Raw genomic sequence first — 115,343 nt, 5'->3', positions numbered from 1 at the left:
CCATCCGCTCGATTATTAGCGAAAAAGCTCGGTGTTGATCTAACCCTTGTCAAAGGCAGCGGCCCAAGTGGGCTCATTGTTGATGCCGATATCTACGACGAAGCGGGCAAACAGCGCCCCGGAACAGAAGTGCTGAAAGGTGCTCGCCGTATTATGGTGACCACGATGGCCGAGTCCCATCACAATGTGGCGGCCGTCACTATTACGGAAGAAGCGGTATTAGACGGATGGAAACCCAACGAAGACATCAGTATTCGCCTCGTGCAGGCGATTGTACACGCGTGTTTAGAAGAACCCGCAATGAACGCTTGGTTCGATGCTGAAACCATGACACGTTGCGTCCATAGTACCGTCAATATTGGGGTTGCTGTGGACAGTCGTCACGGACTTTATGTGCCAGTCCTACGTCATGCTGACGAATATGAACCACAAGAAGTTCGCCAATGGTTAGATCAAACGGTAAAAGGGATCAGAGAACGAAAGATAGGTCGAGAGCAACTTCAGCACGCCACCATAACGCTTTCTAATTTTGGGGCAATAGCAGGCATTTATGCCACACCGGTTGTCACACCACCTCAAGTTGCAATCGTTGGGGCTGGTCGCATCATTGAAAAAGTGGTGATTCGTGACGGACAAACGATGACTGTCAAAGCAATGCCTCTGTCTATCACATTCGACCATAGAGCCTGCACTGGCGGGGAGGCAGCACGATTCACTAAGCTCTTGGCGGAACACTTACGAAAGCCAAGCGTTGCCTAAAATCGCAACAATTAACTTATAAAATCAGGGCTTCCGATTGGAAGCCCTATTTAGTATTACAGCTTTACTAAAACAGTCTTCAAATCTTGTCTAGTAGCTCTGGCATGATTTCAAACAAGTCGCCGACTAGCCCATAATCCGCGACTTGAAAAATCGGCGCGTCAGGATCGTTATTGATCGCAACGATGACTTTTGAATCTTTCATTCCTGCTAAATGTTGAATTGCACCGGAGATCCCAACGGCAATGTATAACTGAGGCGCTACGATTTTACCCGTCTGTCCAACTTGTAAGTCATTTGATACAAAGCCTGCATCTACCGCCGCACGCGATGCCCCAATGGCACCACCCAGTTTATCCGCCAATTGCTCCACTAACGCAAAATTCTCTTTGCTACCTAACCCTCGACCACCCGATACCACAACACTCGCGGCTGGCAGTTCTGGGCGCTCGCTCTCTACTTTTTGCTGTGATACAAACATACTGTGCGCTGCTGTAATCACATACTCAGCCATCGTAACATGCTCGACGACAGGTGCATCAGACACTGCTACCGCATCGAAAGCGGAACTCCGAATCGTCATTACTTTGATTGTATCGTCTGAGCGCACTCTAGCTAACGCGTTTCCCGCGTAAATTGGTCGTACTACCGTATCTAAAGACTCAATGGCAATAACATCAGACAGTTGACCGACATCCAAAAGTGCGGCAACGCGAGGCATAAGGTTTTTGCCAAACGTCGTTGATGGGGCCAATATGTGCGAATAGGTTTTGCCGATTTCTGCAATGAGTTCTGCTAGGTTTTCTGCTAATGCGTGTTGGTATTCTTTGGCATCGATCGCGATGATATTCGAGATGCCGTGCGCGCATTTTATCTGCTCTAACACCGCGCCGCTTTGATAGCCAACCAATAACACAGTGACGGGTAGTGATGTACCCTCATGTTGGATTTGAGACGCCGCGTTTACGGTACGTAATGTGTCCACCGACACAGACTGATTGTCGTGCTCAGCAATCACTAAGGTCGCTCGCTGTATGTTATCCATCGTCGTCCCCTTATATCACTTTCGCTTCGTTCTTAAGTTTATCCACCAGCTCATTGACATTTGCGACCATTTCTCCGGCTTTACGCTCAGGCGGTGGCATCACTTCTAATACTTGTTGGCGATTTTCTAACTTCACATCAAAATGATCGGGAGTGACAACTAACAGCGTTTTTTTCTTGGCTTTCATGATGTTTGGAAGTGAAGCATAGCGTGGAACATTTAACCGTAAGTCGGTACTGACAATCGCCGGAAGATCGAGTTTTAAAGTCTCAAGGCCACCGTCAATTTCTCGAGTGACAAGTACTGTGTCTCCTTCAACGCGGATTTCTGACGCAAATGTTCCTTGCGGACGCTGTGTTAGCGCCGCCAGCATTTGGGCGACTTGGTTGTTGTCCGTATCAATAGACTGTTTACCTAGCAGCACCAGCTTTACTTGCTCTTGTTCCATCACTGCTTTAAGCAACTTCGCGACGGCAAGCGGTTCAGGAACATGTTCTACATCAATATGAATCGCACGATCAGCACCTAAAGCTAACGCCGACCGTAGCTGCTCCTGACAACTTGATTCCCCTATTGAAACGGCAATTACCTCATCAGCGACGCCCGCTTCTTTGAGCCGAACCGATTCTTCCACCGCGATTTCACAAAACGGATTCATCGCCATTTTAACGTTATTCGTTTCTACGCCAGAACCGTCCGATTTCACCCGAACTTTCACGTAGGGATCAATGACACGTTTAATCGCAACCAGTACTTTCATGTTCCCTCCAAAGTGTTCACCAAAACGAATCCATTCGTTAGATATTAATGGTTTTCGATATTAATGGTTTTCGATAATTAGCCAATGGCACTCATAGATGTGACATTGTCACTAGCAAACTGCAAACAGCATCAATATCAATAGATAGCATCAAAAAATAGTGCCAGAAAACGCAAAACGGCTTTCTACCATTGAGCTTAGTTTAGTTTACGTTTACGTCAACTGGACTATAGTTATCTATACAGGTCGTGCACATGAGAATGAACGTTTTATCTAAAGGTATAAGTAAAGGTAAAGCGCTGAACCTATAGGAAGCAGAACATGGAAAGAGAATGCATGGAGTTTGACGTGGTCATCATTGGAGCGGGTCCCGCCGGCCTTAGTGCTGCGTGTCGATTAGCGCAATTAAGTCAAGAGCGAGAGCAAGGCCCTCTCTCCATCTGTGTCATCGAAAAAGGCTCTGAGGTGGGTGCACATATTTTGTCTGGTGCGATATTTGAAACACGTGCGCTCGATGAACTCTTTCCTGATTGGCAAAACATGAATGCGCCACTTTCTGCCTCTGTACAACAAGATGCGTTGTTATACTTAACCACTGACCTTAACCACATTCAAGTACCGCATTTTCTGATACCCAACCCAATGCGCAATGATGACAATAACTATGTCATTAGCTTAGGGAATCTGTGTCGCTGGTTAGCTAAACAAGCAGAATCTCTTGGCGTTGAGGTTTACCCTGGGTTTGCGGCATCAAGCATTAACTATGATTCTTACGGCTCAGTTACGGGTGTTAATACCTGTGATATGGGATTAGACAAACAAAGTGCGAAAAAAACGAATTACGAATCGGGTATCGAGCTCAAAGCCAGGTATACCGTTTTTGCAGAGGGCTGTAGAGGACACCTAGGGAAAGAACTTATCCACCAATTCAGTTTGGATCATGATAAACAACCACAACATTATGCCCTGGGCTTGAAAGAAATTTGGGAATTACCACAAGATGCTGAAAATCAGACCGGCAATGTCATTCACTCGACCGGATGGCCATTAAATCAATCCGATACGACGGGGGGCGGCTTTCTTTATCACATGGAAAACAATCAGGTTGCCGTAGGTTTGATCATTGATCTAAATTACAGCAATCCCTATCTCAGCCCTTTTGACGAGTTTCAACGCTTTAAACATCACCCGGCCATTGCAAAACACTTAACTGGCGCGCAGCGGATCGCCTACGGAGCAAGAGCCATTGCCAAAGGAGGACTCGCTTCACTACCAAAACAGCAATTCTCAGGAGGCCTGCTCATTGGCTGTGATGCCGGCACACTGAATGTCGCTAAAATTAAAGGCAGCCATACCGCGATGAAATCAGGTTTATTAGCGGCCGAGGCGATTGTCGAAGCAATGACTCTAGAAAGATCGGAGCCCGATTATCACAGCCATTTTAAAGGCTCATGGCTTTATGAAGAACTCTGTGAAACGCGCAATTTTGGGGCAAATATTCATAAATTTGGTAGTTTACTTGGCGGAGCACTTTCAACGTTCGAACACAACGTATGGTTACCGCTGGCTAAAAAGCCATTGCCATGGACAATCAAAGACTCATCTGTGGATCATGAACAATTAAAGCCAGCTCGCGAGTGTTCACCTATCGCCTATCTAAAACCAGACGGCATTCTTAGCTTTGACAAGCCCTCTTCTGTTTTTCTATCAGGCACCCAACATGAGGAAAACCAACCTTGTCACCTCCACCTAGAATACCCACATATACCCATTGACATACATCTCGAAAAATTTGATGAGCCTAGTCAACGTTACTGTCCCGCAGGGGTATATGAGGTAATAAAGACCGATGGAAAGCTCACATTCCAAATCAATGCAGCAAATTGCTTACACTGCAAGACCTGTGATATTAAAGATCCATCTCAAAATATCAGTTGGCGAACCCCGGAGGGTGGTGATGGCCCAAATTATCAGAATATGTAGTGTTTGAGTAAAAAGGGGATCTCCTACACTTCATCTCCAGCTTCATCTTCTTCAACAATATCGGTCTCTTTACTAGCGTCTTCTAACCACTGTTGAAGTGATGCGCTTGCTAGCACCTTTTTTTGATAGGCCGCTGCACCGCCGGATAATTCAATCCCATAGGTTTTAAAGCACAGAGCAACGGGCGCATACATGGCGTCGGCAATTGACCATTCACCGAACAACCATGCTTGTGGGAATTGTTCTGCCTGTTCTGACCAAATCGCATCAATGCGTGCGATATCCTTTCGTGCACCATCACTAAGTTCCACCTTTCGGAGAGCGCGAATGTTCATGGGTAGCTCATTTCTTAAGTCAAAGAATCCCGAATGCATTTCTGCTGCGATTGCTCGTGCTTTGGCTTTTTCCACAGTGCTACTTGGCCAAGCTTTACCCTGCAGATATTGTTCGTTGATGTACTCTAAAATTGCCAATGAATCCCACACAGTTACGTCATCATCCACCAAGGTAGGGACTTTCGCCGTTGGTGTAATGCCTTCCAAGGCCTTGTAAAAATCTTCCGTGAATAATTTGAGTTTGTTGACTTCCACATCCAATTTGAATTGAGAAAAGATCAGCCATGCGCGCAGTGACCAGCTTGAGTAGTTTTGATTAGCAATAAACAGTTTCATGACGCCTCCATGCGGTTCGTGTTTTGATTACCCATTCACAATATCTGATTGTATTTAAGGGGACTAACGGATAGTTTTGATGGAACACTTCAACAAAAACGATGGATGAGTTTTAGATATGGATATCGATGCGCTGCGCAGTTTTCTTGCGTTTGTGGAAACAGGAAGTTTTACAAGAGCCGCGAAGCAGATCAATCGCACCCAATCAGCGTTCAGTGCACAAATGCGTAAGTTAGAAGACGAACTCAGCGTCAGCCTGTTTGAAAAAGAAGGTCGCAACCTAGTATTGAGTGAAGCAGGATTAGCACTACGCTCTCACGCCGAGCAATTGGTCAGCTTGCACAATCAAGCGCTGAAACAAGTGAAACGTTATGAAAACAAGCGCCCTCTTCGCTTAGGTTGCCCCGAAGATTACAACGACAATATCCTGCCTCAAGTCATTCGTGTACTGCAGCAAGCCCAACCAACTTGTTCGATACAAATATTTAGTGAACCAAGCATTCGGTTAAGAGCACTACTTGATAGCGGGAAACTGGACGCGGCGATTGTCACTCGAGCCCCTGATAGCAAAGAGGGTTATTGGCTCGCAAGCGATAAAGGAGTGTGGATCGCCCATCCAGATTTTAAAATCGATAAGACTCAACCTCTGCCCCTTGCCTTGTTTCAAACCGATTGCAAATACCACGCTGCAGCCATTGATGGTTTAACCAAACAAGGCACGGCTTATCAGTTGCTCGCTTGTTGCAACACCGCTTCTGCGCAACGCGCAATTGTGCGTTCAAAACTCGCTATTGGTGCGATGGGTAAAGTCAGTGTGACCGACGATCTTAAGATCCTCGATAACATGCCTCCCTTACCAAGTGTTGATATTGTGCTGTTAACAGGTATAGATCCACATCCCATTCTAGATAGAGATTGCTTAGCAAAGCTGGTTGAACTCATGCCAAATACAGCGTTAATAAACCAATAGCACCCTCTCTACCTGTGTCTCTCTGTACTTACCAATATAAAAAAGCACCTAAGAATAAACGTCCTTTGGTGCTTTATTACAAACTTAAATTTCTAACTCCAATGGGCTTTAAGAGTCAGATCCAGCAAGTTAAGCGGTTTTAGTGACAGATAACGGAGCAAACTTATCATAATTTGGGAACACATAACGAAGCGCAGATTCGCTTGTCATACCAAACCATTTAGCCAGACTGATATTGACTTGATCTGCTGCTGTTGTCGGTAGTAAACGTCCACGTTGATAGACATCTTTACCATCAATTTTGTATTCTGGGAATGTACCGATGAACTTACCGCCATCGATCGCCCCACCCATTAAAATCTGGTGCCCGCCCCAACCATGATCGGTTCCGGTACCATTTGAGTGCAAACAACGCCCAAAGTCGGACATGGTTACCGTAATCACATCATCATGTAGGCCAAGTACTTTCAAATGTTCATTAAATGCAGCCATTGCGTCACTCAACTCAAGATACTTTTCATCCAGTACTTCTTCTTGATTCGCATGCGTATCAAACCCACCTAAGCGTAAGAAGAAAACCTGTTTCCCATGACCAAGATCCGCACTTTTCCGGAGTAAACGAGAGGTAATTCGGAACTGAGTACCCAGTGCCGTTTCTGGGTAGAGCGAGACATCTTCCGCATCATCAATGCTGTTGATTGTGTCGATCAAACTGCTCGCCACGTGGATCGAATCCTTTCCTGTGTTAAGCAGCGTATTGTCAAAGGATCATCCGTTACTGTGTCAAAGTATTCATCCATTGATGCTTGCATCGTTGGACTGGCATTGAGCTTAGCAATATTCTCGCCACGAATGATGTTTTGGTTATGCTCTTTTGCTCGCAGCAAATGCGCATCACCGGAATGACTAAACAGCGGACTAATCGTGGTTCCTGATTTCGCCCCCATTACGTCCATCATTCGGCCTGCCCAACCCGTCGTCAAACTGTGTCCAACGGCACCTTTTGCCCACTCGCTTCGCTGTGAGTTATGTGAAAAGAGAAATGGTGGAAGACGAAATCCTTCCGTTTCTGCTTGCTCCTTAGTCACAGGCTCACGCAAAATACCACTGTTTACAACAACGGTTGCTTCCAAGTGATTAAATACTTGTGCAAGTGCCGTCATTTTAGGGTGTAAGCCTAGTGTTACCTGGCGGCCTTCACGATCCAAACCTGTTGTCGGAATCGTAAGTAAAGCATCTTGCGCCAACGCAATTTCAGGGCGGATTGATTGATACTCTTGATAGTTCGCTGTTGAGGTAGGAACCACCATCTGAGCCGCATCATTACCGCCATCGAGCAAAACATACACCAAGGCTTTAAACTGACTATTGTTGCTTGCAAAACTCAGTGGTGACGCAAGCAGTGTCGGCATTGCAATTGAACCCATTGCTGCGCCTTTTAAGAAATTACGACGTGAAACCATGATGTTATCTCTGAATCAAAAATTCTGGACTTGCTGTGACGAGAAGCAAACTAACCATTACTTTATTATTTGGGTGTCTTTCAACTGCGGCTGCATTAGCAATTGAGGCATACAGTTCCGCACTCATTTTACCTGCTAAAAACCGTTGGTTAATCAAATCAGGCAACGCGTCCACATCGTCTGACTGTGCTGCGGCTTGATACTCACTCACATTGATGTAAACCGCGTTGTCACATCGATTTTCTTGCATTGAACGAACGATATAAGTACGAATGGTATTTTGATATCCGATGAATCCAGCCCACGGTAAAATTTCAAATTCCGGAGCATAAAGCTGGCTGTCCATTAAGGGACCGCTTGGCATAAAGTCAGGAGAATAGAAGTTGAACACCGAGTTTGCCGAATGCAAACCTTGATTGACGTTGTTAATGATGCTGTACGCATCTTGTTCATAATTACCCTGAGTTTTCGCACCCAGTATGCGCAGCACTTCTGCTACCGCCAAAATCGGCTCTTTCATTTTGGCAACAGGGTAAGATTCCGGCTCAGACACACCATTTCGTACTTCTGGGTTAAGAGCTTCTGGGTCAAGAAGAATGGCGGCAAATACGCTCTTTAGATCCCCACGAACACCATTGCCGTTATCAGTAAAAACTGCCGCAACACGTTCAACATATTCAGGTGATGGGTTTGACGTAACCATGCGTTGAATCAGTTGACGCGATACAAATGGCGCAGTATTAGAATGCGCAAACAAAATATCGAGCACGGATTGGATGTCTTCTAGTGGCGTTTGCCCAGCTGCAATCACGTTGTTTATAACGCGCTTTTCACCCTCATCATGATACGTTCCACGTTTATCTTCTAGTGGAATCATTGGCTTAATGTAGCCCTCTCCATGTAGCGCAGAACCATCAGGATTCGTCATTTTGTCTGAATACGTCCAACCACTGAATGCTCGAGCCACTTCCTGTACGTCATCTTGAGTGTAAGAGCTGATTGGGTTGCCATCTTTATCCGTCTTGGCTGTACCATCTGGGTTCAGTTCATATAAACCAATCGTAAACAGTTGCATCACTTCACGAGCATAGTTCTCGTCTGGGTACGTCCCTCTTTTAGGATCGTGCTTCTTACTGTTTGCCATGCTCAGAAACGCGCCCATCGATGGGCTAAGTGTCACTTCTTCCAGTAAATCTCGATAGTTGCCAAATGCATGCTTTTGCAAAATATCGTAGAACGCAACAAGTGACTGCGGATTCCTACCATTTATAGGGTTATCTTTTTGGCTGACCACGAGAATTTGGCTCAATGCAAATGCTGCACGGTGGCGCAGTTGATCATTACCGTAAAGCAGAGCATCCCACCAGATTCCCTCACGAATATCGTGTGTACCATAGTGAACATGCTTACAGCCATCAACTGGCACTCTATTTCCAATTGTATCTTTCGCGGCCTCAAACTTCTGTAGATGAAGTCTAACCGGTGATTCAAATTGGTTATCTAGCCATTTGACGTAACCAATACGGTTGATCTCGTCAATTTGAGCCGGAGTCAAACCAGAAGCAGCTCGAGTCGAAAAGCTCACCAATTGCTGTTCGTTTAAAGAAACGGGTGCACCTTTAGGAAGCCAATTCGGAACTTGATTTAAAGAGGACTGATTGCTGTTGCCTTCGTTACACCCTGTCAGTGCGGCAGAAATGAGCAATGCAATGATAACTTTGTTTGTCATCAGAAGTGAATCTATCGAAAAAAAGGTGGGCCATTATAGAGTTGTACTAGCGCTTATCAATTCAGAAAGCCCTTACAATTGACTGCTAAATGGCTTAAAGAAGCAATTTCTTGAACCTTATTCCAAAATAAAAAATGCCCCAGCTTGAGAGTCAGTAAGCAGAGGCATAGTAAATTGAGTTTTGTGTTTTGTGTTTTGAGTTAGAGATTATACGACTTCAAACGCCAACGCTTTCTTCTCTACCTGACGGAATATCAAAGTAAGCAGGCCATTCACCGTTAAATAGAACGCTCCGGCAATACCGAATACCGTCAACGTATCATAGGTTTGTGCGTTGATGCGTTGTGCATAACCCATCAAATCCATAATCGTGATAGTGCTTGCTAGTGACGTCCCTTTGAAGACCAAAATCACTTCATTCGAGTAAGCAGGAACGGCACGACAAATGGCGTATGGCAGCAATACCTTGAGCGTGGCAACCTTGTCCATTCCAAGTGCTCGGCACGCATGCCACTGACCCGATGGGATCGCATTGAACGCCCCTTTAAACAATTGCGTACTGTATGCAGCCGTATTAAGCGCCAAAGCTAACATGGCACAAAACCAAGGCTGGCTTAGCCACGTCCAAAAAACGCTTTCTCTTACTGCATCAAACTGACCAGGGCCGTAGTACACCAAAAAGATCTGCACCAACAAAGGCGTGCCCGTGAACAAGGTGATGATACCACGGCTTACCCAATGTAAACCCGGTGTGCGTAGAATCAGAGTCAGCGTCATCATCAAAGCGAGGATACAGCCCACTACTAAAGAAGCAGCGGTCAATTGGAGGCTAGTGCCTAAGCCATCCAGCATTTGCCAAACGTGTTGTTCGTTCATGCGGTTGCCTCCTGTCCCATGCTCATTCCTTGGATGGAGAACTTCTTATCAATCAGCTTCACGGCACGTTGCGTGATGATCGTAATCATTAAATAAATCGCTGCAGCTGTCGCGTACCAAGTGAACGCTTCGTGAGTCGCTGCTGACGTGAGCTGCGCTTGTTTCAATAAATCCGTTACGCCAATCAGTGATACAAGCGCGGTATCTTTCAGCAGAACCAACCATTGGTTAGTTAAGCCTGGTAGTGCGTGTCTTACTGCTTGTGGCAAAACAATGCGAACAAAAGCGTGAGATTGACTGATACCAAGAGCACTTGCCGCTTCTCTCTGCCCTCTCCCAACGGCTTTCAACGCACCACGTAAGGTTTGAGAAGCGTAAGAAGCAAAGATCAACGACAACGCCACAACACCAGACAAGAACGGGCTAACCTCTATAAAGTCTCCGGTGATTAAAAACAGAACCTGCGTCGAACCAAAATAGATGAACAACACGACTAGGATTTCTGGCAAGCCACGTACAATCGTCACAAACGCCGTCATTGGCCATTTTACGAATACGCGACGAGACATTTCACCGCTGGCGAAAACCACTGCCAGAATCAAACCGACTAAAAGGCTTGTAAATGCTAGCTGGACAGTCATCCAGCTAGCTTGCACAAGTGATAGAGAGTAACCCGTTAGTGCCATATTACTTACCGAAGTACTTGTTGTAGATTACGTCGTATTCGCCGTTCGCTTTCACTGTTTTCAACGCAGTGTTTAGCTTATTCACTAGCTCGTCGTTACCTTTGTTTACTGCAATACCGAAACCATTACCGAAGTATTTAGGGTTGGTTACGTGCTCACCAACATACGCTAGGTTGTCTTCTTTCTTGAACCATTCTGCGACAACGGCTGTGTCACCGAATACAGAATCAATACGCCCATTCTTCATATCGATGAACGCATCTTGGTAGCTCGAGTATGGCACTGGCGTTACACCCGGCATTTGATCAATCAAGTAACTTTGGTGAGTCGAGCCGTTTTGCACACCCACGCGCTTGCCCTCTAATGCTTTTTGATCGACCACTTTATCTTGGATAGAAACAAATGCCGCTGAGTTGTCATAATAAGCATTTGAGAAGTTGACTTGCTCAAGACGTGCTTCAGTAATATCCATTGCAGATATAGCTGCATCGTAGCGTTTGAATTTTAATGCAGGAATTAAGCTATCAAATGCTTGGTTGTGAAAACTACATTTCGCATTCATTTCTTTACATAGTGCGTTTGCCAGATCCACATCAAATCCTTGGATTTGGTTGTTTTCATCCATGTATTCAAATGGTGCGTATGTCGCTTCCATCGCGAATTTAATCTCTTCTTGTGCAGCTGCGTTTGCTGCCATGGTTGCAGAAGAAAGGCCGATTAATGAAGCTAGTAAAATCTTTTTCATTGCAATACTCCGTGTGTACATCTTGGGCTGACACTCGCAATGACAGCCGAGCTTATCTGTATAAATTGACTGAACTGAGTTTTATTTATTTTTAGTGGTTTAGATAATCCGCAAACTGAGTCGTTTGTGGATGGGTAAATGCGTCATGTGTGCCGTGTTCCACAATATGTCCTTTTTCAAGGTAGAGGACATGACTGGCAATCTTCTTAGCAAAATCGACTTCGTGAGTGACCACAACTTGTGTAATGCCAGTTTCGCTTAAATCTTTAATTATTTTAACGACTTGATTGGTAATCTCAGGATCAAGTGCTGCGGTTGGCTCATCAAACAACAACACCTCTGGCTTCATCATCAATGCGCGTGCGATGGCAACACGTTGCTGTTGACCACCAGAAAGCTGCATTGGCCATGCATCTGCCTTATCTGCCAAATGTAACGTTGCTAGAATTTGCATCGCCTGCTTTTTGGCTTCGTCTTTGCCCATACCCGAGACTTTTACTGGCGCCTCAATAAGGTTCTCAATCACGGTCATGTGCGGCCATAAATTGTACTGTTGAAATACCATGCCGACTTTACGACGAAGTACTAACCCTTGCTTTTCTTTAATTTCTTTCGAAAAGTCGAACTCATCACTCGCGATGTTTAAACAGCCGCTATCGGCGTTCTCTAATAGGTTTAGAACACGAAGAAGAGAGCTCTTCCCTGCACCACTAGGGCCGAGTAACACAAGCGTTTCACCACTTTCACAATTAAAACTAACATCGTGAAGAACTTGTGTGTTTCCGTAGGATTTATTGATGCTTTTAACTTGAATACTCATGCTGACATACTGCATTAATTGTCACTTTGAGCTTATACTAGCAAGAAAGAAATTTTATGCAATAAAAATGTATAAAAATTTAATTTGTTAATTTATTGTATGAAAAACGATCAGTCGCACAGAGTTTATGACTGGTGTGATGAGTGCTTAAGGGACATCATTATTACAAGGTTGGTTGCGTTACGAGTATGAGGGTATAAATGGAAAAAATAGAAGAAGAGGCGATTGCCTCTTCCTTCAAACATGGGCTCATATGTTCCAAACACTCAGAACGTGCGTGAATTAGTGCCAATCAATACATCGTATTACCGTTTAGCGTCTCTTTCGGGATTTCTTGAAGTGCATCCCAGTGCTCGACAATTTTGCCATTGAGATCGAAACGGAAGAAATCCATCGTGACGTATTCCACATTATCAGGCCACGTTTGATGGGTGTGCAATGCCACTAAGTTGCCCTCAGCCACAGCCCGAACAAACGTGATATCTTTCTCGGGATACTCTTCTGGCATTCGCTCAAAGTAATCAATGAATGGCTCAGTGCCGTTACCCACCAGCGGATTGTGTTGGATGTACTCATCGCCAACAAACAGCTCAACGGCTTTACGGGGGTTACCTCGATAAGCCATCTCATAAAATGAGATAGCGTTACGTTTGTTCTCTTCCGTGTCTATTTGCATCGTGTTCATTGAACTCTCCTATATCGGTCCCTGCTAAGGCAGCCCGAGTCAAATACATCAACTCAGGCTAAAATAACGAGACGGTTATTTTAGAACGGTACTTCTGTCCTTAGGTGTTACTCGGCCGGTTTTAATTGCACTCGCCATGTGCTTAATGATTGGACTTACTTCACCTTTGCCGTTTTCCAAAAAGTATGTGTGCCCCTTGATGTCAAACTGATTATTGAAATCATCACAGTCTACTTCATACACTTTACTTGGTAACTTAGACAGATCTTCCGGCCCTGTCATGCCCAATCGACGGGATAAGGTTTTATTCTTAATATTAGCAATCTTGGATGCAGGCATTGCAAAATCATCGTTCGCGAAATAAACCAGTATGTTTCGCCCCGAATCAACAATAAATCGCCCGTCTTCGTTTTTTTCTAGAACTTCATTTTCCACATCAGCCGCAATCATAAACACGTTACGAAAAAGCTGTGGCATATTCCCTGCCGCATACTTTCTCGCCCATTCTTGCAACGCGTTTTTCATCACTCGATTGCCCATCGAATGTGCTAATACATTCATGCGCTTATAACATGGCTCCTTTTGCTGCAATTCATCTCTGCGCCATGTATCAAACTTACCCAATAAGCGAGCAAAGGCAGGACCACTAAAATCGGCGGCTTCTTGATCGTCCCAATAGTCATCAATGATGGCAACAGCATGGTCATCATCACACGGCCAAATTAAAGGAATGACTTGTACAAGAGAGGGAGATTCATCATCCATGAGCTGTTGCAGTTTTTCCGCATTCTCAAATATGTCCCCCTCCATGTTGTTATTAAAACCATGGATATAAAACAGCAGCTGAGTTTCATCCGGTAAGGCCTTTAACCTGGCAAAAAAGTGTTCACTCATGATTTCAACGTAGTCATCTTGCCCATTTCGCTCACAGAAATAGAGATTTTGGGAAACAGAGACATTATTAGAATCAAAACTGATATGTCGCCCGCGTTTCGAACGTGCTGACTGCTTGGGTGTGCGGTTAGTGATAAATAACATGGTGATTCCTCATTTCCTTATGAAATCTAAACCTAGAGCTTAGAGCTTAGAGCTTAGAGCCTATCCTAGTTGGTCTACGCTGTGTGTATTGTCTCAATTTTATGACTATACCCAAGTAACCTCGAGGGTAATGAGTATATTGAATATAAAAAAACCTCCGCAACGATAAGTCGACGGAGGTTCAATTTTATACTGACACTTGAATCAAACATTCATAGTAACGGCATTACTACTTTCTGCGTTTATAGACCACACAGAAGTTGCCTCGTTTCGTTCGGCATTTAGAACAACGCTCGCAGTCCACTTCTGCTCGATTGCCCTCTTTCCAGCGTGAGATAAGTTGTGGTTCTGCTAATAATGGACGAGACAATGCAAAAAACTGAATGTTGGTCTTTTCTGCTAGGTCTTCAATCGCGCCAAAATCGTTTAAGCCACCAACCGTAATCACTGGCACATTCACATCTTGGCTGATTACTTGGCCATATTCGTGGAAGTAACCTTCTTCTTGTAGCGTGTAGCCATCAAACGACTCACCAACCATCGTACTTGCGTTGCCGTGAATGTTACCCGATACAATGATCGCATCCACGCCTACTTCTTCTAGCTTCTTACATACAATACGCGTTTCATCGAACGTTAAGCCGCCCTCGAAGAATTCAGTCGCGGTAAGTTTCACTAAAATTGGGAAGTCATCCCCCACCAACTTACGGGTTTCCGAATAAATCTCCATTAAGAAACGCATACGATTTTCTAAGCTACCGCCGTATTCATCATCTCTACGGTTGTAATATGGGCTCAAGAATTGGTTGATCAGGTAAGTATGCGCAGCATGGATCTCAACACCATCAAAGCCAGATTCTTGTGCGCGCTTGCTTGCTAATGCGAACGCCTTAACGATGTAATCAATCTCATCTTGGCTCATCGCCTTGCCTTCCGTTTTTGTACCTCGTTCAGGTACATTACTTGGAGCAAAGATCACGCGCTCACCGACGTTGTAAGTCGTTTTTGTGCCGCCATAAGCAATTTGCATGACGATTTTAGAATCATGTTGGTGAACAAGATCGGTCAGCTTTTTGTATTCATCAATAAATGAATCATTGTAGATCCCCATCATACCGGCATTAGGCTTTTCTTCTTCAACGATATTGGCGTAACCGGTTACGATTAGACCTACATCACCTTTGGCAAGCTCTTCGTAGACATCATATAGCTTCTCTGTCATATGACCGTCTTCTGTTGCCATATTTTCCCACGTCGCGCTGCGCACGAAGCGATTTTTTAATGTCATATTGCCAATGCGGGCTTGTGAAAACAAAATGCTCAAATCGAGTCCTCATATACTGTTTTTTGTTTTAGCGGCACAACGAAAAAGGAACAGTCACACACCACCTTGATATAAGGTGTATGTGTGACTGTTCCTTTTCTGAATTCGCGTTACGTCCAATAAGCTTCGCGCAACATAGCGCTGAAAAGAGTGCGTTTCCTTAATCTGGATTAAGCTTTCGTGCGTTTGTTATTTTTACATCCGAATTCCGCCATCGATTTCCAGTACCCTCCCAGTAAAATAGTCATTTTCAAGAATGTATCTGACTGAATGGGCAATCTCACTGGCGTCACCCATTCGTCCTAATGGGATCATTTGATGTAAGCGTTCAATGGCTTCCGGTTTCATTTGATCTGCCATGGCGGTTTTAACAACGCCAGGTGCAATGGCTGCCGCGCGAATACCATATCGAGCCAGTTCCCGAGCCCAGGTCGTTGCCATCGTCGCAACCGCGGCTTTTGATGCTGAATAGTTGGTTTGTCCAATATTTCCGGCTCTTGCAACACTGGAAATATTAATAATCACACCTTGGCTAGCACTTTCTATCATTTTGACCGCTGCTTCTCGCCCGCATAGAAACGTACCAGTGACGTTTACGTTCATCACTAAGTTAAATTGCTCTAGAGACATCTTAGTGATCACACCCTCTTTTGACTTAACCAATAATCCGTCACGCAATACTCCCGCATTGTTAATTAAGCCATTTAATTGACCAAAATCTTGGAGTATTTCGTCAAAGGTGCTTTCGACGTCGGATTCATTTGTCACATCTAAACGATAAATAAGCGCTTTCGCACTGAGCATTCGGCACTGTTCTTGTGTTTTAAGCAACCCTGTTTCATTTACATCCAACAGAGCAAGATCAGCCCCCGCTTGAGCAAGCCGAATAGCCATCATTTGTCCAAGCCCCTGACCAGCTCCTGTAATCGCAATAACACTCTCTTTAAGCTCCATGCGAACTCCTAACGTTGATGTTTATAGAACTCAAACAAGCTAGAGAAATCGAGCTCTTCATTACCGTTTGCGTTATGAAATGCATACAAATTACGAGCAAGTGCTCCCATTGGTGTAGAAGAATGCGTTTGCAGTGCCGCATCCAAACCAAGGCCAAGATCTTTTAGCATCAATTTGCTCATAAAACCCGGTTGATACTGATTACTTGCCGGTGAGGAATCCATGACGCCCGGGCAAGGATTGTAGAGCTCCAAGGCCCAGTTTCGACCTGAACTTTGCAACATGATGTTTGAAAGCACTTTAGGATCAAGACCGTGATCAATTCCTAGATTTAACGCCTCACACGTCCCAGACATTAGAATGCCTAACATAAGGTTATTGCAGATTTTTGCCATTTGACCATCACCGGCTCTGCCCGCATGAAACACATTTTTACCCATGTAACGCAAGATAGCGTTCGCTTTAGAGAACGCTTGATCCGTTCCTCCTACGATAAAAGTCAAAGTGGCGGCTTTAGCACCAGCTACGCCTCCCGACACCGGAGAATCAACGAACATCAAGCCTCGATTATTGGCTTCATTTGCGACTAACCGTGCCGATTCTGGATCAATCGTAGAACAATCAATGAGCAAGGTATTTTCAGCCACAAGGTGAATCAACCCCACGCTGCCATGTAAATCCCCTAAATATACGACACGGACATGCTCGCCTGCGGGTAACATAGTAATGACGATATTGGCACCATCTACCGCTTCCTCCAATGAGCTCGCAACTTGGGCACCAAAGGTTTGAAGTTGTTTTGCCGCTTCAATATCAAGATCGAACACTTGCACATTAAACCCCGATGCAAGTAAGTTTTGTGCCATCGGACTGCCCATGTTCCCTAAGCCAATAAATGCTATGGTACTCATGTTGTTCTCCTTATTTTCCTAACTGAGCGAGTGGGTGTGCGTCTTCGCTCCAAAGTGAGGTAAACAAATCATCAATTATCTTTTCGTCAACACTGCTAACGCTATCAAACTGCCATTTTGGCGCATTGTCTTTGTCAATCAGGCGAGACCGAACCCCCTCTTTAAATTCACCGAGCAACGCACTTTTTACCGATAAGGTCAGCTCTAGGCGAAAACAATCCTCTAGCGAAAGGTTATGGTACTGCTTTACTTGGCGATAACAGATATGGGCCGTAATGGGACTGCCAGTAATAAAGGTGTGCTTAGCGTTATCTAACCACTGACTATGCCCCTCTATCGCCATGATGCGTTGTGCAATTTGATTGATGTCCTGCCCTTTGCACGCCGCTTTAATTTGGTCAAGGTATGGAACAATTTGTGTGGTAGGCTTGCTATCAATAACCTGCTCTTCAAGTAGTTGCAGTAACGCACTGACAATGGACTGAGCATTCGCAGATTGCCAATCAATTTGTTTGAGTTCTTCCAGTAACGTTGGGTACTGCTGTTCAAGCAGCAGCCACTCGGCCAAACCAATAGTGACAGCGTCACTCGAATTCACCATTGCGCCTGTTAAACCGAGAAACAAACCCACTTCAGGATCAATTTCACTGAGAAACCAAGTGCCACCAACATCAGGGTATAAGCCGATATTTATTTCTGGCATGGCAAGGCGTGATGTCGGGGTGACGACTCGATGACTGGTACCCATAAAGAGTCCCATCCCACCGCCCATCACAATACCCTCACCCCAGCCGATAATCGGTTTCTTGTAGGTGTGGATGAGATAATCACATTCATATTCGAGTGAAAAATAGTCGGTACAAAACGTCGCGGTTTCTTCTTTGCTCTTGTCATGCATAACGTGATACATGGTGCGTACATCCCCGCCGGCGCAAAAGGCTTTTTCTCCGGCTCCGCTTAGAACCACGCAAACCAAATGGGGATCATCTTGCCATTTCAGTAACTGGTCGTTAAGTTGTACAAGCATGTCAAATGTAAGCGCATTGAGTGATGAGGTATTGTCCAATGTCGCAATGCCAATGCGATGAATACCATCCAAACATTGCAACTCACTTATGGTAACCATCCCTGCCATGAGGCCTCCTATTGATTTTTCCAATTCGGTTTGCGTTTTTCTAAGAACGCCTGAACGCCTTCCGTTTGATCTTCGGTATCAAACAAATTAAGGAAAAGCTCGCGCTCTTTAATCAGCCCATGTTTAAGTGGCGCCGAGCGCATATTTTGAATCAGTGTTTTACATGCGGAAACGGAAGATGGCGATTGGTTCGCTACCGACTCCGCAAGTTCAATGGCTTTACTTAATGCATCACCAGTTGCGACAACCTCTTCCACTAGGCCGAGTTCCAAAGCTTTCGCTGCACCAACTTGTTCCCCACATAAAATCATGCGTTTTGCCCATCCCTCACCAACCAAAGCCGTAAGATTCTGAGTTCCACCAGCACAGGGGAGCAACCCTACTTTTGCTTCCGGTAAAGCTAGAGTGGCCTGCGCTTCTGCGACTCGAATATCACACGCCAATGCGACCTCTAACCCTCCTCCCATCGCATAGCCATTGATAGCGGCAATCGATACGCCACGAAATGCCGAGAGCGTTTCAAAGGCCTCTCCAAACACTCGCGCCATTTCTAGTGCAACCGCTTTATCACCGCTAGCAAAGAGTTTGAGATCCGCTCCAGCAGAAAAAAATTTGTCGCCGCTTCCGGTTAAAACAAGCGCGTATACTTCTTTATCCTCGTTAAGCATGAGCACCAACTCTTTTAGTGCATTTAAGCTCTCTGCTGTCCACGTATTAGCAGGTGGATTATTCATCGTCACTACCGCAACATGATTTTGAATTGAGTGCTGAATCGCTTGCTGATCTGTCAATGACATAGTTCTAAATCCTTTTCATCCAAGTGGGAATTAAAGTAACGCCGATTCTTGAGCAAGTAATCGCCGAGCGATAATGACACGCATAATTTCATTCGTGCCCTCTAAAATTTGGTGTACTCGAACATCTCGGAAATAGCGCTCCATTGGGTATTCTTTGATATAACCGTAACCACCATAGAGTTGCAGCGCTTGGTCACATACCTGAAAGCCCACATCCGTCGCGAAACGTTTTGCCATCGCACAATACGTACTGGCATCTGGATCCTCACGATCGAGCTTACTCGCGGCATAACGCACCAACTGACGAGCAGCAATCAGCTCTGTCGCCATATCTGCAAGTTTGAATTGCAACGCTTGGAATTGAGCAAGAGGTTGACCGAACTGTTTTCGCTCTTGAATATATTGAGTCGCTTGATTCAAGGCTTGCTGAGCCGTGCCAATAGAGCAAGTCGCAATATTAATCCGGCCACCATCGAGCCCTTTCATTGCAAAGGTAAACCCTTGCCCTTCTGTACCCAGTAAACATGCTTCAGGAATCGAAACATTATCGAATGTCACTGCTCGTGTCGGTTGGCTATTCCATCCCATTTTCGGCTCTTTTCTGCCATAACTGATCCCATCCAAGTCGGCGGGCACTACAAACGCAGACACACCTTTTGCGCCGGATTGCCCCGTTCTTGCCATCACGACCAACACGTCTGTATCTCCCGCACCAGAGATAAAGGCTTTGCCTCCATTCAACACGTAATGGTCGCCTCGTATTGTGGCCGATGTGGTGAGAGAAGCCGCATCCGAGCCTGCATTTGGCTCAGTCAAACAGTATGAACCAAGGTATTCACCCGTCATTAGTTTTGAGCAAAACTGATTTTTCACCGTATCCGTTGCGAAAGTGGCAATCATCCAAGTCACCATATTGTGAATGGTCATGAATGCTGTCGTGGATGTACACCCCATTGCAAGTTGCTCAAACACAATAGAAGCATCTAAGCGACTTAAACCGAGGCCCCCTTGTTCTTCTGGCGTGTAAAGGCTCAGGAAACCCAGCTCCCCCGCTTCACGTAAGATCGCCTTAGGGAAAATCTGATCTTCATCCCACTTAGCCGCCATAGGGGATAAACGTTCGAGCGCAAATTGCTGAGCCGTGTCTGCAAACATGCGCTGCTCTTCATTAAGTTCGAAATCCATTCGCCCTCCTAAAGATTTACTGGCTGCTAGTTGCGAACTGCTAGCGTAAATTGATAGTGAGATTCGGGCCGGTTGGAATGTCGTCATCAAACCATCGAGCCGTCACGGTTTTTGTCTCGGTATAAAAACGCACCGCTTGTTTTCCATAGGCGTGGAGGTCACCATAAAAACTGCCTCGCCACCCCGTAAACGAGAAAAATGGCAAGGGCACCGGAATTGGAACATTGATCCCCACTTGTCCTACAAGGATCTCATGCTGATACTTTCTTGCCGCAGCACCATTCGCCGTAAAGATGGAAGTGCCATTGCCATAAGGATTTCGATTAACAAGATCAATGGCTTCTTGCAACGTCTCTACCTCAATACACACAAGCACCGGACCGAAAATTTCTTGCGTGTAGATCGACATATCCGTCGTCACTCCACTAAATAGGGTCGGACCAACCCAGTTACCATCGGGAAAGCCCTCGACTTGACATTGGCTGCCGTCAAGTTCACATACGGCACCCTGTTTTTTTCCCTCTTCAATCAAACTCAATACACGTTGCTTGGCTTGTGCACTAATGAGCGGGCCATAAGCCGCAGTGTCATCATCCCACGCACCAGGGTGCACTTTCGCCATTTCTCGCTTTAAATCTGCGATCCACGCTTTTGAACTGCCTACAAACACTGCAACAGAAATGGCCATGCAACGCTGTCCCGCAGCCCCTACAGATGACCCTACAAGATTATTCACTACTTGCTCTTTATTCGCGTCTGGCATCACAACCATATGGTTTTTTGCTCCAGCAAACGCTTGAACTCGTTTAAAGTGTTGTGTAGCTGTTGTGTAGATATATTGCGCGACAGGCACAGAACCAACGAAAGAGACCGTCTGAATATCTTGATGTTTTAGTAAAAAATCGACCTGCTCTTTACGACCGTGGACAATTTGAAGAATGCCTTTTGGCGCGCCCGCTTGCTCAAATAATTCTGCCAGTCGAATTGACGTTAATGGCACTTGTTCTGATGGTTTAAGAACAAAGGCATTGCCACCTGCAATCGCAATTGGAAACATCCAAAGTGGAATCATCGCGGGGAAGTTAAATGGTGTGATCCCGCAGCATACACCTAGGGGTTGAATCAACGAGTAACTGTCGATGTCTGTTGCGACATTTTCTACGGTTTCTCCCATCAAATTACCAGCGATATTTGCAGCTTGCTCTACGACTTCGATTCCCCGCCAAACATCGCCTTTTGCGTCAGCAAATATTTTTCCTGTCTCATGGGACAACAGATTGGCAAGTTCATCATGATGTTCTTTAAGCAAGTGCTGATAGCGAAGCATTAATCTTGCTCGTTCAGACACCGCGACATTTTTCCAATCATTAAATGCCGTTTTCGCACTCTCAATGGCAGCATGCATCTCCGCATTCGTTGAGCACGGTACGTATGCAATGACCTCATTCGAGGCTGGATTGGTGACTTCTAACCACTCCGAGCTGAGCGATTCAACAAATTCACCATCAATAAATGAGGGAACCAAACGAGTCATAATCAAGTCCTTTTAGTTTAGCGGTATTTCGATACCAATCGCGGTGGCTTCACCTCCGCCAATACACAGTGATGCAACACCTCGCATCACTCTTTTATTCTCCGAATTGCCATCCACACCCAAAGCTTGTAGCTGACGTAAACCGTAAATGAGCGTGACTAATATACGCGCTCCACTTGCTCCAATCGGATGGCCTAGCGCACATGCGCCGCCTTTAATATTGACGCTGTCTTTATCTAACCCTAAATGCTGTACTGCGATTTGGGTGACAACGGCGAATGCCTCGTTGATCTCCCAAAGATCGACTTCATCAACGGACCAGTCCAATTGAGACAACAATTGCTCAATGGCAAACACGGGGGCAAGCGTAAACTCTGGCGGTTTTCGAGCATGAGTAGTGTGGCCTTTAATGACCGCCAGTGGTGTTAAACCTTGTTGACGAGCCGTTTCCGAATCCATTAATACCAATGCCGCAGCACCATCAGAGATCGCACTTGAATTCGCCGCCGTTATAGAGCCTTGTTTATCAAATGCTGGTTTGAGTTTCGGGATTTTTTCTAGCTGAATTGAACGAGGATGTTCATCGTAATCCAGTGTTAATTTGTGGCGACGAGTATCAACGTCTATTGGTGCGATTTCATCAGAAAAGAGACTTTTTTGCTGCGCTTCTAGCGCTCGGGTCGCCGACATTGTTGCCCACGCGTCCATTTCCTCGCGAGTAAATTTCGAGCTATCTGCGGTCTTTTGTGCATACACGCCCATTAAGTGTCCATCATAAGCATCCTGCAAACCGTCAAGGAACATATGGTCGTAAGTGGAGTGATGCCCTATGCGCATGCCATTTCGTGCGTTTGTAAGCAAATACGGGGCATTGGTCATACTTTCCATCCCCCCTGCGACGGCAGAGCGAATCGTCCCCGCTTTGATCAAATCATGTGCCAACATTACGCTCTTCATGCCGGAACCACAGACTTTATTAATGGTCGTGCAACCTGTCGTAAACGGTAAGTTTGCGGCTAATGCTGCTTGTCTAGCCGGTGCCTGACCGCATCCTGCAGGTAACACGCAACCCATAAAGACCTCATCGACTTGAGCAATGCCGACCGAGTCCAAAGCAGCATCAATCGCCATGCCCCCTAACTGAGGCGCAGAATAGCTTTCAAGCAGACCTTGAAATGCACCTATTGGCGTTCTTTTCGCACTGACAATCCAGATGTCGTTTTCCATGATGTCGTCCTTACTGACGATGAATCACAGCTCACTAATCTATTCCTCACACCTGCTACCACGGTGGTTGAGCATGTTCAATGCACAACTACCAGCCTCTTATAAAGCGACGAATTTTCGCACTGTGATTTCTTGACGTTTACGTAAGCATAGCACTAACATTTACGTTAACGTAAAGAAACACATTAATAACAAAACAAATCCACTCTCTTGCCTTGTGTCGACATCGTTTAGAAAGTCGTCCTAAGGGAATGAAAACCGTTATGAAGCCAAAATTTTAGTGAAAGGGAATCGCCAAGTGGAAAGATTTAAGATTAGTGAACTCGCTAAGGAGTTCGACATTACCACGCGAAGCATTCGGTTTTATGAGGACGTAGGTCTGATTGAGCCGGAGCGAAAAGGCAACATTCGTGTCTATCAACGCAGAGATAAAATTCGCTTAAAGCTGATTTTAAGGGGTAAACGTTTGGGGTTTTCTCTCGCAGAAATCCGCGAACTCTTTGAGCTTTATGATACTCAACAAACCGATGGTCAGTTAATTAAAATGCTCACTATCATTGATGAAAAACAAGCCCAGTTACAACAACAGTTGGACGACATTGGCGCAGTTATGGGCGAATTGGATGCGGCAAAAATACGTTGTGAGCAAGCGCTACGCAGCGGTCAGTAGTCAGTAGTCAGTAGTCAGTAGTCAGTAGTCAGTAGTCAGTAGTCACTTTCTAAATAAACATATAAAAACCACCACAAACAATAGCAACGCACGTTTAGCCCAAGCAGTGTAAACCGGCTTTTTCACGACCGAACTTTTACAAGGAAACGTTATGAAAACGAGTTATACCCCACTTAATTTTGGGCTTGGTGAAACGCTTGATATGCTCCGAGAACACGTCAATGCATTCGCCACAAAGCACATCGCTCCTATTGCCGCAGAAATAGACCACAACAATGAGTTTCCAAATCACCTTTGGCCTCTATTTGGTGAAATGGGTTTGCTTGGTGTAACCGTCGATGAAGAGCATGGCGGTGCGGGTATGGGGTATCTCGCCCACGTTATCGCGATGGAAGAGATCAGCCGTGCTTCTGCGTCTGTGGCACTCAGTTATGGCGCGCATTCCAATCTTTGTGTAAACCAAATTTATCGAAATGGCACCCAAAGCCAACGTGAAAAGTACCTACCTAAACTGATTGATGGTTCTCACGTTGGCGCACTTGCCATGAGTGAGCCCAACTCCGGCTCTGACGTAGTCAGTATGCAATTACGAGCCGAGGACAAAGGCGACCACTTTGAGCTCAATGGCAGCAAAATGTGGATCACAAACGGCCCCGACGCTGACACGCTCGTGGTCTACGCCAAAACCGATCCAAACGCCGCCTCCCATGGCATCACCGCATTTATTATCGAACGAGATTTTGAGGGGTTTAGCCACGCACAGAAACTCGACAAACTGGGCATGCGAGGTTCCAACACCTGTGAATTGGTATTCAAAAACTGCCTCGTCCCGAAAGAAAGCGTATTAGGCAAGCTTAATCATGGCATCGAAGTATTAATGAGCGGACTCGACTACGAGCGTGTCGTACTCGCCGCAGGGCCGCTGGGAATTATGCAAGCTTGTATGGATGAAGTCGTTCCTTATGTACACGACCGAAAACAGTTTGGGAAATCAATTGGTGAATTCCAGTTGGTACAAGGCAAACTTGCAGACATGTATTCTCGAATGAATGCCGCGAAAGCCTACGTTTATACGGTTGCTGCGGCGTGTGATCGAGGTGAATGTACGCGTAAAGACGCCGCAGGTGTGATCCTCTACAGCGCAGAATTGGCAACAAAAATGGCATTAGATGCGATTCAATTACTGGGCGGCAATGGTTACATCAATGAATATGCTACAGGGCGTTTATTGCGTGACGCAAAGCTATACGAGATTGGTGCGGGCACCTCGGAAATTCGTCGCATGTTGATTGGGCGAGAACTGTTTGAAGAATCCCGCTAACCCACTGACAAGGAAGTCATCATGGCCATCATTAAAAGTAAAATTAAGCCAATTGACGAGCTATTTCAAAATAACAAAGCCGTCATGACGGATTTAGTACACAACCTCGAGGCTAACATCAAAGTGATAAAGCAAGGTGGCGGTCAAAAAGCTATTGATCGTCAAAGGCTCAAAGGTAAGCTTCCGGTACGAGAACGCGTGTTACATTTGCTCGATGAAGACAGTGCGTTTCTGGAAGTTGGGCAATTTGCCGCATGGAATGTGTACGATGAAGCTATCCCGTGTGCAGGCGTCGTAGCAGGAATAGGCACAATAAGTGGGATTCAATGCATGGTCATCGCCAATGATCCATCGGTAAAAGGCGGTACCTATTATCCGCTCACGGTGAAAAAGCACTTGCGAGCCCAAGAGATCGCCCAACGCTGTCGCTTACCTTGTGTCTATCTGGTTGATTCTGGAGGTGCAAACCTTCCTCATCAAGCCGAAGTCTTCCCTGATAAAGAACACTTCGGCCGAATCTTCTTCAATCAAGCGCGTATGTCTGCACAGGGCATCGCTCAGGTCGCAGTCGTAATGGGGTTATGTACTGCCGGTGGCGCTTATGTACCTGCGATGGCAGATGTCTCGATTATGGTAAAAGAGCAAGGCACCATTTTTCTTGCCGGGCCTCCGTTAGTCAAAGCCGCGACAGGTGAAGTCGTCACCGATGAAGAGCTCGGTGGTGCGGACGTACACTGTCGAAAATCAGGCGTGGCCGATTATTATGCAGAGAGTGACAAACATGCCCTCCAATTGGCTCGTGAAGCCATTGCCAACACAAACCAATCAATGCCGACTGTCACAGAAAAAACCGTGTTACCCCCGCGTTACGAGGCAGAAGAGATGTACGGCATCGTCAACGCGAATCTGCGTCTCTCTTTTGACGTTCGAGAAATCATTGCCCGTATTGTAGACGACTCGGATTTTGATGAATTCAAAGCACTTTATGGCAAAACACTGGTATGTGGATTTGCTCGACTTCACGGTAATTTGATTGGCATTGTGGCTAACAACGGCATTTTGTTTTCAGAGTCATCACAAAAAGGGGCACAGTTTATTCAATTGTGCGCCAAACGAAAAATCCCCCTTTTGTTTTTGCAAAACATCACCGGTTTTATGGTCGGCAAAAAGCTTGAAGCAGAGGGTATCGCCAAACATGGTGCAAAATTGGTGATGGCAGTCGCCTGCGCAGATGTGCCTAAATTTACAGTAATCATTGGCGGATCCTACGGCGCAGGGAACTACGGCATGTGTGGTCGCGCGTACGATCCAACCATGATGTGGATGTGGCCTAATGCTCGAATCTCTGTCATGGGTGGTGAACAAGCGGCAGGCGTGCTCACTCAAGTGCGCCGAGAAGTCAAAAAACGCCAAGGTGAGCCGTGGCCTGAGCAAGAAGAAAGGACATTTCGAGAATCTATCTTAGACTTGTATGAGTCTCAGGGGCATCCCTACTATGCCAGTGCGCGCTTGTGGGATGACGGTATTATTGACCCAAAAGAGACAAGGCAGGTATTGGCTCAAGCCTTAGTTGCCGCCCTTAATGCGCCAATTTCTGACAGCAACTTCGGTGTTTTCAGAATGTAAAAACAAAAAAGTAAAAGGATGTCATATGCAGGATCATAAACCGAGCATAACCCCAAATCCAAATCGACAAGATGAGGTACTTTGGAGCGTCAACAAGTTTGGTGTTGCGACTCTCACTTTAAATCGCACAGAAAAGCACAACGCATTCGATGCCTGCATGATTGACTTGCTGATTCATCGGCTTGACTACTTGGCATTGAGAACCGATGTGCGATGTTTAATTTTAAAAGGCAATGGCAAACATTTTTCTTCTGGTGCCGATTTAAACTGGATGAAATCCATGGCCAATAGCACCCGTAAGCAGAACTTAGAAGATGCACAGAATTTAGCTCGACTTATGCATACCTTGGATGCTTTCCCTCAACCGACAATAGGTATTGTACAAGGCTCAGCATTCGGCGGTGCTTTAGGGTTGGTTTGCTGTTGTGATATCGCCATTGCTGCCAACGATGCCAAGTTCTGTTTAAGTGAGGTCAAGTTGGGCTTAGTGCCTGCAACCATTTCTCCTTATGTAATGCGCGCAATGGGTAACCGTCAGGCACGCCGATTTATCCTAAGTGCAGAAGTTATCGATGCCGCCGACGCCAAAAACTATGGCATTGTGCATGAGGTTCACCCTCACGAACACATTGATCATGTGCTTGAAAACCTAATCGACACCTTACTACTCAATAGTCCAGATGCGATGCGAAAAGCGAAAGCCCTCTGCCAGCAATGCCATCAAAATCCCATTGATGAGCAACTCACTCAGTACACTAGCCAATTGATTGCCGATATTCGAGTCTCACCTCAAGGACAAGATGGTTTGCAAGCTTTTCTCGAAAAGCGATCGCCATGCTGGATCAACAAATCCAATAAGGATAAAAAATGACGTTACCAAACCATGTCAACATCGTAGAAGTGGGAGCTCGTGATGGCTTACAAAATGAATCCCGCGTCTCGACGGAGGCCAAAGTCCGATTGATCGATTTACTCTCAGATACAGGGCTTACTCATATCGAAACTGGATCATTTGTTTCTCCCAAGTGGGTGCCTCAAATGGCGGACTCACGAGAAGTTATGAGCCGTATTACTCGCCGAAAAAACATTACTTATTCCGCTCTCACACCTAACTTGCAAGGTTTGGAACAAGCTCTGGATGCCGGAGCCACTCAAGTGTCGATATTTACCTCTTCATCCGAGCGTTTTTGCCAACACAACATCAATTGCTCTATTGCAGAGAGTTTAACCCGGTTTGAACCGGTAATGGCATTAGCGAATGAGCACAACATCCCCGTACGCGGCTATCTTTCTTGCGTTGCAGACTGCCCTTACGACGGCGCAACAAACCCCACCCAAGTTGCGAGAATCGCGCATTTGTTAATGGATCTTGGTTGCTATGAAGTTTCTCTTGGTGACACCATTGGGACTGGCACACCCATTCGTATTGCAAACATGCTAGAGGCGGTGCAACAAAAAGTACCGACCGACAAACTCGCGGTTCACTTTCATGATACATGGGGCCAAGCTTTGGCCAATATCTACCAAGCGCTCACGATGGGCATCAAAACCATTGATAGCAGTGTTGCAGGACTTGGAGGTTGCCCTTATGCTCACGGGGCATCAGGCAATGTTGCGACAGAAGATGTTCTTTACCTCTGCCAAGGGCTCGGTATAGAAACTGGGGTCGATTTAGAATTGTTAGCGAAAGCCGGATGGATGATCAGTGAAGAACTCAATCGTCAACCGACTTCAAAAGTCTCTCTCGCGCTAAAACATCGCTCAGAAATATAGAACCAACATATCCAGTGATGTTGGCTCTACTCTCGTTATCCCCGCTTGGGAAAACGAAACTTGCCACCTGTTCGGTATATCACCAGTGAAAACAAAATCAATGTACAGCCTATCAGTTTGTTAGCTGTAAGTATTTCTCCGTACCAAAGCACACTGAGTACCACAGTCCATACTGGCTCTAGGATCATAATCAGTGCCGCATTACCTGCCTGAACAAACTTTTGCCCCATGGTTTGCATAACGTACCGCAAACTCGTCGCAAGCAATGTACTTAACGCGAACCACATCCAAATAGTCGAATCAATCTCTGTTGGTCGAGATTCCACAAAGAAAGAAACGATCAGGCCTAAACATCCTGCGGTAAACAGCTGAACACAGGTCAATACCAGCACTGGTAATTTTTTGGAGTACTTACTGTTAACGTTGAAATGCAGCGCTAATATCAAAGCCGCGATAAGAAACCATAATTGGCTCGCTGATTGTTTCCAGCCACCCACAAGAGACAAACACGCTAGTCCAGCAACTGCAATTGGCAACGATACCCAGAAAATCCGTTGAGGTCGCTGACGAAACATCACCCAAGCAACGATCGGTACGAATAACATCGACAAGCTCATGATGAATGCACCCTCGCCCAATGTATCACTGATTGAAATCGCAGAAATCCATGTCATGACTGCGCTTCCAAGCAATAAGCCTACCCCACCAGCAGACAGTACATCTTTCAAGTTTGCAGCAAGTAAAGGTCGAAAACACAAAGGTAGTAAACAAACAGAGGCGATAGTGAATCTGAGTCCGATAAAACCAAAAGGTGGCATCCCTTGGATCGTTTCTTTCGAGAAAATCCACCCAAGTGCGGCGATCATGGTTGTCGCGACGAGCACGAGTGCAGCTTTGCGTTCTGAGTTAAGCATAATGACTCACAAAAGTACCCTGCCAGAGGTTAATCAGGGCGTTATATATTATTAATTGGAATGCGTGATAGCGGATTACATTTAGATCGCAAATGTTGACAGAACATGCCATGAAATAAGTGCAGATCGCGGCAAGTATACATTGAGAGGTAGCTCTCATCGAGACAATTCCCTGCAATTGTGCCGATTATTTTTCTCGTTTGGATAGTACATAACAGCCCGATTAAAGCTCATCTAAACCGCAGAGTAACCACCTCATTTTTCGATCATTTTGTCTCTGCTATTTTTGCTCTTTTCACCAGTTCACTACGTACTAACCATAAAAATAACAACAAAATACGCCTGTACATAGCAAGAACGCCAGTACCTGCTTACTCTTTAAGCTAAAGCAATACGTTTTAAACTGATAACAATAGGTTTTAAACCGACAACAATACGCTTAAAACGACAACGATACTTTCAAGCCAATTCATTCACCCAGCAAATAACCGTGAATCGTTGGTCATTTAACGCCCGAGTTTCTGACGCTTAGTTTAAGAGCACGTTCATATTACTAGGGAACCAGTGATGAGAATAAAAGACAACTATTGGAAGCAAACCGCCTTGAAAATCGCACTCAGCGCCGCGGTATGCATTACCCCACAAACTTTCGCCTCTCAAGAGGATGAACAGTTCAAAATCGGTCGCGAGAAAGCAAAAGTATGCATGACCTGCCATGGTGCTGATGGTATTTCCACTATCGATGCCTATCCTAATCTACGCGGTCAGAAAAAAAGTTACCTAATATCTTCGCTTAAAGACTATAAGGCACGGGAAAGAACGAGTGGCCTCGCAGTGTTGATGCAACAGCAAGCCGATGCGCTTTCTGAACAGGACATGGAAGACATTGCCCACTATTACTCCAGTCTTGGTACTGAGCCTCAGCTAGACGCTGAATCCACACTAGGTGCTGGCTCTCAGCCTTAATCGAGGAGCGTTCTAATGGAACAAGTAACGACACAGTACAACATTAAGGTTGTGAAGTTTTTCGTACTCGCCTCTTTGATTTGGGCTATTGCGGGTATGATTATTGGCGTCATTCTAGCCGCTCAACTGTATTGGCCAGTGCTTAATTTTGATTCTCAATACTTCCAATTTGGTCGACTCAGACCGTTGCATACGTCTGGTGTCATTTATGGTTTTGTGGTCAATATTCTCATGGGAACGTCGCTCTACATTGCCCAACGAACGGGCCGTTGTGAGCTGTTTAATCAAAGCCTATCTTGGATGGTATTCTGGGGTTGGCAATTGGTGCTGTTCTTAGCTTTGCTGACTCTTCCCGCCGGTTACACAACATCAAAAGAGTATGCGGAACTTGAATGGCCGATCGATCTTCTGATCGTGTTAGTGTGGGTCCTGTATGCGGTGCTCTTCTTCGGCACATTAGCCAAGCGCAAAGTTGAACACATCTTCGTCGCCAACTGGTTTTTCGCGGCTTTCATTATCGTCATCGCCATGATTTTCATCGTGAATAACTTGGCCATGCCAGTTTCTATGATGAAATCCTATTCCGTATTTGCAGGGGCTCAAGATGCCATCGTTCAATGGTGGTGGGGGCACAATGCTGTGGGCTTCTTACTCACTGCCGGAGTGATTGGGATGAACTACTACTTCATTCCAAAAGCTGCCGACCGCCCGATATATTCTTACCGCTTATCCGTGATCCACTTTTGGGGGCTCGTCGGGTTTTATACTTGGGCCGGAACACACCACTTAATCTACTCTTCCGTTCCAACCTGGGTGCAAAACATTGGTATCGTGATGTCGCTAATCCTTTGGCTTCCCTCTTGGGCTGGGGCATTCAACAGCGCCATGACACTGTTGCAGAACAAACAAAAACTCAAATCTGACTATATCTGCCTATTCTTTTTCTCCGCCATTCTTTACTACTGTTTAGCCACCATTGAGGGACCTTTGCTTGCCATTCGTTGGTTTAATATGGTTGCCCATAACACCGAGTGGGTAATCGGCCATGTCCACTCGGGTGCCCTTGGATGGGTTGGGATGTCAGGGATCGCGGTTTTCTATTACTTTATACCTCGTCTTTGGAATAAGACCGAGTTGTGGTCACCTAGATTAATTAAGTGGCATTTCTGGCTTGCTCACGCTGGCGTGGCACTCTATGCCATTGCACTTTGGGTTGCAGGAATTGGTGAGGGCTACATGTGGCTAACACAAAATGAAAATGGCGAGTTAGTTTACAGTTTTATCGAGGCGATGAACTTCAAGGCACCTTGGTTGTTCATGCGCTTCTTTGGCGGAGCTCTATTTGTACTTGGCTTATTTTTAATGGCGTTCAACTTGTACAAAACCGTCCGCTCTCCTTCAGTACTAGTCGCTAAGGAGGTGTCATCATGAGTAAAGACTTCACACATTCCGTCGTCATTTTGATCATCACAACGGTGGCTGTTGCGTCGTTCTCGCTGGCAGTGTGGGTTGTTCCCAATATCCTACGCACTGATGACATCGCCAAAGGCAGCTTAGCCAAACCGCTAACAGCTATCGAGCTTGCTGGCCGTGACATATACATCAGCGAGGGGTGTCATGTTTGCCATACGCAAATGGTACGGCCTCTCGATCCAGAGGTAAAACGTAATGGTCGCCCCAACTTAGAATCTGATGATATTTATGAATTTCCAAATTTGTGGGGTTCTAAACGTACCGGACCAGATCTCACCAATCTGGGGCGTAAGTATTCTGACCAATGGCACGTCATGCATCTTGTCGATCCAAGACAGGTGATTCCGACTTCCATTATGCCAGCCTACCCTTGGCTATTCGAGCAAACCCTTTCTGGTGACGCTATAGGGGATAAAATGGAAACACTGCGCTTTTTAGGCGTTCCCTACACAGATCAGGAGATTTCCGATGCACGTTTACAAGTTAGGGGGCGAACCAAAGGAGAAGCTCTGATTCGTTATCTTCAAAGCCTTGGTCAAGATACTACACAGGAGGTGTCACCATGAGCACATTCTGGAATGGGTGGGCGGTTGTCTTTACCCTTGTTTTTTTTGCACTGATGGTAAGCGTGATCATCAAGTACTGGCGCAACAATCATAAAGCGGACAAAAACCATACGATCGCGAGTTTTGATGGTATCGATGAAAAAGATGCCCCACCACCAAAATTACTGTTTATAAGTTACGCGGTCGCGTTTTTTCTTTCATTAGGCTACCTCGTCTTGTACCCCGGATTAGGAGAATGGAAAGGCATCGTCGACTGGCAACAAAGCGATGACAAATTGAGTAACCCCACGACGACGCTCGATGATCAATTTAACCAAGTGAGTGACACGTCTCTGGCAGCGCTTGCGCAAGATACTGAGATTGTTCGTACTGGCAGTATACTATTTCAAACTCACTGTGCAGCATGCCATCGTGACAACGCACAAGGTCAAAAACACTTTCCAAACCTTATCGACAATGAGTGGTTGTATGGTGGAGACGATGATTCCGTGATCCACTCCATCGCCAATGGGCGAAACGGAGCCATGCCTGGCTGGGTAGAAGTTCTCAGAAAAGATGAAGTCGACAAAATTTCTTACTACCTTGCCTCTCTCAACCAACGTCACAGTGATGTGCCAGAAGTCAAAATCCAATTAGGAAAAGATTTATTTGTTCAATATTGTGCATCTTGTCATGGCGATGGTTCAATCGCGAATCAACAAACCGGAGTCCCTAGCTTATCAGATAGCATCTGGCTACATGGTGGCAGCATTGAAGAGATACAACACACCATCAACTATGGGCTCAATAACCTCATGCCTGCATTTGAAAACCAGCTAACCCACAACGAGATCCTCGCAATTGGAGCGTATATTCGACACGCGGGTAACGTGCAAATGGAAAAACTCGCCGCGTTAAATGCTCAATCCGTAACAAGGGGCGAATATATTGCCCACGCCGGTGATTGTATCGCTTGCCATAGTGCAGAGGGTGGTGAGCCATTCGCTGGCGGCTTACCATTTGTTACGCCATTTGGTACGGTTTATTCGACTAACATTACGCCACATGCCAGTGAAGGCATTGGTGAGTACAACTACGAAGACTTCCGTAATGCTTTGGTCAACGGTAAAGGTAAACACGGCTATCTATACCCCGCCATGCCGTACACTTCATATCAGTACTTAACGGAAAAAGATATGACAGACTTGTGGGAGTACATGCAATCTATTCCCGCTGTCGCAAGGCGAAATGATGAGAACAGTATGATGTTTCCATCCAACATACGACTTGGTTTGCTCGGTTGGAATATCGTATTCATGGATACCGACCCCATTGATTACAAGTTACCATCCGAGCTAGAAAATACCGTAGATGACATCGAAAAGTGGCAAAAAGGAAAATATTGGGTTGCTGGTCTCGGCCACTGCTCTGAGTGTCACACGCCGCGTAACATTGCTCAGGCATTAATCCCTGAGCGAATCTTCCAAGGTAACTTGATTGATGGTTGGAATGCACCCGCCATCACTGCGACAGAACTGTATGTCGGCGGATGGGATGAAAAATCGCTAACCGACTTTTTGCACACTGGTCATTCTGACAAAGGCACCGCGTTCGCAGGGATGGCAGATGTGGTGAAAAATAGCTTGAGTCAAATGACACGGGAAGATGTTTCATCCATGGCGTACTACCTTCTCAACGGTGATGTGAACAATTTCATCGCCTCTGATGCTGTACCGCTCGATCCAAAAGGGTTTGATGAAAGCGCATACCAAGAGCCAATATATGCGACCTACAAGCAGACCTGTGGGGCTTGTCATGGTAACGACGGTAAAGGTCGCGACCCTATCGCACCCACGTTACTAAACAACGGCATTATCATGCATAGCGACCCTTTCAATACCATTGCTGTCACTGTGCGCGGATTGCAGCCAACTTACATCGATCCAGAGAAGAACTTCATGCCGATGGCAAGCTTTGAGGACATATTGTCTGATGCACGCTTAGCCGAGTTAATCACATTTGTGCGCAAACACCTTGGTGATCAACAGGAGCCTGTCACCGCTACCGATGTTCGTGCAGTAAGGGAGACGCTTGAAGAAGCCGGTTACGCAGGAGGACTCCATACCACACCAGACATGTATGACCGACGAGATAACAACATCAATATTAAGTAGCTCAATATTAAGTGTGTTTAACGCGAGCTGCCTTTGCCATCGTTCCCTTTAAACATAAAAAAAGCCCTCTCCAATTGGAGAGGGCCTTTGACTTAGTTCCCAAAAATTTTTGCTGTATTACAGCAGTTCCACCGACTGTTGAGCGATAACCCACTCTTCATTGGTAGGAATAACCAGTGCTTTCGCACCAAGCAACTCAGATGTAGCAACCACACCTGCGTTACCAAATCGTGCGTCTTCGTTACCTTTCTCATCTTCAACAAAACCTAGTAGTTTTAGGTTTTTAAGAATCTGACGACGGATTGGTAGAGAGTTCTCGCCAATGCCGCCTGTAAAGATAATGCCGTCAAATGAATCCAGAGCAGCAAGGTAAGACGCAATGTATTTTGATACACGGTATGTAAAGACTTCGAATGCAAGCTTAGCACCTTCATGGCCTTGCTCCATCGCATCCAGAATACCGCGAGCATCACTTGTCAGGCCGGATACACCTAGGAAGCCAGAAGCCTTATTCAAAGATGTAAACACTTGCTCTTGAGACCAACCTTTCTTAAGTAGGTACTCAATGATACCTGGGTCAAGGTCACCACAGCGTGTGCCCATCATCAGACCTGATAGCGGTGTAAAGCCCATAGAAGTGTCTACAGACTCACCATTGTTAATAGCACAAACAGAAGCACCGTTGCCTAAGTGAACTGAAATGAAGCTTGATTCTTCAACTGGCTTGTTCAACATTTTCGCAGCTTCACGGCTAACGAAATAATGGCTAGTACCGTGGAAACCGTAACGACGAATACCAAAATCAGTGTAAAGTTCTTTTGCAATCGCACCAGTGTATGCGCGTTGAGGCATAGATTGGTGGAATGCAGTATCGAATACAGCAAACTGAGGAAGCGTTGGGAATGCTTCAATTGCAGCACGAATACCAATAGCACCTGCAGGGTTATGTAGTGGAGCAAGATCTGCAAGCTTTTCGATTTCTGCTGTTACTTCTTCAGTAATGCGTACTGTTTTCGTGAATTTTTCACCGCCGTGTACGATACGGTGACCTACCGCTACGATGTCTTTAGCTAGACCATATTCTTCGGTTAAACCTACCAGTTTGCCGATAGCGATTTTGTGATGGCTATCGTCACCTTCGATTGCGATTTCCGTTTTCTCGCCGTTGAATTTCCAGCTCATGCGAGCGTCTGACAGACCAAAGCATTCGCCCAAACCACTTAATACAGCATCGCCAGAAGTTGAATCGATAACTGCAAATTTTAGTGATGAGCTACCAGAGTTGATCACCAGTACAAACGAATTAGACATGAAATAATTTCCTGTTGTGGAGCAAAGGTTGTAATTGCGCTGACGCGCCGAGTACTTCTTGTTTGTGTGCTCTATTATTCAATAATTTTTTAATCTTTCAACTATCTTTTAGTATTAGTTACTCGTTTGCGCGAACTTTGTTGATCTACGACAAGTTTAAAATTTATTTGAAGCATGAAATATATGTCATAAATTCAACTCAAGTAGAATCAAGTACATAAAACCATCAATTAATGACTAAGAATGCTGAATAATTACAAATATTTTTGAATGGATAAAGTATAGAAGACTAGGGACAAAAAAGCCGAGCTGTTCGCTCGGCTTTCAAATTCAACTATTTTTTAGTGCGCAAAGATTATGCGTCTTGAGTGCGACGACCACGGCCGTGACCACGTTCACCACGGTGTGCGCCACGGTGATCACCACCACGGTTGCGATCGAAACGACGTTCGCCACCCTCGCGGTTGCCCTCACGGTTGCCATCGCGGTTACCACGGAAGCCACCTTCACGACGACCGCCATCACGACGACCACCGTCACGGCGACCACCACGAGACTCGCGGAAATCATCGAAGTCACACACTACAGCACCAACATCTTGTTGACGAATGCGTAGCTTGCTTAGTTTGCTCGCTGCATCAGAAGTCATTGCTTTTGGTAGCTGAACAAAAGTATGACCCTGTGCTAGCTTGATTGCACCAATAGAGCCTTTACCAAGACCTAGTTCGTTCGCTAGAGCACCAACGATGTCTTTAACTTGAACACCTTGCTCACGGCCAACTTGTAGTTGGTATGTATCCCACTCTTGGTTGTTGAAGCTACGACCGCCCTCGCGGCCACCTTCACGACCACCCTCACGGCGATCTTTACGACGTTGCTTGTCGCGTTCAATCGCTTCTACCATTGGGTCTTCGCCAATGTAGAATAGTGGGCGCTTGCCTTGCTGACGCTTAAGAAGCATAGCTGCTAGCATTGCTGGTTCGATTTCTAGAGAAGTTTGTAGTTTCTCTACAAGTTCAGCAAACTTGTCTAGTGCTTTGTGCTCTTTCTCAGCTTCTAGCTCAGCCGCTAGTTTGCTTAGACGCGATTCAGCAACTTGATCACGTAGAGGAAGTTGGATTTCTTCCATAGATGACTTAGTTACACGCTCGATTGTACGAAGCATGCGGATTTGGTTAGTGCGAACTAGAAGAATCGCTTTACCTTTACGTCCAGCACGGCCTGTACGACCAATACGGTGGATGTATGACTCAACATCGAATGGGATATCGTAGTTAAATACGTGAGTAATACGTGGAACGTCAAGACCACGAGCAACAACGTCAGTTGCAACTAGGATATCGATAACACCTTGTTTGATGTGATCAACAGTACGCTCACGTAGAGACTGAGGAATATCACCGTGAAGTGCAGCAGCTTTAAAGCCACGTGCAGATAGCCAATCAGCTAGGCGCTCAGTATCTTGACGAGTACGTACGAATACGATTGACGCGTCAGTTTCTTCAGTTTCAAGAAGACGAGACATTGCTTCATCTTTCTCTACACCTTTTACTACCCAGAACTGCTGTTGAACTTTGTCTACAGTGTGGTTCTTACCAGCTACGTCAACAGTCACAGGATCGCGTAGGAAACGCTCTACAATGTTTTTCAGCATCGGTGGCATTGTTGCAGAGAACAATACACGTTGTGCTGAAGATGGAGCGTGTTCCATGATATTAGTTACGTCGTCAACGAAACCCATGTTTAGCATTTCGTCAGCTTCATCTAGTACGAATGTGTGTACTTCGTCTAGGTGTAGACGTTCACGGTTGATAAGGTCTTGAACACGGCCAGGCGTACCAACAATAACGTGAGCACCATTTTTAAGTGCACGCATTTGGTCTACGATAGATGCACCACCGTAGATTTCTAGAACTTTAAGACCATTGATATTCTTACCAAGGTTTTTCATTTCAGCCGCAACCTGGATCGCTAGCTCACGAGTTGGAGCAAGAACGATAGCTTGAGGTTTACGTTGATCAAGATCTAGTTTGTTTAGAAGAGGCAGTGAGAACGCTGCCGTTTTACCTGTACCCGTTTGTGCCTTGCCCAGCGCGTCAGCACCTTCCAATAGGTGTGGGATTGCCGCAGCCTGAATTGGAGTTGGTGACACGAAACCCATTCCGTCTAGAGCAGAAAGGATAGAATCATTCAGAGATAAATCGCTGAATTGAATAACAGAATCTTGCATTGGGATCCTACTTAATTAACAAAAAAACAGTCCCATATGCTCTTCTAATTCGATACTGATCCATCCAGATACTAAATCCATTCAGATAGGAATTAGCACAGTACACAACCGCGATAAGCCATTAGGGACGACTAAGGGAGGCGGATTATTCCCTAAATGCATAAAAAAAGCCAGAAAAAATTGAATTACATCACAATTTATTTCATAAACGGTATAAAATGCATAATTTTCCACCTCTCCCCCCATTCTCAAGAGAGAAGCGCATCGAGACTGATGACTATTTCATCAACAATTTCGTGAACAATTCACATCAAAACTGCGCGCTCAAGTAGTAATAATAGCTTGTAATGGCCATGGCGTGCGTTTTCGACCATTTTCTCAGTTAAAACAGGCAAAACTTATACGAATAGTTGCCCATAATGCGCTAACTGATGTAGCCGTTTAAAATAATCTACGTTCAACTCAAATGACGACTGTTCAAGAGGCGCAGCACGGAAAAGTGTGGAGTGAAAGGCTTTAAACGAAAACACTATCGTAGTACATAGTGTAATTTAAAATAGAAAATCATATTTTTAATTAGATCCATTTCTATTTTGGATAACGTATCATGATTTTTGTCATTAAAAGATTGCAAAGCGCCAATTAGCCCTTTTATTTTAATGACTGACAATGGGATCTTTATTCTAGCATTGTATGATTCACAGTGCCGCCTCACCATGTGAATGGTTACGTCATGTGATGTGACAAGTATCGATACTCGTTCATTTTCATCATGAAGCATCGTATTCAGATCACTATTGATGTACTTATTACTTCCTAATGTATTATTGGGCAGTAATGGAATTCCTTTAGATAACATACCGTAAAATCTTTTTCATTTACTCACTTTTACTCAAGGATTAAACAATTAACAATCCATGAAGGTAAGAGCCAAATAAAATGCAACTTACAAGAAGTAAGAGAGCATAAACAAACAAGAGATTTATGTATGAAAACATACTTACACTCACACACTTTATTGGCTCTATATTTTAAATTTCCAAAAGTTGAAAAAATTCAACATTATAATTTACAATGAGATAATATCACTTATATTTTAAACTTCATCCATTACAAGAACATGGAGTGAATACTAAAAACATTTGATTCTATTTCTATATTTAAAACCCATAGAAAACAATATACAATGAATAACTCACAAAACTCGACCATACATTTAACAATGTTAATTTGTCGACATCATTTCATCCGTAAGAGAATCAGACAATCAATCACCCCCAAATTATGAGTAATTATATCGCCTTATATAATGAGGATGTACTGAATCAATACCTTGATAGTATTTCAGCTAGCAAGACCTCGCTCAACAGATCTAAGTTAAGATTACTAGCAAACGAGTTAAAGATTGAACTTTGTGTCGGAAGGCTAAAAGCCCACGAGTTCTATGGGTATATTACGAAACCAGAAAATAGAAAAAGATTCACATGCTTGAATAAAATTTAGTTATCCTACCAATTTATTTATATTCTTAACCATCTAATTTTAGTTAATTGCCATCCTTAAAATAATACGTATTATAAGCACAAATCAGACATGACTACCGTTTGATTATATAAATATAAATCTCGTTTAAGTTTCTTCCAAAACGTCTTCGGCAGCTAATCGCTGCCATTTTTTTACTTTTGGCTATTCAAATATGCACTTAATAAAAAACTGCCCACATGAGGCAGTTTAATTATACTGTTGGTTAAGCGTGCGTTAACATGCCTTTATCTACGATAAAATCGATGATAGTTTGTAGCCCTACCCCCTCTTTTAAGTTGGTAAATACGTAAGGCTTCTCTGGTCTCATACGTGCAGTGTCCGCTTCCATAACTTCTAAAGATGCGCCAACATAAGGTGCTAGATCAATTTTATTGATAACGAGTAAATCAGAACGCGTAATGCCTGGGCCACCCTTACGAGGAATCTTTTCCCCCTCGGCCACATCGATAACATAGATAGTGAGATCCGCAAGCTCTGGACTAAAGGTTGCGCTTAAATTATCACCGCCGCTTTCGACAAAGACCACGTCCAAGTTTTTATGACGAATAGCCAGTTCTTCTACTGCAGCAAGGTTCATCGAAGCATCTTCTCGAATTGCAGTATGAGGGCATCCTCCCGTTTCTACACCGATGATCCGATCCGCATCCAATGCTTTAGCGCGAGTTAAAATCTTTGCATCCTCTTGGGTATAAATATCATTTGTGACCACTGCAATATGATACTGGTCACGAATCGTTTTACAGAGAACTTCTAATAGGGCCGTTTTACCTGAGCCAACAGGACCACCAACACCAATACGTAGTGGCTGTTTATAATTTTGCATAATCTGATTTCCTTAAGAACGGAAAAGACGAGTATATTGAGTTTCATGACGGCAGCTTGCGATAACCTGAGCCGGAGTAAAACTACCAATTTCTTCACAGGGCCAATTGGTAGCTTTTGTCACGGCATCTGGGATCAAGTTAGCGATTTCAAGAAGTAATTTTTGTCCATCAGTTTGCCCAAGAGGCACCAGTTTTACCCCCGCCATAACTGCATTTTCTAACCAACTCCATGAGTAAGCAGTGCACAGCTGTACTGGAGGTATATCCCACTTGATAGCGGCGATAGCAAAAGCCGCTATTTGGGTCTGCTTTACCATATTCATCGTGTGCTCATCTAACTCAATACCCAGCTGAGGTAATAACTTTGCAAACGCTGCACCTCGCTGTTTTTCTTCTTGCCTTAGCTCTTTTGTTTCGCGACTGGCAATAACAAAATCACACCAACCAAGGGCCTCGCTGTTATTGCCCTCTGCGATCAACCACCTTAGCTTTCGCAACACCGGCAATTCTAATGTCGCCAAACTATCCATTAGTTGTGTGGTTAACCAATCGGAAAGACTTTGCACATCATGAACCCAGCCTTTTTCTATCGCCCACTCAAGGCCTTGGGAATAGGTAAACGAACCCACAGGTAAAGACGGACTAATGAGTTGATATAAGCGCAAATCAGCTAACATCGTTCACTCCATCTAATGTCAATGATGATGACCATGAGAAGAACCCGCGGTAGAACCGCCATAAGCACCTGGCTCTGGTTGATACTTAGCACGTTCAACGCGCACGCCTAGCCCCAACCCTTTCACCATGTCATCTAATACATGATCATGTAAGTAACGACACCACCCTTGCTCGACTTGTAAAGGTACATGTCGGTTTCCTAGGTGGTAACAAGCCTTTGCAAGCAGTAAAAGGTCTTCGGAAAAAACCGTAGAAACCATTTCCTCCGCCGCTTCAACACGTGCAAATTCTCCCGTATCCGCTTTAAGCAAATCTCCCTCTTTTAATACCGTCCCTCTCGGTAGAAATAGCCCCGCGACCTGACCATTGCTTAGTGTAACTTTAAGTCGGCTTTTAGTACGCTCATCCATAGTGAGACACAAAGTCAGTTCAGACTTACTTTGCTTAGTGTCTAATTGGCTATTCGAATTGGAACTAATACATTGAGTAAATTGAATCATTTTTCTTTTCCTCTCCCCTTGGTTAGGCTTTCAAAGGGGCATTAAAACAGGAAGTAACGTTGCGCCATTGGTAACTCTGTAGCTGGCTCACACACGAGTGGAACGCCATCTGCTTTGACCTGATAAGTTTGAGAATCTAACTCAATCTTTGGTGCATAATTGTTGTGTACCATGTCTTGCTTTGAAATTTGGCGACAACCTTTAACTCGCCCTATTTGGCTCTTTAAAGACAATTTTTGTGGTACGCCCGCCTCAATACTTGCTTGAGACATAAAAATCATCGACGAGTTATATTTCGCCTTGCCAAAGCACGCGTACATTGGACGATAATGTACTGGCTGAGGTGTTGGTATCGCCGCATTCACATCTCCCATAGGGGCATACGCGACCAAGCCACTCTTTAGTACCAACGCAGGTTTTACGCCAAAAAATGCAGGATCCCAAACGACGATATCAGCCAGTTTCCCGACTTCAATGGAGCCGACTTCATGGGCAATTCCATGTGCGATGGCTGGGTTAATCGTGTATTTCGCGACGTAACGTTTCAATCGGTTGTTGTCACGGTTGGTCGCATCGCCTTCCATCGTCCCACGCTGAAGCTTCATCTTATTGGCACATTGCCATGTACGAGTGATGACCTCACCAACACGTCCCATTGCTTGTGAATCAGATGACATAACTGAAATCGCACCGAGATCATGCAAAATATCTTCTGCTGCAATGGTTTCTTGACGAATACGCGACTCAGCAAAAGCAACATCTTCGGGAATAGATGGATCTAAATGATGACAAACCATCAACATGTCCAAATGCTCATCCACCGTATTGATGGTGTAAGGCATCGTAGGATTGGTGGATGCAGGAATGATATTCGCCTCACCGACGGATTTGATCACATCGGGCGCATGTCCCCCACCCGCACCTTCGGTATGGAATACATGAATCACACGCTCGCCAATCGCGCGCATGGTTTCTTCGTAAAATCCACTTTCATTTAGCGTATCGGAATGAATTGCGACTTGAACATCCATTTCATCTGCCACAGACAGACATGTCTCTATCGCTGCAGGTGTCGCCCCCCAATCCTCGTGCAACTTAAGCCCCATTGCACCGGCTTCAATTTGTTCACGAATCGCCTCTGGCTTGCTTACGCAGCCTTTACCAAACAAGCCAACATTAACGGGTAGCTCATCGACCGCTTCTAACATGCGATGCATATTCCAGATGCCAGGTGTGACCGTCGTTGCATTAGATCCTGCAACCGGACCAGTGCCACCACCGATAAATGTCGTCAATCCCGCAGATAGCCCTTCTTCAGCCTGTTGAGGGCATATAAAATGAATATGTGTGTCGATACCACCAGCAGTAATTATTTTTCCCTCACCAGCAATCACTTCCGTCCCCGGACCAACAACAATATCGATGTTAGGTTGGACATCAGGGTTACCTGCTTTACCAATACCCACAATTCGGCCGTTCTTGATGCCAATATCTGCTTTTACAATGCCCCAGTGATCTAGGATTAACGCATTGGTTATTAGTACATCGACGCAATATTCACTGACAACTTGACTTTGGCCCATGCCATCACGAATGACTTTACCACCGCCGAACTTCACCTCTTCGCCATAGGTCGTGAAATCTTTTTCAACTTCTAGAAAAAGTTCGGTATCAGCAAGGCGAACACTGTCGCCTGTGGTCGGCCCAAACATATCTGCATAGGCCTGACGTGAAATTTTACTCATTGTTTATCCTGTAGTTTTCCCATCACGGCGCCTTGAAAACCAAAAATTTCACGTTTGCCGCTAAACTCAACCAACTCAATTGTTCTTCTTTGTCCTGGCTCGAAACGAACAGCCATACCTGCTGGTATATTTAATCGATACCCTAATGCTTCTTCGCGATCAAAATCTAAGAATGTATTCACTTCGTAAAAGTGATAGTGAGAACCAACTTGAATTGGACGATCGCCTAGGTTGGACACTCTTAATGTTTTTGTTTGACGTCCTTCATTTAAGATAATGTCACCCAAGTCATGGTTAACTTTTATTTCTCCTGGAATCATTGCTGTGGCTCTCTACACTATTGGTTCATGGATCGAAACAAGTTTGGTCCCATCAGGAAACGTGCATTCAACCTGAACGTTTTGAATCATCTCAGGAACTCCTTCCATGACATCTTCTGCCGTTAAAATGGTACGGCCATAATTCATCAAGTCAGCAACCGTGCGACCATCCCTAGCTCCTTCCATGATTTCACAGCAAATAAGTGCAATTGCTTCTGGGTAGTTTAATTTCACTCCTCTTGCTCGGCGTTTTTCAGCGACTAAGCCCGCAGTAAACAGGAGTAGCTTATCTTTTTCTCTTGGCGTTAATTCCATATCAACTCTTATCTCTAATTAAGTGGCCCAAATTCTTGGTGTTTCAGGAACATACCCATACCAATGCTCACGGCACATCTGCCATAGATGAACAAAAATGGACATGATCGACTCTGTTTGATAACCAAGAATGCGAACAATCAACAAACCATCAACATCTGTAATGCCAAATTCCATCTGATCATTCTCTGAAGCGATAACCGAACTCAATGCGGTCTGAAAATGCGCTTTCAAATCCTCATCACCGCGATAGATATATAGACTTCCCATCATTGGGAAGTCACGCATTGCTGCGGCTCTATTCCCTATTCCGTCTTGGATATTGAGGGATTCGGCTAATACCAAGCGCTCATCCACATAAATATGAGTGCGCCCAATGACATTTCCAGAAGTAAATAATTCATCAAGCATTGGACGACCAAAACACTGCATTTCCCAACCAATAAAACGAGAGGTTGAATGAAGTTTTATTTGTGTATCTAAAACTGCATTGGCCTTAGGGAAAAATATATTTTCAAGTGGCAGCCACTCTAAAATAGCATTTTGTTTTACATCTAATATTTGAACCTGACGTGCACTATGGCCTGCACTTCGATAAAACTTAGTAGCTCCGGGAGTCGTAATAAGTGAGTGAGCTTGTTCATCTACACAAATATGAACATTCAGCGTGTCTCCACCAACCACACCGCCAGGAGGATGCAATAGATACGTGTGCGATATGCCTTTCTCTGGATAGAATGGTCGTTGCACCATCAACGGCCCTTTTTGTTTTCTATCAGTAAGTCGAGTAACACCTCGTCTCATTTGATAATGCAGATATATTTCTGCTGCCCACCCCGAGATCGGACTGGAAAATACAGACATGAAAACCCCTGAATATTAAATAATTGAATATCGAAAAAGTCCGAAACATCAGAAACCATAACAATACTTGTCGATGTTGTGATGTTTCGGGAAATAAAAGGTATTATTCAGAGTGACTAATTGAATACTTCACATGAAAAGAGAGGGGGTTAGACTAAACTCATTGGCCAAGTTTAGAAGCATGCTAACTTGTAATTTTTTGATAATGAAAGGTTGCAATTTTTATCATCAAGAATAGATACAGGATTAGACTGATTTAGATGCCGTCTAACCGCCCTCGAAAAAACTATACAACAATGAATCAGCGTTTAAGCTTCAATATTCAATCAAAATATATAGATTATTCATCATCACGATATGTTCAAAAGACTTTGAATGAATATCTATATCTCACCCTATTGCGGCAAATCTAGTTGACTAATATTTTATCAACCCGATTCAAGCACGGACAAAAGGTAAATGAAGCAACTCTTATTAATGTTCCTCGCTACTCTACCATTAGTAGCAATGCTATTTCTGCTCCACTTCCAGACACTCTTTATGTTGCATTAGGTAGTGAACCTATAAAGGGGTTTGACTCCACGAAAGGTTGGGGGAAATACGGTCACCCACTGATTCAGTCAACCTTACTAAAACGTACTAAGAAGTTCGGTCTTAAAGGCGATCTTGCCGTAAAATGGGTTCTGTCTGATGATAAGTTATCATGGCGTGTAACTTTGAGAGATGATGTCATGTTTTCTGATGGTAGCCCACTAACCGCTAATGATGTTGCTTTCACTTTTCTCCATGCAAAACAAACATTAAGTACGCATGACTTATCCAATTTGAAAGCGGTATCGGTTATCTCACCGACCATGGTCTCATTTCGTCTAAATCAACCTGATATCACCTTTATGGATCACTTTGTGTCCTTAGGTATTGTTCCAAAACATCTATACAGCGATCAATACGCTCAACACCCTATTGGTTCAGGGCCCTATGCGTTTATCAAATGGAAGAAAGGCGAATCACTAACGCTCAAGCGAAACCCCTTTTATTACGGTCAAAAGCCAGAGTTTGAGTCTTTAGTCATCGTCTTTGGTGAAGAACATTCTAATTTTGCATTGTTCAAAACAGATCAACTCCAATTAACGACCCTACCTCAGAAATACGTTCATGCTCTGCCTCAACATACAAAAATCTGGGCGGTTCAAAGTGTTGATAATCGGGGAATTGTATGGCCATTAATAGAACAACAAGGCAACGACATTGGCAACAACGTTACGGCCGATTATGCCATTAGAAAAGCAGTCAGCATGGCCATCGATCGAAAGTTAATCATCAACCAATTACTCGAGGATATGCCCATCCGGCTACGTCAGTATCTGACGGTTTACCATGGGGGCCAACGCCCAACACGTTGCCGAACTATGACATTGCAGCTGCCAAACAGTTACTTGTCAATGCAGGTTGGGTAGACTCCGACGGTGATGGAGTAAGAGAACAGGATGGCATTCGCGCACAAATTAATCTGTACTATAAATCAGGCGATAGTGTACGTGAAGAGCTATCACTCACGATCAGTCAGATGGTCAAAGCGATCGGAATCGATATTCAACCCATTGGCACTGATTGGGCATCCATTGCAAAACGCATGCATTCAAACCCAGTATTAATGGGGTTTGGTAGCCACTCGGCTAGTGAAGTGGCATTTTTATACCATTCGAGTTTCGCAGGTATCGACTTCTACAACTCTGGTTTCTATAAAGAAAAGGAAGTCGACACTCTTATTAATAAAGCAAAATCAGCGGCATCTTGGGAAAGCTCTCTCACATTTTGGAAGAATGCTCAACAACGTGCCTCCTTGGATGAGCCATGGACATGGTTGGTTAACCTCGACCATCTTTACGCTGCGAATAATTGCCTGGATCTGGGCGATCCTATCACTGAACCGCATGCTCATGGTTGGCCGATTGTCAGTAACATCGACGAATGGCGATGGATATGCCGATGAATCACTTCGGGCTAAAAACCGTTGGTCGAATGCTACTACTTGTTGCGGTTACCTGCTGCACCGTCATATTGTTGATTGATTACTCTCCCATCGATCCTGTAAACGAATTTCTTGGGGGAAACCTATTCTCCGTCTCAGCCGTTCAAAAAGCGAATATCGCACAACATCTAGGCACAACAATGACGCCTTGGGAGCAGTTAAAGGAGATCGTCTCTCAATTTTTAAACGGCAATTTAGGTTACTCCAGTTATTATCAGCAACCCATTTCTGATGTTCTAAGAGAGAAAGTCTCGTACTCAGCTTGGCTACTGGGTACAAGTTGGTTGATAACTTTTGTTTTGGGATATGCATTAGGTCTATTCTCAGGAATAAGCGCAGACGCATGGTGGAATAAAGGACTCCAGCAATTTGCTTGGTTGCTCTCTTACTTACCCACCTTTTGGGTAGGCATCATGCTCATCGTACTTTTCTCACTCAAACTCGGGTGGTTTCCTGTTGGCGGTGGAGCGTCATTAAACGGGAGTATTTCTACAGGATACGATCACTTTATTCATCTTGTTTTACCCGTAGCGACGTTGGTGCTGAGTGGTATAGGACCTTTGATATTACATACTAGGGAAAAAGTGATTGAACTCATGTCCAACGAATATGTGCGGTATGCTCAAATTCATCACTTGCCATTGTATACCCTGATCAAGATGTACATTTTTAAAAGCAGTATTTTGCCCGTCGTTATACTTCACTTTGCTGCAATGGCCGAAATGCTAGGTTGCTCAGCACTGATTGAATCCGTTTTTAACTACCCAGGATTAGGCAGCGCTTTTGTTAATTCTGGTTTATATCAAGACGGAGCGTTATTAATCGTACTTAGTATTGCTTCCGTTGTATTGATTGCCTTGAGTAATATGCTCGCTAACGTTATCCAGCAATATGCTCAACCAAGTGCATTCCGCTCATAACCTAAAAAGTCAGATATGAAACACCATTACTTATGGCCCATTTTTATTCTATTGCTACTGATCACTCTTGCGATTGTATGGCCAAACAATGGGCAAGAGGTCAATTTAATGCATCGTTTACAAGGCCCCTCTTGGTCGTACTGGTTCGGTACTGATTGGCTCGGTCGAGATATGTTCGGACGTACACTTAAAGCGTTACTTTATAGCTTGAGCATTTCTGGTGCGGCCGTTGTTTTGTGCTCCGTGATCGCCTTGTTATTTGCGGTAATTGCGAACGTAAATAAGACGCTAAATTCGACCGTAGATTTCTTGGTAGACGCTTTACTCTCTCTTCCAAGTTTACTGCTCCTCATCATATTGACTGTGGTGCTTGGCGGTGGAACACAGGGCATTATTTTCGCAGTTTCCCTAAGTCACTGGCCCAAACTGGCTCGATTATGTAAACAAGAGATACACACGCTAATGAACCAAGATTACATCCAGTATGCACTTGGTTTTGGACACAACAAGTGGTATGCCATTTTGCGCCATGCTCTACCACACGTTTTACCTCAATGGATGCTTGGGGTTCTTTTACTGTTTCCTCACGTGATATTACACATAGCGGGGATGTCATTCTTAGGCTTTGGGCTTAACTCCAGTTATCCCTCAATGGGGAAAATCCTGAGCGAGGCTAACACCTACTTGCTGACAGGTGAATGGTGGCTAGCCTTGTTCCCTGGCATAACATTAGTCGTAACAACGCTATTAATATCTCTTTCAATCCGGTCGTTATCTTCAATGGCGTGCCGCTAAGTGTCGGCGATATGCTCATTTCTAGCGATGAAAAAACAACTTTCTTTTTGTTAACCTGCTCTCTCTTACAAAGATTCACACCATGCTTAGTATCAACAACATCTCGATTTACGATACAAAAACAAACACCCAGATTCTGGATTCAGTCACGTTAGATATAAAACAACATGAAATGGTCGCCATCGTCGGGGGAAGTGGAGGCGGAAAAACCGTTTTAGCCAATATGATTTTGAACAACTTACCTAAAACGCTTTGCGCTAGCGGTAATATAAAGTGGGAGCAGCCACAAGGGCTCGATAATCAACATAACAAAAAAGCAGCGTTGATCTCTCAACACGCTTCTTCTCTAAATCCAAATTTAACCATCGGTTCTCAACTAAAACTGTTTACACAAGGATCAATTCAACTACATCAATTACTCCGCTTGCTAGGATTATCGTCACACATTCTATCTGCTTATCCCTATCAACTGTCCGGAGGCATTGTCAAACGAGTCCTTACCTGTATGGCTCTTGTTCAACGTTCTTATTTGGTCGTTGCTGATGAACCGACTTGTGGCCTAGATGAAGCAAACGCTGTGCAATTAATGACGTTATATAAGTCATGGAGCAAACTAGCCTCTAGTTTTCTAATTATTAGCCATGACCTTCCATTAGTGTGCCAATTTGTTGATCGCGTATTCGTCATGAATAATGGCGCTATTGTCGAACAAACCACCCCATCAAGAATCATTAAAGGACATTGTCATTCCTATACGCAGGCCCTATGGCAGTCACAGCCCCGTCATTGGCATCGTCAGGAATTTTCACATAGGAGCGGCGTCTAATTAGGATATTAACATCCACATTCGAACCGATAACATATGATAAAAATTGAACAAGGTACCTATCGCTACCATAAGCATTCCGTATGTGTTCCTGATATCACGGTCAGACATGGAGAATGTATTGGTTTACGAGGAGTGAGTGGCAGCGGTAAGTCTACGATTGGGAAAATTCTCACCGGTCAACTCCCCTATCAAAAGCACAAATTGCATTTGCCCCGATTTCAAAGCGGTCAAGCAAATCCAGTGCAATGGGTTGGGCAACAATGCGAGTTTGCTTTCAATCCTCGCTGGACTATTGAACGCTCACTTAAAGAGGCCTATCGAGGCCACAACTATACCCACCTTATGGAGCAATTTGAGCTTGAATTTCACTGGCAGTTTCGAGTGCCACAAGCATTATCTGGCGGACAGTTGCAACGGTTTAACTTAGTGCGAGCGTTAACTCCGACGACCAAATTCCTTATTTGTGACGAAGCGACCGATCAACTCGACACAATTGCTCAGCAAACCATATGGCGAACGATTCAATCCGAAAGCAACAAAAGGCAACTTGGGTTACTCATTATCAGCCATCAAATCGCGTTGTTGAACGTAATTTGTGACCATGTTGTCGACATGCCAACGCAAGATGATTCAAATTTTTCGTTAACCAAATCATAAAGAGTAGGCTTACTAGAGCCCAAACCTGAAGATACGCATATAAACTTGCACGCATAACATTAAGATATACAATCAATATGCTTAGATAATGATCTTTCTTGACAATTTCTAAGAGATCTAACTAAAAGTAAGCGTATAATTATTAAAAATTCGAGCACGGACGCTTTTCTAATAGCCTAGCTTGCTACCATTTAGTGACAGTAAGTAAAAATAAGAGACAAGTAATCGTGGAATACAAATACATCGAATCTTTAAAACCTGTCAAACTTGAAGAGTTTTATGTTGAACATCATTACATTGTCAGCATTTCTTTTGCCAAAGGTGTGGTTTTTGTTAATGATAGAAAAATAATAATCGATGGTCCCTCTATTCTTATTGTTCCTCAATATAGTTGTGTGTCTTGCTCCATAACTCAAAAATCTTCATTTACTCCACTAAAAATAGAACTGCTCGTCATTACCGATGAAATGCTTGAAAGCTCTTTGCTTAAACTCCCGCACAAACGCAGTTATTTAAAAAACACCGTTGTTCATCATATCCCTACTCCGGTGGAAGTGGAGCATAACTTTAAATTAATCGAAGAGGTTTATTCCGCACTAAGTGAGAAATCGCTTCAAATCATGTTCTTAGAACAAACTTTATTTTTTATCCTGCTATCTCTTTGTGAATCAGGCGTTGATGTCCTTAATGTATTTCATTTCAACTATGAAGAAACGAAACGCGAAATGATTGCAAGAATGATAACAAAAGATCCACAAAAGAAATGGCAAATAGATGATGTCGCAAAAATGTTATTTACGTCACCCTCAACATTACGACGCCACTTACATAGAGAAAATGTTTCATTTAGCCAGTTATTGATCGATGTAAGAATGGGTCTTGCCTTAAATATGCTAACGTTCACATCGTATAGCGTAGCCCAAATTAGCCATCGCTGCGGATTTGGTAGCGCGGCCTATTTTTGCGATGCTTTTAAAAGAAAATATAACTTAACGCCGTCGCAATTTAGATCGCAATCCAAAGAATATAACGATTCATCCATCACTAATTTAAACAATAACTAGCATTTAAATTAGCGTCTAACAAATACCATTAATTTACACCATCCTATAAAGTTAACCTATATGACGCCTCATATGGGTTAGCTGCTTTCGCCTTTGATAAACCAGAATTAATCACTATTTCTATTTATCAATCATTATCTATAAAACATCTTTTGGAGGATTAATGCCGCAAGGATTAATGCTGACTGATCTAGCCATTGCAGGCTGCCTACTCATTGTTGCTAAACTGCTACGAGTTCACTTGTCTATTCTACAGCGAATTTATCTACCCTCAGCAGTACTTGCTGGAATATTAGGGTTAGTCGCGGGGCCTGCTGTGCTAAATATATTACCTTGGACAAATACATTTACATCAAACGCAGGTTTGCTTACCGCAGTACTGTTTTCCTCTCTTGGACTTGCAACTGATTTACCCTCTCCACAAACGGTTGCTAAAAGAGCAGGGTCACTCTGGGCGTTTAATCAAATCGCTTCCGTTTCACAATGGCTGTTTTCCGCTTTACTCGGGTTAATACTGACCACTCTATTTTGGCCTGAAATCAATCCTGCTATCGGTGTGACTTTATCCGCGGGTTTTATGGGAGGACATGGTTCAGCAACGGTTGTTGGAGATATTTTAACAAATTTAGGCTGGGAGGATGGTTTCACTCTTGGCCTAACGTTCGCTACTATTGGTATCTTTTTGTCGATCTCGGTCGGTATGCTTATTCTTCAATTTGCCCTAAGAATGGGTTGGGTTGATACATTTACAACCTTTGCAAGTATGGATCAGCATCAAAGGAAAGGATTGATATCACCGGAAAACCAACAAAGAGTCATGAAAGATACCATGTCTTCTTTATCCGTTGACTCCTTTGCCATTCATGCCGCATTGGTGATCGCCGTGACTACATTTTCCTACGTATCAGCCAATTATTTGTCATCGTTTTATGATCAAGTCCAGATCCCAACGTTTGTGACCGGCTTTCTTGGTGGTATGTTAGTCCGTATCGTGGCGAAACAAACAAAAGCCAATAAGTACTTATGTGATGGTGCTTTTAATCATGCATCAGGTATCAGTACGGATTACTTAATCATCTTTGGCATTTCAGCGATTAAAATTACGGTACTCGCGAATTACTTACTGCCTATGGTTATTCTTTCAATTGGCGGCGTCATATTCACTCTTTGGCTTGTGCTTTGGGTTGCTCCTCGCATCTTAGGTGACGGATGGTTCGAAAAAGGGCTATTTTCTTGGGGATGGTTAACTGGCACTGTCGCTATGGGCATCGCACTGTTAAGAATCGTGGACCCAAAAATGAAAAGTAAAGTACTTGATGACTATGCGATCGCCTACGTACCTGGATCCATTACCGACATCTTCATCATTTCGCTCATGCCAATAGCAATGTTTAATGGACTCTATATTGAGGCATTTTCAGTTGGCGTTATTTATATTCTCACCGTTCTATTTATATGGCGTTTTATATTCAACAATCTTCTCTTTGCAAAGAGTTAAGTGTCATATTAAAAGCCCCGTACTCGGGGCTTTGTTCATAAATAAATGCATTTTGTTTCAAATTTAGCATCAACACTTCAATTATCATACCTTGATCGTAGCAGATTCTACACAAAGCATATATACCAGTTCTTCAACTAGTAAATAAACGTTATGTTTGGGAAATTACCATGCCTAAATCAATCACCATCACTACTGTAGACTATCAACATATATCATCCCTACTCGATAATATGCCAACATTAACAGAAGATATGACGCAGTTAGAAGATGAAATCAATCGTGCAGAAATCGTTAGCCCACATGAGATAAAAAATAATATAGTGACCATGAACTCTACCGTATCGTTTAAATTTACTGATGAGGACGACGTTATAGAGAAGATTCTCGTCTACCCACATCAAGTGAATAGTAACCAACACATTTCTATTTTAGCCCCCATTGGGATGGCTCTATTGGGCTTAAAGATAGGTCAGTCGATAGATTGGGCTTTACCAAATGGTAAAAGGAAAACCATTCAAATTATCGATGTTATTTATCAACCGGAGACGAGCATTCCTTAAAAGTTCACCTTAATACAGCCCAAAACTCTCCCCTCAAAAACGTCCACGCCATAAAAACAGAAAAGCCATCACTCTGACAAAAAGAGTAATGGCTTCTTACTATAATCTCAAATCAGGATAATCTAAGCCGTGTAGACTTTCTTATCCCGAGTCGATATTAATATAGAAACGAGAGATCTGTTAATATAGACTAGCGTTGTGGTGGTGTACCTCCTGCATTTGACGCAATCGCATCAATTTGTACATCAGCCCCCATCGCGATTTCTGAAACTCCAATAACGGTTCTCGCAGGTAGCTCACCATTAAAAAACATCTTGTACACATCATCAATCGTTGCCAAATGCGCGATATCTTTTACTTGAATGTTCACCTTAACCAAATCGTCCATTTCATGGTTAATACTTTCCAAAATAGACTTAATATTATTCAAACACTTCTCAGCTTGCTCCTTTACTCCCCCATCAATCAATTGATTTGTCGTAGCATCAATTGGCAATTGTGCTGAGATATGATTGTAATGAGAGAATGCCACCGTTTGTGTAGAAAGTCCGTCCATCGGGGCATTTAGCGTGTTATTTGCCTTAATCACAATACCATGTCGGTCTTCCACTGCTTGCGGTGGCGTGCCATCACCATGTGAAACAACCGCATCAATTTGAATCGATGCGCCCATAGGTAAGGCTGAAGCAACCACTACGCTACGCGCGGGAACATAAGCAACCGTTCTTGCGATGGCTGAATCAGGGAAAAACGTACTGTATGTTTCATTTACGTCTTTCATATCGGCTAAATCTTTAAGATAGATTGTTATCTTAACAATATCATCAAAGGGAACATCTATACTTTCAAGAACAGATTTAATATTCGTCAAACATTGTGCTGTTTGCTGCTTGATGTCACCCGAAATAATATTTCCTGTAGATGGTTCAATTGGCAGTTGAGCAGAAATATTGTTGTAATGAGAAAACGCAACGGTTTGAGAAGAAATATGGCTCAGTGGTGCCTTTTCTGTATTACGAGATAGCTTGATTAAATCACATGGTTTTTGTGGAGTCGTCCCCTCACCGTTTGAGATCAGGGCATCCATTTGCACCAAAGCCCCCTCTAGAGGCAGAGCATGAATAGCAACTACGCTACGTGTTGGAACTAGCGTCGAAAAGAAAGTTGAATACACTTTATCTAAAACTTCGAGGTCAGCGATATTAGTAAGGAATACATTGATTTTAACCACATCATCCATTACATGATCGATACTTTCTACAATGCGCTTTATATTTAAAAGACATTGTTTGATCTGAGCCTCAATACAGCCATCGACGAGTAAACCAGTTTGAGCATCTATCGGGAGCTGAGCTGAAATATTGTTATAGTGTGAAAATGCAACGCTTTGTGTTGACTCTTGACTAATTGGTGCATTTTCCGTATTTCGAGAAAGTTTGACTATCGTGCTACCCATAGAATATTTACCTATATAGTTATTGAGATTTGACACTCTAATTAAAAAGCAGTCATTAAAAATAAACATAGCGAAAGAAGCTATATTCAAACCTTTTCCCTACCAAGGAAAATTACAATTTCACTATAATGTACATTCTGCTCAATTAAGCCAACCTCTAAAAATCTTAACTTTTAGCAATATATATTTATATGAAATTTACGAAAACAAATGATTAGGTCATATCGAATGGTATAATTTTAAATGGTAAGTATATAAGATTTTGCTTTGGCATTATGTCCCTTTGGTATAAGGACGTCATTACCATATAAGCTCAATTTATTAATGAATTATTCAAATTTCATAGGAATCACTGCCACTATAGATATCCAATTCACTATTTTTGATTTTATACGTTCTAACTCTCGAGGTGTGTTGGTCAGTGAGATTACAACGGGTCGTTTAAGAAACAGACTTTACTTTCATGAGTGACGGTAGCAAACAAATAGGGAAGCTTAAAACAAATATGGAAGCTTAAACTAACGCATTGACTTCTAGTTATCCGCCTCTTGATAGCCAAAATCAATACTGCATTCGGCATTGCTGCACTATACAATCCTCCCTATGCCAAGTAAAATGAGGGGGTAGCCACACTCTTTGTAAATTTGTTGCGATCGCTGAACGCTTTTCTACATTCTGCCTCTAGTTTGGAGATCGAATTTGGGGAGTTTTGTGGATAACAATAAATTCATTAGAAAACAACCAAATAGAAATTAAAGATGTTTCAAGATAACCCACTATTAGCTCAGCTTAAGCAACAAATTCAAGAAAACCTGCCTAAAAAAGAAGGTTCGATCAAAGCAACAGACAAAGGCTTTGGCTTTTTGGAAGTAGACAGCAAAACTAGCTTCTTCATTCCGCCTGTGTACATGAAAAAATGCATGCACGGAGATAAAGTGGTTGCCATTATCCGTACAGAAAAAGAACGCGAAGTTGCTGAACCTCAAGAACTACTAGAACAATCTATTACTCGCTTCATTGGTCGAGTAAAAATGTTCAAAGGCAAACTAAATGTTGCTCCTGACCATCCGCAGCTTAAAAAGCTCTCTTTAAAAGCAAAACTAAAGAAAGGCCTCAAACCTGACAATTTTGCTGAGGGTGATTGGGTTGTTGCACATCTTATTCGCCATCCATTAAAAGATGATAACGGATTCTTTGTTGAGATCTCTGAAAAAATCACCGACGCGAACGACAAAATCGCACCTTGGTGGGTGACACTTGCGCAAAATGATCTGCCTAATTCAGAGCCTGCGGGCATCGAGAACTGGGAACTGAAAGACGATGCAGATTTAGAACGCGTTGACATGACTCACGTACCTTTCGTGACTATCGATGGTGAATCAACCAAAGACATGGACGACGCGCTTTACGCGAAGAAAACAGAATCGGGTGACTTTGAGCTTACCATTGCGATTGCCGATCCAACCGCGTACATCACACCAGAAGATGAGATGGACAAAGTAGCACGCGAACGTGGATACACGATTTATCTGCCTGGCCGCAACATCCCTATGCTACCGCGTGACCTTGCCGATCACCTATGTTCCCTGATTGAAGGTGAAATTCGACCAGCTATTTGCTGCACCGTCACGGTGAGCAAAGACGGCGTCATTGGCGATGATATCAAATTCTTTGCGGCAAACATCAAATCACACGCGCGTCTTGCATACAATAACGTTTCAGATTGGCTCGAAAACGGTCATTGTGATGCGTGGCAACCAAGCGAAGAAATCGCAGTGATTGTTCGTGATCTATACGACTTCTCTCTTGCGCGCGCAGATTGGCGTGAGAAGAACGCGGTTGTATTCCCAGATCGCCCAGACTACCGTTTTGAACTAAGCGAAGACAACGATGTTGTAGCTATTCACGCGGACATGCGTCGTTGTGCAAACCGTCTGGTTGAAGAATCGATGATCACTGCTAACATCTGTGCAGGCCGCATCCTTCGTGACAATTTCGACACAGGCGTGTTTAACACTCATGCAGGCATCAAAGCAGAAAAACTTGAAGAAGTTGTAGAGCTCGTAACTCAATCGGGTGCAACTGACTTTACAGTTGAATCGATCTCTACATTAGAGGGTTTTGCAGCATTGCGTCGTTGGTTAGGCGAACAAGAAACGGCTTACCTAGACAACCGCATTCGCAAATTCCAAACGTACAGTGAAGTTGGAAATCAACCTCTACCTCACTACGCTATGGGCTTAGATATTTACGCGACCTGGACTTCGCCAATTCGTAAATACGGCGATATGATCAACCACCGTATGCTAAAAGCGGTCATTCTTGGCAAAGAGCCAATTCAAAAACCCGATGACCAAGTGGGTGAAGAACTTGCTCTACACCGTAAGCACCACAAAATTGCCGAACGAAACGTGTCTGATTGGCTATACGCTCGCACATTAGCCGAGGAACCAGCAAAGCAAACTTGTTTCACTGGTGAGATTTTTGATATTAATCGAGCGGGCGCACGTGTTCGACTTCTCGAAAATGGTGCTGCAGCCTTTATTCCGGGCAGCCTAATCCTTGATAATAAAGAAAGAATTGAGTGTAACGGCGACAACGGTACCATCTCTATCGATAAAGAAGTGGTATACAAACTGGGTGACACGCTGGAGATCGTTTTAACAGATGTGAACCAAGAAAACCGCAGTTTAGTTGCAAAGCCTACCGAGGTATTTGCTGATGTAGCAGCAACACAAACAGAAGAACCTGTTAGTGAATAATACCGATTAAGGTGAAAAGGCGCTCAAATGAGCGCCTTTTTTATACGTAATCAGAAATAAGAATAACTATGCTGAACATTGAGATCATTCACTTTAATCATTTCTCCGCTCGTAAAAGTGAGCGCTACCCATCCACTCATTACGGAATTTACGTGGTCGAAACTGGTGCACTCACCGTAAACCAACCTAACGGCGAACAGTTTGAACTAACATCTGGCGATTTCACGCTTTATAACTCATCCGATCTCAATAGCGCAGAAGCTCAACCTGGTCCATTCAAAGCGCTCGCCATCGTGTTTGATATCAATCTTTTTAGCCAATTTAAAGCAGCCCACCCCGATCTCGTACTCGAATCGACTGAGCGACGCTTCTATCCATTTTCAGCCTCTGAACATAGTCAAATTGCAGAGTTGAAAGATACGCTCATTGCACTTTCTGACAATCAAGACCCTCAATATGCTCAGGCACACATCGCACTCGCTTTACTGTCACTAATGGTAAGGGTAGAACCAAACATACTATCGATCATCAGTGATGCCTGCACTCTGACCGCTTCCCAAAAAGCAATACAATACATAGAAGCGAACATAGAAAAAGACATCACGTTGGAAAGTTTAGCGACGTACATGACCATGTCGATTGCGACACTAAAACGTAGGCTTGCTGCAGAAAACCTCTCTTTTTCCCACATACTAAAAGTGAAACGCATCAATCACGCCGCTACGCAACTTCGGGTTTCACCAAAATCCATTACACAAATTGCATTTGAATCCGGATTTAAGAGCGCTGCACATTTTAGTACTGCATTTAAATCCATCTATAGCATCACTCCAAAAGAATTTCGGAGTCAGATTAGCAAACAATAAAGCGCACTATTGCCAAAAACAGGCGTGTGGATCGCTTTCTAACTCATTTAAAAGCGTCTCTAGTGATGAGCTAAATGGAAGGGTTTTATAAGGTATCCAGTGAATTTCTTCACCAAACTCTGTGGGTACATAGAAGCACCAAATCTGCTTTTCTATATCAAATAAAATCTTAGCAATGGGAGATGTGTATTCACTGTGCTGGGAATCAAGAAGAAAATGAGCATGGAACAGCTCAACCCCTCCCTCAATAGGAGTGTATAAGCACTTCCCCTGCTCGATGGGTAAATTGACATTTCGTCTCGAACATAGCGATTCGACCAACTTGTGCAGACGGCTCATCGCCATTTGTGATACCGACATTTACCTACTCCTATACTGTTCTTAGTATATACCCAAGTCGCCTCAACGTGTGTATTTCCGCAAAAGCAGCTCAGCTACTGTACTACGTAAGCGATTTATAATTTATTGATATCAAACCACTAAAACCTAAAAGCATGTGAGACAATGCACTCAGCCTAACGATAAACAGATATGAATCTTATTACTCCCCAATAGAATACCATTCCATTTGTTGCCGAAAAGCTAACTGCGTCACCTCTTTACATTTGCTCATCGCTTGTTAGCGATACCAATTTCAAATCGCATTGCAAACATTCACAAAAGTGTAACTTGAACGAAATATGATGAGCGCTGCAAATTATCGTATATGGAGTTCAATATGTTACGCATTACTATGGCATCAATCTTAGCCATGGCCCTCACTCTTCCAGCCGCAGTAGCAAAAGAAGTCAATATCTCTGGCTCGACTTCCGTTGCACGTGTGATGGATGTATTGGCAGAAGAGTACAACAAGTCCCATCCTGATGATTATATTGCAGTACAAGGCATTGGCTCCAGTGCAGGTATCATGATGGTAAACAAAGGCATCGTCGAGTTAGGTATGAGCTCACGATATTTGACAGAGAGTGAAAAAGGTGAAGATTTGAACGTTTTCCCTATCGCTTTTGACGGTCTTGCCGTAGTGGTTAATCGTACAAATACGGTAACAAACTTAACAGAGCAACAGCTATACGATATTTATAAAGGCAAAGTCACTAACTGGAAACAAGTTGGGGGGAATGAGCAGCCTATCGCCGTTGTGACTCGAGAAGCCTCTTCGGGCTCACGCTACAGTTTTGAAAGCTTGCTTGGTCTGACTACCATTATTAATGATCGATTAGTTTCTGACATTAACCCGAACAATCTAGTGGTGAATAGCAACAGTATGGTGAAAACCATCGTAAACCATAACCCTCACGCGATAGGCTTTATATCTGTAGGTTCCGTAGATCGATCAGTGAAAGCCGTTCAGTTTGAGGGCACAGAGCCATCTGCTAATAATATCGCAAACCACAAATACAAATTAGCAAGGCCTTTCTTAATTATATATAAAGTTGATGGGCTTGATGCAGCAGGCAAAGGCTTCGTTCAATTCCTGAAATCGGAAAGCGGTCAAAAAGCCATTGCTGATTATGGTTACACTCCAGCCAAAAATTTTAACCAGTAAATTCAACACATAAAAAAGAGAGCCTAATCTGGCTCTCTTTTTCATCGAAACTTTTACTTAAAAGTGTAATTGAATCACTGATACGACCACCGCACCTGGGCGACGAATGCCTTCAATTTCCACTTTGATTTCACGCTCAATCTCCAACCCTTTCTTAATTGGAGTAATTTTAGTTAACGTACTTGATGCACGAACGTTGTTACCCGCTTTTACTGGGTATGGAAAACGCACTTGGTTCAAACCTAAGTTCACTACAAGCTTAGCCGTTGGGAACATTGGCTTTTCTGCGTCAACTGAATCTGTCAATTTAGGTAACAATGCTAGCGTCAGGAAGCCATGCGCAATCGTTGTTTTAAATGGGGATTCTGTCGCCGCTCGCTCAGGATCAGTATGGATCCACTGCATATCTTCCGTAACGGCACCAAACTGGTTGATACGATCTTGAGATACATGAACCCACTCACCTACGTGAATGACTTCACCAATTTTTTCGTTTAACTCATCAAAAAGCACTTGAGCTTCTGGCTTTAAGACGATTGGTTCAGGCTGTGGGATCACTTCTTCATTAACAGCTGGCTGTTGGTGATCGCGCACTTTAGAGAACAAAAAGCTGCCTTGAGCTTTACCTAGAAAATCACTCCAATAGTCGCGTAACGTTGGAGACATCCAATTCATAAACTCTGATTGATGTGTTGAGATCGCACCAACTTTGTCTTTAAATAGATTCGTGACTTTCATATGTACCCTTAAATGAATTAAGCACAACTGGCTATACCAGTTAATTTTGAATCAGTTCACACTATGTTGCAAATACTTTCGGGCGTACATGTGTACCCCCAAACAGCTTAAATCCTTTAATTTCAATGATATAAAAATAAAACACCATTTTATTAACTATGTACAATATAAAGCAAAAACTCTATAAATTGAGACGTTCAGCATATTTTCTTCGGTACTTTTAGTATCGCAAGTAAGTGCAACTTGCACATAAAACAAGCGAACGAAACTTTTTGTGCAAATCAGTACTTTACAACGAGCCGAACACCCCCTAATATACGCCGCAACAACGGAGAGATGGCTGAGTGGTTGAAAGCACCGGTCTTGAAAACCGGCGTACGTTAATAGCGTACCTAGGGTTCAAATCCCTATCTCTCCGCCACTTATTCTTAGAAAAAACTGGCTTCTGGCGTGTACTACACACGTATTGCCACCCCTGTTTTTCTACAAAACTCCCATGACTATCCAAAGGAAGTTCGCTTCTCTTTGCCCACTTAGTTAGAGGTGACATAATCACCTCATACGTTAACTGGTGACACTATGATTTATTTAAAACGATAGTAGAAGCCAAGTATTACATCGTAGCTCGCTTCATTTTCCATATCTTTAAGCATCAGATACGGCTCTAGGCCAGATTCGCCCATGTATCCCACATAAAACTCGTGGCTGACAAGATAGCTGTCTGACACCAAATGACCCGCTTTCACCACATCTCTAGTGATATCGTTTTGAGCGTAGTTTAGACCTGTGCGGTACACTAGGTTGAGGTTCTTAATAGGTTGGTAGACAAACTTCGCACGTGCACGGTACATGCCGATAATGGTTTCGTTAACCACATCTTGCGTTGCCATTAAATCAAAGGTGGTCATAAAGTTTGGTAAAACAAGATAGTTAAGCGTTGCACCACCCCAAATTGCGCCGGCTTCTGTCTTAAAATCATCAGAAAGACCTAATTGCTTGGCAATAACCGCATACTTATCACCCATAGATTCATACGCTAAACCGAAGTCAAACTCTGCGCTCATTTTCTCAGACAAAGGCATACGATACTTACCGTAAGCCGTTGCTAGATTGTACTCTAACCCTGCGGTCTCTTTGTTGCCTTCAACACTAAAGATACCAGCGACAGAATCCGTCATCTTCACTTCGGTCTCTAATTTGTAAATGTCTCGGTTAACGCCACTTTCAAGTCGAATGTAATCCGCCGCTGCCGCTTGAAAAGAAAGTCCTAGTGCTGCGCACATCAAGGTTTTTGTTAGTTTCATCTGCTTTATTCTTAATATTTGAATGTCATTATGGGCATGACCGCTATCCACTAGCGGTCATGGAAGTTAAAAAGGTGGTCAGCTTCGTTACTTCTTGGCGTTGTAACCTTTGAAGTCAGCCCCAGTTGGGATGTTCGGGAACTGGTGCATTGAGCGAGCAGTTTCAGCGATGATCTTGCCAATAGGCTGTACCAACCATGAGTGTTGGTAACCCTCGTTGGCCCAGATCTCGTATTGTTCACCCGGATCACGCTCAAGATCGTAAATCAAAGGAAAAGTAAGCGTTTCAAATCGGCCGTGGGTCTCATAAGCAACTTTGAAATGCATCTTGTAGTTGTTCCATTTCACCGCAAACAGCTCATCGTTTACGTACGTCAGCACATAGTTGCGGTTAGATGTATCGCTGTTACCTAAAATGAAGTCACTCTGGTCAATCGAGTCGATAGGACGATCGGTTGGAATTTTGTCTTCATTACCTGTCAAATGCGCTAGAGTGCTGAACCAGTCCAGATCAGACATGATTTCGTCGGTCACTTGTCCTGCTTGCACTTTATCTCCGTAACGTACCATTGCAGGTGTACGCATGCCCCCTTCAAAAGCGGTACTTAAACCACCTCGCCATGGGCCATTACTACCTAAAGGCTCTTCACCTGGTTTTAAGATGTTGCCTTCAACAATGTTGCCTGAGCCGTTGTCGCCAGCAATGATGACGATGGTGTTATCAAGCTGCCCGCTTTGTTTCAGCGCAGCCATCAATCGGCCAATATTATGATCAAGCTCTAACTGAGTATCGGCATAAGTACCGAGTTTCGACTTACCTTTAAACTCATCAGAAACGGTGTAAGGAGAGTGGAAAGTGGTAAAGCCAACATAGGTATAAAAAGGTTTGTCTTGGCTGACACTTTGCTTGATGAACTCAATAGTTTTATCCACCAGCTCTGCATCCATTCCCTTTTTGGTATCGAGATTGAACTCTTTCACTTTCTCAGGCTTGCCACCTTTCTCGCCCTGCCAAATGTAAGGAATCTCAGCTACGCTAGAGTCAAAGTCTTTGCTGTTTGTATAGCCAGCTTCATCCGAGCCACCTCGATAGCCATACCAATCGTCATAACCTTGATCGATTGGCAAGCGGCCGTCGACAGAACCGATGTGCCATTTACCATACAAAGCCGTTTTGTAACCATCGTCACTGAGCATTTCTGCAATGGTGTATTCCCAAGGCGCGAGACCATCAGCCGCACCTTTTAGAATTGGCACCTTGTACGTGCCAGAACGAATCGGTAGGCGACCTGTGTGCATGGCAGCGCGGCTAGGGGTACATTGGTTTTGAACGTTGTAGTTAAGGAAACGGATTCCCTCTTCTGCCACTTTATCAATCTCTGGTGTTGGGATTTGACCGCCTTGGCTAGAGATATCGCCCCAGCCCCAGTTATCTACCATTAAGAACAGTACGTTTGGCTTCTCAGCAGCTTGGGCGGAATGAGCGACACCGAGCGCCCCCGCAACCGAGAGCGCGACTAATTTTTTACGCATAGAGTTCTACCTTTCTAATTTAAGATTTGTTTGTTTTGAATTGACCGTGTTTCACTGGAAGTGAGTTAACTCGCAGAAGATGGGCAAGTTTTTCATCAATGTGACGGAAAAAGTCATACCATCCTTCACATAAGTAGTTGTGACCGCTCTCGCCTGAAGATGACGAAATAATGCGATTTTTTGGGCACTCACCAAAGCATGCAAATTGATAAGGGCATGCTCGGCATTGAGCGGTTAACGACTTACTTTTGGCATAGCCAAAGGCTTGCTGATCAGCACTAAACGCCATCTTATCAAGTGAAGATTGATGGATGTTTCCTGCCAAATAGTCGGGATAGACAAAGTGGTCACAGCGATACACATCACCGTTAGGTTCTATCGCTAAACCTTTGCCACACAGTTCGCCTAAAGTGCAAAGTGGGTTTGGTTCTCCCATCCACGTAGCAAAGAAGGCTTCAAAATATTGCACATAGACGCGGCCAACATCGTGCTGATACCACTCGTCAAATACTGCTTTTAGGAACTCACCCCAATCTTTCGCTTCAACAGACCAATGCTCGACAATGGAATCTGGGTGAGAGGGCGACAAGCGAGGCTCCCCTTGAACACAATGACTTGACTGCGGTGAATGTGTACGAAAGGTTTTTGGCTCAACGATTGGGATAAACTGAATCATTGGCGATTGCACAACATCACGCAGAAAACGGTACACCTCCAACGGCGATTGACTCGTCAGGCGATTCACGCAAGTTAAAGTGCAAAATGGAACTTGATGTTGTTTGAGTAGCTCAATCGCTCGCATGACTTGCTGCCAAGTTCCTCGTCCTGCGCGATTGGTACGATAGGTATTGTGTAGCATCTCGTCACCATCAATACTGATACCAACAAGAAACTGATGTTTTGCTAAGAATCGACACCACTCATCATTGAGTAACGTGCCGTTAGTTTGTAAATCGTTGAGTACTTCTACACCATCAGGACAATATTTTTTCTGCAATCTGACGATGTTGCGAAAGTAATCTAATCCCAACATGGTTGGCTCACCACCCTGCCATGAAAAATTAACTTGGGGTGCATTGTGAGCAGCAAAATACTGCTTAATGTAGGCCTCTAGGCTCGCTTCGTCCATTTGATCGCAAGCACCTGGGCGGCTGGCTAAGAGATCTTCTTTGCTGAGATAATAGCAGTATTGGCAATCGAGATTGCACTTTGCCCCAATAGGCTTTGCCATGACATGCATGGTCTTTTTCACTTTTTGATTAAAACACTGAGAAGTTAAAAGCATATTTTCGCCTTAGCTATATTTCAACAGCCCAATCTATTTCTTGAAGCCAGAAGTACGGATAGGTATATCTTGGCGAAAATAATGGTTATACATAAGGAAAAACTGATTTTCCTCTCAGGCAAATTAGCCCTGTTAATATTCCAATAAATTCATTGGAGTATGTTTATGAATAAAACTCTCTTAATCGCAGGAATAGTCGTTTCCTATGTAGGAATGGGAATGCTGGCCTCCCCCTTTGAGTTCTTTGACTTTAATTCAGCCGTCACTTTCACCTACTCAGTAGACAAAGCGAGTGAGTTTAGAGGAGTAGGCGCGTTCATCTTGCTCTGCGGCCTGTTTATCACCTCTGGTGCGGTCATGAACAAGCAGTTAAACAATATATACATATTGTCGTTAGCAATTTACTTCAGCTTTTCTTTGGGTCGAATAACAAGCTTTATTGTGGATGGTATTCCAAATCAAACTATCTCTCTGATATTAGGCGTTGAAATAATTTTATTTATTGCCTGCCTAATTAGCTTTTATAAACACCGAAAAAACAACAAACCTATTTAATTTTTCGAATTAAATTAAATACTCTTAATTATCTCTGTAGGTATTAAAGATGGACTATATCGATCTTGTCGATAATGCTCGTTTAGAGTTTGCATTTAGTATGACATCCCACCACGTGTGGGTGCCTATTTATCTAGGTGCCGCTTTAGTCGCAGCAATCCTCGAAACACTCTATGTAACAACAGGTCGTATCGACTACAAAACATCCGCAATGTACATCAGCAAAATGCTGTTACCGACTTTTATTGTGATCATATTTTTAGGCATTGCGACACCACCGTTTTCTGATGATTGGACGGTATGGTGGAGTTACGTCAAAGTGCTCGATCCTGAAGATCTCACTGGCCGTATTCCATCAACCTTGATCGTTGTCACTCTGATCGCGTTTATCACCAGCCAAGCAGGATGGAAGCGACTGCCGCCTAAAATACATGTGGTCGCGACTTGGATCTTACCTCTGATGCCTGCGATTGCGGAATCTTCTGCTATTGCAGTCAATGGTTGGATGCATGCGCCTCACACCACATCATCATTCGATTTAGATACTTTGATGTATGTTCGTGACAGCTTCTCTGCTTACTTCTTCCAGCCAATGACAGCACTACGTTTTGCCCATAACTTTGCCGCCACCTACATTGTCGGTATTGCTGCTGTGTTAAGCATGAGCTGCTACTTTTTGCTACGTAAAAAGCATGCGTTCTTCGTACAAAAGACGGTACTTATTGCTTCGGTCAGCGGTCTACTGCTATCTCTATTTTTGGCGGTCGCTGGCGATGAACAAGGCAGAGCGGTGGCAGAAACTCAGCCGATGAAACTGGCTCAGCTTGAAGCCCTATGGGAAACAGATGCAGACCCACACTTGGTGCTGTTTGCGATTCCTGATATGGAAGAGATGACCAACAAGTATGAGATTTCCGTACCCTACATTCTTGGCTTTCTATTAGGTAGTGATGAAGAGAACCCGATTAAAGGCATCAAACAGCTACTCAACGAGAACGAGCAACGTGTACGTAACGGTATGATTGCCTACCAAGCCATGCAGGAATACCAGCAAGACCGCTCTAACCAAGAAGCGGAGCAACGTCTGCTTGCGCACCATAAAGATCTTGGCTTTGCTTACCTGCTAGGCAAATACACCGACGACATTTTGTCTGCAACCGATGCGGATATAAAAAATGCCGCCAAAGACACCATGACAAACGTCACTTTCTTATTCTTTAGCTTCCGCATTATGGTTGGCTTAGGGATTCTGCTGACAGGCGTGTTTGCTTACTGGTCTGTGAAGAGTTACAAAAACTCGCTTGATACCGCTTCACCTTGGATGGTTAAGTTTTCTATGCTTGCACTTCCAATGGCATTGGTGGCGTATTTGGTCGGTTGGGCACTGTCAGAAGTGGGCCGTCAGCCTTGGATCATTTACGAAGTTCTTCCAACCTTTACTGGTGGGGGTAACTACCAAAACGGGCAGTCGGCTGGCTTCCCTATCGGTACGCTTGTCATGATCACGACGGTGCTGTTCTCTAGCCTTAGTCTCTATATCGCGTGGCTGATTCGCCGCGGCCCTCAACTCACGGACAAGTAAGGATTCGTTATGATTTGGTACATCGCATTCTATGCAACGCTCATTCTCTCTGTCGTGCTGATCGCCAAAATGGATAAACGCCAGAAAGACGCAAATTAATCATAAAATAAGGCCAAGCTTACATCTCGTAGCTTGGCCTTATTTCATCAAGACAGCATATATTGATATACGATAAGCTCTGGCACAAAAGATAGCAGTACAATACCCGCCATCAATTTCACTTCTTGAAACACCATGCTAAGTACCAATTTTGATCTAAACCTGATTCGAGTCTTTCTTACTATCGCAGAAACTCAAAACATCAGTACGGCGGCGAAGCGACTAGGAAAAACGCCAAGCGCCCTATCAAAAAGCTTACAAAAACTACGTGATGAAACGGGCGATCAGTTGTTTATCCGTAAATCGTCAGGCCTCTCACCAACGCCTTATGCCATCATGCTAGAGCGAAAACTCAAAGCGGTAAGAAGTGATATTCAAATGGCTTTTGCCAACGAGAAGTTTGACCCTAAAGAGTTTCAGGGTGAGATAGTGATTGCGATTAATGCGGCTCTACAAGACATTTTTCAACCGCACTTAATGCAAATGTTGGCCAAAGACGCCCCTAGAGCCACCTTCAGTTTCATTAATCGCCAAGCATCCACTTACCAAGATTTGCTTGCTGAAAAAGTGCACGTTGCCGTTGGGTTTTGGAGTGACCTTTGCTCAAAAGAGATCAAACAAAAAGTGATTGGAGAAAACCAATTCTCTCTATATGCAAGGAAAGACCACCCTGCAACGAACCTTGAAGAAGCATTGCAATCACCACTAGCCATCTTACGTGTTAATGGCTGGAATTCGGAGTACATTAACTTCTCTCAACATTTAATGCGTGAAGGAATTGTGCACCGTATTCAATTTAAGTTTGAAGACCTTAATGCTTTCTTAAGCTGCATAGAAAATACCGATTGTGTCACTCCACTTCCCTACTTTCCAAAACTAGACGGTTTTAAGCACTTCGCTCTTGATAAGTTCGAATGCAACATCAAACTCGTGGCTTGTCACCCATCAAGTCACCGTGATGCAGCTCTCAACCAGTGGTTAGTAAAAACCATAGAGCAAGCGTACCAACAAACAAAACCTCTAAAAGACTATCATTACCACTGCTTCCCCAACCGATAGAAGATATTTTCCTCCAAACACCCCACCAAGAATTGCATCGAATACGATTTGTCGCAATGTACGTCACAACGCGTTTATAAGAAAAGAATCAATAAAGTTATCATGGACGTTTTTGGGTGTGATTGAGATACGACTTAATGCGCTTATGCAGGCTAACTTGTTAGCTATTATTCTCTTTTATAAACGATTCCTATGCTATTGCTTATAATGTATAAGATAAAGGTCACTGCATGCAGGTCGATTCTTTATGATTATCTATTATACCGTTAGATAAAGAGCATTAAGCATCTCTATTCCTGGTGAGGGCATCAAAAGTGCCGCAGGAGGATATGCCCCAAATTGGAAAGGAGGATTCATTAATGTCGTCTTCAACTACTAAAGCTGCAGCCACCCTCGCAGCATTCGCCGCCACTTTTTCGCCATTCATCTCAGCGAGTGGGGAGGGAGCGTCTGTTCTGAGCGCTAGCGAATCCAACCCTATCAAGCTTGGTTGGATGCAGGGATTTCCAGTCCCTGATGATAAGCTCATCATGCAGCCAGAGTCGGACTTTTTCAGTTTTCCAAAGATGCGCTGGACCGTTTGCCATATTCGTGAATTGATGCCGACGAAAGAAGTCAGTAGAGGAATAGGCGCGCCGGTTCCAATGACCTATGCACTGGATAGCGCTATCGATGAGGTGAAGTTCAAACCGTTAGGTAGCGAAAAAACAATGAGTTGGAAAGATTCGTTATCGGCGAATTACACCGATGGTATGCTCATTCTTCACAAGGGTAAGATTGTATACGAGACCTATTCTGGCTGTCTTAACGATATGGGAAAGCACGCCGCGATGTCGATGACCAAATCCCTCACCGGCCTGCTTGCTGAAATTCTTGTTGTCGAAGGAAAACTGGATCCTAATGCGAAAGTCGAGACCATTGTCCCAGAACTCAAAGGCAGCGCGTTTGCTAGCGCCACGGTGAGGCAAGTCATGGATATGACTACTTCACTAAAGTACAGTGAAAACTATGCTGATCCAAACGCAGATATCTGGGTTTATTCAAAGGCCGCGAGTCCGTTGCCAAAAGCAAAAGATTATGATGGCCCTAACGGTTATTTCGAGTATCTACAAACGGTTAAAAAGGACTCTATTAGTCATGGTGAGGCTTTCGGCTACAAAACCGTTAATTCGGATACATTAGGTTGGATCATATCCAAAGTCACCGGAAAGGATATGGCGACCTTACTGTCGGAGCGGATCTGGTTGAAAATGGGTGCAGAGCAAGATGGGTATATGACGGTGGATGCCAAGGGTGTTCCTTTCGCGGGTGGCGGCCTTAGCGCTGGTCTACGTGACCTAGGGCGAATTGGTCTATTGATGTTGAATGGTGGGGAAATCAATGGCCAACAGTTGTTCCCAAAAAAGGTGGTAACAAACATACAGGCAGGTGGAGATAAAAAAGCATTTGAAAAGGCTGGATACAAAACACTTGAAGGTGGCAGTTATCGCAGCATGTGGTGGGTTATGCACAACGATCATGGTGCTTTTGCGGCTCGCGGTGTTCATGGGCAGACTATATATGTTGATCCGACCGCTGAAATGGTTATTGTTCGCTTCTCATCTTTTCCTTCGGCCTCGAACTCAAAGATAGATCCAACGTCATTGCCAGCGTATCAAGCGGTTGCCAGTTATCTTATGAAGAAGTAACGGATAGATCGTAATAGAAGTACAACGTTCACAACCACAATCCTTGTTTGTGCGTTAGATCACGAAAAAAGAGGCTGACGATTCAGGCCTCTTAAATTCGTACACAAAGTGTAATTACTTTGATCGAGTTACCCCATAATAAAAACCAAGCAGACTTATGCCTAAGCTTGGTTTTCCTAATATTAATTTCTAGGTTTCGGGTATAAGATAATCAAACTCATGATCCCTATTAAGACTGCCGCAAAGACCGAGGTAAAACGAACTAAATCATCAGAGATAGCGTTTATACTGGTTGAAGTAATGCCATAGAAAACTAAAACGACATAGCTAGAATACAATAACTGAATCGAATTATAGCTCGCTTTCTTCTTGACAGCATGGATTCCCATAAACAAAGAACTCACAATTGCCACTCCTAGAGTTCCTACAAGATTAGCTTGTAATACACTCATGATTAGAGGAGGAATTGCAAATAGAACACTTGCATAGGTGGTCAGTAATCTTCTTAAACCGTAATCTTTTCCTATACTCGGGTCGGGATCTTTAACGATTAGCGCGACAATGATGGTGATGATGGTACTTTGCTCCAAATTTAGTTGAATCGTACACACCATCATTATCATCACAATGATAGTTTTAAGCATAGTTTGCCAATCTAACAAGTATTGTGTCGTCGATGCTATAGGTGTCGCACTCGCCGCTGCAAGTGGGTCACCACCAGGGAACAAGAAATATGCCAAGTACGCAGTGAAACCAGCAATAAAAATATTGGTAAGCAGCGCCATGGGAATTTGTTCAACGCTAATACCTTTTTGTTGCGTAAAAACGGCAATCATCGCTGTAGAGACGATAAGTAAGATTGCTAGCACATCTTGAGAATTCTTCTTCGTGCGCTCCATGCACCAATAAAAGATACCAAACAAAAACAGATAATATACATGCAGGTAATCAACGAGAAGTTCACTCATCACCGCCTGAAACCAAGCGGTAACGAAAAGTATCCCCCCCATCAAAAATACCATTATTAGAGGAGGAGGCTCATGAGTAGTGGTAAGGAAGACTGCACACATAGCCGGAGCTAGTAAAGGCAAATCTGTTCCAAATACGTATTGCCAAAATAGTAATAGTACTGGGAATACCGCAACTCTGATAATAGGGTTAGCGGCACTACGATACATAACTAATGTAACTCCATGCCCAAACCCAAATATCTAGAAGTCTTTCACCAAGGTAACTTTCATCTGGATAAAAACCAACGACAGCACGTCCACCATATCTTAAGTCAAGATTCGCTGGTAATTGCTCAAACTCAATATTAACGGGAAAGCGTTGTGCTTTTGAGCTGCTTGTTGGTGAGTTCATTAATCCGTTGCTAGCATCCTCTGAAAGACTACCATTTCCACTGCTTCCCCAACCGATAGAAGATATTTTTCCTTCAAACACTTCACCAGGAATTGCATCGAATACAATTTTAACTTTATCACCAGATTTCAAATAGCTAAGGGAGTTTTCCCTTACCATGGCGGTAAGCCATAAGGTTTTGTTGCTAATGAAAGTGAGTAAAGGTTGTCCTGTAGTTGCGTAATCACCAACCGCTACATTCATATTCGTGATCACACCATCTGCAGGCGCAATAATTTTCGTGTAGTTGAGGTTAAGCAACGCCTTCTCTTGTTTGTTCAGCGCGGATTGAATTTCAGGGTTAGCGATATCTCGAGGCCCGAACTCCTGTTTGGCTTTATCTAATGCAGAAGATGCTTGAGCTAAGCCTGCTTGTGCCGTCTCCAGTTCTGCTATGAAATTATCCATAGTAGCCTGACTTATCGTTCCTCTTTTCGCCAACACGCGATTACGTTCAACATTCTTCTTGGCATTGTTGACTTTAACACGAGCTGCAACTTCGTTGGCTTTTGCTACATTAATAGCAGCTGAGTCAGCTTCATAAGATTGTGCGGCTTGTTGAAGATCAAACTTTGCCGCTTTGACTGCTAAATCAAATGGGTGTGGGTCTATCGTGACAAGTGGGTCTCCTGCCTTAACTAAGCTATTGTTAACGACATGAACTTCTGAAAGCGGACCAGAGACTTCGGGGCTAATACGGATTAATTGCCCATTCACACGTGCTTCATCAGTCATTGGCGTCATTCTGTCTGCCCACAATGTGTATAACCACAGAGCTGCGACTAAAGCAAATGTGTAGTAAGTAAATGAGCGAGCTTGGTTTATTTTTTTATCGTTTTGTCCAGAACTCGTTTCGCTTTTGTTTTCTGACATTTTATTTTCCTATCCGCTCTTACTGAAATTAATCCAGTAAATTGATCTTTTTATAGATGATACTTTTCTTAGTTCTTACTTCTACTGCAATTGTAATGATAAAAGCAAACATGCCTACAAGCACAACTGCAGTAGATGATGAAACTAAGACCTCTCCAACGAATTTAGTCCAGATAACAGCAAGAGCAACAAACCAACCAAACAATGCAGCAGATTGTTTTAACGCAATTGGTAGAAGATGAGTCCAAAATCCAGTTTGTAGTTGATTGATATTCTTTGGGTGAGAGCGCTTTAGTTTACTAATGAATAATTTTGACGTGATCAACGATAGAATAATACCTAAGCCAAATGTCAGCGAGATGGCTTGTCCCCACACGGTGACTTCAGAGTTAGTGATCATGTTAAGTGACATAGGAACAGTTTCCATTCCTTGAAAATGAAAGCTAGCGATATAAGCATTTATCACGCCGTTAATCGCACCACCAATCAATGAATCTTTTACTTTTATGTCCACGTTTATACCTTACGTTCAGGATTAACGAAAATGTGCTTAAGTATAGCTAAACCATTGTAATAAGTGATTATTGAGAAATATGATTTCGAACATATTTTTAAACTATACAAGTATATAATGAAAAAGTAAAAGAGATCGGATTATGATGTTAAAAAAAATCAGTACGAAAAATAATTTTGTCTATTTGACGTTGGCATTAGTCATGTTGCTAATTTCAGCCTCCTTGGTTCAGTTATTACGAGATAACGCAGTAGTTTACGTTATGCAAGGAGTTATCATTTTTATATTTATTCTTTGCTTTTTTAGTTTGCATTTTGACCGTAAATGGACTCACTTTTTAAGGGGACTAACCTTAATATGGCTTATTACTATTGTGGTTCAACATGCTCTTCATATAGAAAAAATGAGCATATTAACGCTCATTCTTACCTTTATTTTCTTTTACGGTACTTTCCAATCATTAGTAAGGCAGATACTATTCTCAGGTAAAATCGACAATAATAAACTTATTGGTTCGGTAGCGTTGTTTATATTACTTGGATTAATGTGGACCGTAGCATACCTAATAGTGTTAGAAATAGATCCTAATGCATTCCATGGCTTAGTAGCGGCGAAATGGGAAGATAATTTCTCTAATAGTGCCTACTTTAGCTTTGTAACCTTAACTACTTTGGGTTATGGAGATATAAGTCCTGTAACTCCAATTGCGAAAACACTAGTATATTTAGAATCGGTTGCCGGTGTTTTTTATATGGCAGTCGTAGTATCTAGCTTAGTCAGTTCAAATATCGAACGTAAAAATCATTAGCTATGGTTAACAACATTCCTAGGGGAAAAACAGGAGTGAATTTCAACGATTGATCACTTCACTCAAGCCTTTCAGATTCAATTGTTAATCATTTCCCTTATCATCATGACCAAATCGTTGCCTTGTCACGAGTCCCCACTTTTTGTCTTCGTACTTATCTTCAACAAAGTGGTTTGATGTATAATCGCCTACCACCTCTCTCCAAAAGTTAATGGCATGGTCAGCGCCTGCGACCTGTTTAATTTCCCATGACCCGCCTAGCTTTTCGAACAGATTTGTGATGAATCGCTTACCAACTTTATTTTTACGAAAATATGGCACGACGTAAAAATCACAAATTTCGTATTCTTTGAGGGATTTATCTTCTATCGCTGTAAGGGCTGCAGGTACATCATCGATATATAGTAAGTAGCCTGTCACGTTACCCTCTAGCTTAGGGTAGATTTCAAACACGCCGTTCTTATCAGGCATATCGTCAATAATTCTAGAAAACTCTGCCGCATATCCTTGATAGAGATTGGCATACACATGCGTATTACTGTCATCGACTTTCACAATTTTCATCATGGTTTCTCGTTAGTTGGTTGAACAACGTTTTAATCTTAACATTCTTATATCCTATACCCCACAGCAACACTAGCAAGACCGTTTTTATCCGTTCAAAAACAGACCTCCTTGCAATCTTTGGTCAATCCGACATACTGATTACTAATCGTACTTGCTAAGGAGGCTTCATGAATAGTATGTATCTATGGATTGGAATTGCGATTGCGCCTGTTCTGTTTAGCATCATCATTCTTTGCTACGTTAAGCGAGGTGTGTTTGATAAACGCTAGTGTTTGTTAATACGCCATCCAATGTGTTTCAAAAGCGCTGAGCGTCAGTTCTATCGTGCTCTTCGTTAGCTGTATGAATGACCTATCGACATTCCCTCAAAGCACGCCATGTGCCTATTCTCATTTTTAGTTATAAGGGTGTTATACGTTCGAAATTATAGACAATTAAATTTTTCCGTCACGACAAGCAGTGTTAATTGAGTAAATATCCTCGATCACTACACTACGCCCTCCCCCTATACCGATAGAACACCATGGCCAAAAATTTATCTCAGAAATTTGCACGTCAATTATTGCCAGTAATGAAACTGGCTTCGCTAATGGTCGTTGTCGTTGGATCATCATATACGTTATACAACGCGGCGCTGTTAACTAAGCTTTCTAAATATATTGTTACGGATTTTAATCAAATATATTCAATTAGCCGTCGATTTGCTCAGTATTACAACAATACAGGGACTACTTTTTTGACTAAAGGTACCCACGTCCGAAACGATGTCAGTATCATGGTTGGGGAAGATACAAACGTAAAAATTCTGTCTGAGGGTGTGAATAAGCTTCGAAAGCAACTTGAAACCATCGCACCTGATCATATTTGGACCGTAGCCATCTTTGAAAATCCGTCAACTTACGGCCACTTTGATCCTCTTAGAGAATCATACTCAAAACGTTATAGCATTTATGAGGCTAGCGAAATTATGCGTATCCTAGAACTTGAACGGCTTGAAAATACGTTCGATCAGTTCTATGGCTGTAATATAAAGCTTTCCGAGCCCTATGTTGAAGATGGCTCAAATGCGTTACTTCGAACACTCTATTACCCTGTATACAATCATCGAGAGTTGGAGGCGCTGCTGGCCATCGATATAAAAAACAGCTTTGTGGATCACAAAGTAACGCAGTTCAACGATGACTTTTTGACAGCAATAGATACAGAAACTCATTGGTTCTCAGTCCGTGTTCCCGTGCAGATTGCCTGTACTGATGCGGAGCCGGTTTATATTGGCTTTGGCGCGTGGGAGATCTTTGAGCGTATTCTGATCCCGTCAATATTAATGGCCTTGTTTATCCAATTCTTACGTTCCGCTTTCAAACGTTACCGGAAGCTATTACACCAAGACCGAATGACAGGCTTCTATCGTAGAGACTTCTATGAAAAGAGATTAAAACGACTAAACACGTTTTCTCTTCTTCTCATTGATATCGACTTTTTTAAATCCGTTAATGACACGCATGGGCATAAAAAAGGTGACGATGTCATTACCGAAGTGACAAAACGCATTTCGAGCCAAATTCGAGCAAGCGATGTTGCTATTCGTTGGGGTGGAGAGGAGTTTTTGTTAGTCATGCGAAACATGGATGAGCCTAAGCTCAAAGAAAAAGCAGAAACAATCCGTCGACACATTGCTAACAACCCAATTGCAGGCCTTGATGTGACCATCTCTATCGGTGGTGTACATCTACAACGCAGTAACTTTACGAAAGCGTTTAAACTTGCGGACAAGGCGCTGTACGAATCTAAGCAAAATGGTCGGAATCAAAGTACCATCCTACCACCCCCACGTTAGCCAAAAAAAAGAGTCAGTGACAACATCACTGACTCTTTTTGTATAAACATTTAGAACATTGTCTTGAGTGAACAATGTCTTGGGTAAAATCGTTAGATTGCCCAACCGCCTGCGTAAAACGCAACAAGCGCGATGGTAATAATCACAGTACCCATGTTCAGCTGTTTCCATTCACCAGCAATCACACGACCACCGACAAGACAAACAAAGCCTAGCATAATACCCGTTACGATATTCGAAGTAAGAACGATAAACACCGCACAGACTAATCCAGCTAGCGCACCGACCAAGTCGCTAAAATCCAATTTACTTACGTTGCTTAGCATAAGTAGACCAACGTACATCAATGCAGGCGCTGTAGCATAACTTGGCACCAAGTAGCTGATTGGTGAAAGGAACAACAACAATAAGAATGCCAAACCAACGACAACCGCAGTTAAGCCTGTTTTACCACCGGCCGCCGTACCTGTTGCTGATTCAATGTAAACCGCAGCAGGAGAGCCACCGACAAAACCAGAGAAAATACTGCTCACAGAATCGGCTGTTAGCGCTTTCCCGCCATTGATGATATTACCTTTGTCATCCAGTAAGTTAGCTTGCCCTGCAACTGCACGTATTGTGCCTGTTGCATCAAAATCGCCGTCATTACCAATGCTAAAACACTCGGCAGTACCAGTGGGCTCATCGCCCCCATAATGTCCATAGATGCAATTAGCGAGTTTTCACCACCGAAGCTCGGCACTGCAAACAAGCCGTGGTAAGTCACGGCTGGATCAAAGATCAAGCCAAGAATAGAAATCGCGATAATTACAAGCAAGATGCCACCAGTCACTTGTTTCTTTTCAAGTCCAATGATTGCCGCCAAACCTAAGACAGACATCATCACAGGGAAAGAAGTAAAGTCACCAAGTGCAACTGGAAGACCTGCGTGAGGGTTTTGTACAACAAGCCCTACGCCATTTGCGGCAATCAGCAGTAAGAACAAACCGATACCAATACCGGTACCATGTGCAATGCCTGATGGTAAGTTCGTTAGGATCCACTGACGTAAGCCTGTGACGGTAATTGCCGTAAAGACAACACCCATCAAGAACACCGCACCCAATGCGACAGGAATCGAAACACCTTGGCCTAGCACCAAACTAAACGCGGTAAATGCGGTCAACGAAATAGCACAGCCAATCGCCATTGGTAGCTTTGCCCACATGCCCATAAGAAGCGAACCAAATGCGGCTACCAAACAGGTTGCAATAAAGACAGCGCTTTGGTCAAAACCCGCCGCACCCAGCATGTTTGGGACAACAATGACCGAATAAACCATCGCTAAGAACGTGGTTGCACCCGCTAATAATTCTCTGCGAATCGTACTACCACGTTCAGAAATCAAAAAATAACGGTCAATCCAACCTTTATCTACGGTTTGAGTTGAACCATTTTCGGTCTGTTGTTGAGGAGTTGAAATGTTCTCGGACATTGTTTTACCTATTTACATGCTTAAGTTTATGAGCAACGGGATTCCTTAATTGCCGCTCTAAATTGTCCTAAATTGACAGATTTGAGGATCACATATCCTTCGTGAATAGCGTAAGTAACGTAGCGTAAAACGATGCGCGCTAACCGTTACTTCAATTGGGGCGTGACAATACTCTTTTCTCACCTCGAAAACAAATAATTTTATCGTTTGCGCAAACGGTCGCCTTTGGCTGATCAAATGAATTTAAAATGGTGCCAACTTGATGTGCGCCAAATATACGATTCGATAACGGACTTTTGACCTTTCTCTTGAGCCTTTCGCCCTAACACGGTTAAACTTTATCCAATTCCACTCAAATTAGAATAAAATCAAGGAAGATACTCTGAATGCTTATTCAATTTCAGCAGCTTGCAGCAACACAAAATACCGCGACCCTTTCTATAGACAACTGGAATATCGAGCCTGGCCAATCTTGGGCCATATTCAGCGCTGATGGAGAGATCGGGTCTATACTCGGCGATCTTCTATGTGGTGAACTAAAGCCCAATTCAGGTGAAATCAAACTGAATGGCGGTCACGTAGAACAAGTATCGCTTTCTGAGCAGCAGCGTCTTTTAGAAAGAGAAATCGAAAATGATGAGACGGATTTTTTAGATCGTATCGATCAAGGAAGCAGTGTTTATAAGCTGATCATGGAAGCATGCCAAGATGACACCCTAACTCACGAATTGATGCATGATCTCGATCTTGCTCATCTCGCGGACAGTGGATTTCGCGTGTTATCTACCGGGGAAACGCGCCGAGTCATGCTGGCTCGCGCCCTTGCTTTAAAGCCAAATTTGATACTGTTAGACAACCCTTTTACCGGGCTCGATATTCATCATCGAGCATCACTCGCGGCCTATCTGCACAAATTATCCAAATCAGTGCAAATACTCGTGACTTTTTCACGCGAAACTGACATGCCAGATTGGATTGATAACATTGCATTATTCAACACCGGTAAGTTAGAAAGCGTTATGGATAGAAAACGTTGGGATGCTCACCCTATTATTGCCCAGATCCAATCTCAATCGAATAAGCAAACGGAAGAAGTGATGACATTGATTCGCCAACATCAGCATTCGACCCACTTCGACAATCCGATTTTCGAAATAAAAAGTGGTCGTGTCGAATACACCGATAAAACCATTTTCACCGATTTAAACTGGCGCATAGACAAAGGGCAACATTGGCAAGTAAAAGGCCCAAATGGCTGTGGTAAGAGCACCCTACTCGGCTTAATATTTGGTGATCATCCCCAGTGTTATAGCAATGACATTCACATATTTGGCAAAAAACGCGGGACAGGCGAGTCGATATGGGAAATCAAACAACACATCGGTATGGTGTCCTCGGCATTACATCTACAATATCGTGTCAATTGTAGCGCTTTGGAGGTGATAATCTCAGGGTTCTATGACTCCATCGGCCTCTACTCACAACCTACAAAAAAGGAAATCACAGTAGCAAAAGAGTGGTTGGCTATCTTACACATGGAACAATACGAGAAAACGCCTTTCAAACAACTTGAATATGGTCAGCAACGCCTGTTGCTGATTGCACGTGCCATTGTAAAACAGCCAACAATGTTGATTCTCGATGAGCCTTATCAAGGCCTTGATTATCTTGGCCGCATTTTGGTTAAGAACACGCTAGAATTAATCGCAAAAGAGAATTTAAGCCAATTACTGTATGTTTCCCACTATCAAGAAGACGGCTTAGAGAGTATTCAAAACTACTTGGAATTCATCTATTGCGACAGTAGTCACTGCTACAAGGCTCAAATCAATAAGCCGCTTTAGTACGTTTTTTGGAGCAAACGAGTACTTAGATCTTAATTAGGATTTATATTAATATGCCGCTTTCTCATTAAGTGAGAATATCTCATTCTAATTATTTTCCTTTTCTCAGCAACTAAGAATTATAGTTGTTGCACTGCCACTAACACGTTACAACAGACTCATGACGACAAACAAAGCCAACGCGAATCAGGTAAACGAAAAAGCGCTGCAATTACTAATGCAAGTTGCGGTTAGCCCATTCCCAGTATCTGCGAAAACTCTCAGTGAACAATTACACGTACCATTGAGTAGCCTCTATCGACATTTGAAGCTGCTAAAAGAATGGAACTTGATAGAAGAAAGTGTTCATGACAAGACATTCGTCGTAGGCCCAGCCGCTCTGCTGCTTATGCACAGCTATGAAACCTCACAACATGGTTTGGATATGGTGGAAACCATATTAGCTCGCTTAGTTCAGCAAACCGGTGAAATGGCCGCATATATGGTACCAGCAGGTTATCGTGCGCTTTGTGTCAGACAAAAAGAAAGTATGCAGGCGCTTCGATGCAGCTACGTCCAGGGTCAAAGTCAACCACTGCTTCGTGGTGCCTCATCTAAAGTGATGCTGGCTTTTATGCCTCAAAATCGTTGTGAGAAAATCTTACGTCATTTTGGCGAAGATCATCGTCTCAATGAGTGGGAACAAGAGCTCAGTACCATCCGTAAAAACGGATACGCTGTCAGTACATCAGAAATTGATCCTGGTGTGTCCGGTATCAGTGCGCCTGTCATGAAAGGAAGTAAATTGATTGGTGCGGTATCGGTCATGGCTCCGGCTCACCGCGTGGAGAAAGACAAGCAGCGTATCATTTTGCATGTGTTGCAGGCAGCAAGGGCGTTGCCACCAGAAAGGTAATTCACAATGTTAAGCTTTTTCAAACGTTACAGACTTCATCGAGATAAGAAACACGTTCATCATTACCCATTTTCATTTATGACGGTATGTGAACATTTAGCTCCGATGACATCAGGGACGTTTGAACTAGCTAACCAGAGCCTAGAAAACGCAAGTGACTGGCTAAACCAACAACATGATCACAACTCTGCCGTGAATCTGGGCCACTTTACTCATAGTCAAATAGAGAATGGTGAATTCCAAGAGTCATTGAGTTTGGCGTTATCTCGACACTCCATTCCCGTGATTTTGTCTAACTGTACAGAAGCCGTTTTGTCGATTCTGCCGGTGGTCGTATGTGGTACCGATGAAGTGGGTATTATTCACCTTGGCCATAAAATGAATCTAAAGCCAACACTAGAACCACGCATAGGTTCAGCGTTTCACTTTGCTCTTTCTCGCTATAGAAACGTGCGTTTGTTTTTTGCCGGAGCAAGTCAAGAAGAGACAAAACCAGAAATTTGGGAATACGCTGAAGATCAAGGCTGTGACTGGGTCACTGATCGTGAATTCACGTTTCGCTATCGCAGCCATTTAAAACAGCAGATTGGTAACTATTTAGACCATTGCGACCAAGTTATCATCTCTATTGATTTGTCTTCTCTGCTTGTGAAAAACAATCTGGATTCCGCATCATTTCTCGATATTCAAATGGTGCTGCGCACAATCCGTCATGGGCTCGTATCCGGAAAAGTCAAAGCCATTCAATTGGTGGGTGACCGTGATAGGCTCATTTATTCTAAACAGACAAAAGCCATTCTCGAAGAGTTGTACCAAATGTCCCCACTGGTCGATCATGCCGCATAAAGCACCTTAACGATTCAATATCCACCGATAATCCAACGTTCGTCGATAATTCAATGCTCACAAATGATTGAATTATCGGCAACAAATATAACTACAATAAGTGCGACAAGCTTCAACATAAACTATTGAACTAATGTCACATTTGAGCTCTAATACTTTTCAATAAGTACTAATACCAAAACACATTAATAGACATAAACCAAAATATGCGGAGCCAAGCCAATAATAAACCGCTGAGGTTACTTTCTTTGAGCCATTGCTTAAATGCTTGCGCCATTAAGATTAATAAGATTTAGGATACTTGATGATGCGCACATCCTCCTTTTTTGCGTTTTTGACTCTTTTTACCTTTGCCTCACATGCGGCGGTATACGATTTAGCGCAGATAAATAATGGAGAACAGGTTAAGTTTTGTGGAAGTCCAATTAATATTGATCCAAGTGGTGATGTAACACAATATTATTGTTACTCTGGTTTTAACCTTGCTTATGGCGACAGCATCATCAATTCAAATGAAAAACAAGCAGAAATTCTTGTTCCCAATAAGATACTCCTTCAAGGTAACAATGCAGTTGGTAGCCAACAATCTCCAATAAATCTTACCTCTACGTATAATGGTATCATTTTAGAAGCAACGCAAAGTGGTAAACACTCAACTATCTACGGTGACATCAACTCAAGTCATAGTGTTTCTTTTCACAATCTTAAGATTGAGGGGACAATATCTTCCTCGGGCGGCAATTTAATCATCAGTGGACAAGAAAATAGCGTAAGTGGCTCACTAAGGGCTCAAGGTCACATCACACTAAACGATATCATCGTAGGCAATTCTGTCACATCCATCGGAATGAATATCGAAATAACGGGTTCAAATAACGTTATCCTTGGATCAATAACTGGTGGGCAGCATGTCACGCTTGAGAATACCCAAGTGAATGGTACCGTCACTTCTCATGGTGGTATTGTGACCGTAAATGGAAACAATAATGTGATTAACGGCGCCGTCTTTGCCAATCAACATATTGTATTGAATAATACTGCTGTTTGTGGAAATGTTCAGTCCGACGGTGGTGCTTTAACTACAAAATCTACATCCAACTTGATTGCTGGTAACATTATTGCTAAACAAAACGTCGATCTGCAGTCTACCGAGGTCTTTGGATTCATAGACTCAGAAGGTGCCAATGTGAAGTTAGACTCCAGTTATGTTTATGCAAATAAAATGGCTGTTGATGTATTTCAAACGGCAAGTACAGTGAATGGTAGTGGCGCAGTATGTGGCAATATAAAAGCCTATAATATTGATAGTAACATCACTCGTTACTGCGGCATTGATGAACCGAACTGTTCTTACGCATCACAACGACGTTGTCCAGACAAAGTCGTTCCTATTTGTGAAATAAAACCACCATCAGAAGACGATTTTGAGCTTGTCGTAACCCCACATGACGATATTGCCTTAATGTGTGGCGAATCTCTTCCGCAGTTTTTAGCTACGACAACCAACAATGGTGAACCAGCAAGTACAAAAGTCACAGCAACCCTGTCCCACCCTAGCCTCTTCACCCTAAAAGTAATAAAGGGCACAAAAAATGGTAGCGACTACCTCTCTACCGATCAGGGGCAATTGGAGTTGGAAGTCATACCAAAGGACATTGACCAACTCGAACTTGGGGCAAACTATCGGCTGACATTCACGGTTGCAGACGATGCCGAAAAAGCGCAAGCCGTTAAGTTCATGTTTGAACCATTCATGTTTGAAGCGTATTCAAAAGATCCAGGTACATCAGTTGATGAAATCAGCGTTGTGGCCGGTAAATCTCAGATCGTTAACACACGTCTTCTGGCTTGTTCTGCAACCGGAGAGCAAATTGTTGCAACCAATTATGATGGTTTACCTAAAGTGAGCCACAGCATCATAAAACCAGCGCAAGGCAGCAAAGGGAATTTCGTATACTCTGCAGATTTTACCGATGGTCTTTCTAGTCATGGACTTATCACCAATGAGTCTGGACTATTTAACGTCAGATTAAACGACTCATTTGATTGTAAGGGGTATGAGAATTGCCCTACGAATGGCGCTGTCACGGTACGTGGTAGCTTTGATGTGAAATCTCGCCCATGGACACTGGCGATTTGCGATGCCGACCAAGCACTACAATCCGGCACATCCTCATCGGGTAATGGATTTATTGCCTCTGGCGAAGACTTTTCTGTCACCGTAAAACCCATTGTTTGGCAAGCTGGCGGTTCACTTTCAAACCCCGTAAATACGCGAAATTACTGTGATGCTGCCGTCACGCGTAACTTCATGCTTGATGATGCCCCTGCTGCAAACGTGGTGCTTTCCAGTAAACAAGCAACACCAGAAGCTACCTCTTCTGGTCAAACTAAACTATTAGAGAGCCCTTTGGGATTAACCAAAGCGCATAAAGAACACTCTGGCGATGGGTACATATTTTCACAGTTGTCTTGGCAGGAAGTGGGCAGTTTACGCGTGAAAGCCAACCTGAGTGGCGATTATCTTGACCAAACTGTAAACGAGGGGTTTCGCAACATCGGTCGTTTCTATCCGAAATATTTCAAAGCGCGAGATGTCGAGTGGAGATACCCATCGGGGCAGAGTTTTGTCTATATGAATCAACCGATGGATAGCATCTCTTACGACGTCATAGCATTAAATGCGGATAAGGAGAACGTTCTTAACTATGTTCATTTTGCCTCTAACTATAGACAGCACTTTAATCTGGGTGAACTGAGTAGCTACAGCGATCGATTTGTTCCACCACGTTCCTCACAAGGTGAATGGAGCAAAATCGGCAATGCCAGCGTTGGCAGATTCACCATTATTAAAGCTCCGTCTGGAGCGACGTGCTTAAACAGCCCATGCTGGGAAAAAGACGAAACCGATGGGCAATATCCAGATGGTCCGTTTAACAAAGCCAACAGTGCCGCTACCAGTAAAATCGGCTTAACTTATGAGCTGGGTAATGTTGTTGATGAGGTACACTTTCTCGATGCTACGCATATTTTTTCAACGCAACCTGACGTGCGCTTTGGCCGACTGAACTTCAAAGACGTAGGTGGCAATCAAGGTATGACGATTCGAGTTCCACTGGATGTTGAAGTTTGGGAGGGCGGTCGATTTGTCACCCATTTTAGTGACAGTTCAACCACCACCGATGGCGAACATCATGACAAAGAGTCAGTTTGGTCCAATTCAGCGCCTGATAATACTGAGTTATCAGGAAGTGGGAAAATGTTAGCTGGCCGCTCAACCGCCATTGTTGCAAGCCAAAAGGATTCTGCCCGAGAACAAGTGCGATTCCAACTCGATTTGAGCAAGACTGGGAACAATTTGCCTTGGCTTCAATACAACTGGGATAAAACGGATTCCGATGAAGAAAACCCACCGGCGGTGGTCACGTTTGGTATTCATCGAGGCAACGATCGCGTTATTTATCGCGGAGAGGCCAATATGATAGGTATAAACTAGCGATATAAAAAAATGCCCCTTTCGATAAGGGGCGTTTTATTTGAAAGCGATGATTTAAACACCGTTATTTAAAAACCGTCATTTAAGAACAAGTACTGAAAAGTAACGGTTTAAAAACCGACGCTCAGATTACTTGGTCGAGCGACGCTCTTTCAGGCGCTTCACCATTGCTAAACGGCGTTCAGCTGAACCTTGGTCTGTTGCCGATTGATTCGGGTTATTACGACGACCTTGGCGATTTTTAAACGCAGGTTTTGAGTTTAACTTCTCAATGTACGACTCGCGTTGTTTTGGTTCATAACCCGCAAGTTCAATACGGCGAATATGTTGTTGAATCAAGTTTTCAACTTGTACTACCGTCAACTCTTCTTCACGGTTAACGAAAGACACCGCATGACCTTGCTTACCCGCGCGACCTGTACGGCCAATACGGTGAACGTAGTCTTCTGCTAAGAATGGCATGTCGTAGTTTACAACGTGCGGTAGGTCTTCAATATCCAAACCACGAGCAGCGACATCCGTTGCTACCATTACACGCGCTTTGCCTGTTTTAAACTCTTCTAGCGCACGACGACGAGCACTCTGAGCACGGTCACCATGACAAACTACGGCTTTAATGCCATCAAGCTTAAGTTCTTTAACGACATCATTTGCCGTTTCTTTGTAGTTCACAAAGACCAGCACCTGTTTCCAGTTTTTGCGACCAATCAGTTCAGAAAGAAGCTCTGTCTTACGTTCTTGATCAACTGGGTACAACACATGAGCAACGGTCTGTGCTGTGGTGTTCGCACGTTCTACTTCAATACGCTTTGGCTTACGCAGAATATCGTTAGCTAACAAATTCAGTTGGCTTGATGTTGTTGCTGAAAACATCATGATTTGAGGGTCAGTATCGACATCTAGCATGATTTTGCGCACAGCGTGGATGAAGCCCATATCCAAAATACGGTCGGCTTCATCAAACACAAGAAATTCAAGGTTAGCGACTGATACGTTGCCCTGCTCGATGTGCTCTTCTAGACGACCCGGCGTTGCCACTAGGATGTCTACGCCGCTTTCTAGTGCCGTAACCTGAGAAGACATTTTACGACCACCAAAAATGGCCACAACAGAGAGATCCGTATATTTTGTGTAAGTCTTAATATTGTCAGCAATTTGTTCTGCTAACTCGCGAGTTGGAGCCATGATCAGCGCGCGTGCTGTTTTACGAGAAGCACTGCGGCCACTGTCCAATAAACGTTGAATCATTGGCAATGAAAACGCCGCCGTTTTACCGGTACCCGTTTGCGCTGTAGCGAAGATATCATGGCCTTTGCGAGCCATTGGAATCGCTTTCTGTTGAATTGGTGTTAACTTTTCATAACCACATTCTGCCAGTGCTTTAACCACTTCTGGCGCAAAACCTTGAGATGAAAATGACATTGAGCGTATTCCTTAAACAAACCACATAAATAGCTTTAAAAATTTTAGCCGTGGACTATACCCGAATTTGAGTGATTTATCTCACTTTTCTTGCGTAAGTCCTGAAATCACTATTGATCTAATCCGCATAGATGCAAAAGGATGCTTTCTAACTGATCCCACGGCATTAATTGGGAGTCGATCACTTCAAGACGAGATTCAAAACCCTCTAAACTCATTTGGTTCACAGACACAATACCGTTCGCCACATTAAAGGCGTAACAACCTTGATCCGTATTGATGACCGCCTTTACACGCTCGGCAGTCAGGTCTGAGAGCATGGAAAACAACAAATCAAAGTTGAACGTGTATTCTGCACCAAATAACCAACCACAACTAAAGTAACCTTGTCCTTTGTTCTCTTTACGGATAAACGCTTCACCTGGTGGCAATTGGAACTGAGGTTCTTGGTGCGCATGATCATGATGATGCGATTCGATGTGGGATGACGCGCTGCCATGTACACGTTGAATATCTAGCACTTCAATCGGTAAGTCACCATCGTGAATCAATTTACTAAAGACTTTCGCTGGTGTCTGGTCTGTTACCCAGTCATTAAATACATCAATATCTTGACTTGAACACAAATCAACTTTGCTCCCGATGACAACATCGGCACTATCCAGTTGATCAACAAAGTTTTTATTAGATAGGTACTTTTCATCACTTAGATTACGCGGATCCACAAGTGCAATCGTCGCCATTAAATCAACATAAGGTTGATATTGCTCAGACGTCAAAGTAGCAATCACTTCTTTTGGATGCCCCAATCCTGTCGGTTCAATCAACAAGCGATCAGGCTTTTTACGCAATAATGCGGTAATACCAACCGACATTGGAACACCAGCAGTACAGCACATACAGCCGCCTGGCACCTCTTTGATCATCGCACCTTGATCGCTCATCAATGCGCCGTCGATACCAATTTCACCAAACTCATTGACCAACACTGCCCAATTTTCATTTTCTGGCTTATTTTTTAGTAAATTAAGGATAGTCGTGGTTTTACCAACGCCAAGGAATCCGGTCAGTATATTGGTAGGTACTCGATTTGACATGCTTTTCTCCGACACATACGCGCTTTAATGCTACTGCGAAGTATACGGAGAATGTCGACTGCTTCAACGCTTTTATACCCGAGTCACTTATCGGCGCTGCATTGTGCAAGATTAAAAAAGTAAAATGCGCTAAGACTCATCTCTCTTTACGCCAGACAAATGCATGCTGGTGTTTATCACACAAACGAAAAATGCCGCGATGGCGACGAGTATTGGCATTAAGCCTAAGGTACTTTCAAACTTAAGCGCTGCAATCGCCAAAGCAAAAACAACGGCAGAAGAAAGCGCAAGGAACTTACTTCTATTGTCTTTCATGATTGTTCACCCTTTGAAATGGACGCTATTGATGCTACTCCTTTCATGAAACCGAGTTTTTGAGCGACTTAACAGATATAAAAACACCGAGCAAAGGCTCGGTGTAAACTCAAATTGCAATATCTAAAATACAATAAACGTTAGCAAATTTGCCCTGCGGTGATCGCTACATCGCTCTCGTTATCAAGTGTTGCTTGGGCAACCAAACGCAGCCCCTCTACAATCACCTCTAGAGACATCGTCGGTTGGTTCCCCGACGTATCTTGTTCGGGCAGCAGTGGAATATGAACAAAGCCATGCCCTACTTTTTTATCGCGTAGGTAATGTTGAATGCCATAAACACATGGTTACAAACAAACGTTCCCGCAGTATTAGAAACCTGACAAGGAATGCCTTTCTCTTGTAGAGTACGAGTAATCGCTTTAATCGGTAACGTCGTGAAATACGCATCAGGGCCATCAACGATAACTGGCTCATCAATAGGTTGATTGCCACCATTGTCTGGAATGCGGAAATCATCCACATTAATAGCCACACGCTCTGGAGTAATGCCTGCTCGGCCGGCGGCTTGGCCTACCGTGATCACATAATCCGGTTGGTGAACTTCAATTGCTGTGATGATCGCATCTAACGCTTCATAACGCGTAACAGGCACTTCACACGTAACGATCTCACCGCCATCCAGTTTTGCGTTCGCTAACTGCTTAACCGCTTCTAGTGCCGGGTTGATAGACGCACCACCAAATGGTTCAAAACCGGTAATTAGTACTTTTTTCATAGTTATTCTCAAAACGCAAAGGTATACATAACAAAGATATTGAAGACAAGAATCGCCAAACCTGGCACAACCTGCATCAAAATGACATGGTGTTTATTTTTTAGTTCAAGCAATGCTGCTGGCACAATGTTGAAGTTTGCCGCCATTGGAGTCATCAATGTACCGCAATAGCCTGATAGCATCCCTAACACACCAATGATAGCTGCATTTCCACCGTTCTCTAAAATCAGCAATGGAATGCCGATACCCGTCGTGATCACCGCAAAAGCGGCAAATGCATTACCCATAACAACGGTAAACAGCATCATACCAACACAGTACGCAATCACCTTAACCAGTAACATGTTTTCTGGGATCATCATCTTAACGATGGCAGCCACCGTATCACCCACGCCAGCTTGGTTAAATAGATAACCCAATGCAGCAAGGAACTGAGACAAAATTGCCGCCCAACCTATAGAGTCAATCAGACGTCGACCCTCGTTCAGACTGTGCATCGGTTGGCTGCGAGTAATCATTAATGCAACCACAATGGCAGCAATAGAGCTGATTCCAAGACCAACCAATGCCCCTAATGAAGTGAACTGGCTAATCAGTACCGTACCAACTGGCACAACGATCGCAGGGATGAACAACTTGTTCTTAAGTACAGAGGCCGTCTCTTTACGCTCTTCATCGGTGGTCGTACCGTAGTTACCCGTACCCATGAAGCCACCGGCAGCAAGCGCTGTCAAAGCCAGTACCATCGCACCCGTTACCCAATGAGGGAGCATCGCACCAAAGATAAAGGTAATACCGTAGATCAACCAAAATAGGCCTGTTCCTACCCTTTTTGGATTGTTCTTATCTAAAAACGTTTGCAGAGAAAATGCCAACAACAATAGGCCCGTAGCCTGATATACGTACTCAAGCATGGCTTATTTCCCCTCTTCTTGCGCAGTAACTTGCTCTATCGATGGCGATGTATTCAGTCGCGCACTGATAATCTTGGTGTAAATGCCAAATATCACGAACGACACAATCGCAGTAGGCAATGCCCACAACGCCATCGTTTCCAACGCAACATCCAACTGGTTATCACTCATTACGCCTTTAATGAGCAGCAAACCGCCCGTACCAATGAAAAGCAATTGGCTAAAGAAGTTACCAAAGTTCTCACTCGCGGCAGACAAAGCACGAATAGTTTGACGTTTTTCTTCAGCTAGATTTGGAGAAGACTTTTCCGCTGCGGCTTCTGACATTGGCGCAATCAATGGACGAATCATTGATGGGTGACCACCGATGTTTAGCCCCATACCATTGGTCACTTTGCGCAGTAGCAAGTAAGTCATCAAGATTTTACCGACCGATGCTTTTTTCATTGAGCCGATCAGGTCTTCTGCACGTTGACGCAAACCGTAACGTTCAAGAATGCCTATCATCGGGAGAATAAGAATAAACAAAGACATATAGCGGTTCTGAGTAAAAGATTGTCCCAAAGTAGATAAAATATCCATCACCGCAATATCAGCAACCAAGCCTGTTGCTACACCTGCAACCAAAATAACTAACAATGTGTTCTGCTTTAACGCCAGCCCCACGGTAATAATCGCAATGCCAATCAATGGCCATAAATCAATCATAAAATCACTCTGCACTGTCTGTATTCCTAAACGTTTTGCTCATGTTCAACTCTGAACATCTCATCGCCATTTAGGTTTATTTATTATTGTTAAACTTAAGCATGGCGTTTGAAATCTATTGCAACTGATGCACCGACAGACGGTAACCCGTTGTTCACACCAATATGACTTCATGCCCATTACTTAACTTTATTTTTCAACGCTTTGTATTTCAGCGATGACCACTCGAGTATAAGTGCGTAAAAAGACGTGCTTCAATCAAACATTTTTGTGATGTCCAACAAGATTATTTTCATGTTTACGATAGAGATCGGAGCTCTTGAGACCGGATTTATGCTAAGGAGACCTATTCCGTCATAGTCTTTTAATTTTGATAAGCTGGAATTTACCAGTGAGGTCTTGGTTTATTCGCCTAACTTAGTTAGAGTACGCAACGATGAAGTATCTTCAAGAGATTGAATACGATGAATATTGATAATCAAGTTATCGAAACATTAGAAGAGTTAGAGGCGTTTCTTCACCTAATTGAAAGCGGCGCATTGGGCCTTGATGGTGTAACCGGTGTAGCACTAGCAACATCCAATAGCGATGGTCGCCCTTTTGTTGCAGTGCTCGGCGACAAACACCAACTACTTTTAGGCCGTTGGGTATCCCAGCACGTTTACGACAATGGTAAAGACATCGTTCGTAACGGTGCAAGTAAGAAGCACTAATTGAGTTAACCACCAGGCTCAATCAATGAGTTGAGCTTGGTGGTTCCACCAGAACTTGATGGTGAAAGCAAGCAAAGACCATATTCTAATCTGCTTTAGAATCACATTGCTCTAGCTCTGAATTAAATCGTTGAATGAACTTTCCTACGCCCTCATATTTTGTAAACACCATAACATCTTCACTCTGACTCACGAAAAACTCCAAAACTTCCCCATCAATATTTAGCTTTAGATCGCTATTAAATGAGGCATCGAGCATCACGCCATACAACACTGTTGAGGGTGTAATATTGAGATAATTCGGATTTTTTTCTGGGTTCAAAGCATTCTCATATGCCAACTGTACTGCTTGTACATCGACGCTATCACCGAGATAGAGTACTCGCCATCCATTATTGCGTTTAAGTACAAACGACGGCTGACCAAATTGAGATTCTATGGAGGATAGTGCCTTTGCGTTACTCTCTCCGGGCAGTTTACCTAAACCAGAGAAATCCATGAGAGACTTCCCTTTGTATAGACGAAAGCCTATTCGAGTTATATCGCTTTTAATATGTTGTATCGGTTGGTTGTCATAAGCAGTAATGCCATAAGTAGGAAATGGGTTCAGTTTGTCAGGAAACTGACTGAAATCAGCAAGAGACGTGATTTTTACTAATGGCTGGGAACAAGTCACAATATTATCTGTTTGAAAAATAGCGGCAGGCCCCACAAAGCCATCATCATAGCCCCTATCAAACTTGAACTTTCCTTGCTTCATTGCGATAGCCACGCCTTTATCATTTTCTTCATCGACAAAAGCATCACGTTTTAATGTAAGGCTATTTATTGATGCATTATCAATGGTATTGCCCGTCAGTTTTATTTCGTCTGCCCAAATTGGACTGGAGAGCAGACCGGCCATAGCACTGAGAGTAAGTACTATTCGATTCATCGTCATTCTCCTCAATAGGGTTAATTGAATAGAACATGCTCACTAAAAACGCACTAGCAAGCATGTTTCATACGTATATTTCCTTGTTGAGGTCCTATTCTTTCACGCACATAACGTAATAGACTCCATCTTCTACTTCAGTACCCTCCGTTTCATGCTCAAATCCCGGAAACTCTTTGTCCCATACCTCTAAGCTATGTAAGTAATTAATCTGAGGGCTAGTGCTATCACCAAAACTTTCCCCTGACATCAACATTGGGATCCCTGGTGGATATGGAATGACAGCATTTGCTGCTACTCGACCTTGCAGTTGATGAGATGGCACCATTTCGACATTGTTTTCAACAATGGTTTCAAAGGCTGATCTCGGAGTCATCACCGCCTCTGGTAGCGTAGAATACGCGGCGTTCAGTTTATCCGAAGGCGTGTGTTGCTTGAGGTAATCAAACATCTTCTCACTCAGATCTTTAAGCCCCATTTCACCGTACACTTCTGGATAGCTATTCACGAGATCTGGCAGAACATTTTTTAGTGGTGAGTTTTGATCGTGATGCTGCTTAAAATGCAATAAGGTATTGACCAAGGTCGCCCACTTACCTTTAGTAATGCCCATTGAGAATAGGAACATCACTTGGAAGTCGGTGGTTCGCGTTGGAACAATACCATATCGAGTGAGGTATTGGGTGACCAACGCCGCAGGGACACCACTATCTAGTAAAGTACCATCTTCTCCCATACCGGGTGCGAGAATACTCACTTTAATTGGGTCGAGCATACACCAATCATCAGGCATATCTTTAAAACCATGCCATGCATCTCCGGGCTTCATCATCCAGAAGTCTTGCGTAGTTGCAAGCAATTGAGGGTCTGCCTCCTCAAACGGCACTGAGCTTCCTGTTGCAGGGTCAGTGAATGTTTCCGCATTCCAAGGTTTAAAGAACCAATCGCCGTCTTTTTCAAACTCTCGATACAAGCGCCCCATCGCTTGACGATAATCGACCGCTTCGAGGATAACCTCTTGCGTCAATGAGTAACCTTTATTGCCCGACATTTGTGATACCGCAATATCATTAGATGCACTGATAGCATAGAGAGGCGATGTTGTAGCGTGCATCATATACGCTTGGTTAAAGCGCTGAAAATCTATTGAATCTTTGCCATTCCTTACGTGTATATATGAGGCTTGTGATAACGCATTCAATAGCTTGTGAGTAGAGTGGGTTGCAAACACCGTTGGGCCATCCCCCCCCTCTTCCGGTTCACCTCGCATGGCAAAATGATCCGTATAAATTGGGTTGAAACGTGCATAACCATACCATGCTTCATCAAAGTGAACGCGGTTACTGCTTTGTCCTAATATCTCTTGAGCACGCTTGGCGTTATAGCACAAGCCGTCATACGTACAGTTGGTGATAACGGCATATACGGGCTCTTGGTTAGCATAGTCTTTGGTTAATGGGCTTTCTGCCGCCCTTTTCTGAAGTGCCGCTTTCTCCATCTGCTCTGGATAAATGGGGCCGATAATGCCATAACGGTTACGCGTAGGTAACATGTAAACAGGTCGAGCCCCCGTTAACATTAATCCCTGTTCGATGGACTTGTGGCAATTCCTGTCACAAATCGCAAGGCTGTCTTCTTTCATACACACTTGCATGATGGTACGGTTCGCACCTGACGTCCCGGTGACTAAGGAATAAGACTTATCTGCACCAAATACTTTGGCAGCAAACGCTTCACTGTCTCCAAAATAACCCGTGTGATCAAGTAACGACCCTAGCGAACCACGTTCTATCCCCATATCAGAGCGAAATAAAGCTTCTCCATAGTGCTGATAAAAACGTTGTCCTGCGGGCGTTTTAGTAAAGCCTACCCCGCCTTGGTGCCCTGGCGCAGCCCACGAATACTCATGAACATCATCATACTTGATCATCGCAGCCATCAAGGGTGGCAACAACTTTTCACGATATCGCTCCATTGCAGCAAGAGCGCGACCAACGATAAAATCTGGCGTGTCTTCAATTATCCAAACAAATTCGTCGACGCGAGACATTAGTTCACGGCTCACCGACAGTGTGATTTTTTTACGCTCTGCTAACAAAAAGACTGGTACACCTTCCTGACGGTGATTCAGTTTGTCAATTAGTTGATAGAACTTATCGTTTTCCTCCGCTTGTTGCCCCGTCATCTGGGAAGTCAACATGAAACAATCCACTGCGGAGTTGGCGTTAAAAATTGAGTAACAATCATCAAATGATGTTGCCACGGTCACTTCAACGCTTTCACCAATAAATTCATCAATTAAACGGTTAAGAGCATTTTCAATAACGCCTTCTTTGACCGTATCATTGAAAATTAAAACTTGTTTCTTTTTACCGTACTTCCTCATATCTACTGTACCTTCCCATTTGTTGAGTAATTAAAAAATTACATCTACTTGCTAACTTATTGCGGCCCATTAGATGTCGCACGGGCATCTCGACTCGCAATGAAGCCGTAAAAGAAATAACCAAGTAAAGTGATGACCGCGCCGTAGAAAACAGACTCCATGCCAGTCGCATATGCTCCATAGATGCTATAAAGCACCGCAATAGATCCGACAAATATAGAGACTTTGTATTCTGAATCGTCAACATTTGCAGAACGTAAAATAACACCAAGAGCGGTGAGAGACAGGATATAAGGCACCATGTTAATAAAGACGGCCAAATCCACCAGCACATTGAACTGCTTGAGAAGTGTCGGTGAAATTGTCATTACCGCTAACACTATTTCTAAGGCAAGCATAATGAGCATCCCTTTCACAGGGGCATCAAAACGGTTCACTTGTCCAAAAATTTTAGGGAAAAGGTTAAGTTCTGCCGCAGCCTTAGAAACTTGTGCATTGGTAAACTGCCAACCAAGCAAGGAGCCAATACAAGCAACCACCGCCAGTGCAGTCACGATATTGCCCACCGTTGGATCAAACATTTGAGCGAATACTAGGCCAAATGGCGCATCCGATTTCGCCAATATTTCGTTCGGGACAATACCTTGTATAACGGTTGTAGAAGCGATATAGGTGACAGCAGAAAAGATGGTGGCCAGCATACAAGCGAGTGGGACGTTACGTTTAGGGTTTTCTACTGCCCCCGAGTTAACCCCTGCGGATTCAATTCCCAGAAATGCCCATAATGTCAATGCAATACCTGAAGACATTGCTGTCGAAATAGATACGTCACCAGGGTTCCATGCTTCCGCAAAGGTCTTAGTATCAAACCAAAACCAACCAATAACTGACACACCAAGTACGGGGATAATTACCCCCCAAACGGTAACTGAGGAGATCCTCCCAGTGATTTTTGCCCCTCGCATATTCGCAACAAGAGTCACGGCTAAAATCACTACAACACCAACAAACGTATGCAGTGAGCTTCCCTTAAGCCAAGGGATGAATGTTTCTAAATACCCAACTGATGTCACAGCTATCGCCACAGCACTGATAACCAAACAAACATAATAAGTGTAAGATGCAATAAAGAAACTCGACTTCCCATGCGCCCTTTGGGCATAAGCAGACATCCCGCCATCTTCTAGACAATACATGCCACATTTAGAAAAAGCATATGCGATACACAATGCACCAATAGCGGTAATCCCCCAAGCGAGAAGAGCGATACCCCCTGTCTGTGCAAGGCTTGAGGGCAACAATATGATTCCTGAGCCCATCATATTCACTGTTACAATGGTCGTTAACCCCATCAATCCCATCTTATTGCTCATATCTACCCACCTATTCCAAGTGAAGAAAACCGATAAATCGAATCGTTATATTGAGCTTCCGAATTTAGAAGTATCATCTTTACGAGACATAAATAAACGATTGCATTTATTAAGACTAGTGAGAAAAAGCATAGTCATAGAGTTGTGAACATTGTAGTTTTTTAATAAATAATTAACTATAAATAGACAGTTGCGATACGGAATGAACGTTAACTAAGAATATTGACTGGGAAAAACGCAAGGAAGAAAGGATAAGAAATCTAAATAACAATTCGGTAAACAACTTCCCATCGGAGCTCTGTATCCCTATTTTTCACACAATAAGGGCTAAAGGTGGCCGATACTTTCGTTAAGTTAAAAAACTATCGGTAGCGATCGGTACGGAAAGTTGTTTGAATTTAATGTTTCGTATTAGTGAAGTGGATCAAAACAAGCTGTCATCATCGCCAAAACCACCAAAGTCTTGGTCATCGCCGCTAAAGAAGCCATCGCCTCCACCAAAGTTATTGGCATCATTGCTCGTCAATGAGTCATCGTTAAACGCATTATCATCATCGAACCCTGACGATTGAAAGCCTGAATTGTCATCAAAGCCTGAGTTTTGACTCCAGCCTCCGCCAGTATAATCTTGCGTATAATTATCAGTACCGTCTAGAAAACCACTGCTGTTGTCAGTCGTATCTGTTGATTGGCTATTGACATCCTGCGCGGGATCAACTTGGTCATTCGCCCCCTCTTCAGGCTGTTCAATGATGGTGTTATTGGTCACATCTTCGACCATTGGTGAAGTATGCTCACCACCGAAGAATAAATGGCTCAGTGCATTTCCTGCAACCATACCAGCCGCTACCCCTGCTGCCGTTTGCATAAACCCGCTAAAGGCACTTGGCCGGTAAGCTGGCTGAGGTGGTGGGGGCGGCGTTTTATCCCCACCAAACATTCTATTTAGACTACTTCTGTTCGATTCTTGCTTATAAAACTCGGCATTGCGTTGCAAATACTCGTTTCGTTCTTTTAACTCTTTGAGCGCGACTTCCTGAGCAAGAGCAACTTGTGTCAGACGATAAACAATGTCGGGTTGAGAGGTGATCTGTTCTTGGATTAGCTGAGCGGCTGCGGCGTCTTTTGCGTTGTTTTGATTAACACGCATTTTTTCGGCTAACTTCTGAATAAGTTCTTGTTCTTGTGGGGTCATAAATATCCTCGCTTAGTGACGAGAAATAGGAATCAGATAGCCGCACAATACGCCAATTATCCTACGTTGATCGCAAGACAAACTTATATTGCAAATTTACATTATCGGATATTTACACCTAAGACTCACTGAACAATTCTTGGTTATCAAGAAACTCAAGCATAGCTACAGCTTAAAAACATTATGCGAAGTCTTCAAGGTTCATCGAAGTCGTTATAACTATTGGCTCAAACCTCCAACAGTCATTAATGCTGAAACCATAAAACTTCGCAGCTTGATTAGCAAGGCTCACGCCGCAAGCAATGGCTCTGCGGGAGCAAGAACCATTGCAGATATAGTTACAAACCAGGGCATAAAACTGAGCCGATAACGAGCAACATAGCTTAAGAAAGACTTCAGGAAATGTTAACCAAGGTAGCGGTTGAGGCAGCCTGAGTGTTTAAGAGTTTAGATTGTGCAAACCTTAATCAAAGTTAAGCTTTAATATGCTCTGCTTGATAGTCAGCTAATATGGTACGAGCTTTTACAATATCTTCTGCATCTCCATGTACAAGCACTAGGAACTTGTCAGCTTTAATCGCAGATTCGTATTTTACAATGCTGTCTTTTGGGATACCTATACTGGCAAGTGCACCACCAATAGCACCTGCCCCACCAGTGACTAGCGCACCTTCTACCGCACCAACAACTGTGGCTACAATTGGGCCTGCAACCATTAACGCCCCAACACCAGGTAGCCAAAACATACCAGCGCCAAAGAGAGCGCCCCAGACCCCGCCCCAAAACGCGCCAGTTTTACCCCAATTTTTTACGCGGTCGCCAGTATTGTAGAAACCCGCAACATGCTCTTCGCTGTGGTAGCCTTTACCTAAAATTGAGATTTTTGACACATCGTATTGCTCTTTTTTAAGCATTTTGACAAGATTCTCAGCTTCACTGTGAGTGTTTACGATGGTAATGACTTTATCTTGTTCTTTCATAACATTTCTCCGTTTCGGAATTTGCTGAATATTGTTTTAAAGAAGTGGAGACTTACCGTGATGCTTCAATTAAGGTGAAACAGGGCAGTAAAAAACTACCCTGTTGAATTGGGGTTAAAGATTTACATTTAACCGTGATTGAAGTTTGTCGAAGCATCGGCATCACTGCCATTGACTACAGGATGTTTTTCGAAGAAATCAACACAATGCTGTAAATCCGCTAACATTAGATCCGCAAGGTCTCGGCTGAAACCATGACGAACTAAAATACGCATGATGACAAGATCTTCTCTATCAGCAGGCATTGCGTATGCCGCAATTTGCCATCCCCTTGAGCGAATTCGATCAGATAAGTCATAAAGGTTGAAGCCTGGGTTAACGCCTTTTTTGAGTGTCCAACTCAATGCGGGTATCCCACCCTTACCATTGTATATAATGTCAAACATGCCCATCTTATTGATTTCTTGCGCAATATACTGTGCAGTGTCATAACAGGCTTGATGGATCTTAGTGTATCCCTCTTTACCAAGGCGTAGGAAATTGTAATATTGAGCGACAATTTGACCACCAGGGCGAGAAAAATTAAGCGCAAAGGTCGGCATATTACCGCCGAGATAGTTTACGTTAAAAATCAGATCCTTATGAAGTGAAGCCGCATCTCTCCATACAACCCAACCGACGCCAAGAGGGGACAAACCAAACTTATGCCCAGAAGCATTAATCGATTTCACGCGTGGTAAGCGAAAATCCCAAGCCAAGTCTGGGTCACAAAATGGAGCCAAAAATGCGCCACTTGCGCCATCGACATGAACTGGAATATCTAGGCCTGTTTCCTGTTGAAGTTTGTCGAGAGCGTCACAAACGTCCTTTACTGGCTCATATTCACAAGTAAACGTGACGCCAAGTGTAGGGACAACACCAATCGTATTTTCGTCACAGCGTTTAATGACCTCTTCAGGGGTCATTATAAGACGATCGCCTTCCATTGGAATTTCACGTAGCTCAATATCCCAATAACGAGCAAATTTGTGCCAGCAAACCTGAACGGGACCACAAACCATATTTGGCTTGTCAATCGGCTTGCCCAGTTTTTTCATTTTCTCTCGCCAAGCCCATTTTAATGCCATCCCGCCAAGCATGGCCGCCTCACTGGACCCCGTTGTTGAGCACCCCATAGGATTGTCGGCACTTGGAGAGTTCCATAAATCTGCGAGCATATGTACGCAACGGGATTCAATCTCAGCGGTCTGCGGGTACTCATCTTTATCGATCATGTTTTTGTCGATGGACTCGTCCATTAACTTATGGATTTCCTCCTCAATCCACGTCTGGCAAAATGTGGCCAAATTTTGTCGAGAATTCCCATCCATCATGAGTTCATCATGGACGATTTGATAAGCATGAGTTGCCTCTTGCTCATTATCTGGAATTCGATATTTTGGCACTGAAATCGACAAGTCTTTCGATGAATAAACATCATCTTTCAGTGACCCCTTAAGGGTGGATTTTTTATGAAGCGCCATAGGAATTCCTTCTCATTAATGATGCAATGGTTTACGGAAAAAAGTAAAAAAGCAGATGTTAGATAGATAATGAAAGAAATGAACGTTGGTACGGATAAAAGTAGCACCAAAATTCATTTCTTTTTGTAATCCAAGAATTTTTGAACATGAAAATTAAAAATAGTACTTAGGCATTAGTTTTTAACTTCTTTCTTTGCAATATCACTAACTTTCGCTTGAGGCTGCTTTTGACAATCTTCAACAATATCGTCGATTTCTACCGGGTCAAGTTGATCAATCTCGGTGATACTGTGAGCCGAAACAATGTAACCAATGGCCACGGGAATGACAGAATAGTCTTGTGAGAGTAAAGCGCTGCAATCCATATCTGCAGCTTTGGCATGATTGTCAGCCAGCACGGGTGTGCCCATAAGAAGGAACGATGCACCAATGACCGAAGCTATAACTTTCATATTACACCTCAATATTTAATGGGTTTCAGTTTAACTCAGACAAATTGTAGTTAGCATATCCCGGTTTGCAAATTAATGACTAAGATTATTTGTGAATTAATCAAGATAATAATATTTTGTAATAACTCTGGGTAAGCACATAAATATTATGGTTATTTAAATTGTGTATGAATTATTGGTATATAGGAAAATGAACTACACTTTAGCCAATCCAATATGCATTTATATTTCATAAGGAATTTGATAATGAATGAGTCGGTAAATAGTCGCAAGCACCTTAGTTTGTTTGGGTTCTTTGCCTTAACCGCGACGATGGTGATGACGGTTTATGAATACCCAACCTTTGCGTCTTCTGGTATTTCATTAGTCTTTTATCTTGTCGTTGCTGGGCTATTTTGGTTTCTGCCTGTTGCATTGTGTGCCGCAGAAATGGCAACAATTGAGGGTTGGGATAAAGGTGGGGTTTACACTTGGGCTGGTAAGTCACTCGGAGAGAAATGGGGTTTTGCCAACATATTCTTTCAGTGGTTCCAGATCACCGTCGGCTTTGTCACCATGATTTATTTTATACTCGGTGCACTATCCTATGTCCTTGACTGGGATGCTCTAAACAACAACCCGATAATACGTTTTATTGGCGTTATGGTTATATTCTGGGGGTTGACGTTATCCCAGTTTAAAGGCACAAAGTTTACGAGTACGATCGCAAAATATGGTTTCATTCTTGGTATTGCCATACCGGCAATCATTTTGTTTGCGTTAACGATTGGATTCTTTTCGACTGGTGGCATCAGCGATATGGATCTATCACTCAGTAATATGGTCCCAGACTTCACCCAATTAAACACTGTCGTTGTTTTTGTGTCGTTTATTCTTGCCTATGCGGGTATTGAAGCGTCTGCAACACACGCAAATGAAATGACAAATGTCAAACGTGACTATCCAATTGCGATTATTTTACTTGTATTATTGGCAATTTGTTTAAATACCATTGGTGGTATCGCAATCGGTGCCGTAGTACCAGAAAAATCTCTCGGTTTATCTATAGGGGTAGTACAAGGTTTTGAAGGCTTGTTTGCCCATTTTACTGACCAAGCAGGTTGGGTGGTTAGAATCATCGCTGTGTTTATCGCATTTGGGGTATGTGCTGAGGTATCTGCGTGGGTAGTAGGCCCATCGTGGGGTATGCTCGAAGCGGGTAAAGATGGCCTGTTACCGAAAAAGCTAGCAGAGACCAATGAATATGATGTCCCAGTCAAGTTTTTAATTATGCAAGGGATTATCGTTAGTATTTGGGCAGCAGTGCTCACCTTTGGTGGTAGCGGTGCCAATGTCTCATTCTTTACTGCAATATCGTTAACCGTGGTTATTTACTTAGTCGGCTATATTATTTTCTTTATTTCATACTTAACAGTGGTACTGAAATTTAAAGAATTGCCAAGAGCGTTTGAAATCCCTGGCGGAACACCCGTAAAAATAATTTTCGCGGTAGCTGGTCTTGTTATTTCACTTGTCGCACTTGGTATATCATTCATTCCACCTGCGCAGTTAGGTGGAGGCAATGCTTCTACCGCTTATTTGACTATTCTCGTCATAAGTTTTGCCGTAACCCTATGTATTCCATTTTTTGTATATCGAAGAATGAGAGGTAATATAATCTCAAAATGAACTTTCTTTAATATATATTGAATTTTTAATGTAAGTTTAACATGTGTTCTATTTTCAATATCGCTCTCATCACTAGGAGGTTATAGTGAAAAAATGGATTTTTGGTGTCATCATTATCGCTGTACTTGCCTTTGGGAGTGTGATTGGTTTTAATCTGTTTGTGAACAACAAAATTAAAACGACGATAGCAAACTTACCCGAGCCTATATTTCCTGTAACGGTTGAGCAATTAAAACCAACGGTATGGGCTCAGAATATTAAAGCGATTGGATTTATTGAACCATATCAAGGTGTTGATGTTTCGAATGAAGTCTCTGGAATCGTGACTAATATTAACTTTGAAAACGGCGAGCGTGTAAGTGCAACGACAGTATTGGTTTCTTTAAATGATCAGGTACAACAAGCACAGTTAAAAGAACAACAGGTGCAATTGCCCGCTGTTAGAAATGACTATTTAAGGCTCAAAAAACTCTATCGTGAGAAATCTGTCTCAGAACAAAGCCTACAAGCCGCCGAGGCGAAATATCAAGCCTTATTAGCGAACATCGAAAGTTTAAAAGCCAACATTGAATTACGTAAAATTCGCGCGCCTTTTGATGGGAAGCTAGGTATTCGGAACATCAACCTTGGCCAATACGTATCTGTTGGTACTGATATCGTAAGACTCGAAGATTTATCTGTTATGCGAGTCAGGTTTAGCGTGCCGCAATCGAAAATTGGTCACTTAAAGATAGGGCAGCGAATCTCACTGAGTGTTGAATCTTATCCAGGGAAAACCTATGAGGGGAAAATCAATGCAATAGAACCAGTAATTAATGACAAAACTGGCTTAGTGATGATTCAGGCAGAGGTACCGAACGACGACAGAACTCTAATTGGCGGTATGTTCGCAGATGTGAATATTTCGTTAAGTGATCTGGAAAAACAATTTGTTGTTCCCCAAACATCCATTGTTTTTGCGCTTTACGGGAATTCCGTTTTTGTTGTAGAGAAAGACGGAAGTGACTATCGCGTCAAACAAATCACGGTTGAAGTTCTGCAAAGAGATGGAAATTTCGCGCTAATAAAGGGTGATTTAAAATTTGATCAACAAGTGGTCACAACAGGGATTTTGAATTTAGGCAACAACACAAAAGTGAATATTGTAGCAAACCCGATAAACACGCCAGATAAAATGCCTAAGCTTTAGGAGTGCGATCATGAATTTTACCGACATTTTCATTCATCGTCCCGTGATGGCAGCCTCACTGAGTGTCTTACTGCTTCTTTTAGGGCTCAATGCATTGAAAGATCTACAAGTTCGCCAGTACCCAGAAATGACAAACACAGTGATAACGGTTACAACTCCGTATCCAGGTGCAGACGCCGAACTTATTGAGGGGTTTATAACACAGCCTTTAGAGCAGGCGTTATCGCAAGTTGATAATTTAGATTTTATGACATCGACGAGTCAACTTGGTTCTTCTACTATAACCTTGAACATGATGTTGAACACAAGTCCGGAAGAGGCATTATCTAGCGTACTATCTCAAATTAATTCTGTTTCTAATCAACTTCCTAGAGAGGCCTATAATCCATCGGTGACCTCTTCAACCGGCTCAACAACGTCGATCATGTACATATCGTTTTATAGTAGTGAATTGAATTCGAGCCAAATAGTAGACTACCTCGAAAGGGTGGTTAACCCACAGATATCGACCGTCAATGGGGTGTCAAACATTCAGATGATGGGGGGAACGCCATTTGCTCTTAGAATTTGGCCCGATCCAGAGAAATTGGGGCAATTTAACCTTACCACCAGTGATTTGGTTAATGTGCTTCAACAAAATAATTATCAGTCAGCGGTGGGTCAGTTCAATAGCTATTTGACCATCTTAAATGGCACGATCGATACCCAAGTTGATACCGTTGATGGTTTGAAGAGCCTCACTATTGAAAGCAGTAACGGGCAAGTGGTTCAACTGCAAGACGTAGCCGACGTTACTCTTGGCAAAAGCAGTGATGGAACCAGAGCGTTGGCGAACGGGAAAGAGGCCGTTATCATTGGTATCAACGCGACACCAACAGCAAACCCACTAAATGTCGCTCAAGGCGTCCGCACACAATTTCAATCCATCGAAAAGAATTTGCCCAATACTATTCAGTCGACATTGATTTATGACTCAACCTTAGCAATTACAGACTCGATCAATGAAGTGATAAAGACCATCGTAGAAGCAGCGTTGATTGTTATCGTCGTTATTCTTTTATTTCTAGGCTCTTTTCGTGCGGTGATTATTCCTATTGTCACCATACCACTATCACTGATTGGTGTTATTGCTGTCATGCAAGCCTTTGGGTTTACCTTGAACTTGATGACGCTCCTTGCCATGGTATTGGCGATAGGGCTCGTGGTTGACGATGCCATTGTTGTGGTTGAAAACGTAGAACGACACATAAAAATGGGGACGAAACCTTTTCAAGCGGCTTTAGTGGCGACAAGAGAAATAGCGGTTCCGGTTATTTCAATGACTATCACGCTGGCGGCGGTTTATGCTCCGATTGCACTTATGGGGGGCGTAACCGGCTCATTATTTAAAGAGTTTGCGCTAACGCTGGCTGGTGCGGTCGTTATATCTGGGTTTATAGCGTTAACACTCTCTCCAATGATGTGTTCTAAAATGCTCAAAGCCCACGCACAGCCAAGTAAGTTCGAATCCATGGTTGAAAGAGTACTTGGAAACATCACTGCCACGTACCAAAGAGTGCTGTTGACGGTATTAGAGCATAAACCCGCAGTGGTTTTATTTGCTCTGCTGGTGCTTGTGTCCCTGCCAATCATATTTAGTTTCATCCCATCCCAGTTAGCACCGGACGAAGATCAGGGTGTTGCCGTCATTATCGGTTCAACACCATCGACATCGAATAACGATTATATTCAAGCAAACATGCAGCTAGTGAATGATGTTGTAACAAAACAACCTCAAGTTGAAGCATCACTGGCACTAATCGGCGTGCCTACCAGCAGTCAAGGTTTGGCGATTGCCCCGTTAATTCCTTGGAGTGAAAGAAACCTTAGCCAAAAAGAGATATCTGCAAACATAAACAAAGAAGTAAAAAAAATACCAGGTATGAAGGCGACGGCGTACCAAATGCCTTCATTACCAGGCGCTTCCGGAGGCTTGCCGATTCAATTCGTTATTACCAGTCCCGCGAGTTTTGAGACGTTATATGCTATTGGTACCAAATTGTTAGATAAAGCCAAAAAGAGTCCGTTATTTGTTTACACTGACGTGAACCTTAAGTACGACTCGGGTTTGGTTCGTTTAAAAGTCGATCGTGAGGCTGCAGGCGCTTATGGTGTGACGATGCAAGAAATTGGTGCAACACTCGGAACGATGATGGGAGGCGGCTACATTAATCGTGTCAATATCGATGGTCGTTCTTATGAAGTTATCCCTCAGGTCGAACGTTCGTTTCGTGACAATCCAAGTCTCATCGAAGAGTTTTACGTAACGGCACAAAATGGAAGGGCAGTCCCACTTTCTAGTTTAGTCAGCTATACCGTTGAAGGGCAGGCAAAATCTCTGCCTCACTTTAACCAAATGAATTCGATTTCAATTGAAGCCGTCCCCGCCCCCAACGTTGCGATGGGAGATGCCATAGCGTTTTTTGAACAGTTGGCCAAAACCGATCTTCCTACGGGATATAATTACAATTTTATGGGTGAATCTAGACAATTTGTCGAAGAAGGAAGCTCACTCTATTTAACCTTTGCTTTAGCACTCGCGATCATATTTCTCGTACTAGCGAGCCAATTTGAAAGTGTGCGTGATCCTCTAGTGATAATGATCACCGTCCCACTCGCCATTAGTGGGGCATTAATTGCGTTAGGTTGGACACATATATCAGGAGAGACTTCTCTCAATATTTACTCGCAGGTTGGTTTGATTACCTTAGTGGGGTTAATTACCAAACACGGTATTCTCATGTGTGAGGTCGCCAGAGAAGAGCAAATGTTCAAGGGAGCCTCGAAACATGATGCGATCTTGGAGGCAGCCACGATTCGATTGCGCCCTATCTTAATGACGACCTCGGCAATGATTGCCGGGTTAATACCACTTCTTTTTGCCACAGGAGCAGGGGCTGCCTCACGTTACAATATTGGGTTAGTTATCGTCGCTGGCCTTGCTGTCGGTACATTGTTTACTCTGTTCGTTCTTCCCGTCATGTACACTTATATTGCAAGTGAACATAAACAAAATATTTTGAAAGAAGAACAAATTGATGCTGATAGTATCGGTCTAATATCTAAACCGGAAGACACCTAGAGAAGACACCTAAAAAGTAGGAGCCCTATGGATGAATGTACCAACTCTGTTAAGAAAGTCATCTTCTTATTGGAGAGGTAATAGCTACCTATGATCTTCTAGCATTAGCCAATGTTGGTCAATATAATCGTGATTGTTTAGTGAAGAGTAACAACTCTAAGCAGTAATAAGAGTCGGCCTAACGGTTGGCTATTTGTGAAGACGGACTCTTTTGAATAAAAACACATGGCATCGTGGAAAAACTTAGGGGCCTGTGACAGGCTACACTCGCTTACTCCTTGAGCAGGTAACCAGTCTTGTTCGCAAACTGTTGCATCGCCTCGGCAAACGTTGTTGTCCTGCCTTTAGGTTTAACTTGTATTACCTTATATCCCATCTTTTCCAACGCTTGGCGTTCTGCCAAAACCGCTCTATCACCTTGCTGACTACCTTGAGCAGGCTGATGAATATAACACCCCTCTAGTTGACCATCTTCGACCAATTGGTGGTGTTTCAGAGCATCGATATCAAAATTCATAATAAGTCTTTTAATTTAAATGAGGATTTCTGTGGCAAGTTACATGCGCTTTAAAGGTTTAACCACATTGTCTAAACCTTCAATTTTTAGAGCTAGACACAATTGCAGTAACTGCCCTAGCTCCCCATCAGGAAAACCTTTTTTGTCGAACCAGAGTAAGTATTCTTCTGGTAAATCAATCAGCACACGTCCTGCGTACTTACCAAATGGCATTTGCATACGAGCGAGCTTTAATAGGTTTTCTTTTTCTAACATGGATTACAGCGTGGTTTGTGATAAGTCTTGGCTAAGGGTAACACCCAAGCGATCGACCCACCAGTTAATTGCATCTTTAGCATCATCCAAAGAATCAATCATGGTCGAGAAGTCTTTATTTCCCGCTTGACGGTCTATTGCGGCAAAAAGAGGTGTATCGGTTTGGGAATCGCTAACCAGTAACTCTACCGTTGCCGAGCCTACATTGGTGTGCTCGCCTGTTGTGATTTTCGAGATGGTAGAAATCCCTAAGCCGACAGGAAGAATGCTTGATGTAACAGCCAGTACTGGATTTGGCGTCTCAACGTTACTGATTGCGATACTCAAGCGAAGTGTTTTCTCTCCGGGTTGTTCAACCATCTTTTTTACTGGTGAGATGCGCGTTTTTTAGCTTATCAACCATGTAGGTAGTTAACTCACTAATTTCATCATCATCCAGTTCGGACTCTTTCACTACGACCATGACTCGGTCGATCACTACGCTATCGTATTCATCCAGTTTGGCTTTCAATCGAGTCGCATCACGCAACCCAACTCGCGCCCAAACGAGATCCACACCACCCTCTGGTCCCGCACGAAAATCCTCATAAGAAGTGAATTTAGTGCCACTGACAATAGGACCACCAGCACAACCGGTTAACACTGCCCCCAACAAACCAACAGACACACATTTTACCAATGACTTCAACATATCTACTCCTTACCCACAAAAATACAGTCTACCATTCCATATAAAATTGACCAGTATTTATTCACTCAACAGATATTTTATTGAATGAGGATAGAGATTCCCGAAGCATCATTTCGTGTTAAAGTACGCCGCTTACTGGAAAGCATAACGAGAAAAATAATGAAATCACCTTGCCGCGCGGCCTGTAAAAACAATGGCGGAATCTGTTCTGGCTGTCACAGAACCATGAAAGAAATAGTACAGTGGAAAGACAAATCCGACATGCAAAGAGATGCCATCATCGAGCAACTGCTTGGCAATGATTCAACTCACTTGTGTCCTGAATGCGGTACGAATGCACACTGCGATATTACAGCTGGGAAAGAAACGTGCTGGTGCTTTGATATTGAGACTAGAGATTTACCCAAGCCAGAGGCGGGACAACTTTGTTTGTGTCGTAAATGTTTGGAGAAAAAACCAGTCGCCTAGTTCATATGACTTGTTTTCATATTACCTAGCGGACTGGCTTGCCATTGAAATTGCGATTGCTTGCGATCTATTTCAGAACTAACGCGTCGGATTCAAACTTCACGCCATTCCAACCTGTCACCATAAAGTTACGTATGTTTTGGTGGTCATTGTTCTCTGGGTTCGCCAATACATCTTCGCGATAAAAACGTCCAAAACACGCAAGTGTCGCGTCTTTATCTAAGTGATTCAGTAAACCGAATGCGAAGATCTTACAAGACCCATTGTTTTCATCCGCGTTATTGTATGTTTCACCGTTCACAAAAGCGGTGGGCGTAAACTCGTAGTTTGCCTCAATCGCCGCCATTGTTGTTTCAAACTCGACGGTCTCCGGTGATGCCGTTAGCGCATCCAAAAATTCTTTTAGTTCCATTATTCCCAAATCCTAAAGTCATTGCGTAATGACATATTTGTTTCATAAAAAGCCAATATAAAAGTCATAAATCATACATATATTCATAACCTTATTAAATGACACGCCAATTAATACTCAACACTCTGAATTGATGCCCAAACATTGGTCCTCAGAGCTCTGGCGTTGACTGATCACATAGACCATTAATAAGGAAATAACATGACCACCCCTTTTAAGGCAATAAGTGTTTTGACATTGTCGTCGCTTGCTATTGCATGTGCATCTCAGCCAGAAAGCTCGCTTTCTTCTTTCAGCGAGCAATGCAAAACCACTCAGGCACCTAGCGTTGGTGATAAGGTAATTCAAGGCTTAACTTTCATGGGGACGTCCATTGCCAATGCACCTTTCGATACATCAGCAGCAGAGGTTGTCCAATACGATGCATGTACTGACAAACTGTATGTTGTTAACGCGCAAGCCAAGCGTATCGATGTTTTGTCCATGAATGACGCTGGCGCCCCCTATCAGACCGCAACCATTGATTTAGAAAGTGCCGGAAAAGCGGCAGGGATCGCCATTGGAGCGGCGAACAGCGTTGCGGTATTTAATGGATTGGTCGCGGTTGCAATAGAAAATAGCAACAAACAAGCAAACGGTATTGTGGGTTTATATCGCTCTGACGATTTGTCATTGATCACCACCTACCCAACCGGCGCACTTCCAGATATGGTCGGATTCTCCAAAGACGGTCGATACATTGCAACTGCTAACGAAGGCGAACCAAATGGTGATTACAGTGTTGATCCTGAGGGCAGCATAACACTAATCGACTTAAGCCGAGGCGTGAACAATGCGGAAGTCACGCAAGTTGGGTTCAACGAATTTGATGGCGAGCGTAAATCTGAACTGCCTGCTAGCGTACGTATATCCGCTCCCAATGCGACTGTCGCACAAGATCTAGAGCCGGAATACCTCACCTTTGCAGACAACGGTAAAATTTACATAGCACTACAAGAAAACAACGCCATGGCAATCGTTAACCCTGAAAGCAAGTCTGTAGAGAAGATTGTAGGTCTAGGCGAGAAATCTTGGTCAGACTCAGCACTGGATGCCTCCAACAAAGATAAAATCATTGGCAACTTCAAGCGCTACCCTCAGCTTGTCGGTTTATATATGCCCGATACACTCGACAGCTACTCCGTTAATGGCAAAACCTACATTGTTTCAGCTAACGAGGGGGATGGTCGCGAGTATGGTTTCACAACAACCCAAGCGCTTTGTGACCAAGCTGGCTTTAAATGGGATGAAGACGATTACCTCGGAACCGATAAGTACACTTCAGAGCAAGGAGCTTGCCTTAGTCATGTAGACGAAGTACGCGGAAAGAAACTGAAAGTGGCATCAGACCACCCACTGGCAGAAATACTAAAAAACAACAAACAACTCGCGCGCCTAAAAGTGATCAAGCCTGAGCAAACGCTGACAGCACAAGAGAACGTGCAAGCGTTTGGCGCGCGTTCATTCTCGATTTGGGATGAAAATGCCAAGCTCATTTTCGACAGTGGGGATGATTTCGCGAAGATTGCGTTTATGAACCAGGGCCAAAACTTCAACAGCACCAATGATAACAACAAAAGCGGAGACGACCGTAGTGACGATAAAGGCATTGAACCAGAAGCCATTGAAGTCGCGTACATCAACGGCCGCCATTACGCATTTATTGGTCTAGAGCGCCAAGGCGGCATTATGGTCTACGACATCTCAAATCCAATGCAAGCCACGTTTGTTCATTACGTTAATCGTCGTGATTACAATCAACCTGTTTGTACCCAAGTGGAAGACGGAGACTGTAAGAATGATATCTACAACCCTAAAGCGGGAGATTTAGGGCCAGAGTCAATCAATTACTTTACACGCAATGGGCAACATTTTATTGCTGTCGGTAACGAAGTATCAGGTACCACGTCCGTATTCCGAATTGAGCTTTAGTGCTCATCTTTCACGACGAGACATTTGAAAGCAAAGCGCTCGAACCTAAATTCGGGCGCTTTTGGCAGAGTCTAGGTCAACAGCATCTCGACTCTCTAATCTTTCCCTATTATTCTACAACGACTAAGGCATCGCACTTCGACGCACAGATGAAGTCATTCTTATGCAACCCTTTAATTGAGTGGCTCCACCACGTAACGGTCACTTTCCCCCACTCTAACAAAATAGATGGGTGGTGGAATTCCTCTTCGGCTAGCTCCGCAATCTTGTTACTGAATGCCCACGCTTGTTTGAAGTTCTTAAATGTGTAGACCTTTTCTAATTGTGGAATATCCTCTCTCTCCATGATCTGCCAATCGGACAATTGAAGCAGCAAAGATTGTTGCTCCTCTTTACTCAAGGCAATCGCATCGATACTGCAAGCTTCGCATTTTTGTTCATTCAACATGAGCAGGTTCCTTTGGTTCAAATAGTGGCGGAAGCAATCCGGCTTCAATCGCCAGATCAGCTTGTTTTAATAAATTCAGTTGGCTGATTTGAAACAGCTGCGATAAATCATCTATCACAAAATATTTAGGCTGCATGATGTCGATACGATAAGGCGTTCTTAGTACGGTTTGCAGATCAAACTCATCACGAATCGCCACATCACTTTCCAATGAATAGAGCGTCTCGCCCGGCGATGAAAGAATCCCACCCCCATAGATTTTGGTTCGTTTCCCCTCTCTAACCAACCCAAACTCAACCGTAAACCAATACAAACGTGCCAAGTATGCTCGCTGTTTTGGCGTCGCTGCCTGACCCAACTGACCGTAATGTTCGGTATAAGCGGCGAAATCTGGATTAGTCAACATTGCGCAATGCCCAAAGATTTCATGAAAAAAATCGGGCTCTTGTAGGTAATCAAACTCATCACGTGATCGCAGGAACGTGGCGACAGGAAAACGCTTATTGCCCAACAAATTAAAAAATCGATCAAAATCAATCAACGCAGGAACTGGCTCCACTTGCCAACCGGTGGTTTCCATCAAAACGCGATTGATCTCTGGTAACTGTGGAACACGATCTCTCGGTAGATCGAGCAACTTCAAACCATGTAAATAAGCATCGCAAGCTCTCCCTTGAATCACGCTCATTTGCCTTGTCACCAAATCATGCCAAATGGCGTTCTCTTCAGTACTCCAATTTACGATGCCATCTTCACTGACGGGCTTCGAATGATAATGAGTCATTATACGTCTCCATTAACAATTCAGTTACATTAAGCCTATCCATTCTGATTGACGCTTCCAATATCTGCTTGGTTTTGTTCACTTATTTGGCATGTAACGTTTTATTTACATTTACTCGTAACAATATGATTTATATGAGCTGATTGATTTTCAAACAGGTTTGACAATGCCCTTGCTTCACTCCAGACTAAATCTGTTAAAAGTTTGTTATTGGGGACGCAAATGCATAAGGACAGCAAAGTTTGGCAGCCAACGGAAAGTCGAATTCACCAGGCGAATATTACCCAGTTTATTGACCACATTAATCGTCAAGGGCATGCGCTTAAAAACTATGATGACCTCCATCAATGGTCGATTGAGCAAGATGAGAAGTTCTGGCAAGAAGTCTGGTTGTTTTGTGACTTAATCGGTAGCCAAGGCGCTGATATCAGTGTGTTGGGAACAAGTCATTGGCAAACTCCGATCACAAATAGAGATCGGTTATGGTTTCCCGATGCACAAGTCAATTATGCGGAAAACTTACTGAGTTTAGCATTTCAAAACCCAAATGAACTCGCGATCTGGTTTGAGAACGAACGGGAAAATCGTGAGACTTACACATGGCAAGCGCTCTGCGATGAAGTCTCTAGTGTGCAGCAATGGTTGCAAGAATGTGGTATAGAAAGCGGTGATGTCGTGGCCGGCTATTTACCGCATATTCCACAAACGATCATTGCGATGCTCGCAGCTACAAGCTTAGGCGCAATATGGACATCGACCTCTCCCGACTTCGGGGTTGAGAGTGTGATTGAACGCTTTGGTCAAGTAAAACCGAAAGTGCTGTTCACCTGCGACGGTTATACGTTTAATGGCAAAATGTTTGATATGGCGGAAAAGAACCAAGAAATTGCAGACCAATTACCCGGCATTAAACAAGTCTGTCAAATTGGCTACCTCAAGCCTCACGTTTTTGAGTGCGACGTTTGCACCCAAGATTGGGACAGTCTGTTAAGTCAATATGCTCCGCAGTCATTGAGTTTCCATCGCGTTAAGTTTAATGATCCTTTGTTTATTCTGTATTCTTCTGGAACCACAGGAAAACCGAAGTGCATTGTTCACTCCGTCGGTGGCACCATGCTCAATCACCTCAAAGAACATCAACTTCACTGCGACATTCAGCCAAAAGATCGTGTTTTTTATTATACGACTTGCGGGTGGATGATGTGGAACTGGCATGTTTCAGCACTGGCGAGTGGTGCGTGTCTAGTGATCTACGAAGGTAGCCCTGTTTTCCCACACACCGACGTGCTTTGGAGTCTCGCACAGCGCGCAGAGATCTCTCTATTCGGAACATCTGCTAAATATTTAGAAGCCATAGAAAAAGCAGGCCTCTCGCCCATTGATCATTTTGAACTATCACCACTTAAAACACTGTGTTCGACGGGCTCTGTACTTTATCCCGAACAGTTTGATTATGTATACCAACGCATTAAGCACGATGTGCATTTAGCTTCAATCTCTGGTGGGACCGATATTTGTGGCTGCTTTGTATTAGGAAACCCCATTTCGCCCGTCTATAGGGGAGCATGTCAAAATGCGGGGCTCGGCATCGATGCTAGAGCGGTTGACGAGAACGGTGTGACGGTAACAGAGGAACGTGGTGAACTCGTTTGTGGTAATTCTATTCCCAATTTCCCCGCAGGCTTCTGGCACGACTCGGGAGAGCGTTACCACCATGCGTATTGGGATAAGTTTGAGAACATTTGGCATCATGGTGACGACGTTATGCGAACGAAAACGGGTGGATTTATCTTCTTTGGTCGCAGCGACACAACACTCAATCCTGGTGGTATCCGAATCGGCACTGCAGAGATTTATCAGCAAGTCAACGCGCTTGAAAGCGTTGTCGATTCAATAGCTGTCGGAAAGGAAATTGAGCGTAATGAGCAAATTTGGTTATTTGTGCAACTCAAGCAAGGTGACGAACTAACTGAAAACCTAATCGCAGAAATCAAAACTACCTTACGGGCGGCTTGTTCACCGCGACATGTGCCTAGCGAAATTTTTGCAATCAGTGATATTCCCAAAACTCGATCGGGAAAACTGGTCGAGCTTGCGGTGAAACAAATCATTAATGGTAAACCCGTCGAGAACATGGGGGCCATTGCTAACCCTGACATCTTGCAAGAGATCAAAAGAATGACGATGAGCAAATGCGAACCCTAGTGAATCACGGGAAAACGATATGACTGACAGCCAAAGTTAACTACTTACGAGCAAAAAAACCGAACAAAAAAGCGAGCAACACCGCTCGCTTTTATCAAAATCTTTATCTCGTTTAACGACGTCCAATGCCCATTAAAACAGACATTGTTTGCCCATCTGACGTGATTTCAAATACTTTCTTTGATTCCACATCTTTAAAGCCTGCATTCACTAATGCCGCTTCTGATTTTGCTAGTGTAAAGCCCTCTTTTGCGGATTCTGCAATCCAATCAAAGTGAACAAAATAGCCATCTTTATTAAGTAACGAGCGCGATATTTCTAACGCTGCGTCAGCATCTTCGACAAACGCCAATACAGAGGAAGCAACAACAAGGTCAAACTGACCACGAAAAGCTGGGTGCTGGGCAGCTAAACCACGTGACAACGCATCGACAACGGGTTCAACATTGAGTAACTCTTTTTTATCTAGCTCTTCAATCATCGCTTCTGATGCATCCAGTGCAACGATGTCTTTCGCAAGTGGAGACAACAATTGGCTTAGTTGCCCGGTTCCACATCCAAAATCCAATATTTTAATGCCATCAAGCTGAGTAAGCTGTTGTAACTGTGCAAACACCGACTGAGCAAATTGTTCTGTTGCTGGGTTTGATTCCCAGTTCTTTGCTAAGCCGTCCCAATCTTGTGCCATCTTGGCCTCCATGTTCACTTCTTGTAACCCTCATAGAGTACCGCAAAAACATCAAAACACCATAGAGTTATCTGGCAGAAGCGCGTTTTTTTCGTTAATCTCTCTAAGCATTGGGCATCCATTCCAACACGTGATGTTTTCCCACTACTGTTTTACCATCATTTCTGTTTAGGTCTTGCTGAATCATGAACTTAGCTCAAGTTGAAGCGTTTTGTACTATTGCGGATAGCGGATCGGTTTCTGAGGCCGCTCGACTGCTCGATTGCAACCGAACCAAACTCAGTATGTCTATAAAGGCACTTGAGAAAGACTTAAGCGTCGAGTTGTTCAACCGAACCGGTAATCAGCTCACTCTTTCTGAAGCGGGTAAAGCCATTTACAAAGATTGCGAAAGCTTGCTGGTCACCGCGCAGCGCATCAAAAAAACCTGCGCGCAAGTCTCTGATGGTTTCAACGCCGAAATATGGGTAGCTCGAGATGATTCACTGCCCGATGAATTGTGGCAAGAATTATCCCATACGCTCAACAATCGCTTCCCCTCTACGACGTTTAATCTGATTTTGGCGTCAAGCGGTGATTTAGCAAACCTTGTCAGCACGCAACAAGTTGATTTTGCTTTTGGGGTCGATTACGAACGCGTCGACGATCCACACATTGTATACAACCCTTTGGGTAAAATCCGCATGATGTCGGTTTGTAGCTACGAGCACCCATTAAGAAAAATGCGCCGTGTCACCGATGAAGATTTGAGAAATCAAATGCAAGCATTGATGGTTTACCTCAACGAAAAAGATAACCCTGAGCTACAGCCATTCTCGACGCGATATATCGGTTTCTCCAGCTTCGATTACATGCTCAATACGATTTTAGAAGAAGACGCTTGGGGAGTATTGCCAGAGCCGTTGATCAGACACTACTTACGCCATCAAAAGCTCGCAGTCATCAAACACACTTATGGGTTAACACAAGAAGATTACTGCATGTTTATTCCAAATGGCCAAACTGAACACCCAGCAATGAGTTGGCTAGCTGATAAGTTAAGTGACTATTTATTTGACTTCTAAGTATCTATTCGACTTCTCAGTGTCAATTTAACTTCTAAATACATCGTGCATCGAGTCACCCATCAGTGAGTGCCAATATTATTGACAGCAAGTTATCACAATAAGTCATTGTATTAAAACATATTACTTATGACCCCCTATTACTCCGTTTAAAAGTTACACAGTTTCTATTTGCTTAAATTCGTCCGCAAGAGAAGAATGTAAGGACGTAATAAACGAAGGCAATTTTTATGTGTGACAGGACAAGCAAAAACGAAAACCGCATCTTAACTTTCTCAGCCCTTTTGGCTTCTGGGTTTGCGATTGGAGGCATGGTACTAGGCTTGCTTGTTGGCTCTATTGTCATTGTGTTTGATGGTGTTTATTCTCTCGTCAGTCTGCTGTTAACTTTATTGTCACTGGCTGCGTCGTACTACATCAGCAAACCATCAAAATCTATTTTTCCTTTCGGTAAAGCTGTACTAGAACCTGTTGTAATTGCAATTAAAGCCGCTGTGATTTTGGTTGTTGTGAGCTTTTCATTGTATTCAGCAGTGACGGCATTGATGTCTGGAGGCCGAGAGGTGAATGCTTCTATCGCAACCATTTTTGGTAT

The 115,343-nt window shown here is 43.5% G+C and carries 99 protein-coding genes, 1 tRNA gene and 5 pseudogenes (2 of these 105 cut by a window edge); 44 read left to right on the top strand and 61 right to left on the bottom strand.

The window, feature by feature from the left end:
- Positions 1–759, top strand: partial view of a dihydrolipoamide acetyltransferase family protein gene (locus KHN78_RS15745; protein WP_211917046.1) — the 3' portion only. 384 nt of this gene lie to the left of the window's left edge; 759 of the gene's 1,143 nt are visible here — the last part of the coding sequence; its start codon lies off the left edge, out of view; the stop codon is at positions 757–759.
- A gap of 79 nt (positions 760–838) precedes the next feature.
- On the opposite strand, the gene KHN78_RS15740 is transcribed toward KHN78_RS15745, so the two are convergent.
- Positions 839–1,804 (bottom strand): electron transfer flavoprotein subunit alpha/FixB family protein, encoded by a 966-nt coding sequence (locus tag KHN78_RS15740; RefSeq protein WP_211917044.1) that lies wholly within the window; start codon positions 1,802–1,804, stop codon positions 839–841.
- A gap of 10 nt (positions 1,805–1,814) precedes the next feature.
- A complete protein-coding gene (locus tag KHN78_RS15735) occupies positions 1,815–2,564 on the bottom strand; it encodes an electron transfer flavoprotein subunit beta/FixA family protein (RefSeq protein WP_211917042.1) in 750 nt (249 codons plus the stop codon).
- A gap of 321 nt (positions 2,565–2,885) precedes the next feature.
- Between KHN78_RS15735 and KHN78_RS15730 the strand changes: the two genes are divergently transcribed.
- Positions 2,886–4,547, top strand: a complete 1,662-nt coding sequence (locus KHN78_RS15730) for an electron transfer flavoprotein-ubiquinone oxidoreductase (RefSeq protein ID WP_211917040.1) — start codon at positions 2,886–2,888, stop codon at positions 4,545–4,547.
- Positions 4,548–4,570: 23 nt separating this feature from the next.
- Here the strand turns inward: KHN78_RS15730 and KHN78_RS15725 are convergent, their stop codons facing one another.
- Positions 4,571–5,218 (bottom strand): glutathione S-transferase family protein, encoded by a 648-nt coding sequence (locus KHN78_RS15725; protein ID WP_211917038.1) that lies wholly within the window; start codon positions 5,216–5,218, stop codon positions 4,571–4,573.
- 118 nt (positions 5,219–5,336) lie between these two features.
- Here KHN78_RS15725 and KHN78_RS15720 point away from each other — a divergent pair, with 118 nt between their 5' ends.
- Positions 5,337–6,188, top strand: a complete 852-nt coding sequence (locus tag KHN78_RS15720) for a LysR family transcriptional regulator (RefSeq protein WP_211917036.1) — start codon at positions 5,337–5,339, stop codon at positions 6,186–6,188.
- Positions 6,189–6,317: 129 nt separating this feature from the next.
- Here the strand turns inward: KHN78_RS15720 and KHN78_RS15715 are convergent, their stop codons facing one another.
- The 17 genes from KHN78_RS15715 to KHN78_RS15635 all read right to left on the bottom strand — a co-directional run bounded on the left by KHN78_RS15715 (position 6,318) and on the right by KHN78_RS15635 (position 23,297).
- Complete coding sequence (locus KHN78_RS15715) at positions 6,318–6,911, bottom strand: DUF1501 domain-containing protein (protein WP_211917034.1); 594 nt, start codon at positions 6,909–6,911, stop codon at positions 6,318–6,320.
- A complete protein-coding gene (locus tag KHN78_RS15710) occupies positions 6,896–7,651 on the bottom strand; it encodes a DUF1501 domain-containing protein (RefSeq protein WP_211917032.1) in 756 nt (251 codons plus the stop codon). Before KHN78_RS15710 ends, KHN78_RS15715 begins: the two co-directional genes overlap by 16 nt.
- 4 nt (positions 7,652–7,655) lie before the next feature.
- On the bottom strand, positions 7,656–9,380 hold the full coding sequence (locus KHN78_RS15705; RefSeq protein WP_211917030.1) for a DUF1800 family protein: 1,725 nt from the start codon (positions 9,378–9,380) through the stop codon (positions 7,656–7,658).
- Between the two features lie 207 nt (positions 9,381–9,587).
- On the bottom strand, positions 9,588–10,256 hold the full coding sequence (gene artM, locus KHN78_RS15700) for an arginine ABC transporter permease ArtM (RefSeq protein WP_211917028.1): 669 nt from the start codon (positions 10,254–10,256) through the stop codon (positions 9,588–9,590).
- Positions 10,253–10,942 (bottom strand): arginine ABC transporter permease ArtQ, encoded by a 690-nt coding sequence (gene artQ, locus KHN78_RS15695; RefSeq protein WP_211917026.1) that lies wholly within the window; start codon positions 10,940–10,942, stop codon positions 10,253–10,255. The genes artM and artQ overlap by 4 nt, the downstream gene beginning before the upstream one ends.
- A 1-nt stretch (position 10,943) precedes the next feature.
- A complete protein-coding gene (locus KHN78_RS15690) occupies positions 10,944–11,687 on the bottom strand; it encodes an arginine ABC transporter substrate-binding protein (RefSeq protein WP_211917024.1) in 744 nt (247 codons plus the stop codon).
- Positions 11,688–11,778: 91 nt separating this feature from the next.
- Positions 11,779–12,507, bottom strand: coding sequence for an arginine ABC transporter ATP-binding protein ArtP (gene artP / locus KHN78_RS15685; protein ID WP_317984254.1), 729 nt, complete (start codon positions 12,505–12,507; stop codon positions 11,779–11,781).
- Positions 12,508–12,799: 292 nt separating this feature from the next.
- Entirely contained in the window at positions 12,800–13,192 is a 393-nt protein-coding gene (locus tag KHN78_RS15680) for a nuclear transport factor 2 family protein (protein WP_211917020.1), read from the bottom strand.
- A 75-nt stretch (positions 13,193–13,267) separates the two neighbouring features.
- Positions 13,268–14,230 (bottom strand): alpha/beta hydrolase, encoded by a 963-nt coding sequence (locus KHN78_RS15675; RefSeq protein WP_211917018.1) that lies wholly within the window; start codon positions 14,228–14,230, stop codon positions 13,268–13,270.
- Positions 14,231–14,459: 229 nt separating this feature from the next.
- Positions 14,460–15,554, bottom strand: a complete 1,095-nt coding sequence (locus KHN78_RS15670) for an NADH:flavin oxidoreductase (protein ID WP_211917016.1) — start codon at positions 15,552–15,554, stop codon at positions 14,460–14,462.
- A gap of 195 nt (positions 15,555–15,749) precedes the next feature.
- Positions 15,750–16,508 (bottom strand): SDR family oxidoreductase, encoded by a 759-nt coding sequence (locus tag KHN78_RS15665; RefSeq protein ID WP_211917014.1) that lies wholly within the window; start codon positions 16,506–16,508, stop codon positions 15,750–15,752.
- Positions 16,509–16,516: 8 nt separating this feature from the next.
- Positions 16,517–17,419 carry a 3-hydroxyisobutyrate dehydrogenase gene (gene mmsB / locus KHN78_RS15660; protein ID WP_211917011.1) on the bottom strand — a complete coding sequence of 301 codons (903 nt, stop codon included), beginning with the start codon at positions 17,417–17,419 and terminating at the stop codon, positions 16,517–16,519.
- A gap of 10 nt (positions 17,420–17,429) precedes the next feature.
- The gene (locus tag KHN78_RS15655) at positions 17,430–18,554 is read right to left on the bottom strand and encodes an enoyl-CoA hydratase/isomerase family protein (RefSeq protein WP_211917009.1); all 1,125 of its coding nucleotides are present in this window, start codon (positions 18,552–18,554) and stop codon (positions 17,430–17,432) included.
- Between the two features lie 8 nt (positions 18,555–18,562).
- Positions 18,563–19,351, bottom strand: a complete 789-nt coding sequence (locus KHN78_RS15650; protein ID WP_211917007.1) for an enoyl-CoA hydratase — start codon at positions 19,349–19,351, stop codon at positions 18,563–18,565.
- A gap of 30 nt (positions 19,352–19,381) precedes the next feature.
- Positions 19,382–20,536, bottom strand: a complete 1,155-nt coding sequence (locus KHN78_RS15645; protein WP_211917005.1) for an acyl-CoA dehydrogenase family protein — start codon at positions 20,534–20,536, stop codon at positions 19,382–19,384.
- Between the two features lie 40 nt (positions 20,537–20,576).
- Complete coding sequence (locus tag KHN78_RS15640; RefSeq protein ID WP_211917003.1) at positions 20,577–22,070, bottom strand: CoA-acylating methylmalonate-semialdehyde dehydrogenase; 1,494 nt, start codon at positions 22,068–22,070, stop codon at positions 20,577–20,579.
- Positions 22,071–22,082: 12 nt separating this feature from the next.
- A complete protein-coding gene (locus KHN78_RS15635) occupies positions 22,083–23,297 on the bottom strand; it encodes an acetyl-CoA C-acyltransferase (protein ID WP_211917001.1) in 1,215 nt (404 codons plus the stop codon).
- A gap of 298 nt (positions 23,298–23,595) precedes the next feature.
- Between KHN78_RS15635 and KHN78_RS15630 the strand changes: the two genes are divergently transcribed.
- The 5 genes from KHN78_RS15630 (at position 23,596) to KHN78_RS15610 (ending at position 28,687) form a co-directional block, all read left to right on the top strand.
- Positions 23,596–23,967, top strand: a complete 372-nt coding sequence (locus KHN78_RS15630; RefSeq protein ID WP_211916999.1) for a MerR family transcriptional regulator — start codon at positions 23,596–23,598, stop codon at positions 23,965–23,967.
- Between the two features lie 151 nt (positions 23,968–24,118).
- Positions 24,119–25,288, top strand: coding sequence for an isovaleryl-CoA dehydrogenase (locus tag KHN78_RS15625; protein ID WP_211916997.1), 1,170 nt, complete (start codon positions 24,119–24,121; stop codon positions 25,286–25,288).
- A 21-nt stretch (positions 25,289–25,309) separates the two neighbouring features.
- A complete protein-coding gene (locus KHN78_RS15620) occupies positions 25,310–26,914 on the top strand; it encodes a carboxyl transferase domain-containing protein (protein ID WP_211916995.1) in 1,605 nt (534 codons plus the stop codon).
- Between the two features lie 25 nt (positions 26,915–26,939).
- Complete coding sequence (locus KHN78_RS15615) at positions 26,940–27,785, top strand: enoyl-CoA hydratase-related protein (RefSeq protein WP_211916992.1); 846 nt, start codon at positions 26,940–26,942, stop codon at positions 27,783–27,785.
- Positions 27,782–28,687, top strand: coding sequence for a hydroxymethylglutaryl-CoA lyase (locus KHN78_RS15610; protein ID WP_211916990.1), 906 nt, complete (start codon positions 27,782–27,784; stop codon positions 28,685–28,687). Before KHN78_RS15615 ends, KHN78_RS15610 begins: the two co-directional genes overlap by 4 nt.
- Before the next feature lie 35 nt (positions 28,688–28,722).
- On the opposite strand, the gene KHN78_RS15605 is transcribed toward KHN78_RS15610, so the two are convergent.
- Positions 28,723–29,601 (bottom strand): DMT family transporter, encoded by an 879-nt coding sequence (locus KHN78_RS15605; protein ID WP_128813045.1) that lies wholly within the window; start codon positions 29,599–29,601, stop codon positions 28,723–28,725.
- 567 nt (positions 29,602–30,168) lie between these two features.
- On the opposite strand from KHN78_RS15605, the gene KHN78_RS15600 reads away from it, so the two are divergent.
- From KHN78_RS15600 to KHN78_RS15585, 4 genes are read left to right on the top strand one after another with little or no spacing between them, the layout of a single operon-like run.
- Positions 30,169–30,567 carry a c-type cytochrome gene (locus KHN78_RS15600; protein WP_211916988.1) on the top strand — a complete coding sequence of 133 codons (399 nt, stop codon included), beginning with the start codon at positions 30,169–30,171 and terminating at the stop codon, positions 30,565–30,567.
- A gap of 15 nt (positions 30,568–30,582) precedes the next feature.
- Positions 30,583–31,998, top strand: a complete 1,416-nt coding sequence (ccoN, locus tag KHN78_RS15595; protein ID WP_211916986.1) for a cytochrome-c oxidase, cbb3-type subunit I — start codon at positions 30,583–30,585, stop codon at positions 31,996–31,998.
- Positions 31,992–32,606: a cbb3-type cytochrome c oxidase subunit II gene (locus KHN78_RS15590; protein WP_211918841.1), complete on the top strand. Its 615-nt coding sequence runs from the start codon at positions 31,992–31,994 to the stop codon at positions 32,604–32,606. Before ccoN ends, KHN78_RS15590 begins: the two co-directional genes overlap by 7 nt.
- A complete protein-coding gene (locus KHN78_RS15585; protein ID WP_211916984.1) occupies positions 32,603–34,759 on the top strand; it encodes a c-type cytochrome in 2,157 nt (718 codons plus the stop codon). The genes KHN78_RS15590 and KHN78_RS15585 overlap by 4 nt, the downstream gene beginning before the upstream one ends.
- A 117-nt stretch (positions 34,760–34,876) precedes the next feature.
- Here KHN78_RS15585 and KHN78_RS15580 read toward each other — a convergent pair whose 3' ends face one another.
- The 9 genes from KHN78_RS15580 to KHN78_RS15540 form a co-directional block, all read right to left on the bottom strand.
- The gene (locus KHN78_RS15580; RefSeq protein WP_211916982.1) at positions 34,877–36,070 is read right to left on the bottom strand and encodes an acetate/propionate family kinase; all 1,194 of its coding nucleotides are present in this window, start codon (positions 36,068–36,070) and stop codon (positions 34,877–34,879) included.
- A 355-nt stretch (positions 36,071–36,425) separates the two neighbouring features.
- Positions 36,426–38,300: a DEAD/DEAH box helicase gene (locus KHN78_RS15575; protein WP_211916980.1), complete on the bottom strand. Its 1,875-nt coding sequence runs from the start codon at positions 38,298–38,300 to the stop codon at positions 36,426–36,428.
- 1,747 nt (positions 38,301–40,047) lie between these two features.
- Entirely contained in the window at positions 40,048–40,668 is a 621-nt protein-coding gene (gene ureG / locus KHN78_RS15570; protein WP_211916978.1) for an urease accessory protein UreG, read from the bottom strand.
- A 12-nt stretch (positions 40,669–40,680) separates the two neighbouring features.
- Complete coding sequence (locus KHN78_RS15565; RefSeq protein WP_211916976.1) at positions 40,681–41,346, bottom strand: urease accessory protein UreF; 666 nt, start codon at positions 41,344–41,346, stop codon at positions 40,681–40,683.
- An 18-nt stretch (positions 41,347–41,364) separates the two neighbouring features.
- Positions 41,365–41,847, bottom strand: coding sequence for an urease accessory protein UreE (gene ureE / locus KHN78_RS15560; protein ID WP_211916974.1), 483 nt, complete (start codon positions 41,845–41,847; stop codon positions 41,365–41,367).
- A gap of 41 nt (positions 41,848–41,888) precedes the next feature.
- A complete protein-coding gene (gene ureC, locus KHN78_RS15555) occupies positions 41,889–43,592 on the bottom strand; it encodes an urease subunit alpha (protein ID WP_211916972.1) in 1,704 nt (567 codons plus the stop codon).
- Complete coding sequence (locus tag KHN78_RS15550; protein WP_211916970.1) at positions 43,589–43,912, bottom strand: urease subunit beta; 324 nt, start codon at positions 43,910–43,912, stop codon at positions 43,589–43,591. The genes ureC and KHN78_RS15550 overlap by 4 nt, the downstream gene beginning before the upstream one ends.
- Positions 43,913–43,924: 12 nt before the next feature.
- Positions 43,925–44,227, bottom strand: coding sequence for an urease subunit gamma (gene ureA / locus KHN78_RS15545; protein WP_128813051.1), 303 nt, complete (start codon positions 44,225–44,227; stop codon positions 43,925–43,927).
- 18 nt (positions 44,228–44,245) lie between these two features.
- Positions 44,246–45,091 (bottom strand): urease accessory protein UreD, encoded by an 846-nt coding sequence (locus tag KHN78_RS15540; RefSeq protein ID WP_211916968.1) that lies wholly within the window; start codon positions 45,089–45,091, stop codon positions 44,246–44,248.
- A gap of 413 nt (positions 45,092–45,504) precedes the next feature.
- Between KHN78_RS15540 and KHN78_RS22160 the strand changes: the two are divergent.
- The 8 genes and pseudogenes from KHN78_RS22160 to rnk all read left to right on the top strand — a co-directional run bounded on the left by KHN78_RS22160 (position 45,505) and on the right by rnk (position 53,449).
- Positions 45,505–47,084: pseudogene (locus KHN78_RS22160) on the top strand (ABC transporter substrate-binding protein).
- Positions 47,081–48,043 (top strand): ABC transporter permease, encoded by a 963-nt coding sequence (locus tag KHN78_RS15530; protein WP_223917811.1) that lies wholly within the window; start codon positions 47,081–47,083, stop codon positions 48,041–48,043. The pseudogene KHN78_RS22160 and the gene KHN78_RS15530 overlap by 4 nt, the downstream one beginning before the upstream one ends.
- 15 nt (positions 48,044–48,058) lie before the next feature.
- On the top strand, positions 48,059–48,838 hold the full coding sequence (locus KHN78_RS15525; RefSeq protein ID WP_211916964.1) for an ABC transporter permease: 780 nt from the start codon (positions 48,059–48,061) through the stop codon (positions 48,836–48,838).
- Between the two features lie 82 nt (positions 48,839–48,920).
- Positions 48,921–49,664: an ATP-binding cassette domain-containing protein gene (locus KHN78_RS15520; protein WP_211916962.1), complete on the top strand. Its 744-nt coding sequence runs from the start codon at positions 48,921–48,923 to the stop codon at positions 49,662–49,664.
- 36 nt (positions 49,665–49,700) lie between these two features.
- Entirely contained in the window at positions 49,701–50,324 is a 624-nt protein-coding gene (locus KHN78_RS15515) for an ATP-binding cassette domain-containing protein (protein ID WP_211916960.1), read from the top strand.
- Positions 50,325–50,551: 227 nt separating this feature from the next.
- Positions 50,552–51,388, top strand: a complete 837-nt coding sequence (locus tag KHN78_RS15510; RefSeq protein WP_211916958.1) for a helix-turn-helix domain-containing protein — start codon at positions 50,552–50,554, stop codon at positions 51,386–51,388.
- Positions 51,389–51,551: 163 nt separating this feature from the next.
- The gene (locus KHN78_RS15505; protein ID WP_211916956.1) at positions 51,552–52,886 is read left to right on the top strand and encodes a sodium/glutamate symporter; all 1,335 of its coding nucleotides are present in this window, start codon (positions 51,552–51,554) and stop codon (positions 52,884–52,886) included.
- A gap of 170 nt (positions 52,887–53,056) precedes the next feature.
- Positions 53,057–53,449, top strand: coding sequence for a nucleoside diphosphate kinase regulator (gene rnk / locus KHN78_RS15500; protein ID WP_211916954.1), 393 nt, complete (start codon positions 53,057–53,059; stop codon positions 53,447–53,449).
- Positions 53,450–53,639: 190 nt separating this feature from the next.
- Here the strand turns inward: rnk and KHN78_RS15495 are convergent, their stop codons facing one another.
- A complete protein-coding gene (locus KHN78_RS15495; protein ID WP_211918833.1) occupies positions 53,640–54,905 on the bottom strand; it encodes a RidA family protein in 1,266 nt (421 codons plus the stop codon).
- Between the two features lie 758 nt (positions 54,906–55,663).
- Between KHN78_RS15495 and rnb the strand changes: the two genes are divergently transcribed.
- Both rnb and KHN78_RS15485 read left to right on the top strand, forming a co-directional pair.
- Positions 55,664–57,667 carry an exoribonuclease II gene (rnb, locus tag KHN78_RS15490; RefSeq protein ID WP_211916952.1) on the top strand — a complete coding sequence of 668 codons (2,004 nt, stop codon included), beginning with the start codon at positions 55,664–55,666 and terminating at the stop codon, positions 57,665–57,667.
- Between the two features lie 68 nt (positions 57,668–57,735).
- The gene (locus tag KHN78_RS15485; protein WP_211916950.1) at positions 57,736–58,533 is read left to right on the top strand and encodes a helix-turn-helix transcriptional regulator; all 798 of its coding nucleotides are present in this window, start codon (positions 57,736–57,738) and stop codon (positions 58,531–58,533) included.
- Between the two features lie 6 nt (positions 58,534–58,539).
- On the opposite strand, the gene KHN78_RS15480 is transcribed toward KHN78_RS15485, so the two are convergent.
- Positions 58,540–58,893: a DUF3024 domain-containing protein gene (locus tag KHN78_RS15480; RefSeq protein WP_211916948.1), complete on the bottom strand. Its 354-nt coding sequence runs from the start codon at positions 58,891–58,893 to the stop codon at positions 58,540–58,542.
- 358 nt (positions 58,894–59,251) lie between these two features.
- Between KHN78_RS15480 and KHN78_RS15475 the strand changes: the two genes are divergently transcribed.
- Complete coding sequence (locus KHN78_RS15475; protein WP_211916946.1) at positions 59,252–60,079, top strand: phosphate ABC transporter substrate-binding protein; 828 nt, start codon at positions 59,252–59,254, stop codon at positions 60,077–60,079.
- Between the two features lie 57 nt (positions 60,080–60,136).
- Here the strand turns inward: KHN78_RS15475 and KHN78_RS15470 are convergent, their stop codons facing one another.
- Positions 60,137–60,817, bottom strand: a complete 681-nt coding sequence (locus tag KHN78_RS15470) for a MaoC family dehydratase (protein WP_211916944.1) — start codon at positions 60,815–60,817, stop codon at positions 60,137–60,139.
- A gap of 330 nt (positions 60,818–61,147) precedes the next feature.
- On the opposite strand from KHN78_RS15470, the gene KHN78_RS15465 reads away from it, so the two are divergent.
- A tRNA-Ser gene (locus tag KHN78_RS15465) sits at positions 61,148–61,238 on the top strand.
- A 163-nt stretch (positions 61,239–61,401) separates the two neighbouring features.
- Here the strand turns inward: KHN78_RS15465 and KHN78_RS15460 are convergent.
- The 3 genes from KHN78_RS15460 to KHN78_RS15450 form a co-directional block, all read right to left on the bottom strand.
- Positions 61,402–62,121: a hypothetical protein gene (locus tag KHN78_RS15460; protein ID WP_211916942.1), complete on the bottom strand. Its 720-nt coding sequence runs from the start codon at positions 62,119–62,121 to the stop codon at positions 61,402–61,404.
- Positions 62,122–62,208: 87 nt separating this feature from the next.
- Positions 62,209–63,654: an arylsulfatase gene (locus tag KHN78_RS15455; protein WP_211916940.1), complete on the bottom strand. Its 1,446-nt coding sequence runs from the start codon at positions 63,652–63,654 to the stop codon at positions 62,209–62,211.
- Positions 63,655–63,673: 19 nt separating this feature from the next.
- Positions 63,674–64,939: an anaerobic sulfatase maturase gene (locus KHN78_RS15450; RefSeq protein ID WP_211916938.1), complete on the bottom strand. Its 1,266-nt coding sequence runs from the start codon at positions 64,937–64,939 to the stop codon at positions 63,674–63,676.
- Between the two features lie 165 nt (positions 64,940–65,104).
- Between KHN78_RS15450 and KHN78_RS15445 the strand changes: the two genes are divergently transcribed.
- The 4 genes from KHN78_RS15445 (at position 65,105) to KHN78_RS15430 (ending at position 69,922) form a co-directional block, all read left to right on the top strand.
- Entirely contained in the window at positions 65,105–65,494 is a 390-nt protein-coding gene (locus KHN78_RS15445; RefSeq protein ID WP_211916936.1) for a DUF4345 domain-containing protein, read from the top strand.
- Between the two features lie 49 nt (positions 65,495–65,543).
- A complete protein-coding gene (locus KHN78_RS15440) occupies positions 65,544–67,076 on the top strand; it encodes a cytochrome ubiquinol oxidase subunit I (protein ID WP_211916934.1) in 1,533 nt (510 codons plus the stop codon).
- 234 nt (positions 67,077–67,310) lie between these two features.
- The gene (locus tag KHN78_RS15435) at positions 67,311–68,234 is read left to right on the top strand and encodes a LysR family transcriptional regulator (RefSeq protein ID WP_211916932.1); all 924 of its coding nucleotides are present in this window, start codon (positions 67,311–67,313) and stop codon (positions 68,232–68,234) included.
- A gap of 359 nt (positions 68,235–68,593) precedes the next feature.
- Positions 68,594–69,922: a serine hydrolase domain-containing protein gene (locus KHN78_RS15430; protein ID WP_223917810.1), complete on the top strand. Its 1,329-nt coding sequence runs from the start codon at positions 68,594–68,596 to the stop codon at positions 69,920–69,922.
- A 182-nt stretch (positions 69,923–70,104) separates the two neighbouring features.
- On the opposite strand, the gene KHN78_RS15425 is transcribed toward KHN78_RS15430, so the two are convergent.
- The 3 genes from KHN78_RS15425 to KHN78_RS15415 are packed head-to-tail and all read right to left on the bottom strand — an operon-like array spanning position 70,105 to position 72,710.
- On the bottom strand, positions 70,105–71,100 hold the full coding sequence (locus KHN78_RS15425; RefSeq protein WP_128813060.1) for a DUF2955 domain-containing protein: 996 nt from the start codon (positions 71,098–71,100) through the stop codon (positions 70,105–70,107).
- The gene (locus KHN78_RS15420; RefSeq protein WP_211916930.1) at positions 71,090–72,196 is read right to left on the bottom strand and encodes an HlyD family secretion protein; all 1,107 of its coding nucleotides are present in this window, start codon (positions 72,194–72,196) and stop codon (positions 71,090–71,092) included. The genes KHN78_RS15425 and KHN78_RS15420 overlap by 11 nt, the downstream gene beginning before the upstream one ends.
- Before the next feature lie 28 nt (positions 72,197–72,224).
- Entirely contained in the window at positions 72,225–72,710 is a 486-nt protein-coding gene (locus KHN78_RS15415) for a permease (RefSeq protein ID WP_211916928.1), read from the bottom strand.
- A 142-nt stretch (positions 72,711–72,852) separates the two neighbouring features.
- Between KHN78_RS15415 and KHN78_RS15410 the strand changes: the two genes are divergently transcribed.
- Positions 72,853–73,518 (top strand): potassium channel family protein, encoded by a 666-nt coding sequence (locus KHN78_RS15410; protein ID WP_211916926.1) that lies wholly within the window; start codon positions 72,853–72,855, stop codon positions 73,516–73,518.
- 84 nt (positions 73,519–73,602) lie between these two features.
- Here KHN78_RS15410 and KHN78_RS15405 read toward each other — a convergent pair whose 3' ends face one another.
- Positions 73,603–74,082: a GNAT family N-acetyltransferase gene (locus tag KHN78_RS15405; RefSeq protein WP_211918829.1), complete on the bottom strand. Its 480-nt coding sequence runs from the start codon at positions 74,080–74,082 to the stop codon at positions 73,603–73,605.
- Between the two features lie 526 nt (positions 74,083–74,608).
- Here KHN78_RS15405 and KHN78_RS15400 point away from each other — a divergent pair.
- Complete coding sequence (locus KHN78_RS15400; protein WP_211916923.1) at positions 74,609–75,922, top strand: GGDEF domain-containing protein; 1,314 nt, start codon at positions 74,609–74,611, stop codon at positions 75,920–75,922.
- Between the two features lie 92 nt (positions 75,923–76,014).
- On the opposite strand, the pseudogene KHN78_RS15395 reads toward KHN78_RS15400, so the two are convergent.
- Positions 76,015–77,396, bottom strand: a pseudogene (locus tag KHN78_RS15395) (NCS2 family permease).
- A gap of 386 nt (positions 77,397–77,782) precedes the next feature.
- Between KHN78_RS15395 and modF the strand changes: the two are divergent.
- From modF to KHN78_RS15375, 4 genes are all read left to right on the top strand, one after another.
- On the top strand, positions 77,783–79,240 hold the full coding sequence (gene modF / locus KHN78_RS15390) for a molybdate ABC transporter ATP-binding protein ModF (RefSeq protein WP_211916921.1): 1,458 nt from the start codon (positions 77,783–77,785) through the stop codon (positions 79,238–79,240).
- Between the two features lie 160 nt (positions 79,241–79,400).
- The gene (locus tag KHN78_RS15385; protein WP_128813065.1) at positions 79,401–80,135 is read left to right on the top strand and encodes an IclR family transcriptional regulator; all 735 of its coding nucleotides are present in this window, start codon (positions 79,401–79,403) and stop codon (positions 80,133–80,135) included.
- Between the two features lie 6 nt (positions 80,136–80,141).
- Entirely contained in the window at positions 80,142–80,981 is an 840-nt protein-coding gene (locus KHN78_RS15380; RefSeq protein ID WP_211916919.1) for an arginase, read from the top strand.
- Positions 80,982–81,285: 304 nt separating this feature from the next.
- On the top strand, positions 81,286–84,477 hold the full coding sequence (locus KHN78_RS15375) for a DUF6701 domain-containing protein (protein WP_223917809.1): 3,192 nt from the start codon (positions 81,286–81,288) through the stop codon (positions 84,475–84,477).
- A gap of 129 nt (positions 84,478–84,606) precedes the next feature.
- Here KHN78_RS15375 and KHN78_RS15370 read toward each other — a convergent pair whose 3' ends face one another.
- From KHN78_RS15370 to KHN78_RS15345, 6 genes and pseudogenes are all read right to left on the bottom strand, one after another.
- A complete protein-coding gene (locus KHN78_RS15370; RefSeq protein WP_128813068.1) occupies positions 84,607–85,899 on the bottom strand; it encodes a DEAD/DEAH box helicase in 1,293 nt (430 codons plus the stop codon).
- A gap of 110 nt (positions 85,900–86,009) precedes the next feature.
- The gene (locus KHN78_RS15365; protein ID WP_211916916.1) at positions 86,010–86,996 is read right to left on the bottom strand and encodes a CobW family GTP-binding protein; all 987 of its coding nucleotides are present in this window, start codon (positions 86,994–86,996) and stop codon (positions 86,010–86,012) included.
- A gap of 129 nt (positions 86,997–87,125) precedes the next feature.
- Positions 87,126–87,311 (bottom strand): hypothetical protein, encoded by a 186-nt coding sequence (locus KHN78_RS15360; protein WP_128813069.1) that lies wholly within the window; start codon positions 87,309–87,311, stop codon positions 87,126–87,128.
- A 140-nt stretch (positions 87,312–87,451) separates the two neighbouring features.
- A pseudogene (gene pcp / locus KHN78_RS15355) lies at positions 87,452–88,089 on the bottom strand (pyroglutamyl-peptidase I).
- Positions 88,090–88,097: 8 nt separating this feature from the next.
- On the bottom strand, positions 88,098–89,003 hold the full coding sequence (locus KHN78_RS15350) for a DUF979 domain-containing protein (protein ID WP_211916914.1): 906 nt from the start codon (positions 89,001–89,003) through the stop codon (positions 88,098–88,100).
- A gap of 3 nt (positions 89,004–89,006) precedes the next feature.
- Positions 89,007–89,711: a DUF969 domain-containing protein gene (locus KHN78_RS15345; protein ID WP_211916912.1), complete on the bottom strand. Its 705-nt coding sequence runs from the start codon at positions 89,709–89,711 to the stop codon at positions 89,007–89,009.
- A gap of 464 nt (positions 89,712–90,175) precedes the next feature.
- Between KHN78_RS15345 and KHN78_RS15340 the strand changes: the two genes are divergently transcribed.
- On the top strand, positions 90,176–90,424 hold the full coding sequence (locus KHN78_RS15340) for a hypothetical protein (protein WP_211916910.1): 249 nt from the start codon (positions 90,176–90,178) through the stop codon (positions 90,422–90,424).
- A gap of 85 nt (positions 90,425–90,509) precedes the next feature.
- Here KHN78_RS15340 and KHN78_RS15335 read toward each other — a convergent pair whose 3' ends face one another.
- The 4 genes from KHN78_RS15335 to KHN78_RS15320 all read right to left on the bottom strand — a co-directional run bounded on the left by KHN78_RS15335 (position 90,510) and on the right by KHN78_RS15320 (position 96,312).
- Positions 90,510–91,358, bottom strand: a complete 849-nt coding sequence (locus KHN78_RS15335; RefSeq protein ID WP_211916908.1) for a hypothetical protein — start codon at positions 91,356–91,358, stop codon at positions 90,510–90,512.
- 94 nt (positions 91,359–91,452) lie between these two features.
- Positions 91,453–93,744, bottom strand: coding sequence for an arginine decarboxylase (gene adiA / locus KHN78_RS15330; protein WP_211916906.1), 2,292 nt, complete (start codon positions 93,742–93,744; stop codon positions 91,453–91,455).
- Positions 93,745–93,800: 56 nt separating this feature from the next.
- The gene (gene potE, locus KHN78_RS15325; protein ID WP_211916904.1) at positions 93,801–95,117 is read right to left on the bottom strand and encodes a putrescine-ornithine antiporter; all 1,317 of its coding nucleotides are present in this window, start codon (positions 95,115–95,117) and stop codon (positions 93,801–93,803) included.
- Positions 95,118–95,541: 424 nt separating this feature from the next.
- Complete coding sequence (locus tag KHN78_RS15320) at positions 95,542–96,312, bottom strand: DUF2076 family protein (protein ID WP_211916902.1); 771 nt, start codon at positions 96,310–96,312, stop codon at positions 95,542–95,544.
- A 106-nt stretch (positions 96,313–96,418) separates the two neighbouring features.
- On the opposite strand from KHN78_RS15320, the pseudogene KHN78_RS15315 reads away from it, so the two are divergent.
- Positions 96,419–96,679 (top strand): annotated as a pseudogene (locus tag KHN78_RS15315) (IS3 family transposase); the annotation flags it as partial.
- A gap of 106 nt (positions 96,680–96,785) precedes the next feature.
- Here KHN78_RS15315 and KHN78_RS15310 read toward each other — a convergent pair.
- From KHN78_RS15310 to KHN78_RS15300, 3 genes are all read right to left on the bottom strand, one after another.
- Entirely contained in the window at positions 96,786–97,292 is a 507-nt protein-coding gene (locus KHN78_RS15310) for a general stress protein (protein WP_211916900.1), read from the bottom strand.
- Positions 97,293–97,420: 128 nt separating this feature from the next.
- On the bottom strand, positions 97,421–98,815 hold the full coding sequence (locus KHN78_RS15305; RefSeq protein WP_211916898.1) for a glutamate decarboxylase: 1,395 nt from the start codon (positions 98,813–98,815) through the stop codon (positions 97,421–97,423).
- 173 nt (positions 98,816–98,988) lie between these two features.
- On the bottom strand, positions 98,989–99,267 hold the full coding sequence (locus KHN78_RS15300; protein WP_211916896.1) for an HdeA/HdeB family chaperone: 279 nt from the start codon (positions 99,265–99,267) through the stop codon (positions 98,989–98,991).
- A gap of 246 nt (positions 99,268–99,513) precedes the next feature.
- On the opposite strand from KHN78_RS15300, the gene KHN78_RS15295 reads away from it, so the two are divergent.
- From KHN78_RS15295 to KHN78_RS15285, 3 genes are all read left to right on the top strand, one after another.
- The gene (locus KHN78_RS15295) at positions 99,514–100,935 is read left to right on the top strand and encodes an amino acid permease (protein WP_211916895.1); all 1,422 of its coding nucleotides are present in this window, start codon (positions 99,514–99,516) and stop codon (positions 100,933–100,935) included.
- Between the two features lie 85 nt (positions 100,936–101,020).
- Positions 101,021–102,124: an efflux RND transporter periplasmic adaptor subunit gene (locus tag KHN78_RS15290; RefSeq protein ID WP_211916893.1), complete on the top strand. Its 1,104-nt coding sequence runs from the start codon at positions 101,021–101,023 to the stop codon at positions 102,122–102,124.
- A 10-nt stretch (positions 102,125–102,134) separates the two neighbouring features.
- Positions 102,135–105,245: an efflux RND transporter permease subunit gene (locus KHN78_RS15285; RefSeq protein WP_211916891.1), complete on the top strand. Its 3,111-nt coding sequence runs from the start codon at positions 102,135–102,137 to the stop codon at positions 105,243–105,245.
- 271 nt (positions 105,246–105,516) lie between these two features.
- Here KHN78_RS15285 and KHN78_RS15280 read toward each other — a convergent pair whose 3' ends face one another.
- The 3 genes and pseudogenes from KHN78_RS15280 to KHN78_RS15270 form a co-directional block, all read right to left on the bottom strand.
- The gene (locus KHN78_RS15280) at positions 105,517–105,762 is read right to left on the bottom strand and encodes a hypothetical protein (protein ID WP_211916889.1); all 246 of its coding nucleotides are present in this window, start codon (positions 105,760–105,762) and stop codon (positions 105,517–105,519) included.
- A 39-nt stretch (positions 105,763–105,801) separates the two neighbouring features.
- Positions 105,802–106,017, bottom strand: coding sequence for a DUF3820 family protein (locus KHN78_RS15275; RefSeq protein ID WP_211916886.1), 216 nt, complete (start codon positions 106,015–106,017; stop codon positions 105,802–105,804).
- Positions 106,018–106,020: 3 nt separating this feature from the next.
- Positions 106,021–106,708 (bottom strand): annotated as a pseudogene (locus tag KHN78_RS15270) (DUF3313 domain-containing protein).
- A gap of 159 nt (positions 106,709–106,867) precedes the next feature.
- Between KHN78_RS15270 and KHN78_RS15265 the strand changes: the two are divergent.
- Positions 106,868–107,176, top strand: a complete 309-nt coding sequence (locus tag KHN78_RS15265) for a cysteine-rich CWC family protein (protein ID WP_211916884.1) — start codon at positions 106,868–106,870, stop codon at positions 107,174–107,176.
- Between the two features lie 67 nt (positions 107,177–107,243).
- On the opposite strand, the gene KHN78_RS15260 is transcribed toward KHN78_RS15265, so the two are convergent.
- The gene (locus KHN78_RS15260; protein ID WP_211916882.1) at positions 107,244–107,588 is read right to left on the bottom strand and encodes a HopJ type III effector protein; all 345 of its coding nucleotides are present in this window, start codon (positions 107,586–107,588) and stop codon (positions 107,244–107,246) included.
- Between the two features lie 201 nt (positions 107,589–107,789).
- On the opposite strand from KHN78_RS15260, the gene KHN78_RS15255 reads away from it, so the two are divergent.
- Entirely contained in the window at positions 107,790–109,559 is a 1,770-nt protein-coding gene (locus KHN78_RS15255; protein ID WP_211916880.1) for a choice-of-anchor I family protein, read from the top strand.
- Positions 109,560–109,668: 109 nt separating this feature from the next.
- On the opposite strand, the gene KHN78_RS15250 is transcribed toward KHN78_RS15255, so the two are convergent.
- Together KHN78_RS15250 and phhA are read right to left on the bottom strand one after the other, a co-directional pair.
- Positions 109,669–110,007: a 4a-hydroxytetrahydrobiopterin dehydratase gene (locus KHN78_RS15250; RefSeq protein WP_211916878.1), complete on the bottom strand. Its 339-nt coding sequence runs from the start codon at positions 110,005–110,007 to the stop codon at positions 109,669–109,671.
- Positions 109,997–110,791, bottom strand: coding sequence for a phenylalanine 4-monooxygenase (gene phhA / locus KHN78_RS15245; protein ID WP_211916876.1), 795 nt, complete (start codon positions 110,789–110,791; stop codon positions 109,997–109,999). Before phhA ends, KHN78_RS15250 begins: the two co-directional genes overlap by 11 nt.
- 222 nt (positions 110,792–111,013) lie before the next feature.
- Here phhA and KHN78_RS15240 point away from each other — a divergent pair, with 222 nt between their 5' ends.
- Positions 111,014–112,996, top strand: a complete 1,983-nt coding sequence (locus tag KHN78_RS15240; RefSeq protein WP_211916874.1) for an acetoacetate--CoA ligase — start codon at positions 111,014–111,016, stop codon at positions 112,994–112,996.
- A gap of 112 nt (positions 112,997–113,108) precedes the next feature.
- Here KHN78_RS15240 and KHN78_RS15235 read toward each other — a convergent pair whose 3' ends face one another.
- Entirely contained in the window at positions 113,109–113,684 is a 576-nt protein-coding gene (locus KHN78_RS15235) for a class I SAM-dependent DNA methyltransferase (RefSeq protein ID WP_211916872.1), read from the bottom strand.
- Positions 113,685–113,869: 185 nt separating this feature from the next.
- On the opposite strand from KHN78_RS15235, the gene KHN78_RS15230 reads away from it, so the two are divergent.
- Together KHN78_RS15230 and KHN78_RS15225 are read left to right on the top strand one after the other, a co-directional pair.
- On the top strand, positions 113,870–114,748 hold the full coding sequence (locus KHN78_RS15230) for a LysR family transcriptional regulator (protein WP_128813084.1): 879 nt from the start codon (positions 113,870–113,872) through the stop codon (positions 114,746–114,748).
- Between the two features lie 230 nt (positions 114,749–114,978).
- Positions 114,979–115,343: the 5' end (the start) of a cation diffusion facilitator family transporter gene (locus KHN78_RS15225; protein WP_211916870.1), read on the top strand. It continues 529 nt past the right edge of the window; the window shows 365 of its 894 coding nt (coding positions 1–365); its start codon is at positions 114,979–114,981; its stop codon lies off the right edge, out of view.

This window comes from Vibrio sp. B1REV9 (assembly GCF_905175395.2).
In the GTDB taxonomy this organism is placed as follows: Bacteria; Pseudomonadota; Gammaproteobacteria; order Enterobacterales; family Vibrionaceae; genus Vibrio; species Vibrio alfacsensis.
The sequence above is the reverse complement of the archived record's forward strand: the minus strand, read 5'-3'. Positions and strand labels throughout refer to the sequence as shown.

Bases quoted from the DNA above. Each gene is read 5' to 3' on its own strand.
- KHN78_RS15740 (WP_211917044.1), bottom strand. From the start codon at position 1,804: ATGGATAACATACAGCGAGCGACCTTAGTGATTGCTGAGCACGACAAT.
- KHN78_RS15735 (WP_211917042.1), bottom strand. From the start codon at position 2,564: ATGAAAGTACTGGTTGCGATTAAACGTGTCATTGATCCCTACGTGAAA.
- KHN78_RS15730 (WP_211917040.1), top strand. From the start codon at position 2,886: ATGGAAAGAGAATGCATGGAGTTTGACGTGGTCATCATTGGAGCGGGT.
- KHN78_RS15725 (WP_211917038.1), bottom strand. From the start codon at position 5,218: ATGAAACTGTTTATTGCTAATCAAAACTACTCAAGCTGGTCACTGCGC.
- KHN78_RS15720 (WP_211917036.1), top strand. From the start codon at position 5,337: ATGGATATCGATGCGCTGCGCAGTTTTCTTGCGTTTGTGGAAACAGGA.
- KHN78_RS15710 (WP_211917032.1), bottom strand. From the start codon at position 7,651: ATGGTTTCACGTCGTAATTTCTTAAAAGGCGCAGCAATGGGTTCAATT.
- KHN78_RS15705 (WP_211917030.1), bottom strand. From the start codon at position 9,380: ATGACAAACAAAGTTATCATTGCATTGCTCATTTCTGCCGCACTGACA.
- artM (WP_211917028.1), bottom strand. From the start codon at position 10,256: ATGAACGAACAACACGTTTGGCAAATGCTGGATGGCTTAGGCACTAGC.
- artQ (WP_211917026.1), bottom strand. From the start codon at position 10,942: ATGGCACTAACGGGTTACTCTCTATCACTTGTGCAAGCTAGCTGGATG.
- KHN78_RS15690 (WP_211917024.1), bottom strand. From the start codon at position 11,687: ATGAAAAAGATTTTACTAGCTTCATTAATCGGCCTTTCTTCTGCAACC.
- artP (WP_317984254.1), bottom strand. From the start codon at position 12,507: ATGAGTATTCAAGTTAAAAGCATCAATAAATCCTACGGAAACACACAA.
- KHN78_RS15680 (WP_211917020.1), bottom strand. From the start codon at position 13,192: ATGAACACGATGCAAATAGACACGGAAGAGAACAAACGTAACGCTATC.
- KHN78_RS15675 (WP_211917018.1), bottom strand. From the start codon at position 14,230: ATGTTATTTATCACTAACCGCACACCCAAGCAGTCAGCACGTTCGAAA.
- KHN78_RS15665 (WP_211917014.1), bottom strand. From the start codon at position 16,508: ATGGAGCTTAAAGAGAGTGTTATTGCGATTACAGGAGCTGGTCAGGGG.
- mmsB (WP_211917011.1), bottom strand. From the start codon at position 17,419: ATGAGTACCATAGCATTTATTGGCTTAGGGAACATGGGCAGTCCGATG.
- KHN78_RS15655 (WP_211917009.1), bottom strand. From the start codon at position 18,554: ATGGCAGGGATGGTTACCATAAGTGAGTTGCAATGTTTGGATGGTATT.
- KHN78_RS15650 (WP_211917007.1), bottom strand. From the start codon at position 19,351: ATGTCATTGACAGATCAGCAAGCGATTCAGCACTCAATTCAAAATCAT.
- KHN78_RS15645 (WP_211917005.1), bottom strand. From the start codon at position 20,536: ATGGATTTCGAACTTAATGAAGAGCAGCGCATGTTTGCAGACACGGCT.
- KHN78_RS15640 (WP_211917003.1), bottom strand. From the start codon at position 22,070: ATGACTCGTTTGGTTCCCTCATTTATTGATGGTGAATTTGTTGAATCG.
- KHN78_RS15635 (WP_211917001.1), bottom strand. From the start codon at position 23,297: ATGGAAAACGACATCTGGATTGTCAGTGCGAAAAGAACGCCAATAGGT.
- KHN78_RS15625 (WP_211916997.1), top strand. From the start codon at position 24,119: ATGAAAACGAGTTATACCCCACTTAATTTTGGGCTTGGTGAAACGCTT.
- KHN78_RS15620 (WP_211916995.1), top strand. From the start codon at position 25,310: ATGGCCATCATTAAAAGTAAAATTAAGCCAATTGACGAGCTATTTCAA.
- KHN78_RS15615 (WP_211916992.1), top strand. From the start codon at position 26,940: ATGCAGGATCATAAACCGAGCATAACCCCAAATCCAAATCGACAAGAT.
- KHN78_RS15610 (WP_211916990.1), top strand. From the start codon at position 27,782: ATGACGTTACCAAACCATGTCAACATCGTAGAAGTGGGAGCTCGTGAT.
- KHN78_RS15605 (WP_128813045.1), bottom strand. From the start codon at position 29,601: ATGCTTAACTCAGAACGCAAAGCTGCACTCGTGCTCGTCGCGACAACC.
- KHN78_RS15600 (WP_211916988.1), top strand. From the start codon at position 30,169: ATGAGAATAAAAGACAACTATTGGAAGCAAACCGCCTTGAAAATCGCA.
- ccoN (WP_211916986.1), top strand. From the start codon at position 30,583: ATGGAACAAGTAACGACACAGTACAACATTAAGGTTGTGAAGTTTTTC.
- KHN78_RS15585 (WP_211916984.1), top strand. From the start codon at position 32,603: ATGAGCACATTCTGGAATGGGTGGGCGGTTGTCTTTACCCTTGTTTTT.
- KHN78_RS15580 (WP_211916982.1), bottom strand. From the start codon at position 36,070: ATGTCTAATTCGTTTGTACTGGTGATCAACTCTGGTAGCTCATCACTA.
- KHN78_RS15575 (WP_211916980.1), bottom strand. From the start codon at position 38,300: ATGCAAGATTCTGTTATTCAATTCAGCGATTTATCTCTGAATGATTCT.
- ureG (WP_211916978.1), bottom strand. From the start codon at position 40,668: ATGCAAAATTATAAACAGCCACTACGTATTGGTGTTGGTGGTCCTGTT.
- KHN78_RS15565 (WP_211916976.1), bottom strand. From the start codon at position 41,346: ATGTTAGCTGATTTGCGCTTATATCAACTCATTAGTCCGTCTTTACCT.
- ureE (WP_211916974.1), bottom strand. From the start codon at position 41,847: ATGATTCAATTTACTCAATGTATTAGTTCCAATTCGAATAGCCAATTA.
- ureC (WP_211916972.1), bottom strand. From the start codon at position 43,592: ATGAGTAAAATTTCACGTCAGGCCTATGCAGATATGTTTGGGCCGACC.
- KHN78_RS15550 (WP_211916970.1), bottom strand. From the start codon at position 43,912: ATGATTCCAGGAGAAATAAAAGTTAACCATGACTTGGGTGACATTATC.
- ureA (WP_128813051.1), bottom strand. From the start codon at position 44,227: ATGGAATTAACGCCAAGAGAAAAAGATAAGCTACTCCTGTTTACTGCG.
- KHN78_RS15540 (WP_211916968.1), bottom strand. From the start codon at position 45,091: ATGTCTGTATTTTCCAGTCCGATCTCGGGGTGGGCAGCAGAAATATAT.
- KHN78_RS15530 (WP_223917811.1), top strand. From the start codon at position 47,081: ATGAATCACTTCGGGCTAAAAACCGTTGGTCGAATGCTACTACTTGTT.
- KHN78_RS15525 (WP_211916964.1), top strand. From the start codon at position 48,059: ATGAAACACCATTACTTATGGCCCATTTTTATTCTATTGCTACTGATC.
- KHN78_RS15520 (WP_211916962.1), top strand. From the start codon at position 48,921: ATGCTTAGTATCAACAACATCTCGATTTACGATACAAAAACAAACACC.
- KHN78_RS15515 (WP_211916960.1), top strand. From the start codon at position 49,701: ATGATAAAAATTGAACAAGGTACCTATCGCTACCATAAGCATTCCGTA.
- KHN78_RS15505 (WP_211916956.1), top strand. From the start codon at position 51,552: ATGCCGCAAGGATTAATGCTGACTGATCTAGCCATTGCAGGCTGCCTA.
- rnk (WP_211916954.1), top strand. From the start codon at position 53,057: ATGCCTAAATCAATCACCATCACTACTGTAGACTATCAACATATATCA.
- KHN78_RS15495 (WP_211918833.1), bottom strand. From the start codon at position 54,905: ATGGGTAGCACGATAGTCAAACTTTCTCGAAATACGGAAAATGCACCA.
- rnb (WP_211916952.1), top strand. From the start codon at position 55,664: ATGTTTCAAGATAACCCACTATTAGCTCAGCTTAAGCAACAAATTCAA.
- KHN78_RS15485 (WP_211916950.1), top strand. From the start codon at position 57,736: ATGCTGAACATTGAGATCATTCACTTTAATCATTTCTCCGCTCGTAAA.
- KHN78_RS15480 (WP_211916948.1), bottom strand. From the start codon at position 58,893: ATGTCGGTATCACAAATGGCGATGAGCCGTCTGCACAAGTTGGTCGAA.
- KHN78_RS15475 (WP_211916946.1), top strand. From the start codon at position 59,252: ATGTTACGCATTACTATGGCATCAATCTTAGCCATGGCCCTCACTCTT.
- KHN78_RS15470 (WP_211916944.1), bottom strand. From the start codon at position 60,817: ATGAAAGTCACGAATCTATTTAAAGACAAAGTTGGTGCGATCTCAACA.
- KHN78_RS15460 (WP_211916942.1), bottom strand. From the start codon at position 62,121: ATGAAACTAACAAAAACCTTGATGTGCGCAGCACTAGGACTTTCTTTT.
- KHN78_RS15455 (WP_211916940.1), bottom strand. From the start codon at position 63,654: ATGCGTAAAAAATTAGTCGCGCTCTCGGTTGCGGGGGCGCTCGGTGTC.
- KHN78_RS15450 (WP_211916938.1), bottom strand. From the start codon at position 64,939: ATGCTTTTAACTTCTCAGTGTTTTAATCAAAAAGTGAAAAAGACCATG.
- KHN78_RS15445 (WP_211916936.1), top strand. From the start codon at position 65,105: ATGAATAAAACTCTCTTAATCGCAGGAATAGTCGTTTCCTATGTAGGA.
- KHN78_RS15440 (WP_211916934.1), top strand. From the start codon at position 65,544: ATGGACTATATCGATCTTGTCGATAATGCTCGTTTAGAGTTTGCATTT.
- KHN78_RS15435 (WP_211916932.1), top strand. From the start codon at position 67,311: ATGCTAAGTACCAATTTTGATCTAAACCTGATTCGAGTCTTTCTTACT.
- KHN78_RS15430 (WP_223917810.1), top strand. From the start codon at position 68,594: ATGTCGTCTTCAACTACTAAAGCTGCAGCCACCCTCGCAGCATTCGCC.
- KHN78_RS15425 (WP_128813060.1), bottom strand. From the start codon at position 71,100: ATGTATCGTAGTGCCGCTAACCCTATTATCAGAGTTGCGGTATTCCCA.
- KHN78_RS15420 (WP_211916930.1), bottom strand. From the start codon at position 72,196: ATGTCAGAAAACAAAAGCGAAACGAGTTCTGGACAAAACGATAAAAAA.
- KHN78_RS15410 (WP_211916926.1), top strand. From the start codon at position 72,853: ATGATGTTAAAAAAAATCAGTACGAAAAATAATTTTGTCTATTTGACG.
- KHN78_RS15405 (WP_211918829.1), bottom strand. From the start codon at position 74,082: ATGAAAATTGTGAAAGTCGATGACAGTAATACGCATGTGTATGCCAAT.
- KHN78_RS15400 (WP_211916923.1), top strand. From the start codon at position 74,609: ATGGCCAAAAATTTATCTCAGAAATTTGCACGTCAATTATTGCCAGTA.
- modF (WP_211916921.1), top strand. From the start codon at position 77,783: ATGCTTATTCAATTTCAGCAGCTTGCAGCAACACAAAATACCGCGACC.
- KHN78_RS15385 (WP_128813065.1), top strand. From the start codon at position 79,401: ATGACGACAAACAAAGCCAACGCGAATCAGGTAAACGAAAAAGCGCTG.
- KHN78_RS15380 (WP_211916919.1), top strand. From the start codon at position 80,142: ATGTTAAGCTTTTTCAAACGTTACAGACTTCATCGAGATAAGAAACAC.
- KHN78_RS15375 (WP_223917809.1), top strand. From the start codon at position 81,286: ATGATGCGCACATCCTCCTTTTTTGCGTTTTTGACTCTTTTTACCTTT.
- KHN78_RS15370 (WP_128813068.1), bottom strand. From the start codon at position 85,899: ATGTCATTTTCATCTCAAGGTTTTGCGCCAGAAGTGGTTAAAGCACTG.
- KHN78_RS15365 (WP_211916916.1), bottom strand. From the start codon at position 86,996: ATGTCAAATCGAGTACCTACCAATATACTGACCGGATTCCTTGGCGTT.
- KHN78_RS15360 (WP_128813069.1), bottom strand. From the start codon at position 87,311: ATGAAAGACAATAGAAGTAAGTTCCTTGCGCTTTCTTCTGCCGTTGTT.
- KHN78_RS15350 (WP_211916914.1), bottom strand. From the start codon at position 89,003: ATGCTTGAGTACGTATATCAGGCTACGGGCCTATTGTTGTTGGCATTT.
- KHN78_RS15345 (WP_211916912.1), bottom strand. From the start codon at position 89,711: ATGATTGATTTATGGCCATTGATTGGCATTGCGATTATTACCGTGGGG.
- KHN78_RS15340 (WP_211916910.1), top strand. From the start codon at position 90,176: ATGAATATTGATAATCAAGTTATCGAAACATTAGAAGAGTTAGAGGCG.
- KHN78_RS15335 (WP_211916908.1), bottom strand. From the start codon at position 91,358: ATGAATCGAATAGTACTTACTCTCAGTGCTATGGCCGGTCTGCTCTCC.
- adiA (WP_211916906.1), bottom strand. From the start codon at position 93,744: ATGAGGAAGTACGGTAAAAAGAAACAAGTTTTAATTTTCAATGATACG.
- potE (WP_211916904.1), bottom strand. From the start codon at position 95,117: ATGAGCAATAAGATGGGATTGATGGGGTTAACGACCATTGTAACAGTG.
- KHN78_RS15320 (WP_211916902.1), bottom strand. From the start codon at position 96,312: ATGACCCCACAAGAACAAGAACTTATTCAGAAGTTAGCCGAAAAAATG.
- KHN78_RS15310 (WP_211916900.1), bottom strand. From the start codon at position 97,292: ATGAAAGAACAAGATAAAGTCATTACCATCGTAAACACTCACAGTGAA.
- KHN78_RS15305 (WP_211916898.1), bottom strand. From the start codon at position 98,815: ATGGCGCTTCATAAAAAATCCACCCTTAAGGGGTCACTGAAAGATGAT.
- KHN78_RS15300 (WP_211916896.1), bottom strand. From the start codon at position 99,267: ATGAAAGTTATAGCTTCGGTCATTGGTGCATCGTTCCTTCTTATGGGC.
- KHN78_RS15295 (WP_211916895.1), top strand. From the start codon at position 99,514: ATGAATGAGTCGGTAAATAGTCGCAAGCACCTTAGTTTGTTTGGGTTC.
- KHN78_RS15285 (WP_211916891.1), top strand. From the start codon at position 102,135: ATGAATTTTACCGACATTTTCATTCATCGTCCCGTGATGGCAGCCTCA.
- KHN78_RS15280 (WP_211916889.1), bottom strand. From the start codon at position 105,762: ATGAATTTTGATATCGATGCTCTGAAACACCACCAATTGGTCGAAGAT.
- KHN78_RS15275 (WP_211916886.1), bottom strand. From the start codon at position 106,017: ATGTTAGAAAAAGAAAACCTATTAAAGCTCGCTCGTATGCAAATGCCA.
- KHN78_RS15265 (WP_211916884.1), top strand. From the start codon at position 106,868: ATGAAATCACCTTGCCGCGCGGCCTGTAAAAACAATGGCGGAATCTGT.
- KHN78_RS15260 (WP_211916882.1), bottom strand. From the start codon at position 107,588: ATGGAACTAAAAGAATTTTTGGATGCGCTAACGGCATCACCGGAGACC.
- KHN78_RS15255 (WP_211916880.1), top strand. From the start codon at position 107,790: ATGACCACCCCTTTTAAGGCAATAAGTGTTTTGACATTGTCGTCGCTT.
- KHN78_RS15250 (WP_211916878.1), bottom strand. From the start codon at position 110,007: ATGTTGAATGAACAAAAATGCGAAGCTTGCAGTATCGATGCGATTGCC.
- phhA (WP_211916876.1), bottom strand. From the start codon at position 110,791: ATGACTCATTATCATTCGAAGCCCGTCAGTGAAGATGGCATCGTAAAT.
- KHN78_RS15240 (WP_211916874.1), top strand. From the start codon at position 111,014: ATGCATAAGGACAGCAAAGTTTGGCAGCCAACGGAAAGTCGAATTCAC.
- KHN78_RS15235 (WP_211916872.1), bottom strand. From the start codon at position 113,684: ATGGCACAAGATTGGGACGGCTTAGCAAAGAACTGGGAATCAAACCCA.
- KHN78_RS15230 (WP_128813084.1), top strand. From the start codon at position 113,870: ATGAACTTAGCTCAAGTTGAAGCGTTTTGTACTATTGCGGATAGCGGA.